The following is a 112,210-nucleotide window of genomic DNA, read 5'->3' as shown; positions in this document are numbered from 1 at the left end:
CACCGGCGACGGAGTGCGCTGCGTCGGTCGCCCGCCGGACCACCCCCGCCCGCGCGGGGAACACGCTTCCTGAGCTGCGGCGCTAGTGGGACTTTGCCCGTTCTGGTTGCTCATTCTCACCGTACATAGAGTGGCAGACGTGATGCCACAGCAATGGGATCGTTCGGTTCAGGCGGCGGACGCTGCGGTGGGGAGCAGGGTGGTAGCCGAGGGCGCCGCCGTCATCGACGAGTCGCCGCCGGGCGGCAGTTCGGTTCTCCCTTCGGCAGCGGAACGATGCGCAACGTGGAGGTGGGCACCTTGATCGGTTCTGGTTGGCCGGGGGCGCGGTCCCAGAGGACGCTCGTGCCGCCGGAGCTGCCCAGGAGGAGGTAGGGGAGGTCGGGGCGTAGCTCGCCGCCTTCCACGGGGACCTTGCTGAGTTCCTTGACCGGGTGCACGCAGACCAGGGTCGGCTCGATGCCGAAGTAGGGGGCGGGGGCGCGGAGCTCGCGTGCCGCCTGTTGGGCGCGGTGGGCGGCTTCTCTCGGTTCCTCGATCGCCACGATGAGGGCCGCCAGGACGGAGGCCACCAGCGCGCTGAAGGCCATGACTCCGTACATCGTCCGGTCGGTGTGCAGTAGATGGAAGTGGCGGCAGTAGCCCCAGACGGCGGGCACCACGAGCGAGACGCTGGTGTAGGCGATGAGTTTCAGCGCCGCCGCGAGCTGCCAGAAGGCGGTGACGTCCACGTCGTCGGCGTTGAGCCCGAAGGAGTCGAGGTACGACAGGTGCAGACCGCCGCCCAGGCTGGGGAGGAGCGGGATCGCCAGGGGCAGGAGCAGGGGCAGGACCCAGGGCAGCCAGTGCCGCCACGTCCACTGCCGTACGAGGAGGCGGAGCCCGTTCGCCACCACGGTGACGACCGCGATCAGCAGGTAGTTCCAGGAAGCCTGGGACGACTGGGCGAGTCCGGCCCGCAGCCCGAGCGCGAAGGGGACGGCGGCGATCACCAGTGCCCCGGCCTGCGCCCGGCCCATGTTGGACCACCAGCCGCGGGCCAGGACCCGGGTCTGGGCGGTGATCACGGCCAGCGCACCCACGGCCAGGAGTGCGGGAAAGGCGATCGCCGGGGAGGGCCAGGTCGATCCCGCCCACGCTCCGGCGAACATCAGGGTCAGGACGGCGCCCACCATCCGGACCTGCTGGCGCAGCGACTCGGCGCGGCTCGCCCGCGCCACCCCGGCGGTGGGCTCCTTGGCCCACATGGGTCTCCGGACCCCGAGCCCGTCGACCGGGTGCGAGGACCCGGGCAGGTGCGCCCGGGCCACGTCCAGCGCCTGTCCCCGGGTGTCCGCCGTGACGACACGGCCGGTGTCGCGTCGGGTCAGGCGGGCCGCCGTCCGCTCGCGCCACGAGCCGGCGGCGGCCTCCTGGTAGACCGCCCAGTGCACGGGCTCGTCGGCGTCCCGGTCGATCCGTTCCGCGACCCTCGCCCGCACACGGAGTTGCGCACGATGGGCCAACTCCTCCACGAGCCGGACCACCGCGCGTGCGGCGCCCCAGCGGGCGCCGGCGATCCTCGCCTCGCACAGCAGCCAGACGCGGTCGGCCGCCCGGGCGCCTTCGTATACCCGCTCGATGCGCCAGTCGAGTCGCGTCAGCTCCTCTTCGAGGAGGGTGCGGTCCGACGCCTCACCCTTCAGTTCGAGAAGCACCCGGACGCGTTGGTCGAACGGGGAGCCCTGCACTGTCACGCGTCGTCGGTGTCCTCGTCGGTGTCGGTGTTCGCCCCGTCCCCGTCCTCGTCCTCGGCTTTGTGACCGTCCCCGTGCCCGTCCCCGTCCGGGTCCGGCACCCCCAGCAGCCGTCGGGTCAGCGCGTCCTGGTCGGAGAGGAGTTCGTCCAGCGCGGCCAGCAGGTCGTCCCTGGTCACCTCGTCGGAGTCGCGCTCGGCGGCGAAGAGGACGGTACGGCGGACGAGTTCCTTGGCGAAGGAGGCGGTGGTGCCCGCGGTGCGGTCGACGACGAGTCGGGCGGTGGGCTCGTCGAGGGCGAGCATGCCGCCATAGAGGTCGAGGAGTCGGCGGCGGCCGGCGGCGTCGGGGAGGGGGATCTCCACGGCCATGTCGACGCGCCCGGGACGCTGGGCGAGGGCGGGTTCGAGGAGGTCGGCGCGGTTGGTGGTGAGGAGGAAGGCCACGTCGGCGTCGTCGCCGAGGCCGTCCATCTCGTTGAGGACCTGGAAGAGCAGGGGCTGTTCGCCGTCGCTGAAGTCCCGGGCCTCCGCGACGAGATCGCAGTCCTCGAGCACGACGAGGGCCGGCTGGAGCTGACGCGCGAGGGCACAGGCTGCGGCGACGTGCTGGATGGTGGTGCCGGAGAGCAGGACGACGGTGAAGTCGGGGAGCTGGGAGAGCAGGTAGCGGATGGAGTGGGTCTTGCCGGTGCCGGGCGGACCGTAGAGAAGGAGGCCGCGGCGGAGGTGCTGGCCGGTGGCGCGGAGGCGCTCCCGGCGGCGGGCCACGCCGACGATCTGCCGCTCGACGCGCGCGAGCAGACCGTCGGGGAGGACGATGTCGCCGGGGCCGAGGGCGGGGCGGTGGTGGAAGCGGAAGGGGCCGATGCCCTCACCGAAGTCGGAGCCCTCGAACGAGATGACCTTGCCGCGGAAGACGTTGTGCTCGCGGATGAGCTGGTCCAGGCCGGACAGCAGCCGCTTCGCGGCGTCCCGCGACGGGGCCAACACCTCGATCTCCACGACGTTGCCGTCGTACTCGCCGCTCGGCCCGCGCAGCAGCACCGCGTAGCGGTCGTCGCCGTCCACGCCCAGGTAGACGCCGAAGGAGACGCAGGCCAGCTCCTCGTCGGTGGAGACCGGCGTATACGCGTAGTCGACGGGGCCGACCCGGTAGCGTCCGTACCGCTGCGCCGTCTCCAGGATCTCGGCGAGCGACTCGTGCCGGCGGCTCTCCCCCGCCACACCGATGAGTTCATGGCTCCGCCCCTCGGTGGAGAACCAGCGCTCCAGCGCCAGATGCACGTTGGCGTGCTGGTAGGGCGGGTACGACGCCTTGACGACCGGGGTCTCCGCGGGCGCGTAGCCGAGGTGGTCGCGCAGCCGGTGGAGCAGGGAACGGGACTCGCTCACCGGCTCCTTGTACACGAGCTGTTCCAGGAAGGCGTTGAAGAGCTTGCCGAAGGCGGCTATGTCCTTCGGGTCGGTGGTGTCCATGCGTCGGTTCCCCCGGGCGGACGTTGACGGTCTGTCGGTCGTCTCGCACCGTATCCGAACCCCCGCCCGACGAAACGATCATTTTCCGCGAGGGATCGTTTTCGGACTTCGGACTTCGGACCTCCGACCTCGGGCCCTCGGACCCCGTACGCGTCGGCCCGTCCGCGTCAGCGCGCTCCGCGTCCCGCCAGCGCGTCCAGGTCCGCCCGCGTCAGCCCCGTCAGCCGCGCCACCTCCGCCACCTCGAGTGCTCCGCAGTCCAGGCCGCGCAGCAGATGGCCGCTGAGCGCCCTCGCGGTGGCGGGTTCGTCCAGGACGGCGCCGCCGGCGGTCTTCGTCACATACGCGGCCAGGCGGGCCGCGGCCTGTTCCAGGCCCTCACGGTAGTAGGCGTAGACGGCGGCGTAGCGGGTGGGCAGATGGCCGGGGTGCATGTCCCAGCCCTGGTAGTACGCACGAGCCAGGGAGCGGCGGACCAGGTCGTGGTGGAGGCGCCAGGCGGCGTGGACCTGGGCGGTGGGGCCGACGGGCAGGACGTTGGTGGAGCCGTCGGAGAGGCGTACCCCGGTGCCGGCGGCCGCCACCTGCATCACGGCCTTGGCGTGGTCGGCCACCGGGTGGTCGAGGGCCTGGTGGGCGGCGCCGACACCGCACGAGGCGCTGTAGTCGAAGGTGCCGTAGTGGAGGGAGGTGGCACGGCCCTCCGCGGCGTCGATCATGCGGGCGACGGTGGCCCGGCCGTCCGGGCCGAGGACGGCCTGGGTGGTCTCGATCTGGATCTCGAAGCCGATCCGGCCCGGCGCCAGACCGCGCGCCTGCTCGAACTCGGCGCACAGCCGGGCCATCGCCGCCACCTGCTCGGCGTAGCCGACCTTGGGGAGGGTCAGGGTCAGCCCCGCGGGCAGCTCGCCCGCGTCCAGCAGGCCGGTCAGGAAGATGTCGAGGGTGCGGATGCCCCGGTCGCGGACGGCGGCCTCCAGGCACTTCATCCGGATGCCGACGTACGGCGGTGCCGTGCCCTCGGCGCAGGCACGCGCGATCAGGCGCGCCGCGCGGGCGGCTGCCGCGTCCTCCTCGGCGTCCGGGCGCGGACCGTAGCCGTCCTCGAAGTCGACGCGCAGGTCCTCCACCGGTTCGCGCTCCAGCTTGGCCAGGATCCGGGGGTGGACCTGCTCGGCGAGGCCGGGCGCGATGCCGAGCACCTCGGCGAGGGCGGCGGGGCCGCGGGCGTGGGTGGCGAGCATCGCCAACGCCTCGTCCCCCCACGCCCGTACGGTGTCGGCCGCGAAGGCGTCGGCGGGGACGTAGACGGTGTGGACCGGCTGGCGGGTGCCGGGGTCACCCGGGTAGCGGCGGGCGAGTTCGGCGTCCACGGCGGCGAGGGAGGCCGCGATCTCCTCGCGCACGGCGCTCGTGAGCGTCGTCGCCGCCGGCCGGTCCGGTGCCTCCGCCCCGTCCCGTGCCGGGGCTCCTTCCGGCTCCGTCACGCCTTCCCGCACCAGGGCCCCTTCCGGCGCCGCCACACCCTCCAGTGCAGCCGCCCCGTCCCGTACCAGGGCCCTTTCCCGCGCCGCTGCCCCGTCCCGTGCCGCCGCCTCATGCTGTTGCCCCATGCCCGGTGTCCTCCACGGAATCGACCAGCGGAATCAACAATCTGTTGAAGGACCGTAGCCATGGGGGAGGCGACCGGTCAACAGCCCGTTCGACCCACGGGCCGAGCGCCCAGGGGCCCCGGAGAACGCCGACGGCCCCCGTGCGCCGTGCGCACGGGGGCCGTCCGGATCGAGCCGTCGAGCCGCGGAACCGGCCCGTCGAGGATCAGCCCTTGCGGGACTTGACCTCTTCGGTCAGCTGCGGGACGACCTCGAAGAGGTCGCCGACCACGCCGTAGTCGACCAGGTCGAAGATCGGGGCCTCGGCGTCCTTGTTGACGGCCACGATGGTCTTCGAGGTCTGCATGCCGGCCCGGTGCTGGATCGCGCCGGAGATGCCCGCCGCGATGTACAGCTGCGGCGAGACCGACTTGCCGGTCTGGCCGACCTGGTTGGAGTGCGGGTACCAGCCGGCGTCGACGGCGGCGCGGGAGGCGCCGACCGCCGCGCCGAGCGAGTCGGCCAGCGACTCGATGACGTGGAAGTTCTCGGCACCGTTGACGCCACGGCCACCGGAGACCACGATCGCGGCCTCGGTCAGCTCCGGGCGGCCGGTCGACTCGCGCGGGGTGCGGGAGACGACCTTGGTGCCGGTGGCCAGCTCACCGAAGGAGACGGCGAGCTGCTCGACGGCGCCCGCCGCCGGGGCGGCCTCCACCGCGGCCGAGTTCGGCTTGACGGTGATGACCGGGGTGCCCTTGGTGACACGGGACTTGGTGGTGTACGCGGCCGCGAAGACGGACTGGGTCGCCACCGGGCCCTCGTCGCCGGCCTCCAGGTCGACGGCGTCGGTGATGATGCCGGAGTCGATCCGGAGCGCCAGGCGGGCCGCGATCTCCTTGCCCTCGGCGGAGGACGGGAAGAGGACGGCGACCGGGTTGACGGCCTCGTAGGCCGCCTGCAGCGCGTCCACCTTCGGTACGACGAGGTAGTCGGCGAACTCGGGGGCGTCGGCGGTGAGCACCTTCACCGCGCCGTGCTCCGCGAGCACCGGGGCGGCGACGTCCGCGCCGGCGCCGAGGTGGACCGCGACCGGCTCGCCGACACGGCGGGCCAGGGTCAGCAGTTCGAGGGTGGGCTTGCGGACGGCGCCGTCGACGTGGTCGACGTAGACAAGGACTTCAGCCATGGTTCTGCTCTCCTGCGAGTACGAGGGATCTGGGGGCGGTCGGGATCAGATGAACTTCTGGCCCGCGAGGAACTCGGCCAGCTGCTTGCCGCCCTCGCCCTCGTCCTTGACGATCGTGCCCTGCGTACGGGCCGGGCGCTCCGAGGCGCCGTCGACCTTCGTCCAGGCGCCCTCGAGGCCGACCTCGTCCGCCTCGATCTCCAGGTCCTCCAGGTCCCAGGACTCCACCGGCTTCTTCTTGGCGGCCATGATGCCCTTGAAGGACGGGTAGCGGGCCTCGCCCGACTGGTCGGTCACCGAGACCACGGCCGGCAGCGACGCCTGGAGCTGCTCGCTGGCCGCGTCGCCGTCGCGACGGCCGGTCACCACGCCGTCCTCGACCGAGACCTCGGACAGCAGCGTCACCTGCGGCACGCCCAGGCGCTCGGACAGCAGCGCCGGGAGCACGCCCATGGTGCCGTCGGTCGAGGCCATACCGCAGATGACCAGGTCGTAGCCGGCCTTCTCGATCGCCTTGGCGAGGACCAGCGAGGTGCCGAGCGCGTCGGTGCCGTGGAGGTCGTCGTCCTCCACGTGGACGGCCTTGTCGGCGCCCATCGACAGCGCCTTGCGCAGCGCGTCCTTGGCGTCCTCCGGGCCGACGGTCAGCACCGTGATCTCGGCGTCGTCCGCGTCCTCGGAGATCTGCAGCGCCTGCTCGACCGCGTACTCGTCGAGCTCCGAGAGCAGGCCGTCCACGTCGTCACGGTCGACGGTCAGGTCCTCGGCGAAGTGCCGGTCGCCGGTGGCGTCGGGCACGTACTTCACACAGACAACGATCCTCAAGCTCACGCCGGCTCTCCTACTGCATCGTCTCTTGAAGCTGCCTTGTGCTGGCAGCATAGGCGCCTTGCGAGCCGGATCCCTGCCGGGGCGGCCCACTCGCCGAACGAAATATTACTCGCCAGTACATCGAGCGGCCGGGATGGAATCAAGGTCGCCCAGCTGTGACCTTGCCAACGGCCGTGACCGGGGATGTCTCAGTCCCGCAGCGCGTTGAAGCGGCCCTGATGGTAGAGGAGCGGCCGGCCCGGGCGGGAGGGGTCTTCGGCCACCGGATCCCCGGCCACCGGCTCGGCGATCACGACCCGGTGGTCACCGGCCGGTATTCGCGCCACCACCCGGCACACCAGCCACGCCAGCACCCCCTCCAGCAGCGGCACCCCGTGCGGACCGCCGCGCCAGCGCGTCGGCGGCGCGAACCGGTCGGCCCCGCTGCGCGCGAAGGTCGCCGCGAGCTGGGCCTGGTGCTCGGCCAGGATGTGCACCCCGACATGCTCGGCCGTCGAGAGCACCGGCCAACTGGAGGAGCCGGTGCCCACCCCGAACGAGAGCAGCGGCGGCTCGGCGGCCACCGAGGTCAGCGAGGTGGCGGTGAAGCCAACCGGACGCCCGTCGGACGCGGTGATCACGGCCACGCCGGCCGCGTGCTGCCGGAAGACCGAGCGGAGGAGGCCGGGACCGTCGACTGGGGCGACACCGTCGACCGGGCGCGCACCGTCGACCAGGCCCGCACCGTCGACCCGGCCGGCACCGTCGACCAGGCCGACACCGTCGACCCGGCCCGCACCGTCGACAGCGCCGTGGCCATCGACCACACGGGGACCGCCCGCCGGCCGAGGCGCCGGCGGTGTCCCGGGGGGCGTCGGGTGGGGCGTCGAGTCGGGTGCCGCCGTGGGGTGGGGCGTCGCCGTCAGGTCGGGCGTTGCCGTCATGGGGTCGTCCTTCTGCGGTGGGTGCGAGCCGGGAGCCTGGTCATCGCGGGTACTCACGGACTCGGACGACACGCGCTCGCGGTCCGCACCAAAGCCACGCGCACGCGTCCGTAGCACGGCGGGCCGACGTCGGGGGCCATCTCAGACCGCCTCGCCGAGGGCGGCGATCACATCGGCCTTGCGCGGCTGCCCGGCCGCCCGGCGCACGATCCGGCCGGCCGCGTCCAGCACCAGCACCGTCGGGGTGCGCTGGATGTCGAGGCCGCGCACCAGCTCAAGCCGCGCCTCCGCGTCGACCTCGACGTGGGCCACGCCCGGGACCATTCCGGCCACATCCGCCAGCGTGCGTCTGGTCGCCCGGCAGGGCTGGCAGAAGGCGCTGGAGAACTGGACCAGCGTGGCCCGCTCCCCCAGCTCGGCGCCCAGCTCGGCGGCGCCCAGCCACACCTCCCCGTCGTGACCGCGCACCCTGACCCTCCCGCTCCCTCGTGCCGGGTCTCCGTCCCGGCGCACACGTCCCGCTCGGCGTGGACCTCTCATCATCGAGCACGCCGAGGAGCGCAATGATTCCCGCCGCGCGGGCCGAAGACGACCACAACCGCCCGTCTTCCCCCCTGACGTGACGAGAATCTCCCGGCCGGGCCGGTCCCCGCGCTAGGCAGCACGGCCCGACATACGGCACGATCTGCGACAAGCCCAAAACCTACGGCCGCGTAACCACCAGCGGGAGAACCCTCCCAAGGATCAGGAAGGGTCCCCTTCACACCATGGCTGAACTCGTCTATCCGCCGGTGATCGGTGCCTGCCACACCATGTTCAAGGCGCTCGACCTGCGCTTCGACATCAAGGGCACGGAGCACATCCCGGCACAGGGCGGCGCGGTCCTGGTGAGCAACCACATCGGCTATCTGGACTTCATCTTCTGCGGGCTGACCGCGCGCCCCGCCAAGCGGCTGGTCCGCTTCATGGCGAAGGAGTCGGTCTTCCGGCACCGGGTGTCGGGGCCGCTGATGCGCGCCATGAAGCACATACCGGTGGACCGCGCGGCGGGCATGGACGCGTACCGGCACGCGGTCAAGGCGCTGCGCGGCGGCGAGATCGTCGGGGTCTTCCCGGAGGCGACCATCTCGCAGTCCTTCACGCTCAAGCGCTTCAAGTCCGGCGCCGCCCGGATGGCCCAGGAGGCGGGCGTGCCGCTGCTGCCGATGGCGCTGTGGGGCACCCAGCGGCTGTGGACCAAGGGCCACAAGCGGGACCTGGGGCGCAACCACTTCCCCGTGGTGGTGCGCGTCGGCGAGCCGGTGCCGGCCGCGCCGGAGGAGCACCCCGACACCATCACCGACCGGCTGCGAGACCGGGTGCAGGACCTGCTGGAGGCCGCGCAGCGCGCCTATCCGGTGCGCCCCAAGAACGCGGACGACACCTGGTGGGTGCCCGCCCATCTCGGAGGCACCGCCCCGACGCCGGAGCAGGCCGCCGCACGGGACCGACGGGGCTGAGCCGCCCCCGGCGGGGCCGAGCCACCGCCGACACCGGGGAGCCGCCCCGGCACCACGACCACGAACGCGACCACGAACGCCGGGCGGGCTGGAGGTCTCCAGCCCGCCCGGCGTTTCGTTCGGCTCTTCCGACGCGCGGCGAGGCGCGTACGGGCGTCAGCCCCGGCCCATCTCTTCCTTCAGCGCCGTGACGAAGGCGTCCACGTCCGCCTCGGTGGTGTCGAAGGCGCACATCCAGCGCACCAGGCCGGCCGCCTCGTCCCAGAAGTAGAAGCGGTAGCGCTTCTGGAGCCGCTCGGCGACGTCGTGCGGCAGAGTGGCGAAGACGGCGTTGGACTGCACGGCGTGGACGACCTCGACGCCATCGACGTCGCGCACCCCCGCCTCCAGGCGCTTGGCCATCGCGTTGGCGTGACGCGCGTTGCGCAGCCACAGGTCGCCGGCGAGCAGCGCCTCCAACTGCACGGACACGAAGCGCATCTTGGACGCCAGCTGCATGGACAGCTTGCGCAGGTGCTTCATGGCGCGCACCGCGTCGGGGTTGACCACGACCACGGCCTCGCCGAACACCATGCCGTTCTTGGTGCCGCCGTACGAGACCACGTCCACGCCCGCGACGTTGGTGAACGTCCGCATGGGGACGTTCAGCGTCGCGGCCGCGTTGGCTATCCGGGCACCGTCGAGGTGCACCTTCATGCCGAGCTGGTGGGCGTGCTCGCAGATCGCGCGGATCTCGTCGGGCGTGTAGCAGGTGCCCAGCTCGGTGGTCTGCGCGATCGAGACCACCTGCGGCATGGCGCGGTGCTCGTCGTCCCAGCCCCACGCCTCACGGTCGATCAGCTCGGGGGTGAGCTTGCCGTCCTCGGTGGGGATGGTGAGCAGCTTGAGCCCGCCCATCCGCTCCGGGGCGCCGCCCTCGTCCACGTTGATGTGCGCGGTGGAGGCGCAGACGACCGCTCCCCAGCGGTCGGTCAGCGCCTGGAGGGCGACGACGTTGGCGCCGGTCCCGTTGAAGACCGGGAACGCCTCGGCGTGCGGCCCGAAGTGACGCCGCATCACGTACTGGAGGTGCTCGGTGTAGACGTCCTCGCCGTAGGCGATCTGGTGGCCTTCGTTGGCGAGGGCGAGTGCCTCGAGGATCTCCGGGTGGGCGCCGGCGTAGTTGTCACTGGCGAAGCCGCGCAGTGCGGGGTCGTGCCGCCGCCGGGCGTCGGTGTGCGCGGGCTTCACGGCTTGGGGGTCAGCCACAGACGGTTTCCGTTCACTTCCTGTGCGGGCCGGTCCCAGACACCGGCGATGGCCTCGGCCAGCTCCTTGACGTCGGTGAAGCCCGCGAACTTGGCATTCGGACGCTCAGCGCGCATGGCGTCGTTCACCAGCGCCTTCACCACCAGGATGGTAGCCGCGGCGGACGGACCCTCCTCGCCGCCCAGCTTCTTGAAGGAGTCGGCGAGCGCCAGCGTCCACGCCTCGGCGGCGGCCTTGGCGGCGGCGTAGGCGGCGTTCCCGGCGGTGGGCTGGGACGCGCCGGCCGCGCTGATCAGCACATACCGGCCCTTCCCGCTGCGCTGCAGGGCGTCGTGGAAGGCGAGGGAGGTGTGCTGCACGGTGCGGATCAGCAGGTTGTGCAGGTGGTCCCAGTCGGCGAGCGGGGCGTCCGCGAAGGTCTTGCCGCCGCGCCAGCCGCCGACCAGGTGCACCAGGCCGTCGACGCGGCCGAACTCCTTCTCGGTGCGGTCCACCCAGGCGCGGGTCGCGTCCAGGTCGAGCAGGTCGACGGTGTCCCCGGTGACGGTGGCACCACCGTGGGCGTAGCGGGCGGCGTCGACGGCCTCCGCCAGCCGGGCGGCGTCCGCGTCCGCGCCGACGACGGTCGCGCCGGCCTCGGCCAGCCGCAGCAGGGTGGCCTGGCCGGCCGGGCCGGCCGCGCCGGCCACCGCCACGACCGCGCCGTCCAGCGGCCCCTTGCCGCCCGGCTCGTTGGGGGTCGGGCTCGACGTGGGTGTGGTCATCTTCGTCGCCTCCTCGCGCGCCGCCGCGCTCACGTTCTCCGTCGTGTCCTGGGACGCCTGGTCCTCGGACGTGGTCTCTCGGGGCACCGCGGTCACGCGGCCGCGGCCGCGTGGACGTCGCTGTCAGCGGTCATGCCCTTGGTGGAGGCAATCACGTTGCGCAGCTTCTTCGCGAGGGCCTCGTAGAACATGCTGAGGGGAAACTCGTCGGGCAGCACGTCATCCACCAGCTTGCGCGGCGGGAGGGACAGGTCCAGGGCCTCGGGACCCTTGGCCCAGGTGGAGCCGGGGTGCGGGGCGAGGTAGTCGGAGACCAGCTCGTACGCCTTGAACCAGTGCACCAGCTTGGGGCGGTCGATGCCGTCGCGGTAGAGCTTCTCGATCTCGCCGCAGAGCTGGTTGGTGACCTGCGGGGCGCGGTCCCAGTCGATGTGCAGGGTGTTGTCGGTCCAGCGTACGACGTCGTGGCGGTGCAGGTAGGCGAAGAGCAGCTGGCCGCCGAGGCCGTCGTAGTTGCGCACCCGGTCGCCGGTGACCGGGAAGCGGAACATCCGGTCGAAGATCACGGCGTACTGGACGTCACGGGCCTGGGCGAAGCCCTCGGCCTCCAGCTTCACGGCCTCCTTGAAGGCGGTGAGGTCGCAGCGCAGCTCCTCCAGGCCGTACATCCAGAACGGCTGCCGCTGCTTGATCATGAAGGGGTCGAACGGCAGGTCGCCGTGGCTGTGGGTGCGGTCGTGGACCATGTCCCACAGCACGAACGCCTCCTGGCAGCGCTGCTGGTCGTCGAGGAGCGCCTTGATGTCCTCGGGGAGGTCGATGCCGAGGACGTCGACGGCGGCCTCGCTGACCGCGCGGAAGCGCGCGGCCTCGCGGTCGCAGAAGATGCCGCCCCAGGTGAAGCGCTCGGGGGCCTCGCGGACGGCGATGGTCTCCGGGAAGAGGACCGCGGAGTTGGTGTCGTAGCCCGCGGTGAAGTCCTCGAAGGTGATGCCGAGGAAGAGCGGGTTGTCGTAGCGGGTGCGCTCCAGCTCGGAGAGCCACTCCGGCCACACCATGCGCAGCACCACGGCCTCGAAGTTGCGGTCCGGGTTGCCGTTCTGGGTGTACATGGGGAACAGCACCAGGTGCTGGAGCCCGTCGACGCGCGCTTCCGCGGGCTGGAAGGCGAGCAGCGAGTCCAGGAAGTCCGGCACGCCGAAGCCCTGGTCGGCCCACTTGCGCAGGTCGGCGACGAGCGCCTGGTGGTACGCGGCGTTGTGCGGCAGCAGCGGCGCCAGCTCCTCGACCGCGCCGATCATGCGGTCGACGACGGCGCGGACCGCGTCGGACGCCGGGGCGCCGTCGGCCTCCAGGTCGATGGCACCGTCCTCGGACTGCCAGACCCTGAGCTCCTCCACGGCGGCCTTGAGCACGGGCCAGGCAGGGTGCTCCACCACACGTTCGGCAGAGAGAACACCGCCCTCGCTGACCGCGGGCGCAAGAATTTCCGTCATGACACAACCTCCACAGGAGAACCTCGCGTTTAACCACCGTATCTTTGCCAGCTTCACTTCCTCAAGACTCGTTGCGAAAAATTGTCCTGTCAGACCGCATGGTCACCGACATTTTTCCTGTCACGTCTAGTTACGGCACGACTTCGTTCCGTTCGCCGCGCTGTTCACCGCAGAGCGGGGATCGCTCGCTAGGCTGGCCGCCGCCCAGACCAGCGGAGCCGCGATCCGGCCGACGGGGCCGGGCCGCCGACAGAAGCGAGACTGCGTTGACCTTCCTCACCATCGGACACCGTGGAGTGATGGGCGTCGAGCCGGAGAACGCGCTCCTTCGTCCGCGCCGAGCGCGAGGGCCTGGACGTGCTGGAACTCGATCTCCACCTCAGCAAGGACGGCGCGCTCGTGGTGATGCACGACGCCGACGTGCGCCGCACCACCGACGGCTCCGGACGCGTCGGCGACCTCACCCTCGCCGAGCTGCGCGAGCTGGACGCCGGCGGGGGCGAGCGGATCCCGGTCTTCGAGGAGGTCGTGGACGCCGTGGGGGCGCCGATCCAGGCGGAGATCAAGGACCGGGCGGCCGCGCGGGCGCTGGCCGAGGTGCTCCGCCGCCGCGCGTTGCTGGACCGGGTCGACGTGCTCTCCTTCCACGAGGAGGCGCTCGCCGAGATCCGCGAGGCGCTGCCCGGCGCGCGCACCGCGCTGGTCGCCGAGCACTACGGCCTGGAGGTGGTCGACCGCGCGCTGGCCGTCGGCGCGGGGATGCTGGTCCTGGCCCTCCCCCGGATCACCCTGGAGCTGGTCCAGCGGGCACGGACGGCGGGGCTCAGGGTGGTCGGGTGGACCGTGAACACCCCGGAGGAGCTGCGGCTGGCCCGCGCCCTGGGGCTGGACGGCGGGACGATGGACTTCCCGGAGATCGCGCGGGCCGCGCGGTTCACGGCGTAGCGCCGCCGGCGGCTCCCGGCGGCGGGCCGGGGTCGTCCCTCGCCCCGCCGCGCGCGGTCCGGGCTACCCGCTCCGCGCTCGCGGGCGCCCTACGCCACCGCGGGCGGTCCGGGGCGCTCATCGAGCGACTTCGTCAGCAGCTCGAACTGGAGGCCCTCCCGCCGCGGGATGCCGAAGCGCTCGTCGCCGTACGGGAAGGGGCTCATCTCGCCGGTGCGGGCGTACCCGCGCCGTTCGTACCAGGCGATGAGCTCGTCGCGGGCGGAGATCACCGTCATGTGCATCGCGCGCACGCCCCACTCGGCGCGCACCAGCCGCTCCGCCTCGGCGATGATCAGCTTGCCGAGCCCGGCGCCCTGGAGGGCCGGCCGCACCGCGAACATCCCGAAGTACGCGTGCTCACCGCGGTGTTCGAGCTGGCAGCAGGCGACGAGCTCCCCGTCGCGCTCGACGACCAGCATCCGGCTGTCCGGGGCGTTCACCACGGCCGCGACGCCCTCGGGGTCGGTGCGCTGCCCGTCCAGCAGATCCGCCTCGGTGGTCCAGCCCACGCGGCTGGCGTCCCCGCGGTAGGCCGACTCCACCAGCTCGACGAGCGACGGCACGTCGGCCTCGGTGGCGGTGCGGAAGCCGAGGCGATCGGCGGCGGTCCCGGCGGCGGTGTCCATGGCGTCTCGGTGTCCTCTCTGAAGCATCCTGGATCCCCGCGGCCTCCTGGGTCGGTCGCGCGGCGCGGGCGGCGGTGGCGTGCCGCGGCCGGGGCCACCGCGACGGAGACGGACGGAGGCAGCCCGTCGACCCTATCCCGGCCGCTCGCGGGCGTAGGGTCGGTGGTCATGGTGCACGTACTGAGCAGCCGGACACTGCTGCGGCCCACCGACCCGGAGCGGTCCCGGGCCTTCTACGGCGAGGCGCTGGGGCTCGCGGTCTACCGGGAGTTCGGCGAGGGCCCCGAACGCGGCACGGTCTACTTCCTCGGCGGCGGCTTCCTGGAACTCTCCGGCCGCTCCCCCGAACCGCCCGCCCCCGGACTCCAGCTGTGGCTGCAGGTCGCGGACGTGGCCGCGGCGCACGAGGAGTTGACGGCGCGCGGGGTGGTAGTGCTGCGGCCGCCGGTCAGGGAGCCGTGGGGGCTCGTGGAGATGTGGGTCTCCGACCCGGACGGGGTGCGGATCTGCGTGGTGGAGGTGCCCGCCGAGCACCCCCTCCGCTACCGACCGACGATCTAGACGAACCGCCGCCGCCCGAGGACCGAGGCGATCGAGACGCCGCGGCGGAGCGGTGCGCCCGGACCGGCGCCGACGTACCGTCGACATATGGACTTCCGCATCAGCGCGGAGGAACAGAGGACCCTCTTCCTCATCGTCGACCACCTGGACGCCGGCTCCGCGCCCACGGTGGAGGACCTGGAGCGCGCCGCGGGCACCGAGGTCCGCCGCCAGGTGGCCTCGCTGCGCGCCAAGGGCTGGATCCTCGCCAAGCACGTCGACGACCACCTCACCGTGATCGGACTCTCACCGATGGCGCTCACGGCGCTGACGAACCTGCGCTACGGCAGGCACGGCCCGTGAGCCCGCTCGCCCGCCGCTGGTACGGGCCACCGCGACGGGCAGCCGGGCGACACGTCACCGTAGAGCGACCCGTCAATGTGGATTGACAAGCGATCTTCCGTCGACCAGTGTGGCCGCATGTCCGCTGTCGATCTCTCCCCGATCACCCGGAACGCCGACCCACTCGACGGTCTGCGCCAGACGGCCGAGCTGCGCCGCCGCCTGGACGGGCAGGAGGAGGCGCTGGTGCGCCGCGCCCGCGCCGCCGGGGCGACCTGGGCACGGATCGCCGAGGCCCTCGGGGTATCCAGGCAGGCGGCGCACAAGAAGTACGGCGGTGGCCGGTTCGGCCGCGGGGAGGCGTGACGGTGAAGACCTCGGCTCTGGAGGACCTGGTCCGCGCGACGGCGGAGGAGCTGTCCCGTGGGCGGCGCGGCGCCGTCGTCGTCGGCGCCGTCCACGACGAGCGGACCGCGGTGCACGGCGCCGCCCCGGACACCCTGTTCGAGATCGGATCGATCACCAAGAGCTTCACCGCCCTGGCGCTGGCCCGGCTGTCCCTGCGCGGACTGGTACGGCTGGACGAGCCGCTGCGCGAGCTGCTGCCCGACGGCGCCACGGTGCCCGAGCGCGACGGGCGGGCCATCGAGCTGGCCCACCTGGCCTGTCACACCTCCGGGCTGCCCCGGCTCCCGAAGGGGATGTTCCTGCGGGGTCTGTTCAGTTCGGACCCCTACGCCGCCTGCACCCGTGAGGTCGTGCTGAACGGCCTGGGCCGCACCTCGCTGCGATCGGTGCCCGGCGCCGGCTTCCACTACTCCAACCTGGGCGCCGGGCTGCTCGGCCTCGCCCTGGCCCGGCGCGCCGAGACCGACTACGACACGCTGATACGGACCGAGATCTGCCGGCCGCTCGGCATGACGGACACCCAGCGGACCCTGGACCCCGACCGCACCGCACGGCTGACCCCGGGCCACTCCCGGACCGGCCGCCCCCGCTCCCGCTGGAACCTGGCCGCCCTCGCCGGCGCCGGGGGGCTGCACTCGACCGTCCCCGACCTGCTGCGGTTCGCCCGCGCCCAGCTCGGAGAGGCGCCGGCGGAGCTCACCGAGGCCATCGCCGTGACCCGCGCGACCGAGCACCGTGTCAACGCCGCCGCCACCGTCCACGCCGGCTGGCTCTCCGCCCCGCTGCCGCACGGCGGCGCCGGGCAGCGGCTGTTCTTCCACAACGGCGGCACCGGCGGCTACCGCAGCCTGCTGGCCGTCGCGCCCGACCGTCGAGCGGCCGTCGTCATCCTGAGCGCCAACACCGTGTCCGTCGACAACCCCGGCCTGCGGCTGCTCACCCGTATCGGCTGCCCCGACTCGGCCCCGGCCGCCGCCGGCACCGGCGACTGACGACGTGGCGCCCCGCCCGGCCGGCGGCCGGGCGGGGCGCGCCACGGGTCAGGAGCAGAACGACTCCCGCACCGCGGTGACGATGCGGCCGCCCTGTTCCGGGGTGAGCGTGGGCACGTCGCCGCCGCTGAAGCGGGCGGCGGCGCGCGCGTTGACGCCGGCGTCGCCCTCCTCGCTCCACCGCGCGTCGTTGCAGACGTTCCGCGCCCGGGACACGGCCTTGTCCTGCTGCGCGACGAGGGCGGGATGAATCTCGCCGAGCCGCTTCACCAGGTCCGCGGTCTGGCCGGGGTCCGGAGAGGGGACGTCGTCCGGCACCTCCGGCGACTTGGCCGGGGCGGTGTCGGCCTTCCCCGGCGTCGCGCTGGCGCCGGCGTCGGCACCGGACTTCCGCTTGCCGTCCGCGGCCTTGTCGCCGTCGTCGCCGCAGCCGACCACGGAGACGCCGAGGACCAGCACCCCCGCCGCGACCCCGAGCACCGTCTTACGCTGCATGTCGTCCTTCCCTCTGTCCGTGCCGCGATCCGTCCGGGCACGATTCCCCTCTCCTATCACGGGGGTGACCCCCGGTCGGACGGGCGGGTCCCCGCGGCCCGCGCCGGGCCGCGGATCGCCGCCGGGCGGCGGGCGTCGTCCGGGGCGCGCTCGGCGTCCGGCCCCGAGCTCATCCGCCTTTGCGGAAGGGCGAATTGATGTACCCGAGGCGGTTGCCGCGGATCCCGTGGCGTGCGTCACTTCCCTCGCCGACCCGTACCGGGCGGTAGTGCCCCGCTCATAGGCTGACGACATGATGGTCCCGCTCGCGCTGCTGGCCCTCGGCGCCCTGGTCGCGGCAGTGGCGCCGCGCCTGTTGGCCCGCTCCGACTGGCTCGACCGAGAACCCGTGCTGGCCCTGTGGCTGTGGCAGTGCGTCGTGGTGGCCGTGCTGATGTGCTGCGGGCTCGCCATGGCGCTGAGCGCGGCGGCCGCCTCCGAGGCGGTCCGGGGCAACGTCTTCGCACCCGCGCCACAGGGCGTCGTGGAGGCGTACGCGCTGACCGCGTACGGGCCGTGGGCCGCGCCGGTGGCCGTCGTCCTGGCGCTCGGCGCCGTGTGGACCGCCGTGATGCTCACCCGCGAGATCCGGGCGGCGCGCACCCGCCGCCGGCGGCGCCGCGGGGAGCTGCTCGTCCGCTCCCCGCTGCTGCCCGGCGAGGAGCCGGGGCGGCGGTCCGGCGACCGGCTGGTGGTGCTGGAGGGCGACAAGCCGGGCGCCTGGTGGCTGCCGGGCCCCACCCCGCAGCTGGTCGTCACCACCGCCGCGCTGCGCCGGCTCAGGGGCCGGCAGTTGGACGCCGTGCTGGCGCACGAGCAGGGCCACGCGCGGGCCCGTCACGACTGGCTGCTGCACTGCTCGGGGGCGCTGGCCACCGGTTTCCCGCAGGTGCCGGTCTTCGCCGCGTTCCGCGACCAGGTGCACCGGCTGGTGGAGCTGGCCGCCGACGACGCCGCCTCCCGCCGCTTCGGTCGACTGACCACCGCGCTGGCGCTGGTCGAACTCAACGAGGACCGCGGGGTCTTCGGCCCGTGTCCGACCCGACTGGCCCAGGTGCCGCAGCGCGTGGACCGACTGCTCGCCCCCGCCTCCCGGCTCTCCCCGGCCCGCCGCTGGCGGCTCACCGCCGCGGCCGCGCTGGTCCCGGTCGTCCCGGTGCTGGTGGCCTTCGTCCCGGCGCTGCGGGTGCTGGGCTAGCCGCGCCGGTCCCTCTCGGCACGCCTCGTACCCCAGTACGTCGGTACCTCACATCTGGTTCCTGGTCCCGGCCGCTGAGCGGCCCACCACGGCCGGCGACGCCCGGAAACGGGTCCGCCCCGGCCGGCGGTGTGCCGGCCGGGGCGGACCCGGTGTCTCCGCGCCGCGCGGCGACCGCGTCAGCGGCCGCCACGGCGTGCGTCAGGACGGATCAGGCGAGGGTGGCGAGGGCCTGGTTGAAGGTCTTCGACGGACGCATGACCGCCGCGGCCTTGGCCGGGTCGGGCTGGTAGTAGCCACCGATCTCGGCCGGGGAGCCCTGGACCGCGATCAGCTCGTCGACGATGGTCTGCTCCTGCTCGGTCAGCGTCTTGGCCAGGGCCGCGAACGCCTCCGCGAGCTGCGCGTCGTCGGTCTGCTTGGCCAGCTCCTGCGCCCAGTAGCGGGCGAGGTAGAAGTGGCTGCCGCGGTTGTCGATGCCACCGAGGCGACGGCTGGGCGACTTGTCCTCGTTGAGGAAGGTCGCGGTCGCGCGGTCGAGGGTGTCGGCCAGCACCTGGGCGCGGGCGTTGCCGGTGGTCTGCGCGAGGTGCTCGAAGCTGACCGCGAGGGCGAGGAACTCACCCAGGCTGTCCCAGCGCAGGTAGTTCTCCTTGACCAGCTGCTGCACGTGCTTGGGCGCGGAGCCGCCGGCGCCGGTCTCGAACAGGCCGCCGCCGTTCATCAGCGGGACGACCGACAGCATCTTGGCGCTGGTGCCCAGCTCCAGGATCGGGAAGAGGTCGGTCAGGTAGTCACGCAGCACGTTGCCGGTGACCGAGATGGTGTTCTCGCCGCGGCGGATGCGCTCGATCGACAGCTTGGTGGCCTCGACCGGGGCGAGGACGCGGATGTCCAGGCCCTCGGTGTCGTGCTCCGGCAGGTACTGGTTGACCTTGGCGATCAGGTTGGCGTCGTGAGCACGGGTCTCGTCCAGCCAGAACACCGCCGGGTCGCCGGTGGCGCGGGCGCGGGTGACGGCGAGCTTCACCCAGTCCTTGATCGGCGCGTCCTTGGTCTGGCAGGCGCGGAAGATGTCACCGGCGGAGACGGTCTGCTCCAGGACCGCGTTGCCGGCCTCGTCGACCAGGCGGACGGTGCCGGTGACCGGGATCTCGAAGGTCTTGTCGTGGCTGCCGTACTCCTCGGCCTTCTGCGCCATGAGGCCGACGTTCGGGACGGAGCCCATGGTCGCCGGGTCGTAGGCGCCGTGGGCGCGGCAGTCCTCGATCACGGCCTGGTAGACGCCGGCGTAGGAGGAGTCCGGCAGGACCGCGAGGGTGTCGGCCTCCTGGCCGTCCGGGCCCCACATGTGGCCGGAGGTGCGGATCATGGCCGGCATCGAGGCGTCGACGATGACGTCGGACGGCACGTGCAGGTTGGTGATGCCCTTGTCGGAGTCGACCATCGCCAGGGCCGGGCCCTCGGCGAGCTCGGCCTCGAAGGAGGCCTTGATCTCGGCGCCCTCCGGCAGGGCCTCGATGCCCTTGAAGATGCCGCCCAGACCGTCGTTCGGGGTCAGACCGGCCGCGGCGAAGGTCTCGCCGTACTTCGCGAACGTCTTCGGGAAGAAGGCACGCACCACGTGACCGAAGACGATCGGGTCGGAGACCTTCATCATCGTGGCCTTCAGGTGCACGGAGAAGAGGACGCCCTCCTCCTTGGCGCGGGCGATCTGCGCCGTGAGGAACTCGCGCAGGGCGGCGACGCGCATCACGGAGGCGTCGACGACCTCGCCGGCGAGGACCGGTACGGACTCGCGCAGGACGGTGGTGGAGCCGTCGTCGCCCTTGAGCTCGATGCGCAGCGAACCGGGCTCGGAGATGATCACGGACTTCTCGGTGGAGCGGAAGTCGTCGACACCCATCGTCGCGACGTTGGTCTTCGACTCCGGCGTCCAGGCGCCCATGCGGTGCGGGTGCGTCTTGGCGTAGTTCTTGACCGAGGCGGGGGCGCGACGGTCGGAGTTGCCCTCGCGGAGGACCGGGTTGACGGCGCTGCCCTTGATCTTGTCGTAGCGGGCGCGGACGTCGCGCTCCTGCTCGGTCTTCGGGTCGTCCGGGTAGTCCGGAAGCGCGTAGCCCTGCCCCTGGAGCTCGGCGATGGCCGCCTTCATCTGCGGGATCGACGCCGAGATGTTCGGCAGCTTGATGATGTTGGCGCCCGGCGTCTTGGCCAGCTCACCGAGCTCGGCCAGGGCGTCGTCGATGCGCTGGCTCTCCTCCAGGAACTCCGGGAAGCTGGCGATGATCCGCCCGGCCAGGGAGATGTCGCGGGTCTCCACGCTCACACCGGCCGTCGAGGCGTACGCCTGGACCACCGGCAGGAACGAATGCGTCGCCAGGGCCGGGGCCTCGTCAGTGTGTGTGTAGATGATGGTCGAGTCAGTCACCGGGTGCTCCGCTCCACGTCTGTAACATTGCTCGACATCAAGATATCTCGTGTTCGAGCCCCTCTCGACAGGACCCTGCTCCCTGTCGGGCGGCCCGGTGGAGACGGGGCCGCGGGGGCCCTGTGACCAGGAGCCACCTTGGGCGATCATGGCGTCATGCAGCCGTCGAGGTCCTTCGCCGCCCGGACGGCACCGGTGGTCGCGACGGTCTTCGCGACCCTCGCCGCGATCCTGCTGGTGCTGGTCGCGGTCGGCTGGAGCCCGCTGGCCGCCGCCGACCGCGAGGTCGCCGTGGAGCTGCACCGCTCCGCGGTGTCCGAGCCCGGTTGGACGCGAGCCAATCGGGTGCTCACCGACTGGGTGTGGGACCCCTGGACCATGCGGGTGCTGCTGGCGGCCGTGGTGGGCTGGCTGCTGTGGCGCGGCGAGCGGAGGCTGGCGCTGCTGATGGCGGGGGCCGGCCTGCTCGGTTCGGCGGTGCAGCAGGGAGTGAAGGCGGCGGTCGGCCGGGAGCGGCCGCACTGGCCCGACCCGGTGGACTCGGCGCGGTACGCGGCCTTCCCCTCCGGCCACGCGATGACCGCGACCCTCGTCCTCGGGCTGCTGCTGTGGCTGCTGGTGCTGCACGGGGTGCGGGGCGCGCGCCTGACCCTCGCGGCCGTGGTGGCCGCCGTGTCGGTGCTGGGCGTGGGCTTCACCCGGCTGTATCTGGGGGTGCACTGGCTCAGCGATGTGCTGGGCGGCTGGCTGATGGGCGCGGCCCTGGTGGCCGCGATGATCGCCGCCTACCCACGGTGGGCGGCCCGGGCGGCCGGCGGTGCCGATACGACGACCACGGCGGATACCGCCGGCACGGCGGACAGGGCCGGCACTGCGGGCAGGGCCAGCACGGCGGATAGGGCTGGCACGGCGGACACGGCCGGCACGGCGGCCATGGCGGGCAGTGCGGACACGGCCGGCACAGCGGGCAGGGCGGACACGCCCGGCACGGCAGATAGAGCCGGCACAGCGGAGACGGCCGGCACGCCCGGCAAGAAGGACCAGGCCGATCCGGAGGGCGAGGCCGCCGGTCCGGACGACGAGGACGGTCCGGACGACGAGGACGGCCCCGGCGACAAGGCCGCTTCGCGGGAGCCTGGCGGTTCTCCCGACGTGGGCCGCCCCTCCGGCTCACGCGGCGCACCCGGATGGGGCCGGGAGTCGGTCCGGGGCGGCCCGTGCGCCACACCGACCTCCTCCGGCGCGGGCCGTCCCGACGGGAGACCGCGCGGCACGCCCGGCCCGTGCGACGCGCTCGGGCCGTCGGACGCACTCGGCCCGACCGACGCACCCGGCGCGTGCGACGCACCCGGCGCGCCTGACGCGGGCGATTCATCCGGCTCACGCGGTTGATCCGACGGCCCCGATGGGAGAGTCCTCACATGAGCAATCTCGACCTCAGGCCCGCGCCGACGCTCTGCGGCGGGCGCGCCGACGTCACCGCGCGGCCGGTGCGTGAGCTGCTGCCCGGCAAGCAGGTGCCGCTCGGGGAGTCCACGGTGGTGCGCCGGCTGCTGCCGAACCTGGGCCGGCGCATGGTCGGCGCATGGTGTTTCGTCGACGCGTACGGGCCCGACGACATCGCCCAGGAGCCGGGCATGCAGGTCCCGCCGCACCCCCACATGGGCCTGCAGACGGTCAGCTGGCTGCACGCCGGCGAGGTGCTGCACCGTGACAGCCTCGGCAGCCTGCAGACGATCCGCCCTCGTGAACTCGGTCTGATGACCTCGGGCCGCGCGATCAGCCACTCGGAGGAGTCGCCGCGGGAGCACGCCCCGATCCTGCACGGGGCCCAGCTGTGGGTCGCGCTCCCCGACGGCCACCGGCATGTCGAGCCCGCCTGGGAGCACCACGCCGAGCTGCCGGAGATCGCCGGCGGCCACGGCCTGCGCGCCACCGTGATCCTCGGCGAGCTGGACGGGGCGGCCTCCCCGGGCACCGCCTTCACCCCGATCGTCGGCGCCGACATCACCCTGGCCGCGGGCACCGACGCCCGGCTGCCGATCGAGCCCGACTTCGAGTACGCCGCGCTGACCATGTCGGGAGAGGCCGAGGTCGACGGGGTCCGGCTCTCCCCCGGCTCACTGTTCTACCTCGGCTGCGGCCGCACCGAGCTGCCGCTGCGGGCCGATGTGGACAGCGCGTTCATGCTGCTGGGCGGCGAGCCGTTCGAGGAGAAGCTGGTCATGTGGTGGAACTTCGTCGGCCGTAGCGGGGACGAGATCGCCGAGGCCCGGCGCGCCTGGCAGGCCGGCGAGCGCTTCGGGACCGTACGGGGCTACGCCGGCGCGCCGCTGCGCGCGCCCGAGCTGCCCGCCACCCCGTTGAAGCCGCGCGGGCGCGAGCGCTGACCCGCGCCTTCCCCGGGTCCGGGGAAGGCGTCCAGCCCGGTGAGCTCGCTGGAGATCTCCCAGAGCCGGGCCGCCGCGGCCGGGTCGACGGCCCAGGGCTTGACGCCGCCGACGAGCATGTCGTCGGTGGTGGCCGGCTCGGCGATGTCGCAGTCCTGGCAGTAGGCGCCGCCGTGACCGGCGAGGAGCGGTGACGTCGCCGCCCAGACGGCCGTCGCCGCGCCCTGCCGCGGGGTCTTGAAGCCCTCGGCCGGCTGCCCGTCCGGCGTCACCCAGCCGAGGGCGGCCCACTGTTCGCGCGGGACGTGGCGCTGCAGGGGGGTGAGGATGCTGCCCGGGTGTACGGCGAAGGCGCGCGGCCCGCGCTCCCCGCCCAGGGTGTCCAGACGCAGCGCGAAGAGGGCGTTGGCGGTCTTCGACTGGGCGTAGGCCAGCCAGCGGTCGTAGCCGGTGCGGAAGTGGAGATCGTGCCACCGGATGTCGGACAGGAAGTGGCCGGAGGAGGCCACGGAGACCACCCGGGCGCCGGGCGCGAAGGCGGGGCGGAGGTGCTGGACGAGCGCGAAGTGACCGAGGTGGTTGATGGCGAAGTGCGCCTCCCAGCCCGGGCCGACGCGCGTCTCGGGGCAGGCCATGACGCCGGCCCCGTTGATGAGGATCCGGAGCGGACGGCCGGTCTCCAGGAACCGTTCGGCGAAGACGCGGACGCTCTCCAGGTCCGCGAGGTCGAGCGGGTGGACCTCCGCCGCGGCGATGCCGCGCAGGGCCTCGCGGGCCTCGGCGGGGCGCCGGGCGGGGACGACCACTCGGGCTCCCGCGCGGGCCAGGGCTCGGGTCGCCTCCAGTCCGAGCCCGGAGGAGCCGCCGGTGACCAGGGCGGTGGTGCCCGTCAGATCGATGTCGGCGAGCACGTCGTCGGCGGTGCTCCGGGCGTGGAATCCGCTGCCGATCCGCTGTTGGCGTGTCGTCTGACGGGCCGTCTGCTGTGGGGTCCGCGTTGTCTGCCGTGTCGTCATGTCCGAGACGTTAAAAGCTGGAGTGCGCGCTAGGTCAAGCACGGGCTGACTAGGGTGGCCGCCATGGGTGCGGAGTCGGGTGGACTGTCCATCGGGAAGGTCGCCGAGGCGACCGGGTTGAGCGTGCACGCGCTGCGGTTCTTCGAACGCGAGGGGCTGTTCCTGCGCGAGATCCCGCGGTCCGGCGGCGGTCAGCGGGTCTACGACCGGGCGGACGTGGAGTGGCTCATGCTGTGCGGTCGGTTCCGCGACTCGGGGATGCCGATCGCCACGATCAGGCGCTTCGCGGAGTTGGTGCGCTCGGGCCCGGGGAACGAGCACGAGCGCCTGGAGCTGCTGCGGGAGCACGAGCGGAACGTGCGCGCCAGGATCGCGGAGCTGACCGCCGGCCTCGACGTCATCCACGGCAAGGTCGTCACCTACGAGCGGCACCTGGGCGACGGGACGGCCGCCGAGCTCTGGGCACCCGCTCCATCCGAGTGATCCGGTGCCCGGCCCGGCGCCCCCGGGGTCACCGCGCCGCGCCGCCTACGCCTCCACGATCCGCTCGACCGCGGCCGTGACGAGCCGTTCGCGCTCGGCCTCGGAGAGCACCTCGGGCAGGGTGAGCTGTTCGACGATCAGCCAGTTGAGCGCCAGGTAGAGCAGCCGGACGGCGGTCGCGTCGCCGGGCAGTCCGGACTGCTCGTGGTAGGCCACGTTGGCGTCGAGGTCCGCACGGACGCGCTCGGTCAGCACCGCGCGGAGCTGCGGCCGCCGGGTGGCCTCCAGGCGCAGTTCGAGCAGGGCCAGATAGCCGGTGCGGAACGCGCTGACGCGGCCGACGAGTTCGCGCATCAGCGCCGCGTAGGTCTCCCGGTCCGGCGTGCTCGCCCGCTGCCGCGCGATGGTCTCCTCGTCGGGCTGCAGCCGTTCGTAGACCCGGGCCCCCGCCTGGGTGAGCAGGGCGTCGCGGTTGGCGAAGTAGTTGGAGGCCGTGCCGGGCGGCACCGCGGCCTCGGTGTCCACCGCGCGGAAGGTCAGCCCCCGGGCGCCCTCCCGGGCCAGGACCTCGATGGCGGCGTCCACGAGGGCCGCCCGTCGCTCGTCGTTCCTGCGCACCATTGACACCACTCCAGTCGTAGTACTAACTCCAAACCACTATCAGCAGAGTACTACGGACGGAATGCCTCCATGCGAAAGCTCGTGTACTACGTCGCCGTCACCCTCGACGGCTATATCGCCGGCCCCCGCGGGGAGTACGACTTCTACCCCGTGGGCGACGCGGAGCAGGCCGCGGCCTACGCCGGGTGGACCAACGAGCGCTATCCCGAGACCGTGCCCACCGCCATGCGTGCCGCCCGCGGCCTCGCGGACACGCCCAACCGGCGCTTCGACACGGTGGTGATGGGGTCGGGCACCTACCGCCCCGCCCTCGACGCGGGCCTCACGAGCCCGTACGCGCATCTGCGCCAGTACGTGGTGTCGCGCACCCTCGGACAGAGCCCCGATCCGGAGGTGACCGTGGTGGACGGCGACCCGCTCACGCTGGTCCGCGACCTCAAGCGCGAGGAGGGCGGGGACATCTGGCTGTGTGGCGGCGGCCGGCTCGCCGGGGCGCTCCTGCCCGAGGTCGACGAACTGATCATCAAGAGCTACCCCGTGGTGGCGGGTTCCGGGATCCCGGTGTTCGCCGGGGACTTCGACCCCACGCCGTTCGCGGTGGCGGACCGCCGGTCGTTCGCCAACGACGTCACGATCACCTGGTTCACCCGGCGGTGACGGCCCTCCGGCCGCCCGGCCCGCCAGCGCGCCCGTCGCGGCCCGGCCCGCCAGCGCGCCACGTCACGGCCCGGGCCGCCATCGCGTCTCCGTCGCGGCCCGGCGCTCCGGGCCGCGGCTCACCGGGCCGTCGCGATCCTCCAGCCGAATCCGATCAGCACCACCCCCATGACGCGGTCGAGGCCCCGACGGACGGCCGGCCTCTCGAACGCCGCGCGGGCGCGCGAGAGCAGACAGACATAGGCGCCGAGCCAGCCGAGCGTGAGCGCCGCGTGGATGCCGACCAGCAGGGCCATGCCCACGGGCCGGGAGAGCCCGGCCGGGGCGAGGCCGGGCAGCAGCCCGGTGTAGCAGACCGCGATCTTCGGGTTGAGCAGATTGCCCACCAACCCGGTGCGCCAGGGGTTGCCGCTCGCGCGGCCAGTGGGCGCGGCTCCCGCGCCCGACTCCCCGGTGCCGCCCGCCCCGGGTCGCCCGGCCGGCGCCACGGCCTCGTGGGCGCCCCGCCGGCTGTTCCAGAGCGCCTGCGCGCCGAGGAACACGAGGTAGCCGGCGCCCAGCAGCCTGACCGCCAGGTACGCCTCGGCCGAGGCGGCGAGGACCGCCGCGAGTCCGGCCGCGGTCAGCGCGCCCCACACCAGCAGCCCCGTCGCGATGCCGCCCGCCGTCCGCAGCCCGTCCGCCGCGCCGGACGCGACCGCCCGCTTCGTCACGACGGCCATGTCCGGCCCCGGGGCGACGGTGAGCAGGGCCAGCACCCCCGTGGCCGCGAGGAGTTGGCTCAGCACCCGCGGGCCTCCCCGGGGCGGTCGGCGCCGGCGGCCCCCGCCTCACGCCGGTCGACGGGGCCGGCCCCCTCCGCGTCGAGAACCCCGGCCCCGGTCCCGGTCCCGGCCCTGGTCCCGGCCACGTTCCCGGTGCCGGTCTCGGCCGGAGCGGCCGCCTCGGCTCCGTGGGGGTTGGCCGCCGCGCCCTCGGTGCTCAGCAGCACCAGCGTGGAGTCGGAGCCCACGGCCAGGTCGGCGCGGCGCCGCGCGGCGCCCGCGCCGGTGAGCGCGGCCCGGACCCCGGCCAGAGCGGCGGCGCCGCAGGGGCCCGAGGAGACGCCGAGTGCCGCGAGATCACGGGCCGCGCGGGCGCTGTCGGCGTCGCGCACGGCGACGGCCGCGTCCAGTCCGGCGCGCAGGTACGGCCAGGCGAGGGCGGAGAGGGTGCCGCAGTTCAGCCCGGCCATGGTCGTCTCCGCGGTGGTCACGCTCACCCGCTGCTGCCGGGTCAGGCTGGCCAGGGCGCAGGCCGCGGCCTCGGGTTCGACCGCGAGCAGCGCCGTGGCCCGCCCGGCGGGGCGGCCGCGGTAGTGGGTGACCGCGGCCTGGGCGAGCGAACCCACCCCGACCGGGACGGCGACCAGCCCGGGGGCCGCGGCGCCGGCGGCGGCCAACTGGTCGTCGACCTCCGCGAAGAGGGTCGCGTATCCCTCGACGATCCAGCCGGGTATCTCCTCGTACCCCGGCCAGGCGGTGTCCTGTACGAGGATCGCGCCCGGCTCCCCCGCGGCTACGGCGGCCCGGCGCACGGCCTCGTCGTAGGGCCCCGCGACCCGGGTGACCTCGGCCCCTTCGGCGGCGATGGCCGCCGCGGCCGCCGGGTGCACCCCGGCCGAGACGAAGACGCGGGCGGTCTGGCCGAGCAGCCGGGCGATCCGGGCCACCGCGCGGCCGTGGTTGCCGTCGGTCGCCGTGACCAGCCGCACCCGGGTGCCGGGCGGCCGCCCGGCCAGGATCCGGTGGACGGCCCAGGAGGCGCCCAGCGCCTTGAACGCGGGCAGCCCGAACCGGTCCGACTCGTCCTTGACGAAGACGCGGCCGACGCCGAGCTCGGCCGCGAGCGCGGGCGCCTCGGTCAGCGCGGTGGGGGCGTAGCCGGGCAGCGTGGCGTGGAAGGCCCGCGCGGCGGCGGGGGCGGGGGCGCACCGGAAGGCGGCGCCGGCGGGGCGCGCGTACCAGGTGGGTGCGGGGGCGACGGAATCGGTCAGGGCCATGTCCCCAGGCTGCGGCCCCAACCATCCGTCGGTCCAGCGCATCTTTTCGACCTATATTCATCGGTAGAGCCGAACGATCGGCGCGAGGGAGCGGGAGGGACCGGAATGTACGACCTGCACCGGCTGCGGCTGCTGCGCGAGCTCCGCCACCGCGGCACCCTGGCGGCCGTCGCCGCCGCCCTCTCGTACAGCCCGTCCTCGGTCTCCCAGCAGCTCTCCCAACTGGAGGCGGAGGTCGGCGTTCCGCTGCTGGAGCCCGTGGGGCGGCGGGTCCGGCTCACCGAGCAGGCCGAGATCCTCGTCGCTCACACGGAGGCGGTGCTGGAGCGGCTGGAGCGCGCCGAGTCCGAGATCGCCGCTTCGCTCACCGAGCTGACCGGCCCGCTGCGCATCGCCTCCTTCCAGACGGCCGCGCTGGCCCTGGTGCCCACCGCGCTGACCCTGTTGCGCGAGGCCCATCCGCGGCTGCGCGTCCACCTCACCCAGCTGGAGCCCGAGCGGGCGCTGCCGGCCCTGGTCGCCCGCGACTTCGACCTGGTCATCGCGGAGGAGTACCCGGACCAGCCCAACCCCCGGCCCGCCGGCACCGAGCAGGAGGACCTCTGCACGGACCCGCTGCGCCTGGCCTTGCCCGAGCCGCCGCGCGCCCGCGGCCCCCTGGCCGCGCTACGGGCGCAGGCCGACCACCCCTGGGTGATGGAGCCGGAGGGCACCGCCGCCCGGCGCTGGGCGCTGGCGCTGTGCCGGGGCGCCGGGTTCGAGCCCGATGTGCGGTTCGAGTCCACCGACATCCTCCTCCACGCACGGCTCGTGCGGGAGGGCCACGCCCGTGCCCTGCTGCCGGACCTGGTGTGGGACGAGGGCACTCCGGCCGTCGCCGCGTTGCGGACGCTGCCGGGCGGCGGGCAGGCGCGGCGGATCGTCACCGTCGTGCGCGAGGGGCGCGGCCACCACCCCGCCGTGCTGGCCTGCCGGAAGGCGCTCCGGGAGGCGGTGGCCGCGCGGGGCTGAAGCGGACGGTGGACAGCGGCGGTTCGGCACGCGCGCGGCGCCGCCCGAGTCGAGTGGCGTCCCCACGGTGGCCTCGCGCCCCGTACCCGTCCGCGGGGGCGGGCGGGTACCCGGTCGGTTTCGTGTGAGCTCCGCGCGGCCTACAACGCGCCTTCTCCCGACTACGGGGGTCGTTTGACGTCGATGTGGATGGCGAGCTTGAACTCGGCGAAGGTGAGCGGAGCCCTGATCCGCGCGTCACCCGTGCCGCGCGCGCTGACCTTCAGTCCGACCGGGGTGCCGGGGTGGACGAACATCTGCCACAGGTAGGTGCGGTACTGCCCGCCGGCGGTGGTGGCGTGGTCGGTGGTGGCGGTGGAGTCGTAGTCCGCGGAGAGCGGGTTACGGACGAAACGGGCGCGGTACTCCCGCGGGCGGCCGTCGGACGCCCAGAACACCATGGCGGACAGCACTCCCCAGCCGTGGTGGCTGGGCCAGATCAGCCCCGAGCGGGCGTCGGGGAACGTCGAGGGTCTGCCACCCCCGTTGGCAGGATCATGCATCTTCCACGGGTCGTAGGCTTCGTCCACCGCGCCATAGGGGAAGCGCACGAGGTGATATCCGTCGGAGTCGTACACGATGCGCTGGGAACCGGGGCCGGATCGTTCGGCGCTCCACACCAGCGAACACACCGCTACGGCCATCGCTCGCTCCTCGCCGATGGGCCGCCGTGCGTCCGGCACCGGTCCCGGACCCGAGGCGGCGTCAGGAACAGAAGACCTGGGGGAACGAGCGTTACGCGCCGATTCGGGCGATCCCCCGCGTCGCCCGAATCGGCAGCGTCCCCGGTCTCCGCCCTGTTCGGCGGAGGGCGGACAACCGGAGTCGCGCTGAGTATATTGGCTATCAGCCAGTCAACGCAGGAGTTACAGCATGTCCCCGCGCAGCGCAGCGGTCAATGAGGAGTTGCGCCGACGTTCTCAAGCGCGTCTGCTGCAGGCGACGGTCGAGCTGGTCGGCGAGCGCGGCTATGAGGCGACGACGCTCGCCGACATCGCCGACCGCGCGGGGGCCGCCCGCGGTCTGGTCTCGTACTACTTCCCGGGGAAACGCCAGTTGCTCCAGGCCGCCGTGCACCGGCTGATGCACGAGGAGTTGGCCACCGCCCTGGACCGGCCGCCCCGTCCCCGAGGCGAGGACGCCGGGGCCGAGCGCATGGCCCGGGCCATCGACGCGATCCTCGGACTGGCGCGCGACCACCCGCGATTAATGCGCACTCACATGGCGGGCATCCTGGCCGAGGAGGGCTTCATCCAATGCCCCGAGCAGCAGCGGCTCGCCGCCCTGCTGCGCGACACGGTGCTGGAGCACGGCTCCAAGGACCCGGACGCCGACTATCTGCTCCTGCGCGCGCTCCTGATGGGCTCGGTGGTCGCCATCCTGCTGCCGGGGGCACCGATGGCGCCGGAGCGCCTGCGCGCCGAGCTGTTCCTGCGCTACGCCCTGGACTGGCGGCTGGGCTTCCCACCCAGCGAGAGTCCACCCAGCGGCTCCCTGCTGTACGCGATGTTCACGGGCGACGTCGAGCGGTAGCGAGGACGCCCGCGCGGCCGACCCCCCGGCCCGTCTCCACCCACGGCCGACCGCCCCGGTCCGGCTCCACACCCACCCCCGGTCCGTCTGACCTCGACGATCCCGCCACGGCCCGCCCGACCCCGCCCGCCGCTCGCTGACCCGGCCGACCCCCGACCGCCGGCCCTTTCGGCACGGTGCGACACCGCCGAGTGGATATCCGGACCGACTCCAGTGCGGCACCTCCCGCCGCACCCTCCACGGTGCGATGCTGGAGTCCCCTGCGGGAAGGAGCTCCACCGTGCTTCGCGTCGCAGTCGTCGGATCCGGGCCCAGCGGGGTCTACACCGCACAGTCGCTGGTCGAGCAGCAGATCGTGCCCGACATCGCCGTGCACGTGCTGGACCGACTGCCCTGTCCGTACGGACTGGTGCGCTACGGCGTGGCACCGGACCACGAGAAGATCAAATCGCTGCAGAACAACCTGCGGACCGTGCTGGAGCACCCGAGGGTCTCCTTCCTCGGCAATGTGCCCGTCGGCCCCGAGCCGCTGGCGCCGGCGCGGCTGCTGGAGCTCTACCACGCGGTGGTCTACTGCGTGGGCGCCGCCACCGACCGCCGGCTCGGCATCCCCGGCGAGGACCTTCCCGGCAGCTACTCGGCGACCGAGTTCGTCTCCTGGTACAGCGCCCACCCGGATGTCGCGGGCGGCTCCTTCGCGCTCGGCGCGCGCTCCGCCGTCGTCATCGGCGTGGGCAACGTCGCCGTCGACGTGAGCCGCATCCTCGCCCGCGGCGCGGAGGAGCTGGCGCCCACCGACGTGCCGCACGCGGCGCTCGGCGCGCTGGCCGACAGTCGGATCGAAGAGGTCCACATGGTCGGCCGACGCGGCCCCTCCCAGGCGAAGTTCACCACCAAGGAGCTGCGCGAGCTCTTCCTGCTCCCCTCCGCCGAGGTGTGCGTGCGTCCCGAGGAACTGGCGCTCGACCCGGCCTATGCCGACCCCTCCGGGCTCCCCGCGGTCAACCGGCGCAATGTCGAGGTGCTGCGTGACCGGGCGGGGCGTCCGCCCACGGACCGCGACCGCCGCGTCCACCTGCGCTTCTTCCTGCGGCCGGTGGCGGTGCTGGGCGAGGACGCGGTGCGCGCGGTGCGCTTCGAGCGGACGGCGCCCGACGGCGCCGGCGGGGTGACCGGCACCGGAGTCTTCGAGGACATCGAGGCACAGCTGGTGCTGCGGTCGGTGGGCTACCGCGGGGTGGAGCTGGCGGGGCTGCCCTTCGACGCGCGCCACGGCACGGTGCCGCACGCGGACGGCCGGGTGCTGCGCGACGGGGTGGCCTCACCCGGCGAGTACGTGGCGGGGTGGATCAAGCGGGGCCCCACGGGGGTGATCGGGACCAACCGACCGTGCGCCAAGCAGACCGTGGCCTCGCTGCTCGCCGACGCCGACGCGCTGGCCGCCCGCCCGGTGGCCGAGGAGCCGCGGGCGGCGCTGCGCGCGTGGGGCCTGGATCCGGTGGAGTGGCCGGGCTGGCTGCGGATCGAGGCGGCGGAGGAGGAGCTGGGCCGGGCGCTGGGCCGGACGAAGGTGAAGATCCCGGACTGGCCGGGTCTGCTCGCGGCGGCGCGGGGCGGGGCCTGATCGCGGCCCGCGCGGGGCTCGTTCCGGCCTCCTGGGCGGGGGGGGCACGGCCGCGCGGGGCACATCGCCGCCCTGAACGGGGCACGGCCCGCGCGGGAACCCGATCGCCGTCTCGGGCCGGGGCACACGCCCGTGCGCCCATGGTGACCGACGGACGCGCGCTCCGGGCGTCGGGGCGCGCCGACGGTCACCCGCCGCCCAGCCGCCGCTCCTGGCGCTCCGCGCCCAGCAGGACGCTCTCGATCAGGCCGGGGAAGAGTTCGTCGAGGTCGGCGCGGCGCAGGGCGTTCATCTTGGCGGTGCCCCGGTAGATCTGGTTGATCACTCCGCTCTCGCGCAGCACCCGGAAGTGGTGCGTGGTCGTGGACTTGCTGACCGGCAGCTCGAACAGCGAGCAGGACAGCTCCTCCGGCTCGGCCGCCAGCGTGCGGACGATCTGGAGCCGCATGGGGTCGGAGAGCGCGTGCAGCACCTCTTCGAGGCGGATCTCGTCCCGTGCGGGGTGGTCCAGCGTGCGGCCCGTGGGAGCCGTGGCGCGGGTGGGGTTCTTCGTCGGCACGTCGGCTCCTGACTCATCGGCGGGTGTTCGATGCCCATTGTACGAAGACCTTCGTAGTTTGACATCTGCCGTACTACGAGGGTTATCGTACGAACGTCGACCGGACGCACCGCGAGATGGAGACCCCGATGGACACCCCTGTGGAGACCCCCGTGACGAACGCCCTGTTCCAGCCGTACACGCTGCGCTCGCTGACGATCCCCAACCGGATCTGGATGGCCCCCATGTGCCAGTACTCCGCCGAGGTCTTCGGCCCCAACGCGGGTGTCGTCAACGACTGGCACTTCTCGCACTACACCTCGCGGGCCACCGGCGGCACCGGCCTGATCCTGGTGGAGGCCACCGCGGTCAGCCCGGAGGGCCGGATCAGCATCGCCGACCTGGGGCTGTGGAACGACACCCAGGTCGAGGCGCTCCGCCCGATCACCGCCTTCCTCAAGGAGCGGGGCACCGTCCCCGGCATCCAGCTGGGTCACGCCGGCCGCAAGGCGTCCACCGAGCAGCAGTGGCTGGGCTCCGGCCCCGTACCGCCGGAGCGGCACGGCTGGCAGACCCTCGCCCCGAGCCCGCTGCCCTTCGACGAGGAGTACCCGGAGCCGGAAGAGCTGACGACCGACCGGATACAGGAGATCGTCGGCCAGTTCGCGGCGGCCGCGCGGCGCGCGCTCAGCGCCGGGTTCGAGGTCGTCGAGATCCACGGCGCGCACGGCTACCTCATCGGCGAGTTCCTCTCGCCGCACACCAACCACCGCACCGACGAGTACGGCGGCTCGTTCGAGAACCGCACCCGCTTCGCGCTGGAGGTCGTGGACGCCGTCCGCGCGGTGTGGCCCGAGGACCTCCCCCTCTTCTTCCGGATCTCGGCCACCGACTGGCTCACCGAGAACACCGAGGACGAGCGCGAGGGCTGGACCGCGGACGAGACCGTCCGCCTCGCGGCCCTGCTGCGCGAGCACGGCGTGGACCTGCTCGACGTCTCCACCGGCGGCCTCGTCCCCCACGCCAGGATCCCCACCGGTCCCGGCTACCAGGTCCCCTTCGCCACCCGGGTCAGGGAGGAGACCGGGCTGCCCGTCGCCGCCGTCGGCCTGATCACCGAGGTGCGCCAGGCCGAGAAGATCGTCGCCAACGGCGAGGCCGACGCCGTGCTCCTCGGCCGCGAGCTGCTCCGCGACCCGTACTTCGCCCGCCGTGCCGCCCGCGAACTCGGCGCCGACCTTCAGATGCCGCCGCAGTACCACGGCGCCGCGCCGCACCGCGCGGCGTGAGCCGAACCCGGACGCCGCCGTGGAGTGGGCCCCACGGCGGCGTCCGGACGCCGCGCCCCCAGGCCCCCGGCGCTCCGGGCCATCGCACGCCCCAAGCCCCGGCAGCCCGAGCCCTCCACGCCCACCAGGACAGGGCCCCCGGCCCGCGCCGGGTGCGGAGCCCCGGAAGCGGGAGAAGAATCGTGGTGCCGGGGAGAACCGCAGGGAATCCGCCTTGCCGCGCGGAGGAGGGCGTCATGGATGAGGTCGTACTCGCGGTCGGCACCCGCAAGGGGCTGTTCCTCACGCGCCGCCGGGGCGCGGGCGGCGACGGGGACGGGGGGTGGGGGGAGTTGAGCGGTCCGCACTTCCCCATGCAGGCGGTGTACGCCATCGGCATCGACACCCGGCGCCGCGTCCCGCGGCTGCTGGCCGGGGCGGACAGCTCCCACTGGGGGCCGTCGGTCTTCCGCTCCGACGACCTGGGGGCCAGCTGGCAGGAGGCGCCGCGGCCGGCGGTGCGGTTCCCGCGCGAGACGGGGGCGTCGCTGGAGCGGGTGTGGCAGCTCCAGCCCGCGGCGGAGGCGGCACCCGACGTGGTCTACGCGGGGACCCAGCCGGGCGCGCTGTTCCGGTCCGACGACGGCGGCGAGACCTTCGCCTTCGTACGACCCCTGTGGGACCACCCGCAGCGGCCGGAGTGGGGCGAGGGCTTCGGCGGGCAGGCGGTCCACACCGTGGTCACCGATCCCCGTGACCCCCGTGTCCTGCTGGTCGCGGTCTCCGCGGGCGGGGTCTACCGCAGCCTGGACGGGGAGGCCGACTGGGAGCCGTCCAACACGGGGATCCAGGCGGAGTTCCTGCCGGAGCGCTACCCGGAGTTCGGCCAGTGCGTGCACAAGGTCGCCCGGGACGCGGCCGACCCCGACCGGCTCTACCTCCAGAACCACGGCGGGGTCTACCGCAGCGACGACTCGGGGGCGAGCTGGACCGAGATCGGCGCGGGCCTGCCGGCCGACTTCGGCTTCGCCGTGGCCACGCACCCGCGGCGCGGCGGAGTGGCGTATGTCTTCCCCGTCATCGACGGCTCGGACCGCTATCCGCCCGGCTACCGCTGCCGGGTCTACCGGACCGAGGACGCGGGGGCGTCCTGGTCCGAGCTGTCCACCGGGCTGCCGGCCGGCGACCACTACGGGGTGGTGCTCCGGGACGCGCTGCGCACGGACGACGCCGACCCTGTGGGCGTGTACTTCGGCAACCGCAACGGGGAGGTGTACGCGAGCTCCGACGAGGGCGACAGCTGGCGGCAGTTGGCGGCCCACCTGCCGGACGTGCTGTGTCTGCGGGCCGCGGTGGTCGCCTGACCGGCCTCCCCGGCGGACGTCGCCCATGATCGGCTGGGCGCTCACGCGCTGAGCCGATAGGGTGACGGATCGTGGCACGACCGTTGAATGAAATCGTGGAACCGGGCTGGGCCAAGGCGCTGGAGCCGGTCGCCGGGCGGATCGCCGCGATGGGTGACTTCCTGCGCGCCGAGATCGCGGCGGGCCGGACCTATCTGCCGGCCGGACAGAATGTGCTGCGCGCCTTCCAGCAGCCCTTCGACGAGGTGCGCGTCCTGATCGTCGGCCAGGACCCGTACCCCACGCCGGGCCACGCGGTGGGCCTGAGCTTCTCCGTCGCCCCGGAGGTGCGACCGCTGCCCGGCAGCCTGGAGAACATCTTCCGGGAGATGCACACCGACCTCGGCCTGGACCGGCCCGCCAACGGCGACCTCACACCGTGGACCCGCCAGGGCGTGCTGCTGCTCAACCGGGCGCTGACCACCGCCCCCCGGCGCCCCGCCGCCCACCGGGGCAAGGGCTGGGAGGAGGTCACCGAGCAGGCCATCCGGGCGCTGGCGGCGCGCGGCCGCCCGCTGGTGTCGATCCTCTGGGGGCGGGACGCCCGCAACCTCCGGCCGCTGTTGGGCGAACTGCCGTGCGTCGAGTCCGCGCACCCCTCCCCCATGTCGGCGGACCGGGGCTTCTTCGGCTCACGCCCCTTCAGCCGGGCCAACGACCTGCTGGCGCAGCAGGGGTCGCAGCCGGTGGAGTGGCGCCTGCCCTGAGCTTCGGGCTGAATCGCCCCCAATGCCCCTTTTGCTCACCTATATTCAGAAGCTGACGCGGTGGCGGACTGTAGTCTGCCCGCCATGACGACACATCCGAACACCCCTGCGGGCTGGTACGCCGACCCGCAGGGCACGCCGAACCTGCTGCGCTGGTGGGACGGCGCCCAGTGGACCGAGCACACGCACGCGGGCCAGCCCGGGCAGGTCCCGCAGCAGCAGATGCCCGTCGCGGACCCGGCCAAGATCCAGCGCCAGGTGCAGGCCCAGGCGGGGGTGGCCCCGAACCACGGGGGCGGCGGCACCCTCTTCAGCGAGCCGGTCCTGGTGGTGAACCAGAAGGCGAAGCTGATCGAGCTCACCAACGAGTACGGGGTCTTCGACCAGCATGGGCGCACCCTGGGCTCGGTGGTCCAGGTCGGCCAGAGCACGCTGAAGAAGGTGGCGCGCTTCGTCGCCAGCATCGACCAGTTCATGACGCACAAGCTGGAGATCCGGGACGCGAGCGGCCAGCCACACCTGGTGCTCACCCGTCCCGCGAAGTTCATGAAGTCGCGGGTGATCGTGGCCCGCCCGGACGGACAGCCGGTCGGCGAGATCGTCCAGCAGAACGTCATCGGCAAGATCAACTTCTCCATCGAGGTCAACGGTCAGCGGGTCGGCGCCATCAAGGCCGAGAACTGGCGCGCCTGGAACTTCTCGATCGTCGACCACGCCGAGACCGAGATCGCCCGGATCACCAAGACCTGGGAGGGCCTCGCGAAGACGATGTTCACGACGGCGGACAACTACGTGCTGCAGATCCACCGCCAGCTCCCGGACCCGCTGCTGAGCCTGGTCGTGGCGACGGCGCTGACGGTCGACACGGCCCTCAAGCAGGACGCGCGCGGGTTCGGCTGAGCCGATGGGCACCGTGCGGACCGTCCCGGACGGGGCGGAGACCGGTGGTCACGTCCTGGGAATCGACTCCGGCGGCTCCGGTGTGCGGGTCGGGGTGGCCCGCGCCGAGGCACCCGGACGGCCCCTGCTGTGGTCCTCCCCCACCCCCGCCGTCGTCGGCGACCGGGGCATCGACGCGGACAGCCTGCTGGCGCGCGTGCTGCCGGCGACCGCGTCGCTGCTGCGCCAGGCGGCCGGCCCGGCGACAGGCCACAGGCGGGCGGGGACCGTCGCCCCACGACGGGCGACCGGCGCCGCGGAGCGGAACGGCGCCACGGCGCGTCCGGCCGGGCCACCGCGGCTGACGGCCGTCTGCGTCGGCGCGGCGGGCATGGCGGGCCTCGGCGACGACCTGCGCGCACTGCTGCCGGACGCGCTCGCCCGGGCCTTCGGCGTACGGCGGATCGCGCTGGCCTCCGACGCGGTGACCGCGTACGCGGGGGCGCTGGGGCAGCGGACGGGCGCCGTGGTCGCGGCGGGCACCGGCCTGGTCGCCCTGGGCGCCACGGCCGCGCGCGAGGACGGTCGCGCCGGCGGCTGGCGGCGGGCCGACGGCTGGGGGCACCTGTTGGGCGACTGCGGGGGCGGCGCGTGGATCGGCCGGGCCGGGCTGGAGGCGGCGATGCGCGCCCACGACGGGCGCGAGGGCGGCTCGCCGGCGCTGCTGGGCCGACTGGAGGCGGTGTTCGGCCCCGCCGAGGAGCTGCCCGGGAAGCTGTACCCGAGGCCCGATCGACCGGCCGTACTGGCCTCCTTCGCGCCGGAGGTCGGCCGCTGTGCGTCCGCCGGCGACCCGATCGCCACCGCCATCCTGCGGCAGGCGGCCGGACACATCGCCGAGGCGGCGCGCGCGGCGTGCCCGCCCGCAGCGGAGGCCCCTGCCGAAGCGGCCCCGGCCGGCGGCCTGTCCGCGGGCGCGGAGATGCCCTTGGGTGTCGGCCTGGACGGGCGTCCGGGCGTGTCCGCGGGGGCGACGAGGGGCGTCGCCGACACGGGCTTCGGCGCCGGCGCGGTCCCGACCGCCGACGGGGAGCCGGGCGCCGCACCGGGCCCCCGGGCCACGCCCGACCCCCGTCCGCACGTGGCCCTCACCGGTGGCCTGCTGCGCATGGGCGAGCCGCTGCTCGCCCCGCTGCGCGCGGAGCTGTCGACGCGGCTGCCGCACGCCGTCGTCGTGGCCCCCGAGGGCGATCCGCTGAGCGGAGCGCTGCGCGTCGCCGCGGCCCTCGCCACGGGGACGCTGCGCCTGCCGCACCACCCTGAGCTGCTGCGACTCGTGGTGACCTGAGCCTGACGGAGGAGATCCCCGACTCGGGCGGGAGGAGCTCCCGAGGCGAGCGTCGAGGAGCGCCCGCGGGAACCGGAGCTACTGAATCCGGCAAAAGGGGATGTTTATCGTGCGATCACACCCTCCCGAACATCGAGCTCACCTGAGCGACTAACATGCGGCGCCATGAGCTCCCCCACCGGGCCCGCACCCGGCCTGCCAGTACGAATGCCGCGACCACGCCAGCCAGGACGGCACCGCCGCCCGGAGCCCGTGGCCGCTCCCCTCGGCGCGCCCCCGCTGGTGCTCGCCGTGCCGGGCGCGCCCGAGGCCGCCACGCGTGCCCTGGCCGAGGAGGTCGTGAGCATCGCGCGCTCCGAGCTGCCCGGCCTGGAGATCCGCATCGCGTACGTGGACGGGGACAGCGAGGAGTTCCCCAAGCTGGAGACCGCGCTGGCGCAGGCCACCGCAAACCGCGCGGAGCGCGTGCTGCGCGCCACCGAGACGGTGGTGCAGGAGGTGACCGCCGCGGCCGAGGCCGAGGGGCTGAACGCCGAGCAGACCGCCGAGGCCGTGGCGCACGCGCGCGCCCAGATCCCGACCGACGGCCCGGCCGCGGTCGTGGTGCCGCTGCTGGCGGGCCCCGACGCGGCGCTGCTGCGCCGGATACGCGAGGCCATCGTCACCAGCGGCTCCGGTGCCGAGCTCACCGACGTGCTCGGCCCGCACCCGCTGCTCGCCGAGGCCCTGCACGTGCGCCTGTCGGAGGCCAGCCTCGCGCGCGCCGACCGCGCCCGCCTCTTCACCGTCGCCACCGCCGCGGACGGCATCGTCCTGGCGACGGTCGGCGGCGCCGAGGCCGTGCAGGCCGCCGGGATCACCGGCATGCTGCTCTCCGCGCGCCTGGCGGTGCCGGTGATGGCCGCCGCGCTGGACGAGGACGGCGCCGTCAGTCGCGTCGCCGACCAGCTGCGCGAGTCCGGTTCCGCCCGACTGGCGCTGGCCCCCTACCTGATCGGCCCCGAGGTCCCGGCCGGACTGGCCGCCGACGCCGCCGCGGCGACCGGCTGCTCCGCCTCCGAGCCGCTGGGCGCGTACCCGACCGTGGGCCGGCTGGTGCTGTCGAACTACGCGGCGCTGCTGGGCATCAAGCTCCAGACGGCCCCCCAGGGCGTGCCGGTGCGCTGACACCCGCCCATCGAACGATCACGGGGCCCTCCGCCGACGGCGGAGGGCCCCGTCGTCGTGCGCCCCCGCGCGCGGCCGTGCGGCGGCGGGGACGCACGGCTCAGTTCAGTACGACGCACGACGCCGCCGGCACCGGCAGCGCGCCCGCCCGCTCCGGGACGCCCGTCGCCGGGTCGACGGCGAACCAGGTGACGTCGCCGGAGCGCTCGTTGGCGACGTACAGGTGTCGGCCGGAGGTGTCGACGGTCAGGGCACGCGGCCAGTGGCCGCCGCAGGGGACGGTGGCGACCAGCGACGGGGTCCCGTCCGCCGGGTCGAGGGCCAGGACGGCGAGGGAGTCGTGACCGCGGTTGGCGGCCCAGGCGAAGCGGCCGTCCGGCGAGACGACGATGCCGGAGGGGTGGTTGGGGCCCTCCGTGTCGGCCGGGAGCAGGCGCACCTCGCCGACCGGCCGGAGTTCGCCGGCGGCCGGGTCCCAGCGGCAGCTCGTCACCGTCGAGTCCAGCTCGTGGACGACGTAGGCGAGGTCGCCGCGCGGGTGGAAGGCGAGGTGGCGCGGGCCGCTGCCCGGGCGCAGCGCCGCCTGGCGATGGACGCCGAGCGAGCCCGTGAACGCGTCGAGCGCGTACACCCGCACCGCGTCGGTGCCCAGGTCGACGCCGAGGACCCAGCGGCCGGAGGGGTCGGGCACGACGGCGTGCGGGTGGGGGGCGCGCTGGCGCTCGGGGTGCGGGCCGCCGCCTTCGTGCCGCAGCACCGCGACGGGGTCCGCCAGCCGGCCCTCGGCGCGCACCGGGAGCACGGTCACACCGGCCGAGCCGTAGTTGGCGGTGAGCAGATGGCCGGCGGCGACCGCGAGGTGCGTGGGCGCGTCACCGCGCACCCGCACCGCCGGACCCAGCGGCACCGGCCGGTCGGGGAAGCCGAGGCTCAGCGCGACGGCGCCGCCGTCGGTGGTCTCGCTCACCGCGTACAGGACGTCGCCCATCGGCGAGAGCGCGAGGTGGGAGGGGTCCGGGACGGGCCTCGTGGTGTGCAGGGCGGTCAGCGCGCCGGTGTCCGGGTCGACCGCCGCGACCGTGATGCCGTCCCCGCCCGCGGAGGTGAACGATCCGATGTACGCACGCCGGTCACTGGTTGCCTCGTACACGGTGCGCCTCCTTCGTCGACTGGAGGTGTCGCCACCGACCCTAGTCGTTGGTATGGACCAATCCCGGGCAGCTGTCGCCGGGGTTCCAGCCGCGGCCGCGGCGGATGGGGACGCGGCCGCGCTACCGCGCGCCCCCACGCTCCCTCACGCCGCCTCGACGAAGGGGGCGCGCGGGTTGCTGCGCAGCGGCGCGGCGAGCCCCGCGAGCGCGGTCTCCAGGCCGTGCAGATGGGCGAGGGCACGCTCCGAGGCCGGGTGGGGCGCCTCGGCCGGCGGGGCGGCCGCGGCGGCGGCCGGCGAGGCGCCGGGCGTCTCCAGGCCGCTCACCAGGGCGTGGATGGCCGCCTCCACCCGCCGGCAGGCCGCGGTCAGCCGGGCGTCGCGCGAGGCGTCGGGGTGGGGGTCAGCGGCCAGCTCGGCCAGCCCCCGCACCTGGCGGGCGCAGTCGTCGAGCAGCACCATGACCCGCCGGGCGCGGGCCTTGCGGGCGCGCAGCGGACTGAGCGGGTGCAGCAGCGGGGCCAGCGACAGCCGCACCCGCCCCAGCAGCAGCTCCAGCTCGGCGACGTGCGGCGCGGGGTCGGCCGCCGGCGCGGCGGCCGACCCGCCCGGCGCCGTTCCCGCGGAGTCCGCGACCCCGTCCGCCGTCTCGCCCGCCAGGCGCCGGGCCGCGGCCGCGGTGGCGGCGCGCACCGCGTGCAGGGCGCGCTGGATCCAGGCGTCGGTGGCCGCATGGGTGGTCACCGGGAGCACCAGGGCGACGGCGATCACCGCGGCGAGGGCGCCCACGCCGGTCTGCGCCAGCCGCAGCCCGAGCAGCCCGAGGTACAGCACCCCGAGGAGGCCGTACAGCAGGGCGGCCATCACGGTGACGAAGAACATCATCCAGCTGTACGAGAGCGGCGCGGTGTAGAAGATCCCGAAGACGCAGACGGCGATCAGCACGGCCGACGGGGCGGTCGCGCCGTCCAGCGGCACCGCGACGAAGACGCCGAGCACGATGCCGCTGACCGTGCCGACGATGCGGCGGAAGCCGCGGACCAGGGTCTCCCCGCGGGAGGCCGTGTTGACGAAGATCCACCAGGCCGCGCCGACCGCCCAGTACCAGCGCTCGTGCGAGACCACCTGTCCGACCGCGAGCGCCAGGCCGCAGGCGAAGGCCGCCTGGAACGCCTGGCGGGTGGTGGGCCGCGCCAGTCCGCGGGCCGCCGGGGGCGCGGGAACCGCCGGGGGCGGCGCCCCGCGCTCGATGCACCACAGTCCGAAGCGGACCAGGGAGGACGCGGTCAGCGCCAGGACCGTCGCGGCGTACAGCCCGGGCAGCTGCCCGGGGACGGCCTGCAGGAACTGCGCCATGAAGAACGTCATGAACGCGAAGACGCCCAGGGCGTGCCCGCGCGGACCCCAGCGGCGGGCGTAGACCCCGACGAAGACGATCCCGAGGAAGACGGCGTCGCGCACCAGGGTGTGGTCGTGGAGGACCGCGGCCAGCGCGAGCACCGGGAAACCCACGACCGGCAGCAGCACGGTGGTGCGGGCCTGGGCGCCGACCGTGGCGTCGGTGACCGTGAAGAGGGCCAGCAGCGCGGCCAGTCCGCCGGCGATGGCCGCGACGAGCGACCCGGTGGCCAGGGCCGAGACGGCCACGGCCGGCGCGACGCCGACCACGGCCCGGGCCGACGTGCGCAGCCGTAGCCGGCCCGGGTCCGGAGCCGTGAACATCCCCTGCAGCACCTCTGGTGGCCCCCCTCTGGGTCTCGCGCGAGCGCGACGCGTGATCGCGACGAACCCTGTGAACGCAATGAACTCAACAAAAGAAGGCGCCGCGGTATCCGCAGCGCCATCGACTGCCGTCAATCAAAGCATCCAATCACCCGCTGGCTCAAGGCATCACCGAACCGCTGGTCCATTGGCACACTCGTCAAGCCCTTATGGCCACCGTCGGGGGGCCAACGGCCCGCACCCGGTCCAACCGGGCACATCCCGGCGATTTGCGAGCGCAACGCGATAGGGGCACGGTGAGATCAGGAATGTTCGCATCCGCCGAAGGGGCGCTGATGTCATGAGCAAAGGCAAGGCCAAGGCGAAGCAAGTCAAGGGCAAGCTGAAGGAGACCACCGGCAAGGCCACCGGCGACCGGTCGATGCAGGCCGAGGGCCAGGCGGAGCAGGTCCAGGGCAAGACGCAGGAGGTCGCCGAGGACGCGGCCGAGCGGGCTCGCAAGGGGCTCAAGCCGTAATCCGCCTTTCGTCCGGGTGCGCCGTCGCCGCGCTTCCGCACAGCAGGATGCCGTCCGCTCCCCGCGCGTCGGGGGCGGGCGGCATCCGATCGTCGGCCCACGCCCGCCGCGTCGGTCCCCACCGCCGCTCCCCGACGTCACCCCTCGCGCCCGGCGCGTCACGTTCCCCTGAGTGGGCCATTGGTATATTCACTGGCCTCTTTCCGTGACCAGAAGGAGGCCGTCCCCTCATGGCCGACTCGGTGGACGCGCTCGACGCGAGGATCCTTCGGCTGCTACTGGAGCAGCCTCGCACCAGCGCACGGGAGTACGCGCGACTGCTGGGCATCGCCCGCGGCACGCTCCAGGCGCGGCTGGACCGGCTGGAACGGGACGGGGTGATCACCGCGTACGGGCCGTTCCTCTCCCCCGCCGCGCTCGGCCACCCGGTGCTGGCCTTCATCCACGTCGAGGTCACCCAGGGCCATCTGGAGGACGTCGGGGACGCGCTCGCCGCGGTGCCGGAGATCATCGAGGCGTTCTCCATCACGGGCGCCGGGGACCTGCTGACCAGGGCCGTCGCCCGCGACAACGAACATCTGGAAGACATCGTGCAGCGGATAGTGCGACTTCCGGGGGTGGTGCGCACCCGCACCGAGATGGCGCTGCGCGAGCGTGTGCCGTACCGGATCCTGCCACTGGTCAACGCGGTGGGCGAGGCGGCCGGGCCGGCCACCCGTCGCACGCCCTGAGCCGGCCCCGGACCTCGAACCCGACGCCACACCGCCACACCGCACCCGCCCCGGAAGGCTCGGCCTTCCGGGGCGGGTGCGGTGGAGCTCAGCGCGGCGTCACCCGGAGGCGATCTCGCGCCAGCCGCGGGCCAGGGTCTGCTTGGCCGCGGCCTGTTGGGACTCGGTGGGGAAGGACGGGACACCGATCACCGGCGGCAGCTTGGCCGCGGCGTTCCTGTCCAGCGTGCCGTCCTTGGCCATGGCGGTCATCAGCGCCGGGCGGGCGTAGCCGTAGAGGTAGGTGTTCTGCCCCTCGGCGCTGTAGACGTACTCCTGCCACAGACGGGCCGCGGCGGGGTGCGGCGCGTCCTTGTTGATCGCCTGCGAGTAGTACTGGGCGAACTCGCCGTCGTCGGGGACCTCGACCTGCCAGTCCACGCCCTTGGCCTTGAGCTTCTGGGCGTAGCCGACGTTGAGGTAGTCCCAGTCGATGATGACCGGCGTCTGGCCCGCCATGATGGTGGCGGGCGTGGGCTCGACCGAGGCGTACCTGCCGTTCCTCTTCAGCTCCGCGAAGAAGTCCAGGCCGGGCTGGATGTTCTCGAAGGAGCCGCCGTTGGCCAGGGCGGCCGCGTAGACGGCGGCGAAGGCGGCCCCGGCCTTGGTCGGGTCGCCGTTCAGGGCGACCTTCCCGGTGAACTCGGGCTTCAGCAGATCGGCGAAGGTCTTCGGGCAGTTCGTGATCCGCTCGGCGTCGCAGCCGATGGAGATGTAGCCGCCGTAGTCGTTGTACCAGCGGGCCTTGGCGTCCTTCTGGGTCTCGGGGATGTGGTCGAAGTCGGCGACCCGGTACGGGGCCAGCAGGCCCTTCTCGGCGGCGCCCACGGCGAAGGAGCTGCCCAGGTCGACCACGTCCGGGGCGTCGTCCCGGCCCTTGCGGGAGGTGATGGCGTTGATCTCGTCCTGGCTGGAGCCGTTCGGGTTCTCGACCTTCACCTCGATCCCGTACTGGTCCTGGAAGCCGTCGATCAACTGGCCGTAGTTGGCCCAGTCGCGCGGCAGGGCGATCGCGTTGAGCGTGCCCTCCTGCTGAGCCGCGGTGACCAGGGCGCTCATCCCGCCCATCTCCTCGGCCGACGTCGCGGTCTTCGCGTTCTTGCCGTCGGTCGAGACGGAGTCCTCCTCGGTGCCGCACGCGCTCAGGCCGACGACCGTGACAGCGAGGCCGCAGGTCAGCGCGGCCACTCGGGGAAGGGCCGGCAACCTGTTACGGAACGTGATCACGATGTCTCCTCATGCGTGTCGATACCGCGACCACCTGGGCGAAGCCGCGCGGCCTGTTCTGCTCGGGCCGGGGTCAGTACGCACGCCATCGGTGTACGGGAGATGAACACAAGGAGAAGAATGAGGCGCGATGGGGGCACGACCAGATCGACTTCGACCATGGACTCACCGAGCGTGACCCGACCATCACCGTGACCGGTGAATGACCGGGATTCGCGCCCGAACCGCCCCACAATGCAAGGAAATACCAGGCAACGGCGGTATGCCGGAGAAGTCCCGTCCGGTCAGCCCAGGAAACTCAGCCGCACCTGGCGGTGCGGGTTGTCACCGTTCGTGTCGACCAGGCAGACCGACTGCCAGGTGCCGAGCACCAGCCTGCCGCCGACGACCGGGAGGGTCGCGTGCGGCGGGACGAGGGCGGGCAGGACGTGGTCGCGGCCGTGGCCGGGGCTGCCGTGGCGGTGCAGCCAGCGGTCGTCGGCCGGCAGCAGCTGGCGCAGGGCGGCCAGCAGGTCGTCGTCGCTGCCGGCGCCGGTCTCCAGCACCGCCAGGCCGGCCGTGGCGTGCGGGACGAAGACGTTGAGCAGCCCGTCGCGACCGTCCGCCCGCTCCCGCAGGAACGCCTCGCAGGTGGCGGTCAGGTCGACGACGACCTCGTCGGTGCCGGTCGTGATGTCCAGGACCTGGGTGTGGAAGTTCTGCGTCATGCCCCCATCCTCGTACGACGGACGAGCCCCGGACGAGCCCCGGGCGAACCCGGGACGGACTCGTCCGGGTTCCGGGCGCCGATCCCGGTCGCCGAGACCGGGGCCGGGGCCGGGGCCGGGGCCGGGGCCGGGAAGATCCACGACCCCGCCGCCGTTAGTAGAAACGTGAACGACATTGCCCCCGGGGCACGCGAAGTGGACGTCGTCGTCATCGGCGCGGGACAAGCGGGGCTGTCCAGCGCCTACCACCTGCGCCGAGTGGGATACGAGCCGGACCGGGACTTCGTCGTCCTGGACCGCTCCCCGCGGCCCGGCGGGGCCTGGCAGTTCCGCTGGCCGACGCTCACCTACGGCACGGTGCACGGCATGCACGCCCTGCCGGGCATGGAGCTGACCGAGGCCGACCCCGGCCGCGCCTCGTCCGAGGTGATCGGCGACTACTTCGACGGCTACGAGCGCGCCTTCGACCTGCGGGTGCACCGGCCGGTGGACGTCTTCGCGGTGCGCGAGGGCGAGGGCCGCCGGCTGCTGGTGGAGACCTCCGAGGGGACATACGCCGCCCGTGCGCTGATCAACGCCACCGGGACCTGGGAAAGGCCGTTCTGGCCCCGCTACCCCGGCCAGGCGGACTTCCGCGGCCGCCAACTGCACACGGCGAACTACCCCGGACCCGAACCGTTCACGGGGCGACGGGTGATCGTCGTGGGCGGCGGCACCTCCGCCGTGCAGCACCTGTTGGAGATCGCCGAGGTGGCGGCCGAGACCACCTGGGTGACCCGGCGGCCGCCGGCCTTCCGCGAGGGGCCGTTCACCGAGGACCGGGGGCGGACGGCGGTCGCCCTGGTGGAGGACCGGGTGCGGCAGGGCCTGCCGCCGCGCAGCGTGGTCTCCGTGACCGGGCTGGCGATGACGGACGCGGTGCGGCGGGGGCTGGCCGACGGGGTGCTGGACCGGCTGCCGATGTTCGACCGGATCACCCCTTCCGGCGTGGCCTGGGCCGACGGCCGCACGGTCGACGCCGACGTGATCCTGTGGGCCACGGGTTTCCGTGCCGCCATCGACCACCTGGCGCCGTTGCGACTGCGCGAGCCGGGCGGCGGCATCGCCCTGGACGGCACCCGCACTCGCCGCGACCCGCGCGTCCACCTCGTCGGCTACGGCCCCTCCGCGAGCACCATCGGGGCCAACCGCGCCGGACGCGCCGCCGTGCGGGACATCCGCGCGCTGCTGTCCCCCTCCGCCGGAGCGGGTCCCGCGCGCGCCGCTTCACAGCCCCTCCGCACTGCGGCAGTATGAGCCGACGGGTGATCAGACGTCAGGAGGAGGGCTGAGGTCCCGTGCGCGTAGCGCTGTTCGTCACCTGCGTCAACGACACGCTCTATCCGCGCACCGGTCGGGCCGTCGTCACCCTGCTGGAACGGCTCGGCGTCGAGGTGGACTTCCCCGCCGCGCAGAGCTGCTGCGGCCAGCCGCAGTACAACACCGGCTACCGGCACCAGGCCGAGCCGCTGGTGCGCCGCTACGCCGCCGCCTTCCGGGGCTACGACCACGTCGTCACCCCGTCCGGGTCGTGTGCGGCGATGGTCCGGGACAACTATCCGCGGATCGGCGCCAGGGCCGCGGCCGAGGGGCGCGGTCGGGAGCTGACCGAGGCCGCCGAGAGCGCCGTGCCGAAGACGTACGAACTCACCGAGTTCCTGGTCGACGTGTTGCGCGTGACCGACGTGGGGGCGTACTTCCCGCACACCGTCACCTACCACCCCACCTGCCACGGGCTGCGACTGCTGGGCCTTCGCGACCGGCCGCGCCGGCTGCTGGCGGCGGTGCGCGGGCTGAAGCTGGTCGAACTGCCCGGGGCGGAGGAGTGCTGCGGCTTCGGCGGCACGTTCGCCGTCAAGAACGCGGCCGTGTCCGCCGCGATGGGCGCCGACAAGGCCCGTCACATCGCCGCGACCGGCGCCGAGACGATCTGCACGGTCGACAACTCCTGCCGGCTGCACATCGGTGGCACGCTCGCCCGCCGCGGCTCGGCGGTCCGCCCGGTCCACCTGGCCGAGATCCTGGCCAGCACGGAGGGAGACATCTGGTGAGCGGCACCTTCCTCGGCATGCCGGCGCTCCCGCCGCCCTCCGGGGGCGACCGGGGCGCGCAGCCGCCCCGCGCCGCGTTCCCCCGGGCCGCCGCGGCCGCCGTCGACGACGCGCGGCTGCGCGCCAACCTCCGGCACGCCACCCACACCATCCGCGCCAAGCGCGCCGCGGCCGTCGCCGAACTGCCCGACTGGGAGCCGCTCCGGGCCGCCGGGGCGGCGATCAAGGACCGCGCGCTGCGGCATCTGGACCACTACCTGCCGCGGCTGGAGGAGGCGGTCACGGCCGCCGGCGGGCGGGTCCACTGGGCGGGGGACGCGGCCGAGGCCAACCGGATCGTCGTCGACCTCGTGCGCGCCACCGGCGAGACCGAGGTGGTCAAGGTCAAGTCGATGGCCACCCAGGAGATCGGGCTGAACACCGCGCTCGCCCGGGAGGGCATCACCGCCTACGAGACGGATCTGGCCGAGTTGATCGTGCAGTTGGGCGACGATCTGCCCTCGCACATCCTGGTCCCGGCCATCCACCGCAACCGGGGCGAGATCCGCGACATCTTCGCCCGGCGGATGGGGGACTGGGGCCGCCCGGCGCCGGAGGGGCTCGGCGACACGCCCGCCGAGCTGGCCGAGGCCGCCAGGCTCCATCTGCGGGAGAAGTTCCTGACCGCCAAGGTCGGCGTCTCGGGGGCCAACTTCATGGTGGCCGAGACCGGCACGATGGTCGTGGTGGAGTCCGAGGGCAACGGGCGGATGTGTCTGACCCTGCCCGAGACCCTCATCTCCGTCGTCGGGGTGGAGAAGGTGGTGCCCACCTGGCGTGACCTGGAGGTCTTCCTCCAGTTGCTGCCGCGCTCCTCGACCGCCGAGCGGATGAACCCGTACACCTCCACCTGGACCGGCACCACCGACGGCGACGGACCACGCGCCTTCCACCTGGTGCTCCTCGACAACGGCCGCACCGACGCCCTCGCCGACACCGTCGGCCGCCAGGCCCTGCGCTGCATCCGCTGCTCGGCGTGTCTCAACGTCTGCCCGGTCTACGAGCGGGCCGGCGGGCATGCCTACGGCTCGGCCTATCCGGGACCCATCGGCGCCATCCTCACCCCGCAGCTGCGCGGCACCGGCACCCCGCTGGACGCCTCACTGCCGTACGCCTCCTCGCTCTGCGGCGCCTGCTACGAGGTGTGTCCCGTCGCCATCGACATCCCCGAGGTCCTGGTGCATCTGCGCGAACGGGTCGTCCAGGGCGGCCAGGTGACGCTGCGCGGCACCCGCACGGTGATCAGGCCGGCCCGGGGGCACGCCGCCGAGCGGGCCGCGCTGCGGGCCGCGGCGTGGGCCTTCGACCATCCGGGCGTGCTGCGCGCCGGCCAGCGGCTGGCCGCCCGCACCCGCCGGCTGCATCCGCGTCGGCTGCCCGGACCGGGCCGGGCCTGGAGCGACTCCCGCGCGCTGCCCGAGGTGCCGGCGGAGTCGTTCCGCGACTGGTGGCTGCGCACGCGCGGCGAAAGGGACCCCCATGAGCAGCCGTGATCTGATCCTGGCCCGGATCCGCCGCGCCCTCACCGACGTCCCGCGGAGCGAGACCCCCGCCGACGTCCCGGTCGACCGGGGCTACGCGCGGACGCACGGCGAGCGCACGGCGGCCGAACGGGTCGCGCTGCTGGCCGAGAACCTCGCCGACTACCGCGCCCGGGTGCACCGCACGGACGCCGCCGGACTCCCCGGCCTCGTCGCCCGGCTGCTCGCGAACCGCGGCGCCCGCACGGTGCTGGTGCCGGCCGGCCTGCCGGCCGACTGGCTCGCCGGCAGCGGGACCGCGCGGCGGGTGGTGGACGCGGCGGAGCGGACGCCGCGGGAGCTCGCCGCCGTCGACAGCGTCGTCACCGGCTGCGCCGTCGCCATCGCCGAGACCGGCACCCTGGTCCTGGACGGCGGGCCCGACCAGGGCCGACGCCGCGTCAGCCTCGTGCCCGACCACCACGTCTGCGTCGTCCGGGTGCCGGAGCAGGTGGTGGACTCGGTGCCGCAGGCCCTCGACCGTCTGGACCCCGCCCGCCCGCTGACCTGGATCTCCGGCCCGTCCGCCACCAGCGACATCGAGCTGAACCGGGTCGAGGGGGTCCATGGCCCGCGCACGCTGGACGTGATTCTCGTCGCTGACTGAGCAGACCGAGGAGACCCATGAGCCGCTCCCCCGACCAGCAGCCCGCCCCCGCACTCCGCTACTACGAGGACGTGTCGCCCGGCGGCGGCACCCTGCCGCCCCGCGCCTGGCACGCCGCCTCCAGCGCCCCGCGGCTGTCGCTGAACGGGATCTGGCGGTTCCGGCTCGCGCCCTCCGCCGATGCCGAGGACGACTCCTTCGCCCGGCCCGGGTACGACGCCTCCGGCTGGGACGAGCTGGCGGTGCCCGGCCACTGGGTGCTCCAGGGCCACGGCTCCCCCGCCTACACCAACACCGGCTACCCCTTCCCCGTCGACCCGCCCCGCACCCCGGACGAGAACCCCACCGGCGACCACCGCCGCGTCTTCGACCTGCCCGTGGACTGGCCCGCGGCCGGGGCGGCCACGCTGCGCTTCGAGGGCGTGGAGTCCTGTGCCCGGGTCTGGCTGAACGGGACGGAGCTGGGCACCTTCCAGGGCAGCCGACTGCCGCACGAGTTCGCCGTCGGGCACCTGCTCCGACCACGCGGCAACGTGCTGGCCGTTCGGGTGCACCAGTGGTCCGCCGGCAGCTACCTGGAGGACCAGGACCAGTGGTGGCTGCCGGGGATCTTCCGCGACGTGACCGTGGAGCACCGTCCCGAGGGCGCCGTCCGGGACGTCTTCGTGCACGCCTCCTACGACCACACCACCGGCACCGGAACGCTCCGCGTCGACGCCGAGCCGGGCGGTCGGGTGAGCGTGCCGGAGCTCGGCCTGGAGCTCGCCACCGGCGAGCGCGCCACCGCCCCCGTAGAGCCGTGGACCGCCGAGACGCCACGCCTCTACGCGGCCGAGCTGACGACGGCGGGCGAGCGCGTCCCGCTGCGCCTCGGCTTCCGCACGGTGGCCGTCGAGGGCGGGCTGCTGACGGTCAACGGCCGGCGGGTGCTGCTGCGCGGCGTGAACCGGCACGAGTTCCACCCCGAGCGGGGCCGCGCCCTGGACCCGGAGACGATGCGCCGCGACGTGGAGCTGATGAAGCAGCACAACATCAACGCCGTGCGCACCAGCCACTACCCGCCCCACCCGGCCTTCCTGGACCTCTGCGACGAGCTGGGCCTGTGGGTGATCGACGAGTGCGATCTGGAGACCCACGGCTTCCACGCGGTCGGCTGGCGCGGCAATCCCGTCGACGACGACCGCTGGACCCCGGCGCTGCTGGACCGCGCGGCCCGCATGGTCGAGCGCGACAAGAACCATCCCTCGGTGATCATGTGGTCGCTGGGCAACGAGTGCGGCACCGGCCGGGGGCTGACCGCCATGGCCCGCTGGATCCGGGAGCGCGACCCGGACCGGCTGGTCCACTACGAGGGCGACCTGTCCTGCCGGGACACCGACGTCTACTCGCGGATGTACGCGCCGCACGAGGAGGTGGAGCGGATCGGTCGACGCGCCGAGACGCCGCTGCTCGACCGCGAGCTGGGCGAACGCCGCGACCGCCTCCCGTTCATCCTCTGCGAGTACGCCCACGCGATGGGCAACGGCCCCGGCGGACTCACCGAGTACCAGCGGCTGTTCGAGACCCACGAGCGCTGCCAGGGCGGCTTCGTCTGGGAATGGATCGACCACGGTCTGGCCCGCCGCACGCCCGACGGCCGGCGGTACTTCGCCTACGGCGGCGACTTCGGCGAGGAACTACACGACGGCAACTTCGTCTGCGACGGGCTGCTCTTCCCCGACCGCACGCCCTCCCCCGGCCTGGTCGAGTACAAGAAGGTGATCGAGCCGGTGCTCATCGAGGGCGACGGGGCGGCGGGCACGGCACGGGTCGTCAACCGCCACGACTTCGCCGATCTGTCCGGGCTCGCCTTCACCTGGTCCTACGAGGTCGACGGCGAGACGCTCGCCGCCGGCGAGTGGGAGGTGCCGCCGCTGAGCGCGGGCGCCGCCGCGGACCTCAAGCTCCCCGACCCGCCGGTGACCGAGCGCACCGGCGAGGCGCAGTGGACCCTGCGGGCCCGGTTGGCCTCCGACACCGCCTGGGCGGCGGCGGGACACGAGGTGGCCTGGGCCCGGCTGCCCGCCCCGAACCGGCCGCCCGCCCCGGTGATCGCCGCGGCCGCCGCGCCGCGTCGCGCGGACGGCCGGATCACCCTCGGCCCCGGCGCCTTCGACGCCGCCACCGGCGCCCTGACCGCCCTCGGGGACCTTCCGGTGACCGGCCCCCGGCTGGACGTGTGGCGGGCGCCGACCGACAACGACAACGGGGCGCCCTGGCAGCCCGAGGAGCGTTACGGCCCGATCTGGCGGGGACTCGGACTGCACCGGATGCGGCACCGGGTGGACGCGGTGGAGACCACGGACACCACGCTGACCGTGCGCTCACGGGTCGCCCCGGCCGCCACCGATCTGGCGCTGGCGGTGCGTTACCGGTGGACGGCCACCGCGGACCGGCTGCGGCTGGCCGTCTCGGTCGTCCCCGAGGGCGACTGGAGCTGCCCCCTGCCCCGGCTGGGGGTGCGGCTCGGGGTGCCGGCCTCCTGCGGCCACGCCCGGTGGTACGGCGGCGGTCCGGGCGAGGCATACCCGGACACCCGCGCGGCGGCCCGGGTGGCCCGCTGGGAGCTGTCGGTGGACGCGATGCAGACGCCGTATGTGCGGCCGCAGGAGAACGGGGCCCGGGCCGACGTCCGGTGGGCGGAGCTGACCGAGCCGTCCGGGCGGGGACTGCGGATCGAGGGGCAGCCGGTGTTCTGGTTCACGGCGCGCCGCTGGACCAGCGAGCGGTTGGAGGCGGCGGAGCACACCCCGGATCTGCTCCCCTCGCCGGACACCGTCTGGGTCAACCTCGACCACGGTCAGCACGGCATCGGCAGCCAGTCCTGCGGGCCCGGGGTGCTGCCCGAGTACCGGCTGGAGGCGGCTCCGGCGGAGTTCTCGTTCACCTTCTCCACGCTGGGTTAGGCGCTCCGCGCGGGTGCGCTTCTACGACACTTCCGCCAGGGCGGGCTCAGGGCGCGGTCGTCACCCGCACCGACTCCGCCGTCAACCGTGCCCGCTGGGTCGGGCCGCCACGCCAGGCGACGGTCAACTCCCAACCGTCCGAGCCGCGGCGCACGGTGACCGTCGCCGAGGTGGCGAGCGGAGGCGGGTCCACGACGGCGGTGAGACGGGCCAGACACAGGAACAGGTCACCGCGCGGGTCGCCGACCGCCGTCCCCCGCAGGGCGGGGGCGGTGGCGCGTCGGGCGAAGGCGGTGGCCACCGGCGGCGGCGCCGAAGCGGCCGACAGCCCGTGCAGGGGCAGGAGTTCGGAGCGCGGCGAGCCGTCCGCCGCCCAGCCGCTGAGCCGCACCTCCGCACCGCGCGGGGCGCCGGTGACCAGGTGGGCGCGCAGTTCGCCGGCGCCGTGGGCGAGGACCAGGCTGAGGACGCGGGCCGGCCCCGCGCGGTGGCGTGAGGCGGCCCAGCCGTCGCCGGCCCCCAGCGGCTCCGGCTCGGTGCGGGAGGTGATCCGTCCATCCCGCCACAGCCCGAAGTGGTTGTCGGGCGCGGCCCCGTGGGGCGCGGGGCCGGTGGCGGTGGAGTAGGCGAGTCGGGCGTAGTGCGGATCGTCGGGGTCCGGATGGGTGCTGCCGTGGTTGTGGACGCGGACCAGCCCGTCGGCGACGGTGGACTGCACGAGCCAGTTGGGGGCGGCCACGGTGTGGACGGCGTCGCCGCGCTCGACCGGGGCGGGCTCCTCGCGCGCGGTCCACACCGCGTGGTCGGCGGGGAGCAGCAGCCCGAGGAAGCCCTTGCTCGCCCAGTACGGCGAACCGGGTCCCGAGTAGCGCTGCAACACCCCTTCGTACGGGCCGTGCCAGCCCAGGGAGAGCAGTCCGGTGCCGGCGGTCGCGCCCCGGTCGAGGAAGTAGCGCAACGCCCCCGAGGCGAGGCGGCGGGTGGTGCCGGGGCTCAGCGGGGTGTGTCCGGTGAGAGCGCCCAGCCACAGCGGGGCGGCGGCCGCGAAGCGGTAGGTGAGGGAGCGCCCCTGGTGCAGCGGGGCGCCGTCCGCGCCGAACAGCCGGGCCTGGTCGGCGAGGTGGGCGGCGAGCCGGGGGCCGTAGCGGGCGGCGCGGGCGGCGTCGCCGTCGAGCCAGGCGGTCAGCCCCGGGTACAGGTGCAGCGCCCAGCCGTTGTAGTGGTCGAAGGCGCGGCCGCGCCCGTCGGTGTACCAGCCGCCTCCCGCGTACCAGGGCTCGATGCGGGCCAGGCCGCGTGTCACGGCGGCGCGGGCGGCGGCGGGCCGGTGGCCGACCTCGGCGAGGAAGCCGCCGACGGTCGCGGGGAAGAGCACCCAGTTGTTGGGGTGCGGCTCGGCGGTGAGGGCGTCCGTCAGCCAGTCGGCGACCCGTTCGCGGACCGCGTCGTCCAGCCGGTCCCACAGCCAGGGCCGGGTCAGTCGCAGGGCGAGCGCCAGGGACGCGGCCTCCACCAGCGGCTGGGACCGGTCGGTGACGCGCGGCCAGTCCTCGGGGCCGGGGCCGCCCGGCCGCGCCGTGCCGGCCGCCAGCCCGGCGGCGTAGCGCGCCAACAGCCCACCCGGGTCGGCTCCCCGCGCCCCCGCCACCCGCAGGGCGGCCAGCAGGAAGGTGCGGGCGTACCCCTCCAGCCCGTCCGAGCGCCGCCCCGAGACGCTGGGCCGGCCGCCGGGCAGGTGGTAGAGCGCGCCCCCGGCGCCGGCGTACGGCGCCACCGCGGCCAGCAGGCCGTCGGCGGCCCACTCCCAGTGGGCACGGGTCCAGCCGGTGTACGGGCTCAGCTCCCGGTCCTCGGGCGGCCGTTCCCGGCCGCCCGGGCCGCGTCCGCGCGGGGAGGCGGGGGACGTACGCGGCTCGTCCATGCGGATCGCCGGCGCCCGGACCGCTACCGCGCCCTGCGGCGCAGCGCTTCCAGTGCCCGGTCCGCGTGGACCGACATCCGGAACTCGCTCTTCACGACCTCCAGCACCCGCCGGTCCGTGTCGATCACGAACGTCACCCGCTTGGTCGGCACCGCCGCGATCCCGCGCTTCACGCCGAACCGCTCCCGCACCGTGCCGTCCGGGTCCGACAGCAGCGGGTAGCCCAGCGTGTGCCGCTCCGCGAACTCCGCCTGTCGGGCCACCGGATCCGCGCTCACCCCCACCGGTCGCGCCCCCTGCGCGCGCAACTCGGCCGCGATGTCGCGGAAGTGGCACGCCTCCTTGGTGCACCCCGGGGTGAGGGCCGCCGGGTAGAAGAACAGCACCACCGGACCGTCGGCGAGTAGTCCGCTCAGCGTTCGCGTGGCGCCGGTCTCGTCCGGCAGCTCGAAGTCCTCGACCACATCTCCGATGTTCATGAGCCCCAACCTACCGATCGGCCACGACGGTTACCCGGGCGGGGAGACCGCGGCGGGTCGGACGGCGGGTCACCGCGGAGGACACCGCGGGGACCGCCCGCTCAGCCCTCCGCGCCGAAGAGCTCCAGCAGGTCCCGGCGTTCGAACATACGGGCCGTCTCGATGGCGGAGGGGGAGCCCAGGCGCGGGTCGGCGCCGCCGTCGAGGAGGGCGCGGAGGACGTCCGGTTCGCCCTTGAAGACGGCCCCGGCGAGCGGGGTCTGGCCGCGGTCGTTGGGGCGGTTGGGGTCGGCGCCGCGGTGCAGCAGGGCCGCCACGGTGTCGGCGTGCCCGTGGTAGGCGGCGAGCATCAGCAGCGAATCGCCCTTGTCGTTGGTGAGGTTGGCGGGGACGCCCGCGTCCACGTAGGCGGCGACCGTGTCGGTGTCGCCGTGGCGGGCCAGGTCGAAGATCTTGGCCGCGAGTTGGAGCACCTCGGGGTCGTGTGCGGGCTCTTGCTCGGCGTTCGGCTCACTCATGGCCTCGTCCTCCGGATTCGACTGGTGCCTGACCGCGGCTGGGGCGGCCGCCCCGGGCCGCCTCCGCCGTCCAGAGTACGTACCTCCGCGGGACGATGATCAGCAAGGGCGCGCCCCGGCCCCGTTCAGCGGAATACGTGGATAAACCACCCATTTGCGCCTTCGTGAAACTCGACACATCCTGTGATCCTGGAACCACTCATGGTGACCGTCCCCCCACCATCCAGGAGAATCGTCATGATCCTGTCCATCTCTGGCGTCGTCCTGCTCGGCGTGATCGTCTTCCTCTTCTTCCGGAAGGACGGCCTCAAGGCGTCCCACGCCCTCGTCTGCTGCCTGTTCGGCTTCTACCTGGCGGGCACGGCCATCGCCCCGAGCATCAAGGCCGGCGGCGCGAGTCTCGCCAGCCTGCTGGGTGGGATCAAGATCTGACGTGCCACGACGACCGCTTCCCCGCATCCCCACCGACGGCGCCTCCCTTCGCGAGCGGAGCCGCGCGCTCGGCGCCCGGAGCCGGAAGCTCCTCGGCCGCGGCAAGGGACTCCTGCACCACGGCCGGGAGCGCCTCGGCGGACACCGGGAGCCCCCCGGCGGGCGCCCGGAGCTCCTCGCTCGGGCCAGGAACCCCCTGACCCGGAGCCGGGAGCTCCTCGTGCGCGGCCGGGGGTACCTCGGCCAGGGCCGGGGCGTCCTGGTGCGCGGCCGGGGATACCTCGACCAGGGTCGGGGCGTCCTGGTCCGCGGCCGACGGCTCGGCACCTCGGCCACCGCCGGCGCCGCGGACATCCTGCAGCCGCTGCTCACCATGGGCCGCGGCCTGCGGGTGCTGGCGGCGATGGTGGGCTGCCGCTGGACGGAGACGCCGTCGGACCGGCGGGGACCCGCTCTGTTCCTGGTCGCCTCCTGCGCCCTGGTCGTCATGCTGCTGCCGTACGGCCCGCTGCTCGCCCTGGTCGCCCTGATGGCCGCGGCCGGCTGGGCGGGGCGGCGCGCCCCGGCGTCCGCCCCCACGGCCGTGCAGGTGGCCGCCGCCGAGCGGCTCCAGACGCTGTACGAGGCACTGGTGCCGTACTTCTCGGTGCCCGAGGACCAGGACCCGCTCTACCGGCACGACGGCCAGTGGCCGGCCGCCTTCGAGGAGCACGCCTTCGACGAGGAGGGGCGGCTCCTCCGGCTGCGGCTGCGCTATCCCCCGTACTTCAAGGACGGCGAACCCGAGGCCCGCGGCCGCATCGAGCAGCTGCTGTACGCCAAGTCCGGGCGCGGCCGGGAGTACCTCTTCGACTGGCACGAGGAGGACAACCGGCTGGAGGTGTCCGTGCTCCCCCCGCTGTCCACCGGGATCCACGCGCAGCGCTTCGTCGCCACCCCGGGCGAGGCCGTGCTCGGCTTCACCGACCCGACCGGGGTGGCGCGCACCCTGCCGGTCCTCGACGGCGAGGAGTCCCGGGACGCGCCGCCGGTGGTCTGGCGCACCGGGCCGCGCTCCACCGAGCCGCACCTGCTCGCTCTCGGTCAGCCCGGAAGCGGCACCACCACCCTGGTGCGCTCGCTGGCGCTCCAGGCCCTGCACCACGGGGACGTGCTGGTGCTGGACGGCTGCGGAGGCGGCGAGTACGCCTATCTGACCGGTCGGGCCGGGGTGCTCGCCGTGGAGTGCGGGCTGACCGGGGTGCTGGCGACGCTGGAGTGGGCCGCGCACGAGACCGAGCGCCGGCTGATCGCCGCCAACCGCGCACGGCAGCTCGGACATCCGGTGCCGGACGACATCCGCCGCCCCCTGTGGCTGCTGCTGGACCGGCCCACCGTGCTCAGCCAGCTCGCGGCCGCCGACGGCCGCACCGACCCGCAGGAGCTGCTCCACCTCCCGCTGCGGCACGGCCGCGCCGCGCACATCACCGTCGTGGTGGCCGAACAGCTCGACTGTTACGACGCGCTGAGCGAGCCGGTGCGGTCCCACACCCGCGCCCGCGCGGTCCTCGGCCCCGCCTCGTACGACCAGATCAACGCCGTGCTCGGCGCCCCGCCGCACACCACCCCGACCCGCGAGGTGCCCCCCGGCCGCGGCTACGCACGGCTGGGCGGCGGACCGGTGCACCGACTCCAGGTGCCCGCCACCCCCGACCCGCACGACGACGAGGCGAGCGAGACGCAACGGCGCGCGGTGCTGGAGCTGCTGCCGGAGCGGACGATTCCGGGCGAGGACGCGACCCCGGCCGAGGCGGACGCCGCCGCAGGGGACGCGGCCACCCCGCAGCCCGTCGCCGTCGAGGCGGCGGTGGGCCAGCAGCCCGCCGACGACGACGGACCGTTGCCGGTGCGGACCCCCTGACCCCGCGGCACCGAGCCGGCCGGGCCGCCATGACCACGCCCGGCCGGCTTCCGGCCGGGCGCCCGGTGCGGGCGGTCGACCACCCGGCGGGCCCGCGCCGACGCGGCGCCCCCGTGGCGACCGCGATCCGGATCAGGCCACGTAGCTGCGCGGCAGGTCGGCCTCGGCCGCGGCGCCGGTGCGGACCAGGCGGGTGGCGGCGGCCAGGCGGCTGGCGGCCTCCTCGGCGACCGGGCCGTTCACCGTGAACGGCAACCGGACGTACCCCTCGAAGGCGCCGTCGACACCGAAGCGCGGGCCGGAGGGGACCCGTACGCCGAGCCGCTCGCCCACCTCCGCGATGCGGGAGCCGGAGAGGCCGCCGGTGCGCGCCCACAGCGTCAGACCGCCGTGGGGCACGGTGAACTCCCAGTCGGGCAGGTGTCGACGGACCGCGTCGACGAGGGCGTCCCGGTTCTGGCGCGCCTCGGCGCGGCGCAGCTCCAGGGCGCCCTCCCAGCCGCCGGTGTTCAGCAGCCAGGCGACGGCGAGCTGCTCCATCACGGGGGTGCCCAGATCGGCGTAGGCGCGGGCGGCGACCAGGGAGCGGATGACGTCGGGCGCGGCCCGCACCCAGCCGATGCGCAGCCCGGCCCAGAAGCTCTTGCTGGCCGAACCGACCGTGACGACGGTGCTGCCGGCCGGGTCGAAGGCGCTGACGGGGCGCGGCCGCGGGGTCCCGGGATCCAGCGTCAGCTCGGACATGGTCTCGTCGGCGACCAGCACGATCCCGGCCGCGCGGGCGGCGTCCACCAACTGCCGCCGCTGCTCCTCGTCGGCGAGCGCCCCGGTCGGGTTGTGGAAGTCGGCGATGACGTAGGCCATGCGGGGGGCCGCGTCGCGCAGCACCTGCCGCCAGGCGTGCAGGTCCCAGCCCGCCAGCCCGTCCGCCATGCCGATCGGCACCAGCCGCACGCCCGCCTCGCGCATGAGCTGGAGGACGTTGGCGTACGAGGGGGACTCGACGGCGACCCGCTCGCCGGGGCGAACGAACAGCCGGCAGGTGGCGGCGACCGCGCCCATGGCGCCGGTGGTCACCATGATCTGCTCGGGCATGGTGGGGATGCCCCGCGCGGTGTAGCGGTCCGCGAGCGCCTCGCGGAGGGCGGGCAGCCCGGCCGGGTAGTCGCCGTGGGTGTGCGCGTAGAGCGGCACCTCTTCCAGGGCGCCGGTGAACGCGCGGGTCAGCCAGGGCTCGGGGGCGGGCAGCGCGGCACAGCCGAGGTCGATGATCGAGCCGGCGGCCTCGGGCGGCAGCGGGTCCAGGCCGCGGCCGGGCAGCGGCCGTCCGGCGGGCACGGCGGTCCAACTGCCGGCTCCGCGCCGGGACTCCAGGAAGCCCTCGCCGCGCAGCGCCTCGTAGGCGGCGGCGACGGTGGTGCGGCTGACCTTGAGCGCGGCGGCCAGCTCACGCTCGGCGGGCAGCCGGGCGGCGACCGGCACCCGGCCTTCGAGGACCAGCAGCCGCACCCCGTCGGCCAGTGCCCGGTAGGCGGGCAGCCGGCGGCCGGCCGGGGCGGCGGTGGCCTCGCGGGTGTGCTGGGAGGACAGGAGGCGGGCGAGCTGCGGTGCACCCACCGCGGAGGTCCATGGACTCATTGGCTTCGGTCCACCTTCCTGGAATTGGCCATGGAACTGGACTTGTTCCTTGGTCCAGAGTGTCACGCGGCAGGCCAATAACGCCAGCCAGCGCACCAATCGAACCACGCTCGCACCGCCCCGAGGAGAGTTCCTTGTCCGCAGCCAGGGGGACCCAGCTCACCCGCCGCATCGTCCAGCTCTATGTGGGGCTCGTCCTGTACGGGGTGAGCATGGCGATGATGCTGCGCGCCGACCTCGGCCTCGACCCCTGGGACGCCTTCCACCAGGGGATCTCCGAGCGCACCTCGTACTCCATCGGCACGGTGACGATCGCGGTCGGCGTGCTGGCGCTGCTGCTGTGGATCCCGCTGCCCCAGCGGCCGGGGCTCGGCACGATCTCGAACGTCGTGGTGATCGGCCTGGTGGTGGACGGGGCGCTGGCGCTGATGCCGGAGCCGGACTCGCTGGCCGTGCGGGCGCCCCTGCTGGTCTTCGGCATCGTCCTCAACGGGGCGGCGACCGGCCTGTACATCTCGGCGCGGTTCGGCGCGGGCCCGCGCGACGGGCTGATGACCGGGCTGCACGCGCGGACGGGACGCTCCATCCGCGTGGTGCGGACCGGAATCGAGCTGACGGTGCTGGCGGCGGGATTCGCGATGGGCGGATCGGTCGGCCTGGGAACGGTGCTGTACGCCCTGACGATCGGGCCGCTGGCCCAGTTCTTCCTGCGGATCTGCGCCGTGCCGGGAGCGGAGGGAAGCGGCTCCGCGGTGGTCGCGCGATCCGAGACGGCGACGGACGGATCCGAGGCGATCGACACCGGCGAGACCCCGGTCACGCACCGGCGTCCGAAGGGCGCGGAGAGTCCCACTCCGGATCGGATTTAGAGCTTACAGGCAAAGAGCGGTAGTGTACGCCCTCGACCTGCTAGGCGTACCGTTACTGCGCGCTAAAGAGCCGGAAACGCTGGGTGACATCTGCTGCCAGATGTGACAAACCGGGCGCCTGTGGGTAGAACAACGGGGCGGCACGACGGGCGACGCATGTCCCAGAACGGGAATCTTCACCGCCGACCGGACGTTGACCGGATGACGACGACAGCGACACCTGTCCTGTGGGCGACAAGCCCGGGAGGCACGATTCATGAGTGAGCGAGCTCTCCGCGGCACGCGACTCGTGGTGACCAGCTACGAGACCGACCGCGGCATCGATCTGGCCCCGCGCCAGGCGGTGGAGTACGCATGCGAGAACGGCCATCGATTCGAGATGCCGTTCTCGGTTGAGGCGGAGATTCCGCCGGAGTGGGAGTGCAAGGCGTGTGGCGCCATGGCGCTCCTGGTGGATGGCGACGGCCCCGAGGAGAAGAAGGGCAAGCCCGCGCGCACGCACTGGGACATGCTCATGGAGCGGCGCACCCGCGAGGAGCTGGAGGAGGTGCTGGCCGAGCGGCTGGCGGTCCTGCGCTCCGGCGCCATGAACATCGCCGTGCATCCGCGGGACACCCGCAAGTCCGCCTGAGCCGAGCCTCAGCCCGGTAACCGCGGGCGGATATCGATTGATCAAGGGCCGGGGCCGCTGTGTGAGCAGCGGCCCCGGCCCTTGTCCTGCCCTGGCGCCGTCCGGCGGGCGCGGCCACCCACCGCCCCAGCCTGCTCGTGAGCCACCCGTTCGGAACCGTGGGCGGGTGACGGTGGACGCGCCCCGCGGGGCTACCGCGGCAGCGGCGGGTCCTCGCGGCGCGGCGCGTCGGACCGCGGCTCGTCCCTGATCACCTCGCCCTGGACCACCTTGCCGTCCGGGCGGTGCATGCGTGCCTGCTGCGCCTGCTGGAAGACGTCCTCAAGGCCGCCCGGCGTCGCGGCGCGCATGCGACGGTCCAGGGCACGCTCCACCCGGCCGCGCAGCAGCGCCCGCGTCGGCGGGAACAGGCACAGCAGCCCGGCGACGTCGGACAGCAGTCCCGGGAGCATCAGCAGCAGGCCGCCGAGCATCGGCAGCGCGTTCCCGGAGGCCGAGCCACCGGCGCCGCCGCGGCCGCTCCCCCGCTCGGTGCCGCCCTCCCGCGGGGCGGCTCCCGGCTGCTGGAACGACTCGGAGAGCGAGCGCCAGGCCCGCCGGCCCGCACGCTTGATCACCACCGCCCCGAGCACCATGCCGGCGACCAGCAGCAGAAAGACGGTCAGCCCGCCGGCCGCCTCCCCCACCAGCATCAGCAGCCAGACCTCCAGCACCATCCAGGCCGCCAGGATCAGCGGCAGGAAGGTGCGGGTCCGTGAGCGCCGAGGGCGGGTCGGGCCTGTCTGGTGCGGGGTGCCGGTCGTCATGCCCCCAGTGTGCCTGGGCCCGGCGTCTCGGTGCGTCTGAGGGGGTGGCATCTCCACGTCCGGAACTCCGGGCCCCACCACCGCCTCCGCCGGGGCGCACCGCCCCCGCCGGGGCGCGGATCGCCGCGGCCCGGGTGGCCGGCACCGCGCGCCTTCCCGGTGCCGGCCACCCACCGCCCGTACGCTGCGGGCCAGGAAGCGGAGCTGCCACGGAGGTGCCGGGATGACCGGTGTGCTGACCGGCGCGCTGGAGATCGCCGCCTGGTGGGCCGCGCTGGCCGCGCTGTGGCTGCTCCTCGTCGCGTCGCTGAGCCCGTTGGAGGCGGCGGTGGGCGCGGTCGCGGCACTGCCGGCCGCCGTCGCCGCCCGGGCCGCACGCCGGGCGGTGGCCCGCCGATGAGCGCGCCGGGCCCGTGCGCCGTGGTCGCCCGTGCCGCCGGTGCCGTGGGCTCCGGCGCCCCCGTGGGCACCGACGACGGCTGGCTGGCGGCCGCGCTGGTCCCGCTCGTGGCACTCGGCCCGGTGCTGTGGCGCGTCGCGACCGGCGATCCGCCCCGCCGGCTGGTCGGCCTCAACCTCGCCGGCCTGCTGTGCTGCCTGTGCCTGCTGTTGGCGGCCCAGGGCTTCCGGCGGCCGTCGTATGTCGACGCGGCGCTGGTGCTGGCCCTTCTGGCGCCCGCCGGCACGCTGGTCTACGCCCGCTTCCTGGACACCCTGCCGGGCTCGCGGTTGGTGCGCCGGACCGCCTGGCTGGGCGTGCCGGCCACCGTGCTGCCGCTGTGTGTCGCCACCGGCCCCGGCCGGGCCGGCGGCAAACTCCTGCTGATCGGTGGCCTGCTGATGGCCGGTTCGCTGGTGACCAGCGCGGAGAGGGGTGGCCGGGAGTGGCGGACGCGCTGATCGCGGTGGCCCTGATCCTGGTGGCGACCGCCGCGACCGCGGCGGCGCTCAACCGGGACCCGCTGCGCCAGGTGCCCGTGCTCTCCTTCCTCGGGCTGACGCTGACGCTGCTGTTCCTCTTCGTCCAGGCCCCGGACGTGGCGCTGTCCCAGCTGGCCGTGGGCTCCGCGGTGACCCCGCTGATGATCCTGCTGGCGGTGCGGAAGGTCCGGCGGGCCGGACGCGGCGACGGGCCGCGGGGCGCGCCGCCGTACGACCCGTCGCGCGACGGGGACGGCGGCGGCCGGCGCCGCCTCCGGGGGCCCCGGCGATGACCTCGCGCGGCCGGCTGTGGCTCTTCCTGGCCGGGGCGGCCGCCCTGGCGGCCCTGCTGGCCCTCGCCTGCCTCCGACTGCCGCCCTTCGGCGGCCCGCGCCATCCGTACGGCGACAGCGCCGTGGCCGCGGCGCTGCGCCGGCACACCGCCAACGTCGTCTCCTTCGTCAACTTCGACCTTCGCGCCCTGGACACCCTCGGCGAGGAGACCATCCTGTTCGCCGCCGTGGTGGGCACCGTGGTGCTGCTGCGGCAGACCGCCGACGAGCACCGCGAGGAGCCGGAGCCGGCGCGCGTCCCGGCCGGGATCCGCTGGTTCGGCACGCTGATGTTGCCGGTGACGCTCCTCATCGGTCTGTACGTCATCGCGCACGGGCCGGTCAGCCCCGGCGGCGGCTTCCAGGGCGGGGTGGTCGCCGCCACCGCGCTGCACCTGCTCTACATCGCCGTCGACTACCGCGCCCTGGAGCGGATCCGGCCGGTCGGGCTGTACGAGGTCGGGGACGCGGCCGGGGAGGCCGCGTACGTGATCACCGGGCTGGCGGGGGTGCTGGCGGGCGCGGCCTTCCTCGCCAACGTGCTGCCGCCGGGCGACTTCGGCACGGTGGCCTCCGGCGGCACGGTCGTCGTCCTCAACGCCGCCGTGGGTATGGAGGTCGGCTGCGCCGTGGTGGTGCTGCTGGCCCGGTTCCTGGACCAGGCGGTGGAGATCGAGGAGTCCTCGGACCCGGCGGAGAGGGATCGCGCATGACGGTGCTGCCGTACCTGGTCGCCTGCTGGATCTTCCTGGTCGGCTGCTACGGGCTGGTGACCAGCCATGACCTCATCCACGCGGTGGGCTGTCTCGCCGTCACCCAGTCCTCGACCTATGTGCTGCTGCTCGCCGTCGGCTACCGGCGCGACGGCACCGCCCCGGTCTTCTCCGACGCCCCCACCGACGCCCCGGTGGTCGATCCGGTGGTCCAGGCGCTGGCCCTCACCGACATCGTGGTCGGCGCGACCGTCACCGCGCTGCTCCTCGCGCTGGTGATCCAGTTGCGGAAGCGGCACGGGACGGTGGACCCCGACTCGCTCTCCGAGCTCAAGGGCTGACGGAGGGCCGGGCCGATGGACTCCACGAGACTGCTGCCGCTGGTGGTCGCGGTGCCGCTGCTGGGGGCGGCCGTGCTGGTGGCGGCCGGCCGGCTGCTGCCGCGGACCGCCTCCGACGCCGTCGGCTGCGGCTTCGCGGCCACCACGGCCGTGCTGGCGCTGCTCGCCGCCCGGCACCCGGGCGCCGAGTGGCTGGGCGGCTGGCGGCCGGGGTCGGGCGCGGTGGGCATCGTCCTCGTCGGCGACCCGATCGGGCTGGGGCTCGCGGCGCTGGTCTCCTTCCTCGTCACCGCCGTCCTGATCTACGCGTGGCACTACTTCGAGGAGCCGCCGCGCGGCCACAGCGGCTCGTTCCCCGCGCTGATCCTGCTCTTCCAGGCGGGCATGTGCGGCTTCGCCCTCACCGGGGACCTGTTCAACGCCTTCGTCTTCTTCGAACTGATGGGGGTCGTCGCGTACGCGCTCACGGGCTACCGGGTCGAGGAGCCGCGGCCACTCCAGGGCGCGCTCGCCTTCGGACTGGTCAACTCGCTGGGCGCCTACTGCGCGCTGCTGGGCATCGTCCTGCTGTACGCGCGCACCGGGGAGCTCGGGCTGGCCCGGATCGGGCGGCGGCTGGACGCCGGCGCGGGTGGCGCCCCGGACGCGCTGGTGCTGACCGCCTTCGCGCTGGTGCTCTGCGGGCTGTTGGTGAAGGCCGCCGCCGTGCCCTTCCACTTCTGGCTCCCGGACGCGCACGCGGTGGCCCCGACCCCGGTCTGCATGCTGCTGTCGGGGGTGATGGTGGAGCTCGGGGTGTACGGCGTGGGGCGGGTCTACTGGACCGTGTTCGCCGGCCCCGGCGGCGTCCCGCACCCCGCCTTCACCCGCACCCTGGTGACCATCGGCGTGGCGACCGCGTTGCTCGGTGCGGTCATGTGCTGGCTCCAGCGCCACCTCAAGCGGCTGCTGGCCTTCTCGACCGTGGCGCACACGGGGCTGTTCCTGGTCGGCCTGGGCGTGCTGAGCCGGGAGGGGACGGCCGGGGTGGCCCTGTACGTCCTCGGGCACGCCGGCGTCAAGGCCGCCCTGTTCGCCTGCGCCGGCATCCTGCTGGACCGCTATGCGTCGGTCGACGAGCACGAGCTCTACGGCCGGGCCCGCGAGCTGCCGCTCAGCGGCGGGCTGTTCCTCGTGGGCGGGCTGGCACTGGCCGGGCTGCCGCCCTTCGGCACGGGACTGGGCAAGGCCGTGGCGGAGGAGGCGGCCGGGCACCTCGCCGGCTGGCTGCCCGCCGTCTTCGTCCTGGTGTCGGCCGTCACCGGCGGCGCGGTGCTCCGGGCCGGGCTGCGGGTCTTCGCGGGGGCCGGCCGGGAGCCGAGTGGCAGACAGGAGGCCGGTGCGGGGCCGGGCGACGGGCGGCCGGCGGCGCCGGGTGCCGGGATCGAGGCGGAGGGCCCGGAGACCCGGGGCGAACACGAGCAGCCGGAGACCGGGGGCCGGCTGGGGCGCATCCCGGTCACCATGACGGCCGTGCAGTGCGCGCTGCTGGCCGGCTCGCTGGCGGTCGGCGTGATCCCGGCGCTGGCGGCCGGCGCGGGCCGGGAGGCGGTGCTGGGCGTACGGCAGGCCGCCGAGCCGGCCCCCGTGCCGCCGCCCCACTGGTCGACCGTCGGCGTCCTGCTGGGTCTGGTCTCCGCCGGGCTGGCCGTCGCGCTCGCCGTGCTGGCGGTGCGCCGTCCGATGACCACTCCCGGTGTCGCGGCCCGGCTGCTGACGCCGCTGCGGCGCCTCCAGTCCGGACACATCGGCGACTACGTCGCCTGGCTGATCGCCGGGATCGTGCTGATCGCGGCGCTGGCCGGGCCCGGGCCGTGGTGAGGCCGCGGGTCCCGTCCCGGGACGGGGAGGCGGGCGGCGCGCCGCGCTCCCCGACGGCGGACGGTCAGCGGCGTCCGTCGGCGGTCGTCACGACGACTGCTCGCGGCCCAGCACCTTGTTGACGCGGGAGGAGACGCCCCAGGAGGTGACCCGCCACAGCGCCTCGGCGACGATGTCACGGCTCATCTTGCTGTCGCCGCGCTCGCGCTCCACGAAGGTGATGGGGACCTCGACGACGGTGAAGCCGGCCTTGATGGCCCGCCAGGCGAGGTCGACCTGGAAGCAGTAGCCCTGCGAGGCGACGGCGTCCATGCCCAGCCCCTCCAGGGTCTCGCGGCGGAACGCCCGGAAACCGCCGGTGACGTCCCGGACCGGCACGTCCAGCAGGAGCCGCGAGTAGGTGCTGCCGCCGCGGGAGAGGAACTCGCGGTGCTTGGGCCAGTTGACCACGCGGCCGCCGGGCACCCAGCGCGAGCCCAGCACCAGGTCGGCGTTGCGCAGCGCGATGAGCAGCCGGGGCAGTTCCTCGGGCTGGTGCGAGCCGTCGGCGTCCATCTCGACCAGGACGCCGTAGTCGTGCTCGATGCCCCAGCGGAAGCCGGCGAGGTAGGCGGCGCCGAGGCCCTCCTTGCCCTTGCGGTGCAGGACGTGGACCTGCTTGTCCTCGGCCGCGAGCTCATCGGCGATCTTGCCGGTGCCGTCCGGGCTGTTGTCGTCGGCGACCAGGATGTCCGCCTCGGGCACCGCGGTCCGTACCCGTTCGACGATCGGCTTGATGTTCTCCGCCTCGTTGTAGGTCGGAATGATCACCAAGACCGTGCCGAGCGGACCGAATGTCCGCTGACCGCCGTCGTCGCTCACGTGTGCTGCCCCTTCATATCCGTACGTCCTCGACGGCTCATCATGATCGCAGCCGCGCAGGACAGAACGCCCACCATAGCGAGGACCCACTCGGGCTTCGCACCGACGCGGTCGGCGACGGTGATGTCGTCACGCAGGGGGATGCGCGCGGTGAGCACGTCCTGGGTGAATTCCGCCGTCCGCTGCTGGATGGTGCCGTCCGGGGCGACGATGGCGCTGATGCCGCTGGGAGCGGCGGTGACGACCGCGCGGCCGTGCTCGATGGCGCGCAGCTTGGACATGACCAGCTGCTGCTCGGGCTGGCCGCTGCGGCCGTAGGTGGCGTTGTTGGTCTGGATGACCAGGGCGCGGGCGCCGTCGTTGACGGTGTCCCGGACGATCTCGTCGTAGGCGACCTCGAAGCAGATCACATCGCCGAGCCGGGCCGGGCCCAGCTGGAGCACGCCGGAGTGGTCGCCGGGGTAGAAGTCGCGCGGGACCCGTTGCAGCCGGGAGATGACCTTGCTGAGCTGGGCGCGGAACGGCACGTACTCGCCGAACGGCACCGGGTGCTGCTTGGTGTACGAGGCGCCGGGCCCGGTCTTCGGGTCCCAGACGATGCCCTGGTTGAAGACGTACCCCGGCTTGTTGGGGTGGTCGACGAGCGCGCCGACCAGCACCGGCACGCCGATGGCCTTGACCGCCTCGTCGATCCGGTCGTACGCCTCCCGGTACTGGAAGGGATCCAGGTCGGAGGCGTTCTCCGGCCAGATCACCAGGTCCGGCCGGTCCGCGCGGCCGGCCTTGACGTCCTCGGCCAGCTTCAGGGTGGCCTCGACGTGGTTGTTGAGGATCTTCATCGGGCGCCCGAGGAAGTCCATGCCGGGCTGCTGGACGTTGCCCTGGACGACGGCGATGTCGACGGTGTCGTCGGCGTCGGTGGGGATCGGCACGGCGTACCCGGCCCCGGTGACGGCGGCGGCGAGCGCCACCGCTCCGGCGGCCGGCAGCGCGGTGCGCGCGGCCAGCCGGCCCCGCATCCGCCAGCAGACGAGGGCGGCGGCGGCCAGCAGGGTGCCGGTGAGGGCGACCGCGAAGGTGACCAGCGGGGCGCCGCCCAGCGCGGCCAGCGGGGTGTACGGCGAGCCGGTGTTGGCGAAGGCCAGCCGGCCCCAGGGGAAGCCGCCGAACGGCGTGCGGTCACGCGCCCACTCCTGCGCCACCCACAGGCACGCCCCCCACAGGGGCCACGCGGGCAGCCGGGAGGTGAGCGCCAGCCCGGCGCCCATCGCCACCAGGAAGAGCGACTCGATCAGGGAGAGGCCCACCACGGCGTCCCAGCCGACGACGTTCAGCCACTTCAGGAGCACCACGAAGAACGGCAGTCCGAAGGCGAAACCGGTCCAGGCCCCCTGGCGCGCGGTCCTGCCGCGGGTCAGCAGGGACAGCGCGGCCACGGCGAGCAGCGACAGCGGCCACAGCCCGTAGGGCGGGAAGGCGAGGCCCAGCGCCACGCCCGCGGCCGCGGCCAGGGCGCTGCGCCGCCACTCCCGGCGCCCCCAGCCGGCCAGTCGCTGCCGGCGGGTGGGCCGCGGCTCGTCGGCAGCCGCCACGGCGGGCGCCTGGGGCGCGCCGGAGGTGGCGGTGTCGGCGGTGGTCTCGGAACCCGATGGCACGGTCGCGGCCTTCCTTGCAGGTCGTGCGGTGGTGAGGTGACCGTACAACGCGCGGCGAGTGATGTGTCCCCGGGGTGAGCAACGCGTGAGTACGGCCGGGGGTTCCGTGCCGCCCCCGTCGCGGGGCCGGTGCGCCCCCGTGGGGGCCGTGCCGCGGGGGCGGCACCGCGGCGGTCATACCTGTGCTCAGGGTATCGGCGGGATGGGGGCCCGGCGCCCTTCGGGCCGACCTGGGACCCGCTGGCTGCGGGTCGACCGAGAGCCGTTGTCTACTGAACGTCCGGGCCCCTCCCGGGTCGCACCTGCCGACCCGGTGATCCCTTCCTCGCCCCCGTGCGCTGGACCTGGCTCCCTGCGGCGGCGTGCCGGCACGGCACGCCACCCATGGCCCAGCGGCGTTCGACGACTGCGTGAAGACTCTCCGGTCGGACGTCCCGTGGTGGACCCGGCCGAACCTACCGGCCGCCGACCACACCCTGTCAACAGCCGCACGACCTGCGCCGTTTCCCCAAAGGAGCAGGTCAGTACGGACAGCCTCGGGTGCCGAAGACCGGCCGAGGGCCGATCGTTCGGCGGTACGGGGCGGAGTGGCGTCACTCGTTCGGTCGTGCGTACACGGTGCGCCCGGCGACCACGGTGCGCAGGCACTCCGGCAGCCGACCGCCGGGGGTGAGGTCCGGCAGTCCCGGGGTCCCGGAGCGCGGGTCGGTGGACCAGTCGGCGACGCGGCTGTCGGGGACCTGGACGACCAGCTCGCCGGCGGCCCAGACGGCGTAGTCGGCGGGGGCGCCGGGCACCAGCACGCCCGCGTCGTCGCGGCCCACGGCGCGCCAGCCGCCGCGGGTGTGCGCGGTGAAGGCCGCGCGGACCGAGATTCGGTGCTCGGGGGTGCGGTGGAAGGCGGCGGCGCGCACGGTGCCCCAGGGGTCGAGCGGGGTCACCGGGGCGTCCGAGCCCATCGCCAGCGGCACCCCGGCGCGCAGCAGGGCGGCGTACGGGTTGAGGGTGCGGGCCCGGTCCGCCCCCAGCCGCTCCGCGTACATCCCGTCCTCGCCGCCCCAGATGGCGTCGAAGGCGGGCTGGACGGAGGCGGTGAGGCCGAGCTCCGCGAAGCCCGCGATGGTCTCCGGGGTGAGCATCTCGGCGTGCTCGATCCGGTGCCGGGCGGCGCGGATCCGGTCCAGGCCGACGGCCTCGGCGGCGGTCCGCACGCCCGCCACGACGGCGCTCACGGCGGCGTCGCCGATGGCGTGGAAGCCGGCCTGGAGCCCGGCCTCGGTGCAGGCGGCGACGTGGGCGGCCACGGCGTCGGTGTCGAGGTAGGCGGTTCCGGTGTGCGGGGCGTCGGCGTAGGCCTCGTGCAGGCAGGCGGTGTGCGAGCCCAGGGAACCGTCCACGAAGAGGTCGCCGGCGGCTCCCACGGCGCCCAGCTCGCGCACCTTGGCCAGGCCGGCCGGGCCGGTGACGGCCTCGGCCCAGTAACCGGTCACCCGGGGGCCGGGGGTCCGCGCGGCGAGCCCCAGCAGGCCGGTGAGGTCGTCCTCGCTGGAGATGGTGGGGCCCGCGCACTCGTGCAGGGTGCCGATGCCCAGCGCGGCCGCGCGGGCGAGCGTGGCGCGCTGCGCCTCCTCGCGCTGCGCGGTGCCGACGCTCGCGTGGGCGGCGGCGCGCACCGCGTGGTGGGCGTCCCCGGTCAGCGGCTGGTCCGGGTGGTAGCCGGGCAGCTCGGTGACGCCCGGCACCAGGTCGAGCAGGGCGCTGGTGGCGACGGCGGAGTGCACGTCCGCCCGGGTGAGGTAGAGCGGTCGGCCGCCGGTGGCCGCGTCGAGCTCCGCGCGGGACGGCGGGCGCCGCTCCGGCCAGCGGGAGGCGTCCCAGCCGTGGCCCAGCAGCACCCGGTCGCCGGGGCGGGCCGCGGCGTGCGCCCGTACCCGCGCCAGCGCGTCGGTCAGCGAGTCGGCGTCCAGCAGGTCCAGCCCGGTGAGGGCGAGGCCGGTCGCGGTGGCGTGCACATGCGCGTCGGTGAAGGCCGGGGTGACCAGCGCCCCGTCGAGCCGGACGACCTCGTCCACGCCGTCGGCGAAGGAGTCGGCCGCGCCCTCGGACCCGACCCAGGCGACGGTGTCGCCCTCGACGACCATGGCGGTGGCGAACGGGTCGGCGGGGCTGTGCACCTCGCCGCCGCGCAGCAGGACGGTGCGGGGCCGGTCTTCGGGGGCAGTGCGCTCGGTCATGGGGTCCAGTCTCGTATGCGACTCACACGCGCGGCGGGCGGGCCTCGTAAGGGGTGGAGAGCACGACCGTGGTACGGGTGGAGACGCCGGACAGCGAGCGGATCCGGGTGAGCAGGTGCTCCAGCTCCAGCGGGGTGGCGACGCGCACCTTGAGGATGTAGTTCTCGTCGCCCGCCACGCTGTGGCACGCCTCGATCTCGGGGACGTCGGCGAGCCGGTCGGCGATGTCGTCGGGCGCGCTCGGGTCGAAGGGCTTCACCCCGATGAAAGCGGTGAGGGGCAGACCGACGGCCTCGGGGTCGACCACGGCCGCGTAGCCGCGGATGACGCCGCGCTGTTCCAGCCGGCGTACCCGCTGGTGCACCGCCGAGGTGGACAGGCCGGTGGCCTTGCCCAGGTCGGTGTAGCTCATCCGCCCGTCCTTGACGAGCAGTTCCACGATCTGTCTGTCCAACTCCTCCACAGCGGATCACCTTAGGGGGTCGAAGCGGGTGGGACACAACGGGAGTGCGTCCCGCGGAGGTCCCGGCGGGCCCCGGGGGACGCGTGGTGCGCGCGCGGTGCGCGCGCGGGGGTGTGCGGCCGACGCGCCGCGCATCTGCACCGGGCATGTGACCAATGCCACATCACCTCCTCGGTGTCCCCCGGAGCGCCGCGATTACCCACGGCGCCGCGCGGGAAATGCTTGCTGTGGTCGAGGCCGCGGCGCCTCACGGCCCATCTGAGGGGGAACGACACATGCCCAATCTTGAACGCCTCAACGAAGGCGGCCACGATACGTACGACCACGATGTGGACAGCTACGAGACGTTGGAGATGTTCCGGGTGACCTGCCCGGACTGCGCGCGGCCGATCGCGCTGCTGCCGGACGAGGACGTGCTGCCGGAGCACGCGCTGTGCCCCTCCCCGTGGAACCCGTTCGGCCTGACCGTGTGCCCCGGCACCGGGCGGGCGGCCGCGGACGCCGCGTCCGCGGACGAGGCCCTCGGCGTCCAGGAGCAGGACGCCGCGCTGCTGCTGACCCTGCCGGAGAGCCTGGACTGGCGGACCCAGCCCTTCTCGCACATCGGCGGCCCCGGCTCGCGCCCGATCCGGGTGCCGGGCATGCGGCGTCGCCAGCGCTGACCGGCGGCGCCGGCGCCCGAGTCCGACTCCCACGGCTCGTCAGATCTCCAGGACTGCCTGCACCGGCAGGTGGTCGCTGGGGAACCGGCCGCCCGGGGAGAAGGTGTTGATCGCGGCGTAGCGGGTGCGCACCCCCGGCGAGGTGAGGATCCAGTCGATCCGCTCACCGTCCGGGACCGGCGGCCGATAGCCGTGGAAGGTCCCGTACAGCCTGCCGCGCCGCTCGGCGGCGTCCCAGGAGTCCACCAGGGCACCGCCGTTCAGCATGGCCGCGTAGACCGGGTCGCCGTGCGCCGGCACGTTGAAGTCGCCGGTGACCACGCGCGGCAGCGCGGGGTCGAGCTCGGCGAGCCGTCGTGTGATCAGCTCCGCGGACCGCTCGCGGGCGTGCTGGCCGCGGTGGTCCAGATGGGTGTTGAGGGCGTAGAAGCGGGCCCCGGTGCGCAGGTCGAGGAAGCGGATCCAGGTGACCATGCGGACCACCGCCCCGCCCCAGGTGTTGGATCCGATCAGGTACGGGGTGTCCGAGAGCCAGAAGTGGTCGTACTCCTGGGGTTCCAGCCGCCGGGTGTCGTAGAAGACCGCCATGAACTCGTCCCGGCTGCCGCCCTGTCGCCCGGTGCCCAGCCAGGCGTACGGCGCGCCCAGGTCCGCGGCGATGTCGCGCAGCTGCCCGTAGAGCCCCTCCTGCGTGCCCAGCAGGTGCGGCCGCTCGCGGCGCAGCAACTCCCGTGTCACCGGCCGCCGCTCGGCCCAGGTGTGCGGCGGGGTGTCGCTCGCGAAACGGAGGTTGAAGGTCATCGTCCGCAGGGCGGGGACCTCGCCGGCGTCCGGGGCGCCGGCGTCCGCGGCGGCCTCCGTGGCGACCTCCGGGGCGGCGGCGTCTGTGGCGGCGGCGTCCGTGGGGACCGCCGAGGCACGCGGGGCGGGCGGGAGCAGCGGTGCCGCCAGGGCGGCCGCCGCCACCGCGGAGAGGGTGCCGCGCCGGCTGGGGGCGCTCCGTGCCGGGCGACCGCGGGCAGGGGCGTCGTCCCAGCCCTGGCAGCGGGATACGGGGCGGGATTCGGGGCGTCTCTCGGAGCGGTCCTCAGGGCCCTTCTCGGCCCGGTCCTCGGGTGTCGCCGGCATGGCGCCTCCTGGGAGTCCGGTGTTTCCGGGTGCGGCCAGTGCCAGGGGAGGCTCTCAGACGCGGGGGCGCGGCGGTAGGGGGCCGCGCGCCGGGAGGCCGGCGCCGCGGGGTCGCGGGGTCGCGGGGTCGCGGGGTCGCGGGGTCGCGGGGTCGCGGGGTCGCGGCGGGAGCACCTCCCACCGCGACCGCTCGGGCACTGGGCCGCTCGGGCACTCGACCGCTCGGGCGCGCCGCCGGGGCGGCGCGCCCGGCCGGGTTCAGCGGCGGGACTCGGGGCCCGCGAGGTGGCGGGCTATGACCACGCGCTGGATCTGGTTGGTGCCCTCCACGATCTGGAGGACCTTGGCCTCGCGCATGAAGCGCTCGACGGGGAAGTCGGCGGTGTAGCCGTAGCCGCCGAGCAGCTGGACCGCGTCGGTGGTCACGCGCATGACGGCGTCGGTGCAGAAGAGCTTGGCCATGGCCGCCTGCTGCGAGAAGGCCAGCCCGGCGTCGCGGCGGCGGGCGGCGGCCAGGTACAGGGCGCGCCCGGCCTCGATCTGGGTGGCCATGTCGGCGAGCATGAAGCGCAGGCCCTGGAAGTCGGAGATGGGCCGGTTGAACTGCCTGCGCTCGGTCGTGTACCGGATCGCCTCGTCCAGCGCGGCCTGGGCCACGCCGATCGCACAGGCGGCGATGCCGAGCCGGCCGGCGTCGAGCGCGCCCAGCGCGATGGAGAAGCCCTGCCCCTCCTCGCCCAGCCGGCGGTCGTCGGCGACGCGCACGTCGTCGAAGTGCAGCTGGGCGGTGGGCGAGCCGTTCATGCCCATCTTCCGCTCGGGGGCGGCCGCGGACAGGCCGGGGGCGTCGCCGGGCACCAGGAAGGCCGAGATGCCCTTCGGGCCCTCCTGGCCGGTGCGGGCGAGGACGGTGTAGAAGTCGGCGATGCCTCCGTGGGTGATCCACGCCTTGGTGCCGTTGAGCGTCCAGCCGGCGCCTTCGCCCTCATCGCGCACCGCGCGGGTGCGCAGCGAGGCGGCGTCGGACCCGGAGGCCGGCTCGGAGAGGCAGTAGGCGCCCAGCAGGCCGCCGCCGAGCATGGCCGGCAGGTGCTCGGCGCGCTGCTCCTTGGTGCCGTAGGTGGCGAGGGCGTGGCAGGCGAGGGTGTGCACGCTGACGCCGAGGCCGACGGTGAGCCGGGCGGCGGCGAGCTCCTCGAGGACCTGGAGGTAGACCTCGTACGGCTGGTCTCCGCCGCCGAACTCCTCCGGGTAGGGCAGTCCGAGCAGGCCGGACTCGGAGAGCAGGGTGAACAGCTCGCGCGGGAAGTGCCCGGCGGCCTCCTCCTCGGCGGCGTGCGGCCGGATCTCCCGCGCGGCGAGCTCGCGCACGAGCGCGATCAGGTCACGGGCTTCCTCGGTGGGCAGCTGTCGTTCCACCGGCTGGGGGCCGTGCTCAATCATGGCGGCGCTCTCCTCCCTGTCGGGCGCTGCGGCGGCGCGGGGCCAGGGGTTGGGCGACCGCCGCCGGTCTGGATGCCGCAGCCGGTCCTCGCGCACCGGGTTGCGGCGGCGATGACCTGCGGCTGTAGCGGTTGGAGTATGCCCGATCGAGGACCGTCCGTCACTGGTCGGTCGATGTTTCAACCATTGACCTCAACCGGGGCCTGACCAGTATTGGTTCACACCAATGGCGGCGCCCGGCGACGGTGCCCGGCCGGGCACCGCCCCGGCCGGGGCGGACATGCCGACGGCCCGGCCCCCCGCGTCCGCTGCCCGGCCCCGGACACACCCGGCCTGCGGTCGCCGCGCGCCGGGGGTCGTGCGAGCCTGAGAGCGTCCCGGATGCCGGAGGCGGAGGTCCGCAACCGTGCCGTGGAGGGCTCGCACGCGCGCCGTGGCGAACAGCGTCTTCATCGTGCTGCTCGTGTACATCGGGCTGATCGTCGTGGTCGACCAGGTCGCGCCGCGCGATGTCCGGATGGACATGTACGCGGCCGTCGCCCCGATCGTGGCCGCCGCGCTGTGCACCTACCGCCAGGCGATCCTCATCGCCGCGGTCGACTTCCTCGCCATGGCCACGCTGCACGGCGCGGAGCCCGACGACCCACAGGCGCTCAACACGATCGCCACCGTCTTCGGCAACCTGCTGCTGGCGGGGGCGGCCATCACCCTGGCACGGCTGCTCTACGAACGGGACAAGCTGCTGACGCGGCTGCGCGTCACCGGGGAGGCGGCGCAGCGCGCTCTGCTGCGCCAGCTCCCGCTGCGCAGCCGCGGCGTGGTCGTGGACGGGCTCTACGTCTCCTCGCAGCGGGACGCGCTGGTCGGCGGGGACATCTACGAGGTGCTGGAGACCCCGTACGGGACCCGGGTGCTGATCGGCGACGTCCAGGGCAAGGGGCTGCGCACGCTCGGCGCGGGCGCCGCGGTGCTCACCGCCTTCCGCGAGGCCGCCTTCTACCGGCCCAGCCTGGAGAGCGCGGTGGACGCCATGGAGTCGGGCCTGTGGCGCTACGCGCGGTCGGCGGCGGACGAGTCGGAGGGGGCCGACGAGCGGTTTGTGACGGCCCTGGTGTTCGGGGTCGAGGAGGACACCTGGATGCCCGACGGGACGAGCGTGCCCATCGTCTTCGTCGACTGCGGGCATGTGGCGCCGCTGCTCATCCACGGCGACGGCAGGATCACCGAGCTGGCGCCGCCGGACGAGGCGGGGCTGCCGCTGGGCCTCGGCCAGCTGGTGGAGCGGCCCCGCGCGGTGCAGCGCGTCGCCGTCCCCGCCGAGGCGCGGGTCTTCGCCTGCACCGACGGGGTGACCGAGGCGCGTGGCGCGGACGGCGCGTTCTATCCGCTCGCGGACCGCCTCAGCGGCTGGGCCGAGCTGCCCACCTCGGAGCTGCTGGCCCGGCTGCGGGCGGACCTCGAGGCCCATGCCGGAGGCCGGCTCCAGGACGACGCGGCCGCGCTGGTCATGGAACGCGCGGCCGCGGACTCCGCGCCGGACGGCGACCGCCGCGTCAGCGGTTGAAGAGCTCGAACGCGACGGCCGGGCGGCCGCCGAAGCGGGCGGCGGCGGCCGACATCGTGCCCTCCAGGAAGGTGCGGCAGTAGCGCTCGGGGTCCTCGTCGGTGAGCGCCTGGATATAGCTGCGGTGGGCCAGCAGCGAGTCGACGGCGCGCTCGACCCCGTCGGTCGCGTCCACCGCGTGCGTGGGGTGCGGGGAGCCGGCGACGGCCACGTGGCGCACCCCGTTCCAGGGCTCCAGGCTCCGCTCGGTCAGCAGCTCGGGGAAGATCCAGCGGTTGCCGGCGTCGCCGGCCGCGTCGAGCACCGCGCGGCCGACCGCGCGGTGGTCCGGGGTGTTCCACGCCTGCCCCGGTCCGCTGCCCCAGGTGTCCCGGTGGTTGAGGGTGATCACCAGTTCGGGGCGGTGGCGCCGGATCGCGGCGGCGAACTCGGCGCGCAGCGCCGTGCCGTACTCGATCACGCCGTCCCGGTGGTCCAGGAACTCCACCACCGAGACCCCCACCGCCGCGGCGCTCGCCCGCTGTTCGGCCTCGCGCAGCGGGCCGGCCACGGCCGGGGCCATGCCGTCGATCCCGGCCTCGCCGCGCGTGGCCAGCAGGTAGACCACCTCGCGCCCCTGGTCGATCCAGGTGGCGATCGCCGCGGAGGCGCCGTACTCGAGGTCGTCGGGATGGGCGACGATCGCCAGGGCACGCTGCCAGTCGGTGGGCATGGGTGCGAGCTGGTCCAGCTGATGGGTGGTCATCGGAGCCTCTCCTCGGGACGGTGACCGGCAGCGTAGGCGGCTCGACGCCGCGACCGGCCGCAGGGGCCACCCGGTGATCGTCTTGACGCGCCGTCAGCGGAACGAGGCCGATGGAACGGGCCTCCTTGCTCCACGAACCGCTGCCCGCGCGGCGGGGCGCCGGGTCGTGCCCACCGCGTCACGCCCTGACGGCACGACTCCCCCCGGTTACGCCCCGGCCGCACGACTGCCCGCCGTCGACTACCCCCGTCACGCCCCGGCGGCACGACTCCCCCGGTTACGCCCCGGCCGCACGACCGCCCGCCGCCCGGTCCTACCGGGCCTCGAAGTGGCTCGGGCGGCCGTGGCGCACCACCAGGCGTCCCAGCCGTTCCGCGTCCGCCCGGCGCATCAGCCGCCAGCCGCCGTCGGCGCACCGCAGCGCCGCCGAGTGCCAGGGCGTGGCCCAGACGTCGTCCGCCTCCAGCAGCCGGATGCCGAACTTCGCCGCACCGGAGCGCTGCGGGTGGACGGAGAGCCGCACCGAGCGCGGATGGTGGTCCGCGATCAGGTCGCACCAGGCACGGCTGCGGCGCAGGACGCCGTAGGCGCGATCCCGATGGGCGCGCCGCAGCGCGGAGCGGGGGCCGGGGAAGGCGACGGCCCGGGCGTCCTCGGCCAACGAGCGGGCGATGCCCCGGTACAGCCGCTGCGTGTCCGCGTCGGCGCGGGCCTGGGCCCACAGGCTCTCCATGCTGGGCGCGTACACGGCGTCCACCAGGGCCCGCTTGCCGGCGTAGGGCAGATCGCCGTAGACCTCCCGCAGGTCGAAGGTGGTCAGACGGGTGAGGCGCTCGCGCCGCACGATGGCGCGCAGCTCCTCCACATAGGCGTCGATGTGCGCGTCGGAGACGCCGATGAGGTCGCCGAAGACATGGCCTTCGGCGCAGATGACCAGTCGGGCGCCGGGCGGGTACACCTCGGCGATCCGCGCGCACAGCCGGTCCAGGAAGCGGAGCGAGAGCCTTTCGCTCTCGTCGGGGAGCGGACCCAGCACCTTGGCGGGGTTGGTCGACTTGCAGGGGAAGCCGGGCAGGGTGAAGACGATCGGCTCCCCCGCGCGGACGAACTGCTCGATCTGGAAGAGCTGTTCGGGGTGGTCGGGCGCCTCGGCGGGATCCGCGGCGCGGCGGTAGGGCAGCAGCACGGCCAGGACCCGGGCGCTGATGCTGGCGGTGGCGCGGGACGCGCGGGAATCGATCATGGGCGTATGGGTGCGGCACCGGAGGGGGTGACGAGGGGCCGGCCATGGAGGCGCGGGTAGGGTGCGCGTCTGCGAACGCGGCCGGAGGGGGCGGACGAAGCAGGCAGGGACACGCCGGACATCTCCTCTGGTCGTGGGTCACCCAGGAAGTCGTACGGCGGGCCGTTCGGGTTCCGCGCGGATCACGCGCCCGGCCGCGCGTACGCCGCCCCGGGCGCGGACCGGCCGGTCGGGGAACACGGCGCCCCCGACGCGCGGTTGCCGCCGTCAGGGTCCGCTATCTCCAGGAAGTCGGCCGCGAGGGGCGGTTGGTTCCCCGGCGTGAACAGGAGAAACCTCACGTGTCACGGGGCTACCGGATGTCGGTCGGAAGGGTCCGCCACCGTGTCACGATGGCGCCTTCCCCTTGTTCGCTGTCTGCGCTCTGGAGCGGCGATGACTTCACGTCAGCACAGCCCTGCCCTCGTCCTGTCCGGCTTCCTCCTCCTGCTCGCCGCGATGTTCGGCGTCGCGTACGCCGCGGGCGCGGCCGCCGGCCCGGTGGCCCCCGGCATGCACCGTGGCGGCGGCGGTGGCGACTCCGGAGGGTCGGGCGGCGGGATGGGCGACATGCACGGCATGAGCCGGCCCGAGACGGGTGTCTACGAGCCGGGCACGGTCCGATGAGCGCCCCGGCCGCCTCCGCCGACACGCTCACCACCGAGCTGGTCGTCGGCGGAATGACCTGCGCGGCGTGCGTGGCACGGGTGGAGAAGAAGCTGGGCCGGGTCGAGGGCGTGAGCGCCACCGTCAACCTCGCCACCGGACGGGCCCGGGTCAGCCACCCCGCCGAGGTCACCGTCGAGGAGCTGGTGGCGGTGGTGGAGGGCGCCGGCTACACCGCCGAACTCCCGCCCCGGCCGCGGTCGCGGGACGACTCCGACGCGACCGGGGACCCGGACTCCGAGGAGACCGAGCGGACCGCGGACCGGTTCCGGCTGCTGATCACCACCCTGCTGTCGGTCCCGGTGCTGGTCCTGTCCATGGTCCCGGCGCTGCAGTTCCGCAACTGGCAGTGGCTGTGCTTCGTGCTCGCCGCGCCGGTCGCGGTCTGGAGCGCCTGGCCGTTCCATGAGCGGGCGCTGCGCGGCGTCAAGCACGGCGGCGCGACCATGGACACCCTGGTCTCGCTGGGCGTGATCGCCTCCTTCGCCTGGTCCACGTACGCGCTGTTCTTCGGCGGGGCCGGCGAACCGGGGATGAGCATGCCGTTCACCCTGCTGCCGACCGCCTCCGGCGAGACCGCGCACGTCTATCTGGAAGCCGCCGTCGCCGTCACCCTGTTCGTGCTCACCGGACGCCGCCTGGAGGCGCGCGCCCGGCGCGGCACCGGCTCCGCGCTGCGCGCCCTGGCCTCGCTGGCCGTGAAGGACGTGCTGGTGCGCGACGCGCGCGGCGCCGAACAGCGGGTGCCGATCGAGCGGCTGCGGGTCGGCGACCTGTTCGTGGTGCGGCCCGGCGAGCGGGTGGCCACCGACGGCGTGGTCACCGAGGGCAGCTCCGCGCTGGACCTCTCGCTGGTCACCGGCGAGAGCGCGCCGGTCGAGGTGGGTCCGGGCTCCGCGGTGGTCGGCGGCGCGGTCAACTCCGGGGGACTGCTGGAGGTGCGGGCCGAGGCGGTCGGCGCCGACACCCAGCTCGCCCGCATCGCCCAGCTGGTCTCCGACGCCCAGGCGGGCAAGGCGCGGGTGCAGCGGCTCGCGGACGCGGTCGCCGAGGTCTTCGTGCCGGCCGTGCTGGCCGTCGCCGTCACGGTGCTCGGCTTCTGGCTGGGCGCCGGTGTCGACCCGCAGGCGGCGATCACCGCGGCGGTGGCCGTGCTGGTCGTCGCCTGCCCCTGTGCCCTCGGTCTGGCCACCCCCACCGCGCTGCTGGCCGCCACCGGCCGCGGCGCCCAGCTCGGCATCCTGGTCAGCGGCCCGCAGGCGCTGGAGGGGCTGCGCCGCGTGGACACCGTGGTGCTGGACAAGACCGGCACACTGACGGTCGGCGTCATGGACGTGGTCGAGCTGACCGCCCGCGCCGACGGGCTCGGCGCCGAGGAGGCGCTGCGGCTGGCCGGCGCGGTCGAGCAGGGTTCGGAGCACCCGGTCGGCAGGGCCGTGGTCGCCCACGCCCGGCGCGGCGCCCCCGACTCCGCGCTCCCCGCCGTCACCGACTTCGCGGCCACCGCCGGCCTCGGCGTCAGCGGTCGCGTCGACGGGCGCCGGGTCGAGGTCCTCCGCCCGGACGCGGCACCCTCCTCGCCGGCCGCGGCGGAGGAGAAGTCCCCCGCCTCGGCGGGAGCTCCGGAGGCGGCCGAGGAGGCCGCGCTCCCCGCCGAACTCGCCGCCGCGGTCCGCGCGGCCGAGGACGCCGGGCAGACGGCGGTGCTGCTGCGGGTCGACGGCGTGCCGGAGGCGGTGATCGCCCTGGGCGACACGCTGCGCTCCGGGAGCTACCGCGCGGTCGACCACCTCAAGCGGCTCGGGCTGCGCCCGGTGCTCGCCACCGGGGACAGCGAACCCGCGGCCCGCGCGGTCGCCGAGAAGCTGGGCATCGAGGAGGTGCACGCCCGCATCACGCCGGAGGGCAAGGCCGAGCTGGTCAGCGACCTGCGCGGGCGCGGGCACCGGGTCGCGTTCATCGGCGACGGCGTCAACGACGCGGCCGCGCTCGCCGGCGCCGACCTCGGCATCGCCATGGGCAGCGGCACCGACGCGGCGATCGGAGCCGCCGATGTGACGCTCGTCCGCGAGGACATGGCCGCGGTGGCCGACGCGGTGCGGCTGGCACGCCGCACGCTGGGCACCATCCGGGCCAACCTCGTCTGGGCCTTCACCTACAACGTGCTGACCGTCCCGCTGGCCGCCGTCGGCTGGCTCAATCCGATGGTCGCCTCCGCCGCGATGTCCGCCAGCTCGGTCATCGTGGTCTGCAACAGCCTCCGGCTGCGCAACTGGCAGCCGTCCCCCGCCGCTCGTCCGGCGGGCGGCCGCCCGCGCCGCCCGCGCGTGAGCACCGAAGCCGTCTGGGAGCGATGACCGCAGTGAAGTTCGACCTCTCCTCCGTGCGCACCGCGCTGGCCCCGGTGGCCGCCTTCGCCGTGGCGCTGGGCGGGCTCACCGCCTGGACCGCCTCGGGCGCCGCGGGCACCCCCGCCGAGCTGTCGGTGACCCGGGCGCGGATGCTGCTCCCGTCCAACCCGGACATCACGGCGGCCTTCTTCGACATCCGCAACGAGGGCGGAGCCGACGACGAGCTGGTGCGGATCACCTCGCCCGCCACCGACGGCCGGATCATGCTCAGCCGCAACGTCGACCGCAACGGCGTGGGCACCATGCGGATGGTGGAGTCGACGACCGTGCCGGCCGACGACACGCTGCGCATGTCGACCTCCAGCGTCGACGTCATGGTGGACGACCCGCCGCCGCTGCGCGCCGGCGACCGGATGCCGTTCACCCTGCACTTCCGGGACAGCGACCCGATCCGCGTGGAGGCGCTGGTCGTCCCCGCGGGTCGGCTCTGACCCCGGCCCACGGGCCGGTGGCGGGCCGACCGCGGGCGCGCGGTGGACCGTGCGCGCCGCGGTCGGCCGTACGGCCGGCCGGGGGCGGGCGGATACGGGGACGGGCCGGTGGGCGCGCGGTCGCGCGTGCCCACCGGCCCGTCGTGTGTGCGTCAGCGGGAGCCGGCCAGCGCGGGCTGTCGCCGCCGCGCGGCCGGCCGGGGGCGGGCGGCCGACTGGGCGGGCGCGGGCACCGCGCCGACCGGGGTCGCCCCGGCGCCGGCGCCGGACGCCCCGACGACGTCCGGGCATGCCGCGTCGGCGGTGTCCGCGGCCTCCCGCTCGGCGGCGGTCAGCTGCTGCACCAGCGCCTCGCGGGCGCGGGCCACGCGGGAGCGCACGGTGCCCACGGGGCAGCCGGCGACGTCGGCGGCCTCGGCGTAGGGCAGACCCAGCAGCTGGGTGAGGACGAACGCCTCCCGGCGCTCGTAGGGCAGCAGGGCCAGCAGCTGGGAGAGCGCCACTCCCTCGTCGAAGCCGAAGTCCGGCAGGGCGCGACACTGGGTGCGCTCGGCGGCGGCCTGCCAGTCGTCGGTGTCCGAGAGTCGGGGCCGGGCCGCGTTGCGGCGCAGCCGGTCGACGACCGCGCGGCGCGCGATGGACAGCAGCCAGGTGCGCGCCGAGGAGCGCGCCTCGAAGCGGGGCAGTCCGCTCAGCGCCCGCAGATAGGTCTCCTGGACCAGGTCGTCGGCGGACTGCGGGTCGTCGCTGAGTCGCGAGACATACCGCCACACGTCGCCGCGGGTCGAGCGGATGAACTGGTCCACGGCCTCGGCGTCGCCCCCGCGCGCCGCCAGCGCGCAGGCGGTCAGCGCCTCGTCGTCACGCTCGCGGTCACGCATGGGCGCCTCCGTTCGGGACGGTGACGCACGAGGTGGACGGGGAGAACGGCGTTCGAGGAACGCGACGAGCGAAGGGACGAGAGACGATATGAGCGTGGACTGCACAGATTTTCGTACCGCCATCTCCGCTCGCGTCGACGGTGAGGCGCTGCCGCCGGAGGTACCGGACGCGGTCCTCGACGCGCATCTGCCGAGATGCCCGCGGTGCCGCGAGTGGGCCCGTCGGGTGTGGCGGCTGCGGCAGCTGACGGCCCGGGTGGCCGGCTGCTGAGACCGTCTTCGGCGAGCGGCGGGCTCCCGCGGAGCGGGCCGCCGAGCGGCGCTCCGGCGTGGCGGGAGCGGCCGCGCCGGGGGTGGGCGCGTCGAGGTCCGGCCCACCGAGGGCCGGTGCGCCGAGGGGCGAATGCCATGACGGCATCGCCCGGTTGAGGACAGGGGTCATCGCCTGTGGTCCTTCCAGGAATCCGAACATATGCCGCAAATCCCTCATCGAGGGGGAGGCGGCGGGTGGTCCGGTGACGTGATCGGTGACTTGTGGCGCCGTCAGCAGACGGCGGCCACCGCCGGTGGACCACGGGTGGCGATGACATGGACGAGCAGCAACCGGCGCAGGCGCTCCGGGGCCGCGTGACGCGCCGCCCGGACCCGGTGCGGCACGACCACCCGGCGGACGCCCGGGAGGAAGCGGCGCAGCAGCGGGTCGACGATGCGCACGGCCAGCGTGCGGCCGAGCCGGAAGGCGGCCTGCTCGCCGCCGGACAGCCAGGCCCCGCAGACCAGGGCGACCAGGACGTGCGCCGACCACATGCCCACGGCGTTGTACCCGCCGTGGGACATCGAGTGGCCGGCCATGGCCATGTGGCCCGCCTGCTGGCCGGCGGTGGCGACCAGGTCGCCGCAGACCAGGTCCGAGGGGGACAACCCGACCTCCGACAGCGGGGTGTGACGTGCCGTCGGATCCGGCCGCGGAGCGGTGTTCTGGGCGTAGGTGAAGAGGTTGTGCAGCGCCAACTGCGCGCCGACGGTCGCGGCCGTGATCACCAGCGGCCCGCGTTCACGGCCCGCGATGCCCCAGGCCGCGACCCCGGTGGCCAGCAGCGAACCGGCCACCGCCCACAGCGGGATGTCGGATCCCGACATGACCGCGTGCCCCAGGGCAGCGAGCAGCACACAGACCGCTGCGAACACCGCGGCTCGCAGCGCCCGCAGTACATGCCCGACATGCCGCGCTTCCATGACGCCCTCATCGTTGCACCCGCGTCCGGCGGCGTGACGCCGGGGGCCTGATGACACGCCATTGCGGACAAGGCGCCGCCCCGTACCTCGGCCCTGTGGTACGGGGCGGTGAGGGGCCGCCGGCTCGGGGGGACGTTCCGGCGGTCCGCTCCGCTCACGGTCTGACTGGCGCCATGGCTGGCGTATGGCGCCAGTGAAGCGCGATACGCCGCCGAGCGGAAGGGTGCGCGCGGCACCGCGTCGGACGTTCCGCGCGCGCCCGGGACGAAACCGCCGCCGACGGGACGCGTTCGCACCGTTGCGGGCGGTCCGCCCGGCGAGGGAGGGTGGACCGCACGGACCGGACGGCGGAAGAGCGGACGATGAACGCGGAGTCATGCCCGAGGTCGCAAGTCCCCGTGGCCAACCCCTGGCTGGCGATGGCGCCGGACACGGACCCGGCGGAGCGTTCCCGCGCGGTGCGCCGCGCCCATGAGACGTTCCTGACCGAGGGCGCCGTCGACCCCGCCGTACGGCAGGTGGTGGCGGCCTCCTGGCGGCGCTCCGCGGCGGCGCTGGTGGTCCCCGAGTCGATGGCCCCGGTCGAGCTGAGCGACGCGGAGCTGGAGGCGTACCGCGCCGAGCATCCGCTGGCCCGGGTGATGCCCCTGTTCCGGGAGTTGTTGGGGACCATCGCCCATGACGGCGCCCATCTGCTGGCGGTCTCCGACGAACGCGGCCGTCTGCTGTGGGTGGAGGGGCACCGGGGCGTCCGGGACCGCGCGGAGGGCATGAACTTCGTGGCCGGCGCCCGGTGGGACGAGCGGCACGCGGGCACCAACGCGCCGGGCACCTCGCTGGCGCTGGACCACGCGGTGCAGATCTTCGCCACCGAGCACTACAACCGCCGGGTGCAGCACTGGAGCTGCGCCGCGGCCCCGGTGCACGACCCGCACACCGGCCGGCTGTTGGGCGCGGTCGACCTCACCGGGGGTGACCACCTGGCGTCCCCGCACAGCCTGGCCCTGGTGCGCGCCACCGCCCGCGCGGCGGAGGCGCAGCTGATGGACCTGACGCCGCGGGCCAGAGGGCCGCGGACCACGCTGACCGCCCTGGGGCGGGACGAGGCGCTGCTGACCGGCGACGGCTTACGGCTGCGGCTCGGCCGCCGGCACAGCGAGATCATGGTGCTGCTGGCCGGCCATCCCGAGGGGCTCACCGGCGACCGGCTGACGGTCGAGCTGTACGGCGAGCGGGCGGACCGGCGCTCCCCCGTCACCCTCCGCGCGGAGCTGTCGCGGCTGCGTCGCCTGGTGGGGCCGCTGCTCGCCTCGCGCCCGTACCGGCTGTGCGCGCCCGTGGCGGCCGATATGACGGTCGCCGCGGAGCAGTTGGCGGCGGGCGACGTCTACGGCGCGCTGCGCACCTATCGGGGCCCGCTGCTGCCCCTGTCGGAGGCGCCGGGCGTGCGCCGCATGCGGCGGCTGCTGGAGGACCGGCTGCGCCGCGCGGTGCTCGCCGGCGGCGACGCCGAGTCGCTCTGTCGCTGGGCGGAGTCGCCGTGGGGGGAGCACGACCTGGAGGTCCACGAGGTGCTGCTGACGGCCCTCCCGGCGGGCGCCCCGGCCCGCGCCGCCCTCCTCCCCCACACCGAGCGGCTGCGGGCCGCCTACGGCCTGAGCGCGACACCGCGCGGGGGCGACGCAACGTCCGCGCAACGTCGTCGCGGCTAGCCTCCCGCGCACCGCCCGCCCGCGCGTGCGCGCGAGGGCGGGGACACCCGATGGAGGAGGCTCCCGTGACGCGTTACGCAAACCCGGGTTCGGAAGGTTCGCCCGTCCGCTTCAAGCCCCGCTACGACCACTGGATCGGCGGCGAGTACGTGCCGCCCAAGCAGGGCCGGTACTTCGAGAACACCACGCCGGTCACCGGGCAGCCCTTCACGGAGATCGCGCGAGGCACCGCGGAGGACGTGGAGCGGGCGCTGGACGCGGCCCACGCGGCCGCGCCCGCCTGGGGACGCACCTCGCCGGCCGAGCGCGCCAACATCCTGAACAGGATCGCCGACCGGATGGAGGCGAACCTCGAAGCGCTGGCGGTCGCCGAGACCTGGGAGAACGGCAAGCCGGTGCGTGAGTGCCTGGCGGCCGACCTGCCGCTGGCCATCGACCACTACCGCTACTTCGCGGGGGCGATCCGCGCCCAGGAGGGCGGCCTGTCACAGCTCGACGACGACACCGTGGCGTACCACTTCCACGAGCCGCTGGGGGTCGTCGCCCAGATCATCCCGTGGAACTTCCCGCTGCTGATGGCCGCCTGGAAGCTGGCGCCGGCGCTGGCCGCGGGCAACGCCGTGGTGATCAAGCCCGCCGAGCAGACCCCGGCCTCGATCCACGTGTGGATGGAGCTGATCGCCGACCTGCTGCCGCCGGGCGTGGTCAACATCGTCAACGGCTTCGGTGTGGAGGCCGGCAAGCCGCTGGCGTCCAGCCCGCGCGTGGCGAAGATCGCCTTCACCGGGGAGACCACCACCGGCCGGCTGATCATGCAGTACGCGAGCGAGAACCTGAAGCCGGTGACGCTGGAGCTCGGCGGCAAGAGCCCCAACATCTTCTTCGACGACGTCTCGGCCGCCGACGACGACTTCCTGGACAAGGCGCTGGAGGGCTTCGCCATGTTCGCCCTCAACCAGGGCGAGGTGTGCACCTGTCCGTCCCGCGCGCTGGTGCAGGCCGGACACTACCGCGACTTCATGGACGCGGCGGTGGCCCGCACCGAGCGGATCGTCCAGGGGCACCCGCTGGACACCGCGACCATGCTCGGCGCGCAGGCGTCCAACGACCAGCTGGAGAAGATCCTCTCCTATCTGGACATCGGCCGTCAGGAGGGCGCCCGGGTCCTCACCGGCGGCGCCCGCGCGGAGCTGGACGGCGAGCTGGCGGGCGGCTACTACGTCCAGCCCACGGTCTTCGAGGGCGACAACGGCATGCGGGTGTTCCAGGAGGAGATCTTCGGTCCGGTGGTGGCGGTGGCCTCCTTCGCCGACTTCGACGAGGCCGTCACGATCGCCAACGACACGCTGTACGGGCTGGGCGCGGGCGTGTGGACCCGCGACGGCAACACCGCGTACCGCGCGGGCCGCGCCATCCAGGCGGGCCGGGTGTGGACCAACTGCTACCACGACTACGCCGCGCACGCCGCCTTCGGCGGCTACAAGCAGTCCGGGATCGGCCGCGAGACCCACAAGATGATGCTGGACCACTACCAGCAGACCAAGAACCTGCTGGTCAGCTACTCCGCCAAGAAGCTCGGCCTGTTCTGATGGGTGCGCTGGGGCGGCCGTCCGCCGACGACGGGGTGGAGCGGGTCGCGCTCACCGACGCCGCCGCGCGGCTGCTGCGACGACTGAGCGCCGCGCACGGCCCGCTGATGTTCCACCAGTCGGGCGGCTGCTGCGACGGCTCCTCGCCCATGTGCTACCCGCGCGGCGAGTTCCGCACCGGCGGCTCCGACGTGCTGCTGGGGACGCTGACGGTGCGGGGCGTGGCGGAGCCGATCGACTTCTGGATGGCCGCCGACCAGTTCGCGCGGTGGCGGCACACCCATCTGACGGTCGACGTGGTGCCGGGCCGGGGCAGCGGGTTCTCACTGGAGGCGCCGGAAGGGGTGCGCTTCCTGATCCGCTCGCGGCTGCTGGCGGACGCCGCCCCGGGCGCGGGCGGCGCCGGCCCCGCGGGCCGGGCTCCCCGGCCCGGTCCGGCGGGCTAGCTCGCGTCCGCCAGCACCAGGGTGTGCAGCCGCTCGGGCGGCCCGGGGCGGGCGTAGTACCAGCCCTGGGCCGTGTCGCAGCCCAGCAGCCGCAGATGCTCGGCCTGCACCCCGGTCTCCACACCCTCGACCGTGACGGCGAGGTCGAGGGTGTGGGCCAGGGAGACGATGCCCTCGACGATCTTCACATCGACCGGGTCGGCGGGCGCGTGCTGCATGCCGCGCGTGAAGGAACGATCCAGCTTGAGGGTGCTGACGGGCAGCCGGCGCAGGTAGGACAGGTTGGAGTAGCCGGTGCCGAAGTCGTCCAAGGCGATGTCCACGCCCAGGTCGGCGAGCTCGCGCAGCGGCCGCAGCGCGTCCTCGTCCGCTCCTATCAGGTCGTTCTCGGTGACCTCCAGGCACAGCGCCGCGGGGCAGAGCCCGGCGTCCTCCAGCACGGCCACCGTGTCGGCCACCAGGGTGGGATGGCGCAGCTGGCACGGCGACAGGTTGACGTTGACCCGCAGTTGCCCGCCGTCCGCGCCACAGCCGGCGTCGCTCCACGCACGGGCCTGCCGGGCGGCCTCCTCCAGCACCCAGTGGCCGAGCGGGACGATCAGGCCGGTGGACTCGGCGAGCGGGATGAACTGGTCGGGCCCGAGCACCCCGTGCACCGGGTGCAGCCAGCGCACCAGCGCCTCCGCGCCGCGCACGGTGCCGTCGGAGAGCCGGACCAGCGGCTGGTACTCGATGAAGAACTCGTGGTTCTCCAGGGCGGAGGGCAGCCGGTTGGTGAGGCTGTGCCGGGCGATGACGCGCGCGTTGGAGTCCGGGTCGGCGAGTTCGAAGCGGTTGCCGCCGGCGGCCTTGGCCCGGTACATCGTGATGTCCGCGCTGCGCATCACCTCAGCCCGGCCGATCTCCCCCGCACGGCCGTCGACCACGCCGATGCTGGCCCGTACCAGCAGTTCACGCTCGTCGAGGGTGAACGGCTCGGCGAGCGTGGCCAGCATCCGGCGGGCCAGCGCGATGGCGTCGGCCTGCGCGGTGGGGCCGGCGGCGAGCGCCACGAACTCGTCGCCGCCCGCGCGGGCGATCAGTTCGCTGGGCGAGGTCACACACGCCTGGAGGCGCTCGGCGACGGCCTGCAGCAGCCGGTCGCCCACCGCGTGGCCGAGGCTGTCGTTGACCGCCTTGAAGCCGTCCATGTCCAGGTAGCAGACGCCGAAGCGCTCGGACTCGGCGTCGGCCGCCAGCGCCCGGTCGAGGTGCTCGAAGAACAGGGTGCGGTTGGGCAGCCCGGTGAGCGCGTCATGGGTGGCCTCGTAGTGCAGTCGCTGCTCCAGCAGCCGCTGCTCGGTGATGTCCTCCATGATGGCGAGCTGGTACTGCGGCTTGCCGCTGGAGTCGCGCAGCAGCGAGACGGACAGGTTGGTCCAGATCACGCTGCCGTCGGGGTGCGGGTGCGGCTTGACGATGCGGAAGTGGTCGCGCTCGCCGCTGACGAGCTCCCAGTACAGGTCCATGACGCCGGGCGCGTCCTCGGGGTGCACCCAGTCCAGCACGTTGCGGCTGTGCTGGAAGTACTCCCGGCCGCCGAACATCCGGGCCACGGCGTCGTTGACCACCAGCACCCGGCCGTCGAGGTCGGCGATGCCCACGCCGATGGCGGCGCCCTCGAAGACCGCCTGGAACTTGGCCTCGCTGGCATGCAGCGCCTGCTCCGCCTCGGTCCGCGCGGCCCGCGCCAGCTCCTCCTGCTCGTGCCGGGTCCGGTCGCGCAGCTCACGCACGAAGCCAGCGGCCAGCGCGTGCTGCAGCCGGGTGCACCGGGCCCGGCTCTCCTCCGGGCCCTGGGGCCGGTCCGGCGGGCAGTACAGCACCAGATACGCGTCGACGACGCCCAGGATCAGCGGCAGCGCGTCCGGCTCGGTGCAGTGCGCCTGCACCAGCGCCGCGCCCACCTCGTGGGCCGGCCGCGGGTCGAACGGCTGCGAGCGCAGGGCCTCGCTCATCCTGCGGGCCAGCGGCTCCAGGATGCGCTCGAACTCGTGGAGCGACAACGAGGTGGCGGTGGCGGGGTAGATGGCGCGGCTCCAGATCGCCGCGAACCGTTGGAGTCGTCCGTCGTCCGGATCGTCTCTGTCGTCCACCTCAATCGCCCCCACGCGTCTCGTAGTTCCCTCGCTTCTCGTAGTCGTGCCCCTGACGCCCCTAGTTCCCGAATGTGCCGACGTCATATCCCACGCCCCGCGATCAGCCGGGGCGAAGCCGCCCGCCGGTACACGTCCCGCACTTCGTCGCTCACTTCCGCCGGCCGCGGACCGTCCGCGCCATCGAGGAAGTGGAGCACGACCACGACCGGCGGGGCAACCGGACGATCCCGATCCAGAGGTTCCATCAGTTCAGTGTCTCCAGCTCATCGGGGCGTTCTCGGGTCGGCGGCGGTACGCCGGTGATGAGGTGAGATTACTGATCGTCCGTTGGAATGGAAGAAGCAAACGGAAATCAACGGCCCGCATTCGGCCAGGGGTTACGAACAGACAACCGGCGATGACGCGTCGTATCCCTTATCGCGGACCGGGGCGGCACGGCCCGTCGGTCGGGTCAGCGGATCCCGACCGAGGCCAGCGCCCGCTTCTGCGCCGCGGACGGCCGCGCCGGGAAATACAGATAACACACTCCGCCGGTCCCGGAGACGACCTTCCCCGAGGCGTTATAGCGCTTGGTGCGCAGCCAGATGTTCTCGAACTGACGGCGCTTGTAGACCCTCCGCACCGTGTCATTGCCGGCGCTCGCCGGATCATTGGCGATCACGTCACCGTCAGCTGTGAAACCGATTACGGTCAGCAAATGCCCGGCTGTGCCGTAACCCGCTCCGTCCAGTTCGGTCTTGAGGAAGGACTGGGACGTGATGAGCGGAATACCGACACCGATGAGTCGCTCCGCGTCATTGAGCGAGCCGAGTCGGGTGACCACGCCCTGCAGATCGCGGTAGGTCGACGCGTAGGCGGCGTTGAACGGCCAGTTGCCGCATCCCTCGTACTGATAGTCATAGGTGTATCGGGCGGCGTGGCACACCTGGGGATCGTCGTACGCGGGGTCGACCCAGGCCAGCTCCCGGGGGGTGGGCTTGCGCCCCCAGTACTCCACGATCATCTGCGAGGAGGCGGGGCTGCACCAGGCCTCGCCGCCGTTGTCGTACTCGGGGTACCGACCGATGTGGATGTTCTGCGAGTAGCGCGGCACCACCAGCTCGCGCGCCGCGCCCTGGCCCGGCGTGGAGGCGGGCACCTCGAAGCGGTCCGGCACGCCCGAGGCCATCGCCCCGAGCCGCCACACGATCGGGGAGCGGTCGGTGCCCGGCGCCCGGTAGAGCGTGAGCCGCAGCTGGTACGAGACGAGCCGGAGTCCGCTCCCGGGCTCGTCGATCGCGAGCGTGTCGGTCGAGACGCCGCTGCGGCCGTCGCCCTGCCCGTCGACGGAGGTGCGCCGGATGGAGTCGGGGCCGTCGTGCGAGGCCCAGCGACCCATCACGTACCAGGGGGTGACCTCGCCGTCCTGGTAGGCCGCCCGCATCTCGACCGCGAGCCAGGTGCCTGCGGGGGTGCGCGCGTTCCAGGACACGACGGCCTCGGTCGCGGGCGTGCCCAGGGAGTGCACCGGGGAGGTCCAGGTGGCGTACTCCCAGCGGGCCGTGGTGCCGGTGTGCGGATCGGTGTGGTCGATGCCGCCGACCGGACGGGCGATGGCCACGCCGGCGCGCGGGCCGGCCGAGACGCGGACGCCCTCGCAGGCGCCGCGGTGCCAGTCGGGCAGGCTGGTCCAGCCGTGGTACTCCACCTGGGGGACGACCTCCGGGTGGCCGGGGCGACCCGGCCGGTCGCCCGGCGCGCCGAGGGTGCCGGCGGCGGGCCGGGACACGGATGGGGGGACCGCCGCGGCGGTGGAGGCCGAGCCCGCGGCCAACCCCGCCGCCGTCCCGAGCGCGGCGGCCAGCACGACGCGCCGCGGGGCATCGGCTTCACCGCTCGCCGGGCCCGGCACGGTTGCGCGTCCGGGCGACGCCTCGGGCCTCGTGCCCGGTGCCGTCCCGGGCCCGTTCCCCGGTCCGGTCTCTGCTCCGGTACCGCATCCGGTCATGGAGGTCCCCCAGTCGTCGTCCAGTGGGGCAGGGTGCGCGACAGTCGCACAACTATGGCCGCTGCGAGCGCCCTCCGGCCAGTGATTCCCCCGGCGCACCCTTATCAATATTGGATTAGACCATTGGCGTTTCCGCGGTACTCCCCTAGGGTGGGCCCGATGGACACGCTCAACGCACTGGCGCGCCGGATCCGGGCCCTGCCACCCTCGTGCGGGCCGGTCCGACTGGTGGCCGTCGACGGACACGCCGGCTCCGGCAAGACCACCTTCGCCAACCGACTGGCCGCCGCGCTCGGCGGCGCGCCGGTGTTGCACACGGATGACTTCGCCACCCACGAGGAGCTCTTCGCGTGGGCCGGGCGACTGCGCGGGCAGGTACTGGAGCCGCTCGCGCGGGGCGGCACCGCGCGGTACGCCGCGTACGACTGGGTGGCACGGCGCTTCGCGGACGAGGTCCGCGAGCTGCGGCCGGCCCCGGTGATCCTGATCGAGGGCGTGGGCAGCGGCCGCCGGGCGCTGCGCCCGTACCTCGCCCTCCTGCTCTGGATGGAGCTGCCCGCCGACGCCGCCTGGGCGCGCGGCGAACGGCGCGACGGCCCCGATCTGTCCGACTTCTGGGAGGGCTGGCGGCGCGCCGAGTGGGCGCACTTCGCGGACGACCCCTCGCTCCCCTACGCCGACGCACGAGTGCGGCAGGTGCGACGCACACCGGAGCCGTCGAAGGCGCCGAAGCCACCCGAGGAACCCGCGGGCTCGGAGGGAACCGAGGGACCCGAGAGCCCTGAGGGCCGAATGGTGCCGGCGCGCCAGGAGGCGTATGAGGTGCTGGAGGGGCGCGTGGTCGACCGCTGAGCGCCCCGGGACCACCCCAGCCGCCGCCCGGGGGCGGGCCTCACTGAGCGTGACGACCTGGACGGCGTGGCGTCGACTCCCCGCGCGACGCGCGGCGTGTGCCCCAACTCGGCTTGACCTGGGGGCCATACAGGTCTTACGTTCTCAATGTGCGACTCGTACGGGTCGCCCGACAACGCGAAGCCCCCGGTTGTTCCCCCGTGACCGGGGGCTTCGTTCTGCCCACGATGAGCGATTCGAGCGCTTTGCGCCGCTCATTCCTCACCCTCGGTCACCATCCCCTCGTGCCCCCGCCTCCCGTCGACCCCCTGCCTTCCCCAGAGGGAGCGCACCCCGGCGGCTCACACCCCGCCCGCACACCCCTCAACTCCCCTACGAACAGCAGTACGCCACCCTCGGCCCATGCCGCCTGCGCAGGTACGATGCGAATCGGTGCGGTCCGCCACGGGAAGCGGCGAACGGCACCGGCACACTGGCCAATCCCCGGCCACGGCACAGCGATTGGACGGGAAGGCGGCTGCCAGGCATCCGCCCGGCGGCACACCACGGGGGCACGGTTTGTGGGGGACGTGATGGACTTCGGCGCGCAGGGCTCACCGGCCCCGGCAGACCTCGCCTGGCTGCGCGGCGTCGACGCCTACACGGTGGGCGCCTACGCACAGGCCGAGGACGAGTTCCGGACCGCGGTGCGGCAGGACCCCGGCATGGCCGACGCCTGGCTCGGACTGCACGCGCTGCGCGCCGACACCGCGACCGCGCTGCTGCGCATGTACCGCCACCGCGACCGGTTCGGACAGCAGCGCAGCCGCCATGGCCGCACCCTCAACTCCTGGTACTGGCTGGGCTGGTGGGTACAGCCGGTGCTGGAGAGCGGCCGCGACCTGCTGCTCGCCCACGCCTCGCACTGGCTCGACGGGCGGCACGTCCCGGAGCTGGACCGGGCGCTGGCCGGCTGCCCACCGGTGGAGGCCGACCCGCAGGCGCGCTTCCTGCACGCCTGTCGGGCGTACCTGGTCAAGGACTGGGAGCAGCTGGTGCGGCACACCGAGCCGCTGATCGACGACCCGCTGCTGGGCATCGAGGCGGGGCTGTTCGGCGGCATGGCCCGGGTGCGGCTGGAGATGTACAGCCAGGCCGAGCCGCTGCTGTCCGCGGCGCTGATGCGGTGCCGCAGCGAGCAGCCGCAGCGCAAGGAGCTGCGCTACTGGCTGGCGCGCGCCCACGAGGGCACCGGACGCACCGCCGCGGCGCTGCCGCTGTACCGCGCGGTGCACCGTATCGACGCGAGCTTCATGGACACCGCCGCCCGGCTGGCCGCGATCGCGGAGGGGGACGGCCTGGACGAGCCCGCCGACCTCGCCGCGGTGTCCTCCTTCGCCGGGGACGGCGCGAGCGCGCCCCCGGAGCCGGAGGCCGCCCCCGGTGCCGCGGATCCGGGCGACGGCCGCGACCAGCGGGCCGGTGCCGGCGCGGCCGGACTCAACGGCGCCGGCGGCGGGGGCGGTGTCGGTGGCGGGGGCGGTACCGGCGGTGTCGGCGCCGTGAACGGTGCCGGCCTGGCCGGCGGCCCGGCCGGCGGCGTCGGCGGCACCGGCGCGGCGCCCGAGGGGCCGCCCCGCCTCGGAGCCGGCGCCATGGACGCCGACGGCCCCCGGGAGAGGTCCCGCACCCCCGCGGAGCCACGGCCGCCCGACCCGGAGCTGCTGGACAGCGCGCTGGCCGAGTTGGAGCGGATGGTGGGCCTGGAACCGGTCAAGCGGCAGGTACGGGCGCTCTCCGCGCAGCTGCGCATGGCCCGGCTGCGGGCCGGGCAGGGCCTCCCGGTCCAGCCGCCCAAGCGGCACTTCGTCTTCTCCGGTCCCTCCGGCACCGGCAAGACCACGGTCGCCCGCATCCTGGGCCGGGTCTTCTACGCGCTCGGGCTGCTCGGCGGCGACCACCTGGTGGAGGCCGGCCGCGCCGACCTGGTGGGCGAGTACCTCGGCCAGACCGCGGTCAAGGCCAACGAGCTGATCGACTCCGCCCTGGGCGGGGTGCTCTTCGTCGACGAGGCGTACAGCCTCTCCAACACCGGCTACAGCAAGGGCGACGCCTACGGCGACGAGGCGCTCCAGGTCCTCCTCAAGCGCGCCGAGGACAGCCGCGACCGCCTGGTCGTCATCCTGGCCGGCTACCCCGAGGGCATGGACCGGCTGCTCGCCGCCAACCCCGGGCTCGGCTCCCGCTTCACCACCCGCGTCGACTTCCCCAGCTACCGCCCGCTCGAACTCACCCGGATAGGAGAGGTCCTCGCCGCCGAGAACGGCGACCGCTGGGACGAGGAGGCGGTCGAGGAGCTGCGCAGCGTCAACGGGCACGTCGTCGCCCAGGGCTGGATCGACGAGCTCGGCAACGGTCGGTTCCTCCGCACCCTCTACGAGAAGAGCTGCGCCTACCGCGATCTGCGCCTGGCCGGTTGGAGCGGCGTCCCCACCCGCGACGACCTCGCGACCCTCCGCCTCCCCGACCTCATGCAGGCCTACGGCGAGGTCCTCTCCGGCCGCGGCCCCCTGGACCCGCCCCTCGCCTAGGGCCCGCGGCAGGACTCCGGCGGGCGCGTCGGGCGTCGCCGGCGCCGGGCCCCGTTGGGACGCCGCGCCCCGCGTGGGCGTGGAGACCCGCGTGGGGCACCACGCGGTCCGGCGGCCCGCCCGGCCGGGAGGCGACCGGGCGGGGGCCGGCTGAGGACCGACACATCGGGCGGGCCGGGCCGTCGACTATCCGCCGACGACCACGCGCTCCTCCATCGGCTCGCCGCGCGGCTCGGAGACGCGGCCCGCCCCGTCCGCTCCCCGGTGGGAGGGGACGTGCGCCGGGTCGCGCACCTCGCCGACCAGCATCTCCAGGACGTCCTCCAGGGCGACGAGTCCCAGCACGCGGCCCGAGGAGTCCGCGACGGCGGCCAGGTGACAGGCGGCGTGCCGCATCACGGTGAGGGCGTCGTCCAGGGGCAGCTCCGCGCGGAGCGTCTCGATGGGACGCCATACGTGCTGCGGCACCGCACGCTCCGGGTCCTCCAGGTCGAGGACGTCCTTCACATGCAGATAGCCCATGAAGGCGCCGCGGGGCCCGCGGACCGGGAAGCGGGAGTAGCCGGTCCGTACCGTCAACTCCTCGATCTGCCTCGGGGTGACGGCGCGGTCCACGGTGACCAGGCCGGCCGGGTCCAGGAGCACCTCCGTGATGGGCCTGCTGCCCAGCTCCAGCGCGTCGGCGAGCCGCTCGTGCTCGCCTGGTTCGAGCAGCCCGGCCTGGCGCGAGTCGGCGACGAGGTGGGTGAGCTGCTCACTGGTGAAGACGGCCTCGATCTCGTCCTTGGGTTCGACCCGGAAGAGCCGCAGTACCAGCCGCGCCGCGGCCCCCAGCCCGGCCGTCACCGGGCGGCACAGCCGAGCGAATCCGACCAGCCCCGGCGCCAGCCACAGCGCGGTCTTCTCGGGCGCGGCCATGGCCAGGTTCTTCGGCAGCATCTCGCCGATGACCAGGTGCAGACAGACCACGACCGCGAGGGCCAGCGCATAGCCCAGCGGGTGGATGAGCTGCTCCGGCAGGTGTACGGCGTGGAAGACGGGTTCCAGCAGCCGCGCCACGGTCGGCTCGGCGACCGCGCCGAGGGTCAACGAGCAGACGGTGATGCCGAACTGCGCCGCGGCCATCATCTGCGGCAGGTTCTCCAACCCGGACAGCACCGTACGGGCGCGGGCCGAGCCCCCGGCGGCGTGCGGCTCGATCTGGCTGCGGCGCACCGACACCAGGGCGAACTCGGCGCCCACGAAGAAGCCGTTGGCCAGGACCAACAGCACGGCGAAGAGGAGTTGCAGGGCGCTCATCGGGCGGCCCCCGCGGAGGCCGGGGCGGAGGCGGAGTCCGGTGCCGCGTCGGCCGCGGAGGCCGGACCGGAGAGCGGCCCGGAGGCCGGACCGGAGACCCGTGCCGCGAACCGGGCGGATTCCGTACCGTCGCCCGAGAGCGGTGCCGGCACCGGGGCGGCCGTCGTACGGACGATGCGCACCCGCTCGGCGCGGTGGTGCCCGACCTGTCGCACGGACAGCTTCCAACCGGGCAGCTCGGCGGTGTCGCCGGGGACGGGGATGCGCGCCAGGAGGTCCGCGACGAGTCCGGCGACGGTCTCGTACGGCCCGTCGGGCGCCGCCAGGCCGATGGTGCGCAGCGCGTCGACGCGGCAGCCGCCGTCGGCCTCCCAGACCGGCCGGCCGTCCTCGCCGGCCAGCTGGGTCAGATCGGGGTTGTCGGCGGCCTCGTCGTCGTGCTCGTCGCGCACCTCGCCGACGAGTTCCTCGACGATGTCCTCCAGGGTGACGACGCCCGCCGTGCCGCCGTACTCGTCGACGACGACGGCTATCGGCTGTTCGCTGCGCAGCCGCTCCAGCAGCGGCTGCACCGGCAGCGTCTCGGGGACCAGCAGCGGGGGGCGGGCGATACGACCGGCGGGGGTGCGCAGCCGCTCGTGGGCGGGCACGGCCAGGGCGTCCTTGAGGTGCACCATGCCGATCACCTCGTCCAGCCGCTCGCGATAGACGGGAAACCGGGACAGACCGGTCGCACGGGTGAGGTTGAGGACGTCCTGCGCGGTCGCCGTGGACTGGAGGGCGCTGACCCGCACTCGGGGGGTCATCACATGCTGGGCGGTCAGCTCGCCCAGCGACAGCGTCCGCACGAACAGGTCCGCGGTGTCCTGCTCGATGGCGCCGGCGCGCGCGGAGTGGCGGGCGAGCGAGACGAGTTCGCCGGGGGTGCGGGCCGAGGCGAGCTCCTCGGTGGGCTCCACGCCCAGGGCGCGCACCAGGCGGTTGGCGAAGGCGTTGAGGGCCGCGATCAGCGGCCGGAAGAAGCGGGCGAAGGCGTACTGGGGGCCGGCGACGAACCGCGCGACCTGCATCGGTCGGGAGACCGCCCAGTTCTTGGGCACGAGCTCGCCGATGACCATCTGGACGGCGGACGCCACCAGCATGCCTATGACGACGGCGACGCCGGGCACCGCTCCGCCGGGCACCCCGGCGCCGGTGAGCGGGCCGGTCAGCAGATGGCCCAGGGCGGGCTCGGCGAGCATGCCGACGACCAGCGAGGTGATGGTGATGCCGAGCTGGGTCCCGGAGAGCTGGAAGGAGAGCTCGCCCAGCGAGCGGGTGACCGCGCGGGCCCGGCGGTCGCCCTCGGCGGCGGCCCGCTCGGCCTCCGGCCGTTCGACCGTGACCAGGCCGAACTCGGCGGCGACGAAGAAGCCGTTGGCGAGGATGAGGACGAGTGCCGCGGCGAGCAGCAGAAGGGAGAGGGTGATGCTCATGCCGCCGCCTTCGGGCGAGGGGCGGCGCAGGTACTACAGGACGAACCGTCCATCGTTGGAGGAAGTCACTCCTCTTGTCGCAGGAGCCCGGTGGTCGGGCGGGGCGCACGGTGCGCCTTGCGCAACAGAGTAATCAAGGAAACCCGAGGTACGGCAGAGTCATCGCTCCGGTTGCCCGGCCTCCGTCGAGGTCGTCCCCGTTCGTCGCCCCGGCACCCGCCGGGGCGGCGCGGTGCGACCGGCGGTGTTCCCGGGGCGTCTGACCGCGCGTCGGCCGTCCGCTGGACGACCGCTGGACGACCGCGCCCGGCCTGTCCGGTCTATCCGTACTGTCCGAGCTGTCCCGAGCTGTCCGGGCTCAGCGCTTCGGGCCGTGGCCCGTGCCGTGTTGCTCGACGAGCGCGCGCAGGGCGCGGGCGTCGTTGATGGCCTGCGCCTTGGCGATACCGGGCTGGATGCCCATGGCGGCCAGGCTGGTGCCGTCCGAGAGGTCCAGCAGCACCCAGGGGTCGCCGGGGCGGAGGTTGACCCGCACCACCTCCGCCCAGGCCAGGCTGCGCTTGGAGGCGACGTTGACGACCGTCACGCCCTCGGCGTCGGCGACCACCTTGGGCCGGCTGAGCAGTACCAGCACACTGAGGAACAGCAGGCCGGTGAAGACGAAGCTGACCTTCTCACCGGGGCTCAACCGGGAGAGCAGCAGTCCGGTCGCCGACAGGCAGACCGCCACGGCGACGCCGACGGTCAGCAGCACCAGCCGGGTGCGGGTGGGGCGGAAGGTGACCGGGAGCTCGGGAAGGGATGCGGGGGCGGACACGGCGTCGGTCTCTCGTCGGCGGGTGATGGTTGGATGCGGCTGCGGCCCCGGGCCGGGCCGAGACCCGGCCCGGGGCTCGGCTGCTCAGAGCCGGCAGGCGTGGATGCCGGTGGTCAGGATCGCCCGGGCACCCAGCTCGTAGAGCTCGTCCATGATCCGCTGGGCGTCCGCGGCCGGCACCATCGAGCGGACCGCCACCCAACCCTCGTGGTGCAGCGGGGAGACGGTCGGCGACTCCAGTCCGGGGGTGAGCGCCACGGCCTTCTCGACGTGCTCCACCCGGATGTCGTAGTCCATCATCACGTACCGCCGGGCCACCAGGACGCCCTGCATGCGGCGCAGGAACTGCTGCACCTTCGGGTCGTCGGCCGGCGCCCCGACGCGGCGGATGACGACCGCCTCCGACTCCAGGATCGGCGCGCCGATGACCTCCAGACCGGCGTTGCGCAGGGTGGTGCCGGTCTCCACGACATCCGCGATGATCTCGGCGACGCCGAGCTGGATGGCGGTCTCGACGGCCCCGTCGAGGTGGACCACGGAGGCGTCCACGCCGTTGTCGGCCAGGTGCTTGGTGACCAGGCCGGGGAAGGAGGTGGCGATCGTCATCCCGCCGAAGTCGCCCACGTCCTTGGCGGTGCCGGGACGGGTGGCGTAGCGGAAGGTCGAGCCGGCGAAGCCGAGCTGCATGATCTCCTCGGCCTGGGAGCCGGAGTCGAGCAGCAGATCGCGCCCGGTGATGCCGATGTCCAGACGGCCGGAGCCGACGTAGACGGCGATGTCGCGCGGGCGGAGGAAGAAGAACTCCACCTCGTTGGCGGCGTCCACGAGGACCAGTTCCCGCCGGTCTTTCCGCTGCCGGTAGCCCGCCTCATGGAGCATCGCCGACGCAGGCTCGGACAGAGAACCCTTGTTGGGAACGGCGATGCGCAGCATGAGAGCGATTTCCTTCGTGCGTGGGAACGTTGGATGGTGCGGGCGGGTCGGTCGGCGGGCGGGTCGGTCGGCGGCCGGGGTCAGAGGTGAGCGTATACGTCGTCGAGGGAGATCCCCCGGGCGACCATCATCACCTGGAGGTGGTAGAGCAGCTGGGAGATCTCCTCCGCGGTGCGGTCGGCGCCCTCGTACTCGGCGGCCATCCACACCTCCGCGGCCTCCTCGACGACCTTCTTGCCGATGGCATGCACGCCCTTGTCCACCAGCTCGGCGGTGCGGGAGGTGCTGGGGTCGCCCGAGGCGGCCTTGTGCTGGAGCTCCGTGAAGAGCTCCTCGAATGTCTTGTTGGCCATGGTGCTCCTAGCCTACGGGGTCCCCGGCACCGTTCGGCGCTAGGGCTCGCGTCCACGCCGGACCCGCCTCGGCGCGGGTGTCCGGCGCGGCGACGGGTGTCCGTCAGTGCCAGGGCTCGGAGACCGAGCGGAGGGTGACGGCGGTGGCGACGGCTGCGGTGACCGCCTCGTGGCCCTTGTCCTCGTTGGAACCGGGCAGCCCGGCCCGGTCCAGCGCCTGCTCCTCGGTGTCACAGGTCAGCACGCCGAAGCCGACCGGCACACCGGTGTCGACACTGACCTTGGTCAGGCCCTGGGTGACTCCCTGGCAGACGTACTCGAAGTGGGGCGTGCCACCGCGGATCACCACGCCGAGCGCGACGACGGCGTCGTAGCCGCGGCCGGCCAACACCTTGGCGACGACCGGCAGCTCCCAGCTGCCGGGCACGCGCAGCACGGTCGGCTCGTCGATGCCCAGGTCGTGGAGGGCACGCAGCGCGCCGTCCACCAGGCCGTCCATCACCTTCTGGTGCCACTGCGCGGCCACCACGGCCACGCGCAGGTCGCCGCAGTTCTTCACGGTCAGCTCGGGTGCGCCCTTACCGCTCATGTCTCTCCTCGGTGCAGATCGTGCGTGTATCGCTGTGGGGGATGTACCGGACTACGGGGAATACGAGATGGGGGTGTCGACGGGGTCGACGGGTGACTCGCCGACGCCTTCCGCCGGTTGCCGCCGACATGCCGACCGGTCGTCGTGGGCGTACGCGTCGAGAGCCCACCGGCGGGTCGTCGCCGGCGCCTCAGCGGCGACTCACTGGTTGCCGCAGGCGGAGACGGGCTCGGCGCGCTCACGCTCGCGTTCACCCTCCAACCAGGGCAGGTCGTGCCCCATCCGGTCCCGCTTGGTGCGCAGGTAGCGCAGGTTGTGCTCGCCCGCCTGGACCGGCATCGGCTCCCGCCCGGTCACCCGCAGGCCGTGCCGCACCAGGGCGGCGGTCTTGTCGGGGTTGTTGGTCATCAGGCGCAGCGAGCGCACGCCGAGGTCGGCGAGGATCTGCGCGCCGGCGGCGTAGTCCCGCGCGTCGGCGGGGAGCCCCAGCTCCAGGTTGGCGTCGAGTGTGTCGTGGCCGAGCTCCTGGAGCTCGTACGCGCGCAGCTTGGGCAGCAGCCCGATGCCGCGCCCCTCATGACCGCGCAGGTAGAGCACCACGCCCCGCCCCTCGGCGGTGACCCGCTCCAGCGAGGCGTGCAGCTGGGGCCCGCAGTCGCAGCGCAGCGAGTGGAAGACGTCGCCGGTCAGGCACTCGGAGTGGACCCGGACCAGGACGTCCTCGCCGTCGCCGAGCTCGCCGGCGACCAGGGCGATGTGCTCGACGCCGTCGGTGGTGGAGCGGTAGCCATAGGCCCGGAACTCGCCGAAGGCGGTGGGCAGCCGCGTCTCGGCCTCCCGCCGTACGGTCGGTTCGGCGGAGCGGCGGTAGGCGATGAGGTCCTCGATGGAGATGATCGCCAGGCCGTGCTTACGGGCGAACGCGACCAGCTCGGGCAGCCGCAGCATGGTGCCGTCCTCGCCGGCGATCTCGACGATCGCGGCGGCGGGGCGCAGCCCCGCGAGCCGGGCGAGGTCGACTCCGGCCTCGGTGTGGCCGTTGCGGACCAGGACGCCGCCGGGGCGGGCGCGCAGCGGGAAGATGTGGCCGGGGCGGGCGAAGTCACCGGGGACGCTGTGCGGGTCGGCGAGCAGCCGGAGGGTGGTGGCCCGGTCGGCCGCGGAGATGCCGGTGCTCACGCCGTGCTCGGCGGTGGCGTCGACGGAGACCGTGAAGGCGGTGCCCATGGACTCGGTGTTCTGCGCCACCATCTGCGGCAGCTCCAGCCGGTCCACGTCGGCGCCCTCCAGCGTGGCGCAGATCAGGCCCCGGCACTCGCTCATCATGAAGGCGACGATCTCCGGGGTCGCCTTCTCGGCGGCGACGATCAGGTCGCCCTCGTTCTCCCGGTCCTCGTCGTCGACGACGACCACCGGGCGGCCCGCGGCGATCTCCGCGACGGCGCGCTCGACGGGGTCGAGCACCAGCCCGTCGCCCCAGCCCGGTGCGGGGTCCGCGGCCGACGCCCTCCCCTCGGCCCTGGCGTCCGGCATCGCGTGCGCCGTCGCGTCCGCTTCGGCGTCCGGGCCCGCGCCGCCGACCATGGCGACGTCCCTGTCCTGCACACTCCGCAACACGGTCATTCCGCGTCGTCCTCCGTTCATCGTCGCGGCGTCCGTCCGCACCTCGGTCATGACAGCGCTCCTTCCAACACGGGGGCGCCGGTACCCGTGTCGGCGTGGCCGGTGGTCGCGCGGTCCTCGGCCTTGCGGGAGTGCAGCCACCAGTCGCGCGCGCCCCACAGGACGAGGGCGAGGTAGATGACGTACACAAGGCCGGAGAAGGTCAGCCCGCTGCTGAAGGCGAGCGGAACACCGACCACGTCGACCAGCAGCCACGCGAACCAGAACTCGACCAGCCCACGGGCCTGGGCGACCATCGCGGCGAGGGTGCCGGTGAAGATGTAGGCGTCGGGCCAGGGGTTCCAGGAGAGGTCGGGGACGGCGGTGAACAGGCCGCCCACGGCCAGGGTCCCCAGCGCCGTGCCGACCAGCAGCGCGAGGCGCTCCCGGCCGGTGGCGAACCGCACGGCGACCGCGCCGCCGCCGGCCTCCGGGCGGCCGCTCCGCCACCGGTGCCAGCCCCAGACGGCCACTCCCATGACCAGCAGCTGCTTGCCCACACCGCCGCTGAGCTGAGCGGAGGCGTAGGCGGCGACCAGGATGGCGCCGGCCGCGAACTGGGTCGGCCAGGTCCACACCGAGCGCCGCCAGCCCAGGGCCAGGGCGGCGAGCCCCAGGGTGTTGCCGATCAGGTCGGACCACAGGAGCCGCTGTCCGAGGACCTGCCCGGCCCCGCTGTTCAGCCAGTTCAGCCCGTCGACGGCCGCGGCGCTCATTGGACGTCTTCCTTCTGCTTCGTATCGTGCCCGTCGCGGCCCTCATGGCCGAGCATCCGCTCGACGTACTTGGCGACGACGTCGACCTCGAGGTTGACCGGGTCGCCGACCTGCTTGATGCCGAGGGTGGTCAGGGCGAGCGTGGTGGGGATCAGGCTGACGGTGAAGTGGTCGTCGGCGGCGTCGACGACGGTCAGGCTGATGCCGTCGACGGTGATGGAACCCTTCTCCACCACATAGCGGGCGATGCCGGTGGGCAGCGAGATCTTCACCACCTCCCAGTGCTCGGCCGGGGTGCGGTCGAGGATGGTCCCGGTGCCGTCCACGTGGCCCTGGACCAGATGGCCGCCGAGCCGACCGCCCAACTGCATGGGGCGCTCCAGGTTGACGCGCGCGCCGGGGACGAGGGCTCCGAGGCTGGAACGCTTCAGGGTCTCGGCCATGACATCGGCGGTGAACTGACCGTCGGCGGTCTCCACCACCGTCAGACAGACGCCGTTGACGGCGATGGAGTCGCCGTGTTTCGCGTCGTCGGTGACGAGGGGACCGCGCAGTCGGAAGCGGGACGCGTCGCCGAGGTCCTCGACGGCGACGACCTCACCCAGTTCTTCAACGATGCCCGTGAACACGTCAGTTCTCCTCGGAGTCGGTGTCGGTGCTGGTGTGGGTGGTGGTGCGGGTGCTGGTGTGGGTGGAGCCGGTGGCGCCGGGATCGGTGTCCGCGGCGTCGTGGGCGATGCCGGCGGTGGGTACGTCAGTGTCGGCGGTGGGTACGGCGGTGATGCGCAGATCGGGGCCGAAGCGGGTCACGTCGGTCACGTCGAGGCGCAACGCCTCGGCGATGGTGGTGATTCCGGCGTCGGTGAGCGCGGCACGTCCGGCGCCCAGCAGCACCGGGGCGAGGTACCCCACGACCTGGTCGACGGCGCCGGCGGCGACGAAGGAACCGGCCAGCGTGGGCCCGCCCTCCAGCAGCACCGAGCGCACCCCGCGCGCGTGGAGGGCGGCGAGGAGGGCGTGGATCCCCAGGCCCGTGTCGTCGGCGGGCAGGCGCACGATGTCCACGCCCGGCAGATGGTGGGTGTCGGCCTGCTCGGACACGGCGATCAGCGTCGGCGCGGCGTCGTCCAGCACCCGGGCGCTCGCCAGGATCATCGCGTTGGTGTCCACGACCACCCGCAGCGGCTGGGTGACCCCTTCACGGCCCCGTACGGCCAGGTGCGGGTCGTCGGTGCGCAGCGTGCCGGAGCCGACGACGACGGCGTCCGCCTCGGCGCGCAGCCGGTGCACGTCCGCGCGGGAGGCGGCCGAGGTGATCCAGCGGCTGGTGCCGTCGGCGGCGGCGATGCGGCCGTCGAGTGTCGCCGCGTACTTCCACACCACGTACGGGCGGCCGAGCCGGGCGGCGGTCAGCCAGGCGCGGTTGCCCGCCTCGGCCTCCTCGGCCAGCAGACCGGCCTCCACCTCCACGCCGGCGGCCACGAGGGTGGTGGCGCCGCCGGTCGCGGCGGGGGTGGGGTCGGCGACGGCGTAGACCACGCGGGCGATCCCGGCGTCGAGCAGCGCCTGGGCACAGGGCCCGGTGCGGCCGGTGTGGTTGCAGGGTTCCAGGGTGACGACGGCGGTGCCGCCACGGGCCCGGTCGCCGGCCGCGCGCAGCGCGTGCACCTCGGCGTGCGGCCCGCCGGCCCGCTGGTGCCATCCCTCTCCGACGGGCCGGCCGTCCTGATCGAGGATCACGCAGCCGACGACCGGGTTGGGGCTGGTGTGCCCGAGGCCACGGGCGGCGAGCGCGACGGCGCGGCGCATCGCTTGGGCTTCGGCTGCGGTGGCCACCGGGTCCTCCTGCCTCTTCGGGCACGGACTCCGGGGCTGTCGAAGAACGACAGAAGCGGGAACGCCGCACGACACGTACGCGGCCGCGCCCGACGCGGACCGCCGCCGCGCATGCGCGGGTACGAGCCGTCGCCGACACGACGACGCACCGGTGCTTCGCCCGCCGCGCACTGCCTCCCATCCGGACTTTCACCGTCGGTCCAGGAATTTCACCTGGTCAACCGGCCGCTGGCTGCGGACGGGTCGCGGACTGTAACCGCCGGTTCGGATTTTCACCGACCCCGGAGTGCGCTGACGTCACTGGTACGCGACCAGTGTGCCACGGCTCATACGAGCGGATGGAGGCGGTCTCCGTGTGGCTTCTCTCACCCGTTCACCTGGTGAGACGCCGATGCCGAACACGTCGCGTCAGGTGTTCCCGCCGTTCATCATGTTCGCGATCGCCCGAACACGCCGTCGCTCTCAGCCGCGCGGTGGGCCGTCGGCGGTGGGCGGTGGGCGGTGGGCGGTGGGCGGTCCAGAACTGCTCGAGGAGCCGACCGGACTCCCGGGGTGCCCCGAACGTGCGGGGCTCGGCGGGACGTCGGCGAACACCGGGCGGTGAGTCGCTCCCCAACCGCCTCCAGCGGCAGCCGGGGACCGGAGCCGCCGCCCGCGTCCCGCTCCTCCCCCGGCTGTCGCTGGACGACATCGAGCCGCGCATCCGCCTCGGCGCGGCACCACTCCGCGTCCTCCTTCGCCGAGATGGGGCGCCCCAGCTCCGCGCGACGCCTGCGCGGGTGCGGGGGCGGGCGGGAGCGAGGGCCGGTTCGGACGGCGTGACCGGGGCACGGGCGCGGCGACCGGGCCGCGCGATCCGGGCCGTGCCGCGGGACGCGACCGTCCGGCCGGGAGCGGAGGCCCCGTCAGACGGGGGCTCCGAAGAGGTCGTTCTGGGCGGCGTCCATGGCCGTGAGGACGGCGCCGCGCAGCACGGCCTCGCCGCCCAGCTCTCCCGCCCGCACCTCGGTGCGCAACGGGGACATGCCTGCGACCCGGGCCTCCACCAGACGGGCCAGCTCGGCGCCCCCGGCCCGGCCCAGCTCGCCGCCGAGGACGACGCGGCCGGGGTCGAGCACGGCGCAGGCCGCGGCCGCGCCGATCGCCACGCGGGCGGCGATCGCGGCCAGGAAGGGCTCGCCACGGGCCCCGGCCGTGGCGGCCGCGCGGACGGCCGCCTCCGCGTCGGCCGTGGGCCAGCCGTGCGCGCCGGCCAGCTCCCGGACCGCGGCGCCGCCGACCAGGGCCTGGAAGCCACCGCCGCAGTCGGTCGCCGAGGGCAGCGCGCCGGTGCCGGGCACCGGGAGGAAGCCGATCTCGCCGGCTCCGCCGGAGGCGCCGCGCCGCAGCGCACCGTCGAGAACCACGGCCGCGCCGACACCCTCGCCCAGCCACAGCAGGACGAAGGTGTCCCGATCGCGGGCGGCCCCGTTCCGCTGTTCGGCGACGGCGGCCAGGTTGACCTCGTTCTCCAGCAGCACCGGGGCGGCGAAGCCGCTGTGCAGCGCGGCCGCCAGCCGCCCGTGCCAGGGCGGCAGTCCGGTGCCGGAGTTCAGCTCGCCGGTCGCGGGGTCGACCAGGCCGGGCGCGCCGACGGCGAGGGTGTGCGGCGGCACCGCGCCCGCCTCCTTCACCGCGCGTTCCACCAGCTCCACGGCGCCGCGCACGGCTCGGTCGGGGTCGGCGTCCGGAGCGACCGGCATCGCCGTCTCGACGAGGACTCGACCGAGCAGGTCGGCGACGCACACCGTCACGCCGTCGGTGCGGGCGTCGACGCCGACGAGGTGCGCACGGTCGGTGACGATCCCGTACAGCCGGGCGTTGGGGCCCCGACGCTCGGCCCCGGCCTCGCCCATGACCGCGATCAGGCCGGAGTCCCGCAGCCGTTCGACGAGGTCGGCCACCGTCGGCCGGGACAACCCGGTCATCGCCTTGAGCTGGCCTGCCGTCAGGGGGCCGTGTTCCTGGAGGAGTCGCAGGGCGAGGCGGTCGTTGATCGCCCGTGCCGTGCTCGGGGAGGCGGTACGGGGCGCGCCGGCCGCCCGTCTCGACGCTGTCATGGCGAAATCCTATATCTATCAGGAAGGCTCCCTGATAGTTTCCCTCGGCAAGGGAACGTGGAACGTGGTGGGCCGCCGGCCGCGAAGGTCAGGGAGGGTGGGTAGCAGCATGGGCAGCCGAGTCGAGGAGGAACCACGCATGGCCGAGGTGCGACGGGCACGGCTGGCCGTCGCGGCCGTGTTCGCCGTGCACGGCGCGGTGACCGGCAACTTCGCCACCCGCATCCCCTGGATCCAGGAGCAGTTGGACATCAGCGCGGGACGGCTCGGTCTCGCGCTCGCCTTCCCCGCGATCGGAGCGTCGCTCGCCATGCCGCTGGCCGGCTGGGTGAGCCACCGCCTCGGCGCCCGCGCGGCACTCCGTGGGCTGCTGGCCCTGTGGTGCGCCTCGCTCGCACTGCCCGCGGCCTCCCCCGGTCTGGTCTGGCTGTTCGGCGCCCTCTTCGTCTACGGGGCGACCTCGGGGATGGCCGACGTGGCCATGAACGCGCTCGGCGTGGAGATCGAACAGCGACTCGGCCGATCGATCATGTCCGGGCTGCACGGCATGTGGAGCGTGGGCGCCCTCATCGGGTCCGCCGCCGGCACGGTCGCCGCGCACGCCGACGCCGACGCCCGGCTGCACCTGGGCATCGCGGCCGCGGTGCTCACCGTCCTCGGGGTCATCGCCTGCCGATGGGTGCTCGACCTGCGCGGCGCCCCCGAAGAACACCCGCCGCCGCGCTTCGCCCTGCCACCGCGCTCCGCGCTGATCATCGGCGCGGTGGGCTTCTGCGCGGTCTTCGCGGAAGGCGCCAGCCTCGACTGGTCCGCCGTCTATCTGCGCGATGTCATGGACTCCTCCCCCGGTCTCGCCGCCGCCTGCACCACCGCCTTCGCCTGCACCATGGCCGCCGCCCGGCTCGCCGGCGACGCGATCGTGGCCCGGCTGGGCCCGGTCCGGACCGTGCGCGGCGGCGGCGCGCTCGCCACGCTCGGCGGGCTGCTGGTCGTCGTGGCACCGCACCCCGCCGTCGCCATCGCCGGCTTCGGCTGTGTCGGCCTGGGCATCGCGGTGGTCGTCCCGCTCGCCTTCGCCGCCGCCGGCCGCAGCGGCCCCGCCCCCAGCCAGGCCATCGCGGGCGTCGCCACCATCACCTACACCTCCGGCCTGATCGCCCCCGCCGCCATGGGCTCGATCGCCGACCTGACCTCCCTCACCACCTCCTTCGCTCTCGTCACGGCCCTCGCCCTCGGTCTGGTCGTCGGCGCCGGCGTGCTGCGGGGCGGGTCCGGCCCCAGCCCCGCCCAGGCCGCCTCGGCGCCTTCCGCCGAGGGTCGCTCCGGCGCGGGCGGGTCCGTCCCCAGCGGCTCCGGTCCGGGCGGTTCCGTCAGCCCCGGGTCCGTCCCCGGCGGTTCCGCAATCCAGGAGACGACGGTTCGGCGGGCGCCGAACGATGGCGGGAGCATCATGGAGCGATGACCCACCCCGAGCCCACCGGGCCACAACTCGCCCGTCTCGCCGCGCTACTGGCCGACGAGACCCGCGTCCGTTTCTGCCTGGCGCTGCTCGACGGCCGGGCGTGGACCGCCGGAGAGCTGGCCCGGCAGGCGGGGGTCGCCGCCTCCACGGCCAGTGAGCAACTGAACCGACTGGTGGACGGCGGTCTGCTGGCGGAGGAGCGGCAGGGGCGGCACCGCTACCTACGCCTGGCCGGCCCCGAGGTCGCCCAGCTGATCGAGGACCTCTCCGCGTATGCGGCACCTCCCTCCCCACCGCGGACCCTGCGCGTCGCCGGCGCCAGCAGCGCCATGGCTCGCGCCCGCACCTGCTACGACCACCTGGCCGGCCGGCTCGGCACCGCCATCACCGCGGCCATGCTCGAACGCGGCCTCCTCCAACAGCACACGGGCTTCGCCCTCACGGACGACGGCCTCGCCTGGTTCCGCGAGTTGGACATCGACCTGACGGCCGCCCCGAGCGGCCGTCGCCCGATGGCCCGCGGCTGTCTGGACTGGACGGAGCGCCGGCCGCACCTGGGCGGCCGCGCCGGCGCGGCCCTGTATCGCCATGCGCTGGAGGCCGAATGGTGCGTGCGCATCGGCAGCCGACGCGCGCTCCGTGTCAGCGACACCGGCCGGCGGGCACTCCGCCGGTTGCTCGACCTCGACCTGCTCGACCTTGAGGGGACCCGACCGTGACCACGGCCACCACCGAACGTTGCGCCGCCTTTCGCCGACTCCACCACACCGACCGCCCGCTGCTGCTCCCCAACGCCTGGGACCACGCCAGCGGCGCCGCGCTGGCCCGGCGCGGATTCCGCGCGCTGGGGACCACCAGCCTGGGCGTCGCCGCCGCGGCCGGGCTGCCGGACGCGACCGGCGCCGCCCGCGAGGAGACGCTCGCCCTCGCCCGCGGCCTGGCTCGACTGCCGGTGCTCGTCAGCGTCGACATCGAGGGCGGCTTCAGCGACCGCCCCGAGGAGGTCGCGGTACTCGCCGCCGAGCTGGCGGCGGCCGGAGTGGTGGGCGTGAACATCGAGGACGGCCGCTCCGAGGGGACGCTGGCACCCCTCGGACGACAATGTGAGGTCATCACGGCCGTCAAAGAGCGGGTGCCCGAACTCTTCGTGAACGCCCGGACCGACACCCACTGGTTCCCCGCGCTGGCCGGGGAGACCGCTCCCCCGCTGTCGGCGGCTCTCGAACGGGCCGAAGCCTATGTCCGCGCGGGCGCCGACGGCGTCTTCGTGCCCGGCCTGACCGACGAGAAGGACATCGCGACACTGGTCCGGGACCTGGGGCAGGCCCCGCTCAATGTGCTGTTCGCCCCCGGCCGGCACCGCTATGAGGTCCTCGCCGAACTGGGTGTCGGCAGGGTCAGCTGCGGCTCGCTGCTCTTCCGGGCCGCCCTGCACCGAGCGGTGGAGCTGGCCTGGTCCATCGAGCACCCCGACGCGGATCCGAGCAACCTCCTCTCCTATGAGCAGGCACAGACCTTGTCCTACGATTTCGAGGCGGAACTGCCGGAGGACCCTCCCATCACGGGATGAACCTCCCTTACGGCCCATTAACATTGCTCCGATCCCCCCGCGTATCGATGAAGTGGAGCAGTCATGGGCCTGGGCCTGCGCTGGACCCTGCACGGCGACGGGCGCACCCCCGCCCCCGGAGCCGTCGTCAGACCCGATGAGCGGCTGTCGTGGCCCCGGACCGCGGGGCTCGGCGCTCAGCATGTGGTCGCCATGTTCGGTGCTTCCTTCGTCGCTCCGGTGCTCATGGGTCTCGACCCGAATCTCGCCATCATGATGTCGGGCGTCGCGACCATGATCTTTCTGGTCGCGACCCGTGGCCGGGTCCCCAGCTATCTCGGTTGCAGCCTCTCCTTCGTGGGGGTGGCCGCCGTCATCCGGGCGCAGGGCGGCGGCAGCGCGGCGGTGACCGGTGCGATCTTGGTCGTCGGCGCGGCCCTGTTCCTCAGTGGGCTCGCGGTCCAGCGCTTCGGTGCGCGGATCATCCACGCGGCGATGCCCCCCGTGGTCACCGGCGCCGTGGTCATGCTGATCGGCTTTAATCTCGCGCCGGTCACCGCGCGCACCTACTGGCCGACCGACCAGTGGACGGCGCTGCTGACGATGCTCTTCACCGGGTTGGCCGTGGTCTGTCTGCGCGGCTTCTGGTCGCGGATCGCGATCTTCCTGGGGCTGATCTTCGGCTATGCGCTCTCCTGGACCCTGGACCGGATCTTCGGGAAGATCCACTCGGTGAACGGCGGAACCCAGGCGGTGGACCACTGGCGGCTCGACCTCTCCGAGGTGGGATCCGCCGACTGGATCGGGCTCCCCTCCCTGCACGCCCCCAGCTTCGAGTGGTCGGCGATCCTCGTCGCACTTCCGGTGGTGATCGCGCTCATCGCGGAGAACGCCGGCCATGTGAAGGCGGTGGGCGAGATGATCAACGATCCACTGGACGACAAGCTGGGCACGGCCATCGCGGCGGACGGCGCCGCGACGATGCTGTCGACGGCCGTCGGAGGCCCCGCCAACACCACCTACTCCGAGAACATCGGCGTGATGGCCGCCACCCGCGTCTACTCCACCGCCGCCTACTGGGCAGCCGCCTGCTTCGCGCTCCTCTTCGGCCTGTGCCCCAAGTTCGGCGCGGTGGTGGCCGCGATCCCCGGCGGTGTCCTCGGCGGCATCACGGTGATCCTCTACGGCATGATCGGTCTGCTCGGCGCCCAGATCTGGGTGCACAACGACGTGGACCTGCGCAATCCGCTCAACCTGGTGCCGGTGGCGGCGGGCGTCATCATCGGCGTCGGCGGTGTCAGCCTGAAGATCAGCGACAACTTCGAGCTGAGCGGCATCGCGCTCGGCACGATCGTCGTCATCACCGGCTACCACGTGCTGCGGGCCCTGGCCCCCGCCCACCTGAAGCGTCAGGAGCCACTGCTGGACTCCGGAACCAGCGCCTACGACGACAAGGGGGCGGGCACGGGGACGGCCACGGGAACGGGGACCGACTGACCCGGCTCCCACCGCCGGCGGCCCGCCCTCCCGGGGCCGCCGGCGGACGAACAAGGCCTTACACCGTGAGGTCCTGAAGTCCCAGCACACGGAGCAGCTCCAGTCGTTCATACGATTCGGTGCCCGGTTGGGCGGTATAGACGATCAACCGTTGGGCGTGCTCGGCGCTCAGCAGCACCTCGCACTCCAGCTCCAGCAGCCCCACCATCGGATGCTCGAAGCGAGTGATGGACGAGCGCTGCACAGCAACCTCGTGCGCCTCCCACAGGGCGGCGAACTCCGCACTGCCAGACCGCAACTCGGCGACCAGCGCGGCAGGGCCGGGGTCGTCGGGGCGGGCGGCGAGCACCGCCCGCAGGTTCGCCACATGCGTCCGTGCGTGCCGCTCACGGTCCGCCGCGGGCGTCAGCGAGGGGCCTGGTCGCTCGGTGAAGAACCGGCGGACCATGTTCCGATCAGCCGGCGGCCGGGCGCTCACGTCCCCGACCAGGGCAGCCGCCAGCGCGTTCTGCGCCAGGATGTCGCCCCAGTCGTTGGTGACCTGCGCGGCGGCGTCGTACAACCGGTCCAGCACGCGCAGTATGCCGGGCGGCACATGCCCGGAGGTGCCGCGGTCACGCGGCGGCTCCTCACCGGCCAGGTGGAAGAGATGGTCCCGCTCGTCGTCGGTCAGCCGCAGCGCCCGGGCGAGCGCGGTCAGCATCTGACGGGACGGACGCGGGCCGCGCGCCTGCTCCAACCGGGCGTAGTAGTCCGTGGACATGCCGGTGAGC

Annotated in this window: 103 protein-coding genes, 2 pseudogenes and 1 riboswitch (1 of these 106 only partly in view); of the genes and pseudogenes, 53 read left to right on the top strand and 52 right to left on the bottom strand. The window is 74.1% G+C overall.

The genetic code is table 11. The annotated features are described in order from the left end of the window. Positions 1–221: 221 nt before the first annotated feature. From CD790_RS09430 to CD790_RS09400, 7 genes are all read right to left on the bottom strand, one after another. The gene (locus tag CD790_RS09430; RefSeq protein ID WP_144382579.1) at positions 222–1,736 is read right to left on the bottom strand and encodes a hypothetical protein; all 1,515 of its coding nucleotides are present in this window, start codon (positions 1,734–1,736) and stop codon (positions 222–224) included. Further along, on the bottom strand, positions 1,733–3,214 hold the full coding sequence (locus CD790_RS09425; protein WP_144382578.1) for an ATP-binding protein: 1,482 nt from the start codon (positions 3,212–3,214) through the stop codon (positions 1,733–1,735). The genes CD790_RS09430 and CD790_RS09425 overlap by 4 nt, the downstream gene beginning before the upstream one ends. A gap of 167 nt (positions 3,215–3,381) precedes the next feature. Then, positions 3,382–4,827 (bottom strand): DUF6986 family protein, encoded by a 1,446-nt coding sequence (locus tag CD790_RS09420; RefSeq protein ID WP_260867438.1) that lies wholly within the window; start codon positions 4,825–4,827, stop codon positions 3,382–3,384. 205 nt (positions 4,828–5,032) lie between these two features. Further along, complete coding sequence (locus CD790_RS09415) at positions 5,033–5,995, bottom strand: electron transfer flavoprotein subunit alpha/FixB family protein (RefSeq protein WP_144382577.1); 963 nt, start codon at positions 5,993–5,995, stop codon at positions 5,033–5,035. Positions 5,996–6,040: 45 nt separating this feature from the next. Beyond that, positions 6,041–6,826 carry an electron transfer flavoprotein subunit beta/FixA family protein gene (locus CD790_RS09410; protein WP_144382576.1) on the bottom strand — a complete coding sequence of 262 codons (786 nt, stop codon included), beginning with the start codon at positions 6,824–6,826 and terminating at the stop codon, positions 6,041–6,043. Positions 6,827–7,014: 188 nt separating this feature from the next. After that, positions 7,015–7,542: a flavin reductase family protein gene (locus tag CD790_RS09405; RefSeq protein ID WP_144382783.1), complete on the bottom strand. Its 528-nt coding sequence runs from the start codon at positions 7,540–7,542 to the stop codon at positions 7,015–7,017. 348 nt (positions 7,543–7,890) lie between these two features. Further along, positions 7,891–8,292: a TlpA family protein disulfide reductase gene (locus CD790_RS09400; RefSeq protein ID WP_399217191.1), complete on the bottom strand. Its 402-nt coding sequence runs from the start codon at positions 8,290–8,292 to the stop codon at positions 7,891–7,893. Between the two features lie 224 nt (positions 8,293–8,516). Between CD790_RS09400 and CD790_RS09395 the strand changes: the two genes are divergently transcribed. Then, entirely contained in the window at positions 8,517–9,248 is a 732-nt protein-coding gene (locus CD790_RS09395) for a 1-acyl-sn-glycerol-3-phosphate acyltransferase (RefSeq protein WP_144382574.1), read from the top strand. A gap of 156 nt (positions 9,249–9,404) precedes the next feature. Here CD790_RS09395 and CD790_RS09390 read toward each other — a convergent pair whose 3' ends face one another. The 3 genes from CD790_RS09390 to CD790_RS09380 all read right to left on the bottom strand — a co-directional run bounded on the left by CD790_RS09390 (position 9,405) and on the right by CD790_RS09380 (position 12,756). Then, on the bottom strand, positions 9,405–10,496 hold the full coding sequence (locus tag CD790_RS09390; RefSeq protein WP_144382573.1) for a low specificity L-threonine aldolase: 1,092 nt from the start codon (positions 10,494–10,496) through the stop codon (positions 9,405–9,407). Continuing rightward, a complete protein-coding gene (locus CD790_RS09385; RefSeq protein WP_144382572.1) occupies positions 10,475–11,260 on the bottom strand; it encodes an SDR family NAD(P)-dependent oxidoreductase in 786 nt (261 codons plus the stop codon). Before CD790_RS09385 ends, CD790_RS09390 begins: the two co-directional genes overlap by 22 nt. A gap of 92 nt (positions 11,261–11,352) precedes the next feature. Then, positions 11,353–12,756: a DUF6421 family protein gene (locus CD790_RS09380; protein ID WP_144382571.1), complete on the bottom strand. Its 1,404-nt coding sequence runs from the start codon at positions 12,754–12,756 to the stop codon at positions 11,353–11,355. Between the two features lie 299 nt (positions 12,757–13,055). Here CD790_RS09380 and CD790_RS09375 point away from each other — a divergent pair. Beyond that, positions 13,056–13,701 (top strand): annotated as a pseudogene (locus tag CD790_RS09375) (glycerophosphodiester phosphodiesterase). A gap of 89 nt (positions 13,702–13,790) precedes the next feature. Here the strand turns inward: CD790_RS09375 and CD790_RS09370 are convergent. Further along, entirely contained in the window at positions 13,791–14,369 is a 579-nt protein-coding gene (locus CD790_RS09370) for a GNAT family N-acetyltransferase (RefSeq protein ID WP_144382570.1), read from the bottom strand. 168 nt (positions 14,370–14,537) lie between these two features. On the opposite strand from CD790_RS09370, the gene CD790_RS09365 reads away from it, so the two are divergent. From CD790_RS09365 to CD790_RS09355, 4 genes are all read left to right on the top strand, one after another. Beyond that, complete coding sequence (locus CD790_RS09365) at positions 14,538–14,930, top strand: VOC family protein (protein ID WP_144382569.1); 393 nt, start codon at positions 14,538–14,540, stop codon at positions 14,928–14,930. Between the two features lie 87 nt (positions 14,931–15,017). Further along, positions 15,018–15,272 carry a hypothetical protein gene (locus CD790_RS09360; RefSeq protein WP_144382568.1) on the top strand — a complete coding sequence of 85 codons (255 nt, stop codon included), beginning with the start codon at positions 15,018–15,020 and terminating at the stop codon, positions 15,270–15,272. Positions 15,273–15,389: 117 nt separating this feature from the next. Further along, complete coding sequence (locus tag CD790_RS34475) at positions 15,390–15,617, top strand: hypothetical protein (protein ID WP_186318938.1); 228 nt, start codon at positions 15,390–15,392, stop codon at positions 15,615–15,617. Continuing rightward, positions 15,614–16,651, top strand: a complete 1,038-nt coding sequence (locus tag CD790_RS09355; protein ID WP_186318937.1) for a serine hydrolase — start codon at positions 15,614–15,616, stop codon at positions 16,649–16,651. The genes CD790_RS34475 and CD790_RS09355 overlap by 4 nt, the downstream gene beginning before the upstream one ends. A 48-nt stretch (positions 16,652–16,699) precedes the next feature. Here the strand turns inward: CD790_RS09355 and CD790_RS09350 are convergent, their stop codons facing one another. Continuing rightward, positions 16,700–17,146 carry a hypothetical protein gene (locus CD790_RS09350; RefSeq protein ID WP_144382566.1) on the bottom strand — a complete coding sequence of 149 codons (447 nt, stop codon included), beginning with the start codon at positions 17,144–17,146 and terminating at the stop codon, positions 16,700–16,702. A 292-nt stretch (positions 17,147–17,438) separates the two neighbouring features. Here CD790_RS09350 and CD790_RS09345 point away from each other — a divergent pair, with 292 nt between their 5' ends. Then, positions 17,439–18,383 carry a M56 family metallopeptidase gene (locus CD790_RS09345; RefSeq protein WP_144382565.1) on the top strand — a complete coding sequence of 315 codons (945 nt, stop codon included), beginning with the start codon at positions 17,439–17,441 and terminating at the stop codon, positions 18,381–18,383. A gap of 211 nt (positions 18,384–18,594) precedes the next feature. On the opposite strand, the gene CD790_RS09340 is transcribed toward CD790_RS09345, so the two are convergent. Next, positions 18,595–20,814 (bottom strand): NADP-dependent isocitrate dehydrogenase, encoded by a 2,220-nt coding sequence (locus tag CD790_RS09340; protein WP_144382564.1) that lies wholly within the window; start codon positions 20,812–20,814, stop codon positions 18,595–18,597. 156 nt (positions 20,815–20,970) lie between these two features. On the opposite strand from CD790_RS09340, the pseudogene CD790_RS35625 reads away from it, so the two are divergent. Together CD790_RS35625 and CD790_RS09330 are read left to right on the top strand one after the other, a co-directional pair. Next, positions 20,971–21,627, top strand: a pseudogene (locus tag CD790_RS35625) (phosphatase PAP2 family protein); the annotation flags it as partial. 608 nt (positions 21,628–22,235) lie between these two features. Beyond that, on the top strand, positions 22,236–23,204 hold the full coding sequence (locus CD790_RS09330; protein WP_144382562.1) for a pirin family protein: 969 nt from the start codon (positions 22,236–22,238) through the stop codon (positions 23,202–23,204). Here CD790_RS09330 and CD790_RS09325 read toward each other — a convergent pair. After that, positions 23,132–24,220 (bottom strand): SDR family NAD(P)-dependent oxidoreductase, encoded by a 1,089-nt coding sequence (locus tag CD790_RS09325; RefSeq protein ID WP_144382561.1) that lies wholly within the window; start codon positions 24,218–24,220, stop codon positions 23,132–23,134. The genes CD790_RS09330 and CD790_RS09325 overlap by 73 nt on opposite strands. 63 nt (positions 24,221–24,283) lie before the next feature. Here CD790_RS09325 and CD790_RS09320 point away from each other — a divergent pair, with 63 nt between their 5' ends. After that, the gene (locus CD790_RS09320; protein WP_144382560.1) at positions 24,284–24,703 is read left to right on the top strand and encodes a MerR family transcriptional regulator; all 420 of its coding nucleotides are present in this window, start codon (positions 24,284–24,286) and stop codon (positions 24,701–24,703) included. A gap of 45 nt (positions 24,704–24,748) precedes the next feature. Here the strand turns inward: CD790_RS09320 and CD790_RS09315 are convergent, their stop codons facing one another. Then, entirely contained in the window at positions 24,749–25,324 is a 576-nt protein-coding gene (locus tag CD790_RS09315; protein WP_144382559.1) for a TetR/AcrR family transcriptional regulator, read from the bottom strand. Between the two features lie 69 nt (positions 25,325–25,393). Here CD790_RS09315 and CD790_RS09310 point away from each other — a divergent pair, with 69 nt between their 5' ends. After that, on the top strand, positions 25,394–25,981 hold the full coding sequence (locus CD790_RS09310; protein WP_144382558.1) for a dihydrofolate reductase family protein: 588 nt from the start codon (positions 25,394–25,396) through the stop codon (positions 25,979–25,981). A gap of 119 nt (positions 25,982–26,100) precedes the next feature. Here CD790_RS09310 and CD790_RS09305 read toward each other — a convergent pair whose 3' ends face one another. After that, positions 26,101–26,769 (bottom strand): LysE family translocator, encoded by a 669-nt coding sequence (locus CD790_RS09305; protein WP_144382557.1) that lies wholly within the window; start codon positions 26,767–26,769, stop codon positions 26,101–26,103. Further along, a complete protein-coding gene (locus CD790_RS09300) occupies positions 26,763–28,022 on the bottom strand; it encodes a pyridoxal-phosphate dependent enzyme (RefSeq protein WP_186318936.1) in 1,260 nt (419 codons plus the stop codon). The genes CD790_RS09305 and CD790_RS09300 overlap by 7 nt, the downstream gene beginning before the upstream one ends. Before the next feature lie 105 nt (positions 28,023–28,127). Between CD790_RS09300 and CD790_RS09295 the strand changes: the two genes are divergently transcribed. Then, complete coding sequence (locus CD790_RS09295; protein WP_144382556.1) at positions 28,128–29,033, top strand: LysR substrate-binding domain-containing protein; 906 nt, start codon at positions 28,128–28,130, stop codon at positions 29,031–29,033. 161 nt (positions 29,034–29,194) lie between these two features. Here the strand turns inward: CD790_RS09295 and CD790_RS09290 are convergent, their stop codons facing one another. Continuing rightward, positions 29,195–29,716 carry a hypothetical protein gene (locus CD790_RS09290; protein WP_144382555.1) on the bottom strand — a complete coding sequence of 174 codons (522 nt, stop codon included), beginning with the start codon at positions 29,714–29,716 and terminating at the stop codon, positions 29,195–29,197. Positions 29,717–29,945: 229 nt separating this feature from the next. Here CD790_RS09290 and CD790_RS09285 point away from each other — a divergent pair, with 229 nt between their 5' ends. Beyond that, entirely contained in the window at positions 29,946–30,605 is a 660-nt protein-coding gene (locus CD790_RS09285) for a TetR/AcrR family transcriptional regulator (protein ID WP_144382554.1), read from the top strand. Between the two features lie 280 nt (positions 30,606–30,885). Beyond that, positions 30,886–32,229: an FAD-dependent oxidoreductase gene (locus tag CD790_RS09280; protein ID WP_144382553.1), complete on the top strand. Its 1,344-nt coding sequence runs from the start codon at positions 30,886–30,888 to the stop codon at positions 32,227–32,229. Between the two features lie 187 nt (positions 32,230–32,416). On the opposite strand, the gene CD790_RS09275 is transcribed toward CD790_RS09280, so the two are convergent. Next, entirely contained in the window at positions 32,417–32,788 is a 372-nt protein-coding gene (locus tag CD790_RS09275) for a helix-turn-helix transcriptional regulator (RefSeq protein WP_144382552.1), read from the bottom strand. A 128-nt stretch (positions 32,789–32,916) separates the two neighbouring features. On the opposite strand from CD790_RS09275, the gene CD790_RS09270 reads away from it, so the two are divergent. From CD790_RS09270 to CD790_RS09245, 6 genes are all read left to right on the top strand, one after another. Beyond that, a complete protein-coding gene (locus tag CD790_RS09270; protein WP_144382551.1) occupies positions 32,917–34,056 on the top strand; it encodes an NADH:flavin oxidoreductase/NADH oxidase in 1,140 nt (379 codons plus the stop codon). A gap of 236 nt (positions 34,057–34,292) precedes the next feature. After that, the gene (locus CD790_RS09265) at positions 34,293–35,399 is read left to right on the top strand and encodes a sialidase family protein (protein WP_144382550.1); all 1,107 of its coding nucleotides are present in this window, start codon (positions 34,293–34,295) and stop codon (positions 35,397–35,399) included. A gap of 68 nt (positions 35,400–35,467) precedes the next feature. After that, positions 35,468–36,145 carry a uracil-DNA glycosylase gene (locus CD790_RS09260; protein ID WP_144382549.1) on the top strand — a complete coding sequence of 226 codons (678 nt, stop codon included), beginning with the start codon at positions 35,468–35,470 and terminating at the stop codon, positions 36,143–36,145. Between the two features lie 84 nt (positions 36,146–36,229). Further along, positions 36,230–37,045, top strand: a complete 816-nt coding sequence (locus CD790_RS09255) for a phospholipid scramblase-related protein (RefSeq protein WP_144382548.1) — start codon at positions 36,230–36,232, stop codon at positions 37,043–37,045. A gap of 4 nt (positions 37,046–37,049) precedes the next feature. Continuing rightward, positions 37,050–38,372, top strand: a complete 1,323-nt coding sequence (locus CD790_RS09250; protein WP_144382547.1) for an N-acetylglucosamine kinase — start codon at positions 37,050–37,052, stop codon at positions 38,370–38,372. Positions 38,373–38,537: 165 nt separating this feature from the next. Then, on the top strand, positions 38,538–39,539 hold the full coding sequence (locus CD790_RS09245; RefSeq protein WP_144382546.1) for a M3 family metallopeptidase: 1,002 nt from the start codon (positions 38,538–38,540) through the stop codon (positions 39,537–39,539). Positions 39,540–39,639: 100 nt separating this feature from the next. Here the strand turns inward: CD790_RS09245 and CD790_RS09240 are convergent, their stop codons facing one another. Both CD790_RS09240 and CD790_RS09235 read right to left on the bottom strand, forming a co-directional pair. After that, on the bottom strand, positions 39,640–40,689 hold the full coding sequence (locus tag CD790_RS09240) for a lactonase family protein (protein WP_144382545.1): 1,050 nt from the start codon (positions 40,687–40,689) through the stop codon (positions 39,640–39,642). Positions 40,690–40,833: 144 nt separating this feature from the next. Further along, a complete protein-coding gene (locus CD790_RS09235) occupies positions 40,834–42,411 on the bottom strand; it encodes an FUSC family protein (protein ID WP_186318935.1) in 1,578 nt (525 codons plus the stop codon). Positions 42,412–42,751: 340 nt separating this feature from the next. Here CD790_RS09235 and CD790_RS09230 point away from each other — a divergent pair, with 340 nt between their 5' ends. After that, on the top strand, positions 42,752–42,928 hold the full coding sequence (locus CD790_RS09230) for a CsbD family protein (RefSeq protein WP_144382543.1): 177 nt from the start codon (positions 42,752–42,754) through the stop codon (positions 42,926–42,928). A gap of 230 nt (positions 42,929–43,158) precedes the next feature. Continuing rightward, a complete protein-coding gene (locus CD790_RS09225) occupies positions 43,159–43,659 on the top strand; it encodes an Lrp/AsnC family transcriptional regulator (protein WP_144382542.1) in 501 nt (166 codons plus the stop codon). A gap of 99 nt (positions 43,660–43,758) precedes the next feature. Here the strand turns inward: CD790_RS09225 and CD790_RS09220 are convergent, their stop codons facing one another. After that, a complete protein-coding gene (locus CD790_RS09220; RefSeq protein ID WP_399217178.1) occupies positions 43,759–44,925 on the bottom strand; it encodes an ABC transporter substrate-binding protein in 1,167 nt (388 codons plus the stop codon). 11 nt (positions 44,926–44,936) lie between these two features. Here CD790_RS09220 and CD790_RS09215 point away from each other — a divergent pair, with 11 nt between their 5' ends. Further along, on the top strand, positions 44,937–45,131 hold the full coding sequence (locus CD790_RS09215; RefSeq protein WP_144382541.1) for a hypothetical protein: 195 nt from the start codon (positions 44,937–44,939) through the stop codon (positions 45,129–45,131). Positions 45,132–45,209: 78 nt separating this feature from the next. Here CD790_RS09215 and CD790_RS09210 read toward each other — a convergent pair whose 3' ends face one another. Further along, positions 45,210–45,632, bottom strand: coding sequence for a YjbQ family protein (locus CD790_RS09210; RefSeq protein ID WP_144382540.1), 423 nt, complete (start codon positions 45,630–45,632; stop codon positions 45,210–45,212). 165 nt (positions 45,633–45,797) lie between these two features. Between CD790_RS09210 and CD790_RS09205 the strand changes: the two genes are divergently transcribed. Genes CD790_RS09205 through CD790_RS09185 form a run of 5 tightly spaced genes read left to right on the top strand, consistent with a single transcriptional unit; the run spans position 45,798 to position 52,833 of the window. Continuing rightward, positions 45,798–46,928, top strand: a complete 1,131-nt coding sequence (locus CD790_RS09205) for an FAD-dependent oxidoreductase (protein ID WP_144382539.1) — start codon at positions 45,798–45,800, stop codon at positions 46,926–46,928. A 41-nt stretch (positions 46,929–46,969) separates the two neighbouring features. After that, complete coding sequence (locus CD790_RS09200) at positions 46,970–47,722, top strand: (Fe-S)-binding protein (RefSeq protein ID WP_144382538.1); 753 nt, start codon at positions 46,970–46,972, stop codon at positions 47,720–47,722. Beyond that, on the top strand, positions 47,719–49,254 hold the full coding sequence (locus CD790_RS09195; protein ID WP_399217175.1) for a lactate utilization protein B: 1,536 nt from the start codon (positions 47,719–47,721) through the stop codon (positions 49,252–49,254). The genes CD790_RS09200 and CD790_RS09195 overlap by 4 nt, the downstream gene beginning before the upstream one ends. Then, entirely contained in the window at positions 49,241–49,888 is a 648-nt protein-coding gene (locus CD790_RS09190) for a lactate utilization protein C (protein WP_144382537.1), read from the top strand. Before CD790_RS09195 ends, CD790_RS09190 begins: the two co-directional genes overlap by 14 nt. Before the next feature lie 17 nt (positions 49,889–49,905). Continuing rightward, a complete protein-coding gene (locus tag CD790_RS09185; RefSeq protein ID WP_144382536.1) occupies positions 49,906–52,833 on the top strand; it encodes a glycoside hydrolase family 2 TIM barrel-domain containing protein in 2,928 nt (975 codons plus the stop codon). Positions 52,834–52,879: 46 nt separating this feature from the next. Here the strand turns inward: CD790_RS09185 and CD790_RS09180 are convergent, their stop codons facing one another. From CD790_RS09180 to CD790_RS09170, 3 genes are all read right to left on the bottom strand, one after another. Continuing rightward, on the bottom strand, positions 52,880–54,754 hold the full coding sequence (locus CD790_RS09180; protein ID WP_144382535.1) for a DUF2264 domain-containing protein: 1,875 nt from the start codon (positions 54,752–54,754) through the stop codon (positions 52,880–52,882). 23 nt (positions 54,755–54,777) lie between these two features. Beyond that, positions 54,778–55,233, bottom strand: a complete 456-nt coding sequence (locus CD790_RS09175; RefSeq protein WP_144382534.1) for a peroxiredoxin — start codon at positions 55,231–55,233, stop codon at positions 54,778–54,780. Positions 55,234–55,334: 101 nt separating this feature from the next. Then, positions 55,335–55,751: an ankyrin repeat domain-containing protein gene (locus tag CD790_RS09170; RefSeq protein ID WP_144382533.1), complete on the bottom strand. Its 417-nt coding sequence runs from the start codon at positions 55,749–55,751 to the stop codon at positions 55,335–55,337. Between the two features lie 237 nt (positions 55,752–55,988). Between CD790_RS09170 and CD790_RS09165 the strand changes: the two genes are divergently transcribed. Both CD790_RS09165 and CD790_RS34470 read left to right on the top strand, forming a co-directional pair. Then, the gene (locus tag CD790_RS09165) at positions 55,989–56,183 is read left to right on the top strand and encodes a hypothetical protein (protein ID WP_144382532.1); all 195 of its coding nucleotides are present in this window, start codon (positions 55,989–55,991) and stop codon (positions 56,181–56,183) included. 259 nt (positions 56,184–56,442) lie between these two features. After that, the gene (locus CD790_RS34470) at positions 56,443–58,083 is read left to right on the top strand and encodes a hypothetical protein (RefSeq protein ID WP_399217247.1); all 1,641 of its coding nucleotides are present in this window, start codon (positions 56,443–56,445) and stop codon (positions 58,081–58,083) included. A gap of 132 nt (positions 58,084–58,215) precedes the next feature. On the opposite strand, the gene CD790_RS09155 is transcribed toward CD790_RS34470, so the two are convergent. After that, on the bottom strand, positions 58,216–59,721 hold the full coding sequence (locus CD790_RS09155; RefSeq protein WP_144382531.1) for a PLP-dependent aminotransferase family protein: 1,506 nt from the start codon (positions 59,719–59,721) through the stop codon (positions 58,216–58,218). A gap of 212 nt (positions 59,722–59,933) precedes the next feature. On the opposite strand from CD790_RS09155, the gene CD790_RS09150 reads away from it, so the two are divergent. Further along, positions 59,934–60,590 carry a YitT family protein gene (locus CD790_RS09150; protein WP_260867477.1) on the top strand — a complete coding sequence of 219 codons (657 nt, stop codon included), beginning with the start codon at positions 59,934–59,936 and terminating at the stop codon, positions 60,588–60,590. 256 nt (positions 60,591–60,846) lie between these two features. Continuing rightward, complete coding sequence (locus CD790_RS09145; protein ID WP_144382530.1) at positions 60,847–61,221, top strand: RNA polymerase-binding protein RbpA; 375 nt, start codon at positions 60,847–60,849, stop codon at positions 61,219–61,221. Between the two features lie 191 nt (positions 61,222–61,412). Here CD790_RS09145 and fxsA read toward each other — a convergent pair whose 3' ends face one another. Continuing rightward, positions 61,413–62,027, bottom strand: coding sequence for an FxsA family membrane protein (gene fxsA, locus CD790_RS09140; RefSeq protein ID WP_144382529.1), 615 nt, complete (start codon positions 62,025–62,027; stop codon positions 61,413–61,415). A gap of 223 nt (positions 62,028–62,250) precedes the next feature. On the opposite strand from fxsA, the gene CD790_RS34465 reads away from it, so the two are divergent. Genes CD790_RS34465 through CD790_RS09115 form a run of 6 tightly spaced genes read left to right on the top strand, consistent with a single transcriptional unit; the run spans position 62,251 to position 66,194 of the window. Beyond that, on the top strand, positions 62,251–62,427 hold the full coding sequence (locus CD790_RS34465; protein WP_186318934.1) for a hypothetical protein: 177 nt from the start codon (positions 62,251–62,253) through the stop codon (positions 62,425–62,427). After that, positions 62,424–62,927: a monovalent cation/H+ antiporter complex subunit F gene (locus CD790_RS09135; RefSeq protein WP_144382528.1), complete on the top strand. Its 504-nt coding sequence runs from the start codon at positions 62,424–62,426 to the stop codon at positions 62,925–62,927. Before CD790_RS34465 ends, CD790_RS09135 begins: the two co-directional genes overlap by 4 nt. Then, entirely contained in the window at positions 62,912–63,241 is a 330-nt protein-coding gene (locus tag CD790_RS09130) for a DUF4040 domain-containing protein (protein WP_144382527.1), read from the top strand. Before CD790_RS09135 ends, CD790_RS09130 begins: the two co-directional genes overlap by 16 nt. After that, on the top strand, positions 63,238–63,993 hold the full coding sequence (locus tag CD790_RS09125; RefSeq protein WP_144382526.1) for an MnhB domain-containing protein: 756 nt from the start codon (positions 63,238–63,240) through the stop codon (positions 63,991–63,993). The genes CD790_RS09130 and CD790_RS09125 overlap by 4 nt, the downstream gene beginning before the upstream one ends. Beyond that, a complete protein-coding gene (locus CD790_RS09120) occupies positions 63,990–64,334 on the top strand; it encodes a sodium:proton antiporter (RefSeq protein ID WP_144382525.1) in 345 nt (114 codons plus the stop codon). Before CD790_RS09125 ends, CD790_RS09120 begins: the two co-directional genes overlap by 4 nt. Positions 64,335–64,349: 15 nt before the next feature. Then, positions 64,350–66,194 carry a complex I subunit 5 family protein gene (locus CD790_RS09115; protein ID WP_144382524.1) on the top strand — a complete coding sequence of 615 codons (1,845 nt, stop codon included), beginning with the start codon at positions 64,350–64,352 and terminating at the stop codon, positions 66,192–66,194. Positions 66,195–66,281: 87 nt separating this feature from the next. On the opposite strand, the gene CD790_RS09110 is transcribed toward CD790_RS09115, so the two are convergent. From CD790_RS09110 to CD790_RS09095, 4 genes are all read right to left on the bottom strand, one after another. Further along, the gene (locus tag CD790_RS09110; RefSeq protein ID WP_144382523.1) at positions 66,282–67,055 is read right to left on the bottom strand and encodes a polyprenol monophosphomannose synthase; all 774 of its coding nucleotides are present in this window, start codon (positions 67,053–67,055) and stop codon (positions 66,282–66,284) included. Then, complete coding sequence (lnt, locus tag CD790_RS09105) at positions 67,052–68,710, bottom strand: apolipoprotein N-acyltransferase (protein ID WP_144382522.1); 1,659 nt, start codon at positions 68,708–68,710, stop codon at positions 67,052–67,054. Before lnt ends, CD790_RS09110 begins: the two co-directional genes overlap by 4 nt. A gap of 593 nt (positions 68,711–69,303) precedes the next feature. Further along, positions 69,304–70,944, bottom strand: a complete 1,641-nt coding sequence (locus tag CD790_RS09100; protein WP_144382521.1) for an amidohydrolase — start codon at positions 70,942–70,944, stop codon at positions 69,304–69,306. A 22-nt stretch (positions 70,945–70,966) separates the two neighbouring features. Further along, positions 70,967–71,407 (bottom strand): Lrp/AsnC family transcriptional regulator, encoded by a 441-nt coding sequence (locus CD790_RS09095; protein ID WP_144382520.1) that lies wholly within the window; start codon positions 71,405–71,407, stop codon positions 70,967–70,969. 275 nt (positions 71,408–71,682) lie between these two features. Here CD790_RS09095 and CD790_RS09090 point away from each other — a divergent pair, with 275 nt between their 5' ends. Further along, on the top strand, positions 71,683–72,069 hold the full coding sequence (locus CD790_RS09090; RefSeq protein ID WP_144382519.1) for a hypothetical protein: 387 nt from the start codon (positions 71,683–71,685) through the stop codon (positions 72,067–72,069). Between the two features lie 39 nt (positions 72,070–72,108). On the opposite strand, the gene CD790_RS09085 is transcribed toward CD790_RS09090, so the two are convergent. Together CD790_RS09085 and CD790_RS09080 are read right to left on the bottom strand one after the other, a co-directional pair. Beyond that, a complete protein-coding gene (locus CD790_RS09085) occupies positions 72,109–73,197 on the bottom strand; it encodes an endonuclease/exonuclease/phosphatase family protein (RefSeq protein WP_144382518.1) in 1,089 nt (362 codons plus the stop codon). A gap of 258 nt (positions 73,198–73,455) precedes the next feature. Beyond that, the gene (locus CD790_RS09080; protein ID WP_144382517.1) at positions 73,456–74,640 is read right to left on the bottom strand and encodes an acyl-CoA dehydrogenase family protein; all 1,185 of its coding nucleotides are present in this window, start codon (positions 74,638–74,640) and stop codon (positions 73,456–73,458) included. Positions 74,641–75,073: 433 nt separating this feature from the next. Here CD790_RS09080 and CD790_RS09075 point away from each other — a divergent pair, with 433 nt between their 5' ends. Continuing rightward, positions 75,074–76,204 (top strand): PP2C family protein-serine/threonine phosphatase, encoded by a 1,131-nt coding sequence (locus tag CD790_RS09075; RefSeq protein WP_144382516.1) that lies wholly within the window; start codon positions 75,074–75,076, stop codon positions 76,202–76,204. Here CD790_RS09075 and CD790_RS09070 read toward each other — a convergent pair. Together CD790_RS09070 and CD790_RS09065 are read right to left on the bottom strand one after the other, a co-directional pair. After that, on the bottom strand, positions 76,194–76,949 hold the full coding sequence (locus CD790_RS09070; RefSeq protein WP_144382515.1) for a PIG-L deacetylase family protein: 756 nt from the start codon (positions 76,947–76,949) through the stop codon (positions 76,194–76,196). The two genes, CD790_RS09075 and CD790_RS09070, sit on opposite strands and share 11 nt — an antisense overlap. A gap of 313 nt (positions 76,950–77,262) precedes the next feature. Beyond that, a complete protein-coding gene (locus tag CD790_RS09065; protein WP_144382514.1) occupies positions 77,263–78,192 on the bottom strand; it encodes an isocyanide synthase family protein in 930 nt (309 codons plus the stop codon). A gap of 435 nt (positions 78,193–78,627) precedes the next feature. On the opposite strand from CD790_RS09065, the gene CD790_RS09060 reads away from it, so the two are divergent. The 3 genes from CD790_RS09060 to CD790_RS09050 are packed head-to-tail and all read left to right on the top strand — an operon-like array spanning position 78,628 to position 81,739. Next, entirely contained in the window at positions 78,628–78,858 is a 231-nt protein-coding gene (locus CD790_RS09060) for a hypothetical protein (protein ID WP_144382513.1), read from the top strand. Beyond that, complete coding sequence (locus CD790_RS09055) at positions 78,855–81,254, top strand: cation-translocating P-type ATPase (protein WP_144382512.1); 2,400 nt, start codon at positions 78,855–78,857, stop codon at positions 81,252–81,254. Before CD790_RS09060 ends, CD790_RS09055 begins: the two co-directional genes overlap by 4 nt. Further along, positions 81,251–81,739 (top strand): copper chaperone PCu(A)C, encoded by a 489-nt coding sequence (locus CD790_RS09050; RefSeq protein ID WP_144382511.1) that lies wholly within the window; start codon positions 81,251–81,253, stop codon positions 81,737–81,739. Before CD790_RS09055 ends, CD790_RS09050 begins: the two co-directional genes overlap by 4 nt. Positions 81,740–81,891: 152 nt before the next feature. On the opposite strand, the gene CD790_RS09045 is transcribed toward CD790_RS09050, so the two are convergent. Then, a complete protein-coding gene (locus CD790_RS09045) occupies positions 81,892–82,620 on the bottom strand; it encodes a sigma-70 family RNA polymerase sigma factor (protein WP_144382510.1) in 729 nt (242 codons plus the stop codon). A gap of 94 nt (positions 82,621–82,714) precedes the next feature. On the opposite strand from CD790_RS09045, the gene CD790_RS09040 reads away from it, so the two are divergent. After that, positions 82,715–82,891 carry a zf-HC2 domain-containing protein gene (locus CD790_RS09040; protein ID WP_144382509.1) on the top strand — a complete coding sequence of 59 codons (177 nt, stop codon included), beginning with the start codon at positions 82,715–82,717 and terminating at the stop codon, positions 82,889–82,891. Between the two features lie 272 nt (positions 82,892–83,163). Here the strand turns inward: CD790_RS09040 and CD790_RS09035 are convergent, their stop codons facing one another. Further along, positions 83,164–83,856, bottom strand: coding sequence for a hypothetical protein (locus tag CD790_RS09035; RefSeq protein ID WP_144382508.1), 693 nt, complete (start codon positions 83,854–83,856; stop codon positions 83,164–83,166). A gap of 398 nt (positions 83,857–84,254) precedes the next feature. Here CD790_RS09035 and CD790_RS09030 point away from each other — a divergent pair, with 398 nt between their 5' ends. The 3 genes from CD790_RS09030 to CD790_RS09020 all read left to right on the top strand — a co-directional run bounded on the left by CD790_RS09030 (position 84,255) and on the right by CD790_RS09020 (position 87,603). After that, positions 84,255–85,568, top strand: a complete 1,314-nt coding sequence (locus tag CD790_RS09030) for a GAF domain-containing protein (protein ID WP_144382507.1) — start codon at positions 84,255–84,257, stop codon at positions 85,566–85,568. 65 nt (positions 85,569–85,633) lie between these two features. After that, on the top strand, positions 85,634–87,157 hold the full coding sequence (gene adh, locus CD790_RS09025; RefSeq protein WP_144382506.1) for an aldehyde dehydrogenase: 1,524 nt from the start codon (positions 85,634–85,636) through the stop codon (positions 87,155–87,157). Then, a complete protein-coding gene (locus tag CD790_RS09020; RefSeq protein ID WP_144382505.1) occupies positions 87,157–87,603 on the top strand; it encodes a DUF779 domain-containing protein in 447 nt (148 codons plus the stop codon). The genes adh and CD790_RS09020 overlap by 1 nt, the downstream gene beginning before the upstream one ends. Here the strand turns inward: CD790_RS09020 and CD790_RS09015 are convergent. Continuing rightward, positions 87,600–89,825, bottom strand: coding sequence for a bifunctional diguanylate cyclase/phosphodiesterase (locus CD790_RS09015; protein WP_144382504.1), 2,226 nt, complete (start codon positions 89,823–89,825; stop codon positions 87,600–87,602). The genes CD790_RS09020 and CD790_RS09015 overlap by 4 nt on opposite strands. Positions 89,826–90,192: 367 nt before the next feature. Further along, positions 90,193–91,632, bottom strand: coding sequence for a peptidase C39 family protein (locus CD790_RS09010; RefSeq protein ID WP_260867435.1), 1,440 nt, complete (start codon positions 91,630–91,632; stop codon positions 90,193–90,195). Between the two features lie 255 nt (positions 91,633–91,887). Here CD790_RS09010 and CD790_RS09005 point away from each other — a divergent pair, with 255 nt between their 5' ends. Beyond that, entirely contained in the window at positions 91,888–92,580 is a 693-nt protein-coding gene (locus CD790_RS09005) for a uridine kinase (RefSeq protein WP_144382502.1), read from the top strand. A gap of 572 nt (positions 92,581–93,152) precedes the next feature. Further along, the gene (locus tag CD790_RS09000) at positions 93,153–95,150 is read left to right on the top strand and encodes an AAA family ATPase (RefSeq protein WP_186318933.1); all 1,998 of its coding nucleotides are present in this window, start codon (positions 93,153–93,155) and stop codon (positions 95,148–95,150) included. 186 nt (positions 95,151–95,336) lie between these two features. Here CD790_RS09000 and CD790_RS08995 read toward each other — a convergent pair whose 3' ends face one another. The 11 genes from CD790_RS08995 to CD790_RS08945 form a co-directional block, all read right to left on the bottom strand. Beyond that, a complete protein-coding gene (locus tag CD790_RS08995) occupies positions 95,337–96,449 on the bottom strand; it encodes a hemolysin family protein (protein WP_144382500.1) in 1,113 nt (370 codons plus the stop codon). Further along, positions 96,446–97,924 carry a hemolysin family protein gene (locus tag CD790_RS08990; RefSeq protein ID WP_399217161.1) on the bottom strand — a complete coding sequence of 493 codons (1,479 nt, stop codon included), beginning with the start codon at positions 97,922–97,924 and terminating at the stop codon, positions 96,446–96,448. Before CD790_RS08990 ends, CD790_RS08995 begins: the two co-directional genes overlap by 4 nt. 358 nt (positions 97,925–98,282) lie before the next feature. After that, the gene (locus tag CD790_RS08985) at positions 98,283–98,741 is read right to left on the bottom strand and encodes a PH domain-containing protein (protein ID WP_144382499.1); all 459 of its coding nucleotides are present in this window, start codon (positions 98,739–98,741) and stop codon (positions 98,283–98,285) included. Between the two features lie 84 nt (positions 98,742–98,825). Further along, the gene (hisG, locus tag CD790_RS08980) at positions 98,826–99,674 is read right to left on the bottom strand and encodes an ATP phosphoribosyltransferase (protein ID WP_144382498.1); all 849 of its coding nucleotides are present in this window, start codon (positions 99,672–99,674) and stop codon (positions 98,826–98,828) included. An 80-nt stretch (positions 99,675–99,754) separates the two neighbouring features. Beyond that, a complete protein-coding gene (locus CD790_RS08975; protein ID WP_144382497.1) occupies positions 99,755–100,027 on the bottom strand; it encodes a phosphoribosyl-ATP diphosphatase in 273 nt (90 codons plus the stop codon). Positions 100,028–100,130: 103 nt separating this feature from the next. Beyond that, a complete protein-coding gene (gene ribH, locus CD790_RS08970) occupies positions 100,131–100,616 on the bottom strand; it encodes a 6,7-dimethyl-8-ribityllumazine synthase (protein ID WP_144382496.1) in 486 nt (161 codons plus the stop codon). Positions 100,617–100,817: 201 nt separating this feature from the next. Then, positions 100,818–102,149 (bottom strand): bifunctional 3,4-dihydroxy-2-butanone-4-phosphate synthase/GTP cyclohydrolase II, encoded by a 1,332-nt coding sequence (locus tag CD790_RS08965; protein ID WP_144382779.1) that lies wholly within the window; start codon positions 102,147–102,149, stop codon positions 100,818–100,820. A 137-nt stretch (positions 102,150–102,286) separates the two neighbouring features. Continuing rightward, complete coding sequence (locus CD790_RS08960; protein ID WP_144382495.1) at positions 102,287–102,994, bottom strand: nicotinamide mononucleotide transporter family protein; 708 nt, start codon at positions 102,992–102,994, stop codon at positions 102,287–102,289. Then, the gene (locus tag CD790_RS08955; RefSeq protein ID WP_144382494.1) at positions 102,991–103,623 is read right to left on the bottom strand and encodes a riboflavin synthase; all 633 of its coding nucleotides are present in this window, start codon (positions 103,621–103,623) and stop codon (positions 102,991–102,993) included. Before CD790_RS08955 ends, CD790_RS08960 begins: the two co-directional genes overlap by 4 nt. A gap of 1 nt (position 103,624) precedes the next feature. Further along, positions 103,625–104,830, bottom strand: a complete 1,206-nt coding sequence (gene ribD / locus CD790_RS08950) for a bifunctional diaminohydroxyphosphoribosylaminopyrimidine deaminase/5-amino-6-(5-phosphoribosylamino)uracil reductase RibD (RefSeq protein WP_144382493.1) — start codon at positions 104,828–104,830, stop codon at positions 103,625–103,627. A gap of 163 nt (positions 104,831–104,993) precedes the next feature. After that, positions 104,994–105,124: riboswitch (FMN riboswitch) on the bottom strand. 611 nt (positions 105,125–105,735) lie between these two features. Continuing rightward, complete coding sequence (locus CD790_RS08945) at positions 105,736–106,929, bottom strand: ROK family transcriptional regulator (protein WP_144382492.1); 1,194 nt, start codon at positions 106,927–106,929, stop codon at positions 105,736–105,738. 139 nt (positions 106,930–107,068) lie between these two features. On the opposite strand from CD790_RS08945, the gene CD790_RS08940 reads away from it, so the two are divergent. From CD790_RS08940 to CD790_RS08925, 4 genes are all read left to right on the top strand, one after another. Then, complete coding sequence (locus tag CD790_RS08940; protein WP_144382491.1) at positions 107,069–108,391, top strand: MFS transporter; 1,323 nt, start codon at positions 107,069–107,071, stop codon at positions 108,389–108,391. Then, positions 108,388–109,110, top strand: coding sequence for a helix-turn-helix transcriptional regulator (locus CD790_RS08935; RefSeq protein WP_144382490.1), 723 nt, complete (start codon positions 108,388–108,390; stop codon positions 109,108–109,110). Before CD790_RS08940 ends, CD790_RS08935 begins: the two co-directional genes overlap by 4 nt. After that, on the top strand, positions 109,107–109,961 hold the full coding sequence (locus tag CD790_RS08930; RefSeq protein ID WP_144382489.1) for an isocitrate lyase/phosphoenolpyruvate mutase family protein: 855 nt from the start codon (positions 109,107–109,109) through the stop codon (positions 109,959–109,961). The genes CD790_RS08935 and CD790_RS08930 overlap by 4 nt, the downstream gene beginning before the upstream one ends. A 63-nt stretch (positions 109,962–110,024) precedes the next feature. Continuing rightward, on the top strand, positions 110,025–111,437 hold the full coding sequence (locus CD790_RS08925; protein ID WP_144382488.1) for a uracil-xanthine permease family protein: 1,413 nt from the start codon (positions 110,025–110,027) through the stop codon (positions 111,435–111,437). A 58-nt stretch (positions 111,438–111,495) separates the two neighbouring features. Here CD790_RS08925 and CD790_RS08920 read toward each other — a convergent pair whose 3' ends face one another. Then, positions 111,496–112,210, bottom strand: partial view of a helix-turn-helix transcriptional regulator gene (locus CD790_RS08920; RefSeq protein WP_144382487.1) — the 3' portion only. 125 nt of this gene lie beyond the right edge of the window; only the last 715 of its 840 coding nucleotides appear in the window; the start codon falls outside the window, past its right edge; its stop codon occupies positions 111,496–111,498.

Origin of the sequence: Streptomyces sp. SAJ15, from assembly GCF_007595705.1 — a bacterium.
Lineage (GTDB): Bacteria > Actinomycetota > Actinomycetes > Streptomycetales > Streptomycetaceae > Streptomyces.
The sequence above is the reverse complement of the archived record's forward strand: the minus strand, read 5'-3'. Positions and strand labels throughout refer to the sequence as shown.

Coding starts and splice junctions, on each gene's coding strand:
- CD790_RS09425 (WP_144382578.1), bottom strand. CDS start 3,214: ATGGACACCACCGACCCGAAGGACATAGCCGCCTTCGGCAAGCTCTTC.
- CD790_RS09420 (WP_260867438.1), bottom strand. CDS start 4,827: ATGGGGCAACAGCATGAGGCGGCGGCACGGGACGGGGCAGCGGCGCGG.
- CD790_RS09415 (WP_144382577.1), bottom strand. CDS start 5,995: ATGGCTGAAGTCCTTGTCTACGTCGACCACGTCGACGGCGCCGTCCGC.
- CD790_RS09400 (WP_399217191.1), bottom strand. CDS start 8,292: ATGATGAGAGGTCCACGCCGAGCGGGACGTGTGCGCCGGGACGGAGAC.
- CD790_RS09395 (WP_144382574.1), top strand. CDS start 8,517: ATGGCTGAACTCGTCTATCCGCCGGTGATCGGTGCCTGCCACACCATG.
- CD790_RS09385 (WP_144382572.1), bottom strand. CDS start 11,260: ATGACCACACCCACGTCGAGCCCGACCCCCAACGAGCCGGGCGGCAAG.
- CD790_RS09380 (WP_144382571.1), bottom strand. CDS start 12,756: ATGACGGAAATTCTTGCGCCCGCGGTCAGCGAGGGCGGTGTTCTCTCT.
- CD790_RS09370 (WP_144382570.1), bottom strand. CDS start 14,369: ATGGACACCGCCGCCGGGACCGCCGCCGATCGCCTCGGCTTCCGCACC.
- CD790_RS09365 (WP_144382569.1), top strand. CDS start 14,538: ATGGTGCACGTACTGAGCAGCCGGACACTGCTGCGGCCCACCGACCCG.
- CD790_RS09360 (WP_144382568.1), top strand. CDS start 15,018: ATGGACTTCCGCATCAGCGCGGAGGAACAGAGGACCCTCTTCCTCATC.
- CD790_RS34475 (WP_186318938.1), top strand. CDS start 15,390: ATGTCCGCTGTCGATCTCTCCCCGATCACCCGGAACGCCGACCCACTC.
- CD790_RS09350 (WP_144382566.1), bottom strand. CDS start 17,146: ATGCAGCGTAAGACGGTGCTCGGGGTCGCGGCGGGGGTGCTGGTCCTC.
- CD790_RS09345 (WP_144382565.1), top strand. CDS start 17,439: ATGATGGTCCCGCTCGCGCTGCTGGCCCTCGGCGCCCTGGTCGCGGCA.
- CD790_RS09330 (WP_144382562.1), top strand. CDS start 22,236: ATGAGCAATCTCGACCTCAGGCCCGCGCCGACGCTCTGCGGCGGGCGC.
- CD790_RS09325 (WP_144382561.1), bottom strand. CDS start 24,220: ATGACGACACGGCAGACAACGCGGACCCCACAGCAGACGGCCCGTCAG.
- CD790_RS09320 (WP_144382560.1), top strand. CDS start 24,284: ATGGGTGCGGAGTCGGGTGGACTGTCCATCGGGAAGGTCGCCGAGGCG.
- CD790_RS09315 (WP_144382559.1), bottom strand. CDS start 25,324: ATGGTGCGCAGGAACGACGAGCGACGGGCGGCCCTCGTGGACGCCGCC.
- CD790_RS09310 (WP_144382558.1), top strand. CDS start 25,394: ATGCGAAAGCTCGTGTACTACGTCGCCGTCACCCTCGACGGCTATATC.
- CD790_RS09300 (WP_186318936.1), bottom strand. CDS start 28,022: ATGGCCCTGACCGATTCCGTCGCCCCCGCACCCACCTGGTACGCGCGC.
- CD790_RS09295 (WP_144382556.1), top strand. CDS start 28,128: ATGTACGACCTGCACCGGCTGCGGCTGCTGCGCGAGCTCCGCCACCGC.
- CD790_RS09290 (WP_144382555.1), bottom strand. CDS start 29,716: ATGGCCGTAGCGGTGTGTTCGCTGGTGTGGAGCGCCGAACGATCCGGC.
- CD790_RS09285 (WP_144382554.1), top strand. CDS start 29,946: ATGTCCCCGCGCAGCGCAGCGGTCAATGAGGAGTTGCGCCGACGTTCT.
- CD790_RS09270 (WP_144382551.1), top strand. CDS start 32,917: ATGGACACCCCTGTGGAGACCCCCGTGACGAACGCCCTGTTCCAGCCG.
- CD790_RS09265 (WP_144382550.1), top strand. CDS start 34,293: ATGGATGAGGTCGTACTCGCGGTCGGCACCCGCAAGGGGCTGTTCCTC.
- CD790_RS09255 (WP_144382548.1), top strand. CDS start 36,230: ATGACGACACATCCGAACACCCCTGCGGGCTGGTACGCCGACCCGCAG.
- CD790_RS09250 (WP_144382547.1), top strand. CDS start 37,050: ATGGGCACCGTGCGGACCGTCCCGGACGGGGCGGAGACCGGTGGTCAC.
- CD790_RS09245 (WP_144382546.1), top strand. CDS start 38,538: ATGAGCTCCCCCACCGGGCCCGCACCCGGCCTGCCAGTACGAATGCCG.
- CD790_RS09235 (WP_186318935.1), bottom strand. CDS start 42,411: ATGTTCACGGCTCCGGACCCGGGCCGGCTACGGCTGCGCACGTCGGCC.
- CD790_RS09230 (WP_144382543.1), top strand. CDS start 42,752: ATGAGCAAAGGCAAGGCCAAGGCGAAGCAAGTCAAGGGCAAGCTGAAG.
- CD790_RS09225 (WP_144382542.1), top strand. CDS start 43,159: ATGGCCGACTCGGTGGACGCGCTCGACGCGAGGATCCTTCGGCTGCTA.
- CD790_RS09215 (WP_144382541.1), top strand. CDS start 44,937: ATGCGTGTCGATACCGCGACCACCTGGGCGAAGCCGCGCGGCCTGTTC.
- CD790_RS09210 (WP_144382540.1), bottom strand. CDS start 45,632: ATGACGCAGAACTTCCACACCCAGGTCCTGGACATCACGACCGGCACC.
- CD790_RS09190 (WP_144382537.1), top strand. CDS start 49,241: ATGAGCAGCCGTGATCTGATCCTGGCCCGGATCCGCCGCGCCCTCACC.
- CD790_RS09185 (WP_144382536.1), top strand. CDS start 49,906: ATGAGCCGCTCCCCCGACCAGCAGCCCGCCCCCGCACTCCGCTACTAC.
- CD790_RS09180 (WP_144382535.1), bottom strand. CDS start 54,754: ATGGACGAGCCGCGTACGTCCCCCGCCTCCCCGCGCGGACGCGGCCCG.
- CD790_RS09175 (WP_144382534.1), bottom strand. CDS start 55,233: ATGAACATCGGAGATGTGGTCGAGGACTTCGAGCTGCCGGACGAGACC.
- CD790_RS09170 (WP_144382533.1), bottom strand. CDS start 55,751: ATGAGTGAGCCGAACGCCGAGCAAGAGCCCGCACACGACCCCGAGGTG.
- CD790_RS09165 (WP_144382532.1), top strand. CDS start 55,989: ATGATCCTGTCCATCTCTGGCGTCGTCCTGCTCGGCGTGATCGTCTTC.
- CD790_RS09155 (WP_144382531.1), bottom strand. CDS start 59,721: ATGAGTCCATGGACCTCCGCGGTGGGTGCACCGCAGCTCGCCCGCCTC.
- CD790_RS09150 (WP_260867477.1), top strand. CDS start 59,934: ATGGCGATGATGCTGCGCGCCGACCTCGGCCTCGACCCCTGGGACGCC.
- CD790_RS09145 (WP_144382530.1), top strand. CDS start 60,847: ATGAGTGAGCGAGCTCTCCGCGGCACGCGACTCGTGGTGACCAGCTAC.
- fxsA (WP_144382529.1), bottom strand. CDS start 62,027: ATGACGACCGGCACCCCGCACCAGACAGGCCCGACCCGCCCTCGGCGC.
- CD790_RS34465 (WP_186318934.1), top strand. CDS start 62,251: ATGACCGGTGTGCTGACCGGCGCGCTGGAGATCGCCGCCTGGTGGGCC.
- CD790_RS09135 (WP_144382528.1), top strand. CDS start 62,424: ATGAGCGCGCCGGGCCCGTGCGCCGTGGTCGCCCGTGCCGCCGGTGCC.
- CD790_RS09125 (WP_144382526.1), top strand. CDS start 63,238: ATGACCTCGCGCGGCCGGCTGTGGCTCTTCCTGGCCGGGGCGGCCGCC.
- CD790_RS09120 (WP_144382525.1), top strand. CDS start 63,990: ATGACGGTGCTGCCGTACCTGGTCGCCTGCTGGATCTTCCTGGTCGGC.
- CD790_RS09115 (WP_144382524.1), top strand. CDS start 64,350: ATGGACTCCACGAGACTGCTGCCGCTGGTGGTCGCGGTGCCGCTGCTG.
- CD790_RS09100 (WP_144382521.1), bottom strand. CDS start 70,944: ATGACCGAGCGCACTGCCCCCGAAGACCGGCCCCGCACCGTCCTGCTG.
- CD790_RS09090 (WP_144382519.1), top strand. CDS start 71,683: ATGCCCAATCTTGAACGCCTCAACGAAGGCGGCCACGATACGTACGAC.
- CD790_RS09085 (WP_144382518.1), bottom strand. CDS start 73,197: ATGCCGGCGACACCCGAGGACCGGGCCGAGAAGGGCCCTGAGGACCGC.
- CD790_RS09080 (WP_144382517.1), bottom strand. CDS start 74,640: ATGATTGAGCACGGCCCCCAGCCGGTGGAACGACAGCTGCCCACCGAG.
- CD790_RS09070 (WP_144382515.1), bottom strand. CDS start 76,949: ATGACCACCCATCAGCTGGACCAGCTCGCACCCATGCCCACCGACTGG.
- CD790_RS09065 (WP_144382514.1), bottom strand. CDS start 78,192: ATGATCGATTCCCGCGCGTCCCGCGCCACCGCCAGCATCAGCGCCCGG.
- CD790_RS09060 (WP_144382513.1), top strand. CDS start 78,628: ATGACTTCACGTCAGCACAGCCCTGCCCTCGTCCTGTCCGGCTTCCTC.
- CD790_RS09055 (WP_144382512.1), top strand. CDS start 78,855: ATGAGCGCCCCGGCCGCCTCCGCCGACACGCTCACCACCGAGCTGGTC.
- CD790_RS09050 (WP_144382511.1), top strand. CDS start 81,251: ATGACCGCAGTGAAGTTCGACCTCTCCTCCGTGCGCACCGCGCTGGCC.
- CD790_RS09045 (WP_144382510.1), bottom strand. CDS start 82,620: ATGCGTGACCGCGAGCGTGACGACGAGGCGCTGACCGCCTGCGCGCTG.
- CD790_RS09035 (WP_144382508.1), bottom strand. CDS start 83,856: ATGGAAGCGCGGCATGTCGGGCATGTACTGCGGGCGCTGCGAGCCGCG.
- CD790_RS09020 (WP_144382505.1), top strand. CDS start 87,157: ATGGGTGCGCTGGGGCGGCCGTCCGCCGACGACGGGGTGGAGCGGGTC.
- CD790_RS09015 (WP_144382504.1), bottom strand. CDS start 89,825: ATGACGTCGGCACATTCGGGAACTAGGGGCGTCAGGGGCACGACTACG.
- CD790_RS09005 (WP_144382502.1), top strand. CDS start 91,888: ATGGACACGCTCAACGCACTGGCGCGCCGGATCCGGGCCCTGCCACCC.
- CD790_RS09000 (WP_186318933.1), top strand. CDS start 93,153: ATGGACTTCGGCGCGCAGGGCTCACCGGCCCCGGCAGACCTCGCCTGG.
- CD790_RS08995 (WP_144382500.1), bottom strand. CDS start 96,449: ATGAGCGCCCTGCAACTCCTCTTCGCCGTGCTGTTGGTCCTGGCCAAC.
- CD790_RS08990 (WP_399217161.1), bottom strand. CDS start 97,924: ATGAGCATCACCCTCTCCCTTCTGCTGCTCGCCGCGGCACTCGTCCTC.
- hisG (WP_144382498.1), bottom strand. CDS start 99,674: ATGCTGCGCATCGCCGTTCCCAACAAGGGTTCTCTGTCCGAGCCTGCG.
- CD790_RS08975 (WP_144382497.1), bottom strand. CDS start 100,027: ATGGCCAACAAGACATTCGAGGAGCTCTTCACGGAGCTCCAGCACAAG.
- ribH (WP_144382496.1), bottom strand. CDS start 100,616: ATGAGCGGTAAGGGCGCACCCGAGCTGACCGTGAAGAACTGCGGCGAC.
- CD790_RS08965 (WP_144382779.1), bottom strand. CDS start 102,149: ATGCCGGACGCCAGGGCCGAGGGGAGGGCGTCGGCCGCGGACCCCGCA.
- CD790_RS08960 (WP_144382495.1), bottom strand. CDS start 102,994: ATGAGCGCCGCGGCCGTCGACGGGCTGAACTGGCTGAACAGCGGGGCC.
- CD790_RS08945 (WP_144382492.1), bottom strand. CDS start 106,929: ATGACAGCGTCGAGACGGGCGGCCGGCGCGCCCCGTACCGCCTCCCCG.
- CD790_RS08940 (WP_144382491.1), top strand. CDS start 107,069: ATGGCCGAGGTGCGACGGGCACGGCTGGCCGTCGCGGCCGTGTTCGCC.
- CD790_RS08935 (WP_144382490.1), top strand. CDS start 108,388: ATGACCCACCCCGAGCCCACCGGGCCACAACTCGCCCGTCTCGCCGCG.
- CD790_RS08925 (WP_144382488.1), top strand. CDS start 110,025: ATGGGCCTGGGCCTGCGCTGGACCCTGCACGGCGACGGGCGCACCCCC.